Origin of the sequence: Comamonas testosteroni ATCC 11996, from assembly GCF_000241525.1 — a bacterium.
GTDB lineage: Bacteria > Pseudomonadota > Gammaproteobacteria > Burkholderiales > Burkholderiaceae_C > Comamonas > Comamonas testosteroni.
Map to the genome: position 1 here is coordinate 170262 of NZ_AHIL01000032.1, position 87716 is coordinate 257977.

109 protein-coding genes and 1 tRNA gene (1 of these 110 only partly in view) are annotated in these 87716 nt (G+C 59.9%); 74 read left to right on the top strand and 36 right to left on the bottom strand.

Annotated features, from left to right (window positions below; genetic code table 11):
- From CTATCC11996_RS26310 to CTATCC11996_RS14150, 8 genes are all read left to right on the top strand, one after another.
- Positions 1 to 285: the 3' portion of a hypothetical protein gene (locus CTATCC11996_RS26310; RefSeq protein WP_003077245.1), read on the top strand. Its footprint begins 87 nt before the window's first position; 285 of the gene's 372 nt are visible here — the last part of the coding sequence; its start codon lies beyond the left edge, outside the window; it ends in the stop codon at positions 283 to 285.
- 55 nt (positions 286 to 340) lie between these two features.
- Positions 341 to 2242, top strand: a complete 1902-nt coding sequence (locus CTATCC11996_RS14120) for a hypothetical protein (protein WP_003077247.1) — start codon at positions 341 to 343, stop codon at positions 2240 to 2242.
- Between the two features lie 79 nt (positions 2243 to 2321).
- On the top strand, positions 2322 to 2936 hold the full coding sequence (locus CTATCC11996_RS14125) for a biliverdin-producing heme oxygenase (protein WP_003077248.1): 615 nt from the start codon (positions 2322 to 2324) through the stop codon (positions 2934 to 2936).
- Between the two features lie 15 nt (positions 2937 to 2951).
- Positions 2952 to 3815, top strand: coding sequence for a type II secretion system protein N (gspN, locus tag CTATCC11996_RS14130; protein ID WP_042437968.1), 864 nt, complete (start codon positions 2952 to 2954; stop codon positions 3813 to 3815).
- A gap of 93 nt (positions 3816 to 3908) precedes the next feature.
- On the top strand, positions 3909 to 4253 hold the full coding sequence (locus CTATCC11996_RS14135) for a YbaN family protein (protein WP_003077253.1): 345 nt from the start codon (positions 3909 to 3911) through the stop codon (positions 4251 to 4253).
- Positions 4254 to 4303: 50 nt separating this feature from the next.
- The gene (gene rrtA, locus CTATCC11996_RS14140; protein ID WP_003077255.1) at positions 4304 to 4840 is read left to right on the top strand and encodes a rhombosortase; all 537 of its coding nucleotides are present in this window, start codon (positions 4304 to 4306) and stop codon (positions 4838 to 4840) included.
- A gap of 140 nt (positions 4841 to 4980) precedes the next feature.
- Complete coding sequence (locus tag CTATCC11996_RS14145; protein ID WP_003077257.1) at positions 4981 to 5961, top strand: alpha/beta hydrolase; 981 nt, start codon at positions 4981 to 4983, stop codon at positions 5959 to 5961.
- A 16-nt stretch (positions 5962 to 5977) separates the two neighbouring features.
- Positions 5978 to 6835: a GNAT family N-acetyltransferase gene (locus tag CTATCC11996_RS14150; RefSeq protein ID WP_003077260.1), complete on the top strand. Its 858-nt coding sequence runs from the start codon at positions 5978 to 5980 to the stop codon at positions 6833 to 6835.
- Positions 6836 to 7114: 279 nt separating this feature from the next.
- Here CTATCC11996_RS14150 and CTATCC11996_RS14155 read toward each other — a convergent pair whose 3' ends face one another.
- From CTATCC11996_RS14155 to ygfZ, 4 genes are all read right to left on the bottom strand, one after another.
- Positions 7115 to 7606, bottom strand: a complete 492-nt coding sequence (locus CTATCC11996_RS14155; protein WP_003077262.1) for a GlcG/HbpS family heme-binding protein — start codon at positions 7604 to 7606, stop codon at positions 7115 to 7117.
- 119 nt (positions 7607 to 7725) lie between these two features.
- Positions 7726 to 8307, bottom strand: a complete 582-nt coding sequence (locus CTATCC11996_RS14160; RefSeq protein ID WP_003077264.1) for a response regulator transcription factor — start codon at positions 8305 to 8307, stop codon at positions 7726 to 7728.
- Positions 8304 to 9797: a sensor histidine kinase gene (locus tag CTATCC11996_RS14165; protein ID WP_003077266.1), complete on the bottom strand. Its 1494-nt coding sequence runs from the start codon at positions 9795 to 9797 to the stop codon at positions 8304 to 8306. Before CTATCC11996_RS14165 ends, CTATCC11996_RS14160 begins: the two co-directional genes overlap by 4 nt.
- Positions 9798 to 9869: 72 nt before the next feature.
- Positions 9870 to 10826 (bottom strand): CAF17-like 4Fe-4S cluster assembly/insertion protein YgfZ, encoded by a 957-nt coding sequence (ygfZ, locus tag CTATCC11996_RS14170; RefSeq protein WP_003077267.1) that lies wholly within the window; start codon positions 10824 to 10826, stop codon positions 9870 to 9872.
- Between the two features lie 44 nt (positions 10827 to 10870).
- On the opposite strand from ygfZ, the gene mltG reads away from it, so the two are divergent.
- The 6 genes from mltG (at position 10871) to CTATCC11996_RS14200 (ending at position 15783) form a co-directional block, all read left to right on the top strand.
- Complete coding sequence (gene mltG, locus CTATCC11996_RS14175; protein ID WP_003077270.1) at positions 10871 to 11863, top strand: endolytic transglycosylase MltG; 993 nt, start codon at positions 10871 to 10873, stop codon at positions 11861 to 11863.
- Between the two features lie 91 nt (positions 11864 to 11954).
- Positions 11955 to 12644, top strand: coding sequence for a dTMP kinase (gene tmk / locus CTATCC11996_RS14180; protein ID WP_003077273.1), 690 nt, complete (start codon positions 11955 to 11957; stop codon positions 12642 to 12644).
- Positions 12641 to 13666: a DNA polymerase III subunit delta' gene (holB, locus tag CTATCC11996_RS14185; RefSeq protein WP_003077275.1), complete on the top strand. Its 1026-nt coding sequence runs from the start codon at positions 12641 to 12643 to the stop codon at positions 13664 to 13666. The genes tmk and holB overlap by 4 nt, the downstream gene beginning before the upstream one ends.
- A gap of 90 nt (positions 13667 to 13756) precedes the next feature.
- Positions 13757 to 14113, top strand: a complete 357-nt coding sequence (locus CTATCC11996_RS14190; RefSeq protein ID WP_034349187.1) for a PilZ domain-containing protein — start codon at positions 13757 to 13759, stop codon at positions 14111 to 14113.
- A 114-nt stretch (positions 14114 to 14227) separates the two neighbouring features.
- Positions 14228 to 15058: a TatD family hydrolase gene (locus CTATCC11996_RS14195; protein ID WP_003077279.1), complete on the top strand. Its 831-nt coding sequence runs from the start codon at positions 14228 to 14230 to the stop codon at positions 15056 to 15058.
- Positions 15055 to 15783 (top strand): ankyrin repeat domain-containing protein, encoded by a 729-nt coding sequence (locus CTATCC11996_RS14200; protein WP_003077280.1) that lies wholly within the window; start codon positions 15055 to 15057, stop codon positions 15781 to 15783. The genes CTATCC11996_RS14195 and CTATCC11996_RS14200 overlap by 4 nt, the downstream gene beginning before the upstream one ends.
- 110 nt (positions 15784 to 15893) lie before the next feature.
- On the opposite strand, the gene msbA is transcribed toward CTATCC11996_RS14200, so the two are convergent.
- Complete coding sequence (gene msbA, locus CTATCC11996_RS14205) at positions 15894 to 17762, bottom strand: lipid A export permease/ATP-binding protein MsbA (RefSeq protein ID WP_003077282.1); 1869 nt, start codon at positions 17760 to 17762, stop codon at positions 15894 to 15896.
- Positions 17763 to 18063: 301 nt separating this feature from the next.
- Between msbA and tolB the strand changes: the two genes are divergently transcribed.
- The 5 genes from tolB (at position 18064) to CTATCC11996_RS14230 (ending at position 21735) form a co-directional block, all read left to right on the top strand.
- Positions 18064 to 19383: a Tol-Pal system beta propeller repeat protein TolB gene (gene tolB / locus CTATCC11996_RS14210; RefSeq protein WP_034349188.1), complete on the top strand. Its 1320-nt coding sequence runs from the start codon at positions 18064 to 18066 to the stop codon at positions 19381 to 19383.
- A gap of 67 nt (positions 19384 to 19450) precedes the next feature.
- A complete protein-coding gene (gene pal / locus CTATCC11996_RS14215) occupies positions 19451 to 19978 on the top strand; it encodes a peptidoglycan-associated lipoprotein Pal (RefSeq protein ID WP_003061517.1) in 528 nt (175 codons plus the stop codon).
- Positions 19978 to 20739: a tol-pal system protein YbgF gene (ybgF, locus tag CTATCC11996_RS14220; protein ID WP_003077287.1), complete on the top strand. Its 762-nt coding sequence runs from the start codon at positions 19978 to 19980 to the stop codon at positions 20737 to 20739. The genes pal and ybgF overlap by 1 nt, the downstream gene beginning before the upstream one ends.
- The gene (locus CTATCC11996_RS14225; RefSeq protein WP_003077288.1) at positions 20739 to 21563 is read left to right on the top strand and encodes a tRNA threonylcarbamoyladenosine dehydratase; all 825 of its coding nucleotides are present in this window, start codon (positions 20739 to 20741) and stop codon (positions 21561 to 21563) included. The genes ybgF and CTATCC11996_RS14225 overlap by 1 nt, the downstream gene beginning before the upstream one ends.
- Before the next feature lie 96 nt (positions 21564 to 21659).
- A tRNA-Lys gene (locus tag CTATCC11996_RS14230) sits at positions 21660 to 21735 on the top strand.
- 100 nt (positions 21736 to 21835) lie between these two features.
- On the opposite strand, the gene CTATCC11996_RS14235 is transcribed toward CTATCC11996_RS14230, so the two are convergent.
- The 6 genes from CTATCC11996_RS14235 to CTATCC11996_RS14260 all read right to left on the bottom strand — a co-directional run bounded on the left by CTATCC11996_RS14235 (position 21836) and on the right by CTATCC11996_RS14260 (position 25136).
- Positions 21836 to 22894 carry a site-specific integrase gene (locus CTATCC11996_RS14235; protein ID WP_003077291.1) on the bottom strand — a complete coding sequence of 353 codons (1059 nt, stop codon included), beginning with the start codon at positions 22892 to 22894 and terminating at the stop codon, positions 21836 to 21838.
- 13 nt (positions 22895 to 22907) lie between these two features.
- Complete coding sequence (locus tag CTATCC11996_RS14240) at positions 22908 to 23189, bottom strand: DUF4224 domain-containing protein (RefSeq protein WP_115597200.1); 282 nt, start codon at positions 23187 to 23189, stop codon at positions 22908 to 22910.
- 100 nt (positions 23190 to 23289) lie between these two features.
- Positions 23290 to 23652: a hypothetical protein gene (locus CTATCC11996_RS14245; protein ID WP_003077297.1), complete on the bottom strand. Its 363-nt coding sequence runs from the start codon at positions 23650 to 23652 to the stop codon at positions 23290 to 23292.
- Positions 23649 to 23993, bottom strand: a complete 345-nt coding sequence (locus tag CTATCC11996_RS14250) for a hypothetical protein (RefSeq protein WP_003077299.1) — start codon at positions 23991 to 23993, stop codon at positions 23649 to 23651. Before CTATCC11996_RS14250 ends, CTATCC11996_RS14245 begins: the two co-directional genes overlap by 4 nt.
- On the bottom strand, positions 23990 to 24640 hold the full coding sequence (locus CTATCC11996_RS14255; RefSeq protein ID WP_003077304.1) for a Lar family restriction alleviation protein: 651 nt from the start codon (positions 24638 to 24640) through the stop codon (positions 23990 to 23992). The genes CTATCC11996_RS14250 and CTATCC11996_RS14255 overlap by 4 nt, the downstream gene beginning before the upstream one ends.
- A 55-nt stretch (positions 24641 to 24695) precedes the next feature.
- Positions 24696 to 25136, bottom strand: coding sequence for a hypothetical protein (locus tag CTATCC11996_RS14260; protein WP_003077307.1), 441 nt, complete (start codon positions 25134 to 25136; stop codon positions 24696 to 24698).
- Positions 25137 to 25237: 101 nt separating this feature from the next.
- Here CTATCC11996_RS14260 and CTATCC11996_RS14265 point away from each other — a divergent pair, with 101 nt between their 5' ends.
- Positions 25238 to 25681, top strand: coding sequence for a lipocalin family protein (locus CTATCC11996_RS14265; protein WP_034349216.1), 444 nt, complete (start codon positions 25238 to 25240; stop codon positions 25679 to 25681).
- A 237-nt stretch (positions 25682 to 25918) separates the two neighbouring features.
- On the opposite strand, the gene CTATCC11996_RS14270 is transcribed toward CTATCC11996_RS14265, so the two are convergent.
- The gene (locus CTATCC11996_RS14270) at positions 25919 to 26101 is read right to left on the bottom strand and encodes a hypothetical protein (RefSeq protein ID WP_034349190.1); all 183 of its coding nucleotides are present in this window, start codon (positions 26099 to 26101) and stop codon (positions 25919 to 25921) included.
- Positions 26102 to 26505: 404 nt separating this feature from the next.
- Here CTATCC11996_RS14270 and CTATCC11996_RS14275 point away from each other — a divergent pair, with 404 nt between their 5' ends.
- Genes CTATCC11996_RS14275 through CTATCC11996_RS14285 form a run of 3 tightly spaced genes read left to right on the top strand, consistent with a single transcriptional unit; the run spans position 26506 to position 27340 of the window.
- On the top strand, positions 26506 to 26724 hold the full coding sequence (locus tag CTATCC11996_RS14275; RefSeq protein WP_003077316.1) for a hypothetical protein: 219 nt from the start codon (positions 26506 to 26508) through the stop codon (positions 26722 to 26724).
- Positions 26725 to 26755: 31 nt separating this feature from the next.
- On the top strand, positions 26756 to 27028 hold the full coding sequence (gene infA, locus CTATCC11996_RS14280; protein WP_003077320.1) for a translation initiation factor IF-1: 273 nt from the start codon (positions 26756 to 26758) through the stop codon (positions 27026 to 27028).
- Between the two features lie 60 nt (positions 27029 to 27088).
- On the top strand, positions 27089 to 27340 hold the full coding sequence (locus CTATCC11996_RS14285; protein WP_003077323.1) for an RNA recognition motif domain-containing protein: 252 nt from the start codon (positions 27089 to 27091) through the stop codon (positions 27338 to 27340).
- A gap of 80 nt (positions 27341 to 27420) precedes the next feature.
- Here the strand turns inward: CTATCC11996_RS14285 and CTATCC11996_RS14290 are convergent, their stop codons facing one another.
- From CTATCC11996_RS14290 to CTATCC11996_RS14300, 3 genes are all read right to left on the bottom strand, one after another.
- Positions 27421 to 27681, bottom strand: coding sequence for a hypothetical protein (locus tag CTATCC11996_RS14290; protein WP_003077327.1), 261 nt, complete (start codon positions 27679 to 27681; stop codon positions 27421 to 27423).
- A gap of 59 nt (positions 27682 to 27740) precedes the next feature.
- Complete coding sequence (locus CTATCC11996_RS14295) at positions 27741 to 28727, bottom strand: recombination-associated protein RdgC (RefSeq protein ID WP_003077330.1); 987 nt, start codon at positions 28725 to 28727, stop codon at positions 27741 to 27743.
- A gap of 229 nt (positions 28728 to 28956) precedes the next feature.
- Positions 28957 to 29139 carry a hypothetical protein gene (locus tag CTATCC11996_RS14300; protein ID WP_034349191.1) on the bottom strand — a complete coding sequence of 61 codons (183 nt, stop codon included), beginning with the start codon at positions 29137 to 29139 and terminating at the stop codon, positions 28957 to 28959.
- Positions 29140 to 29530: 391 nt separating this feature from the next.
- Here CTATCC11996_RS14300 and CTATCC11996_RS25085 point away from each other — a divergent pair, with 391 nt between their 5' ends.
- Both CTATCC11996_RS25085 and CTATCC11996_RS25090 read left to right on the top strand, forming a co-directional pair.
- On the top strand, positions 29531 to 29749 hold the full coding sequence (locus CTATCC11996_RS25085) for a hypothetical protein (protein WP_080554076.1): 219 nt from the start codon (positions 29531 to 29533) through the stop codon (positions 29747 to 29749).
- Between the two features lie 133 nt (positions 29750 to 29882).
- Positions 29883 to 30134: an RNA recognition motif domain-containing protein gene (locus CTATCC11996_RS25090; RefSeq protein ID WP_003061328.1), complete on the top strand. Its 252-nt coding sequence runs from the start codon at positions 29883 to 29885 to the stop codon at positions 30132 to 30134.
- A 563-nt stretch (positions 30135 to 30697) separates the two neighbouring features.
- Here CTATCC11996_RS25090 and CTATCC11996_RS14310 read toward each other — a convergent pair.
- On the bottom strand, positions 30698 to 30895 hold the full coding sequence (locus tag CTATCC11996_RS14310; protein WP_003061330.1) for a hypothetical protein: 198 nt from the start codon (positions 30893 to 30895) through the stop codon (positions 30698 to 30700).
- A gap of 33 nt (positions 30896 to 30928) precedes the next feature.
- Positions 30929 to 31066: a hypothetical protein gene (locus CTATCC11996_RS25890; RefSeq protein WP_003077333.1), complete on the bottom strand. Its 138-nt coding sequence runs from the start codon at positions 31064 to 31066 to the stop codon at positions 30929 to 30931.
- Between the two features lie 167 nt (positions 31067 to 31233).
- Here CTATCC11996_RS25890 and CTATCC11996_RS14315 point away from each other — a divergent pair, with 167 nt between their 5' ends.
- Positions 31234 to 31470, top strand: coding sequence for a hypothetical protein (locus CTATCC11996_RS14315; protein WP_003077335.1), 237 nt, complete (start codon positions 31234 to 31236; stop codon positions 31468 to 31470).
- A 1337-nt stretch (positions 31471 to 32807) separates the two neighbouring features.
- On the opposite strand, the gene CTATCC11996_RS25095 is transcribed toward CTATCC11996_RS14315, so the two are convergent.
- The 7 genes from CTATCC11996_RS25095 to CTATCC11996_RS14350 all read right to left on the bottom strand — a co-directional run bounded on the left by CTATCC11996_RS25095 (position 32808) and on the right by CTATCC11996_RS14350 (position 36935).
- Positions 32808 to 32987 carry a hypothetical protein gene (locus tag CTATCC11996_RS25095; protein ID WP_080569874.1) on the bottom strand — a complete coding sequence of 60 codons (180 nt, stop codon included), beginning with the start codon at positions 32985 to 32987 and terminating at the stop codon, positions 32808 to 32810.
- A gap of 24 nt (positions 32988 to 33011) precedes the next feature.
- Complete coding sequence (locus CTATCC11996_RS14325) at positions 33012 to 33230, bottom strand: hypothetical protein (protein WP_003061337.1); 219 nt, start codon at positions 33228 to 33230, stop codon at positions 33012 to 33014.
- A gap of 566 nt (positions 33231 to 33796) precedes the next feature.
- Positions 33797 to 33988, bottom strand: a complete 192-nt coding sequence (locus tag CTATCC11996_RS14330) for a hypothetical protein (protein WP_003061342.1) — start codon at positions 33986 to 33988, stop codon at positions 33797 to 33799.
- A 96-nt stretch (positions 33989 to 34084) separates the two neighbouring features.
- Positions 34085 to 34264 (bottom strand): hypothetical protein, encoded by a 180-nt coding sequence (locus CTATCC11996_RS14335; protein ID WP_003077341.1) that lies wholly within the window; start codon positions 34262 to 34264, stop codon positions 34085 to 34087.
- A gap of 659 nt (positions 34265 to 34923) precedes the next feature.
- Positions 34924 to 35412, bottom strand: coding sequence for a GNAT family N-acetyltransferase (locus CTATCC11996_RS14340; protein WP_003077343.1), 489 nt, complete (start codon positions 35410 to 35412; stop codon positions 34924 to 34926).
- 216 nt (positions 35413 to 35628) lie between these two features.
- A complete protein-coding gene (locus tag CTATCC11996_RS14345) occupies positions 35629 to 36138 on the bottom strand; it encodes a hypothetical protein (protein WP_003077345.1) in 510 nt (169 codons plus the stop codon).
- Positions 36139 to 36176: 38 nt separating this feature from the next.
- Positions 36177 to 36935 (bottom strand): S24 family peptidase, encoded by a 759-nt coding sequence (locus CTATCC11996_RS14350; RefSeq protein WP_003077349.1) that lies wholly within the window; start codon positions 36933 to 36935, stop codon positions 36177 to 36179.
- Positions 36936 to 37006: 71 nt separating this feature from the next.
- Between CTATCC11996_RS14350 and CTATCC11996_RS14355 the strand changes: the two genes are divergently transcribed.
- Positions 37007 to 37258: a transcriptional regulator gene (locus CTATCC11996_RS14355; protein WP_003077352.1), complete on the top strand. Its 252-nt coding sequence runs from the start codon at positions 37007 to 37009 to the stop codon at positions 37256 to 37258.
- A gap of 2 nt (positions 37259 to 37260) precedes the next feature.
- Here the strand turns inward: CTATCC11996_RS14355 and CTATCC11996_RS14360 are convergent, their stop codons facing one another.
- The 3 genes from CTATCC11996_RS14360 to CTATCC11996_RS14370 all read right to left on the bottom strand — a co-directional run bounded on the left by CTATCC11996_RS14360 (position 37261) and on the right by CTATCC11996_RS14370 (position 38520).
- On the bottom strand, positions 37261 to 37746 hold the full coding sequence (locus CTATCC11996_RS14360) for a hypothetical protein (protein ID WP_003077355.1): 486 nt from the start codon (positions 37744 to 37746) through the stop codon (positions 37261 to 37263).
- Between the two features lie 108 nt (positions 37747 to 37854).
- Complete coding sequence (locus CTATCC11996_RS14365) at positions 37855 to 38136, bottom strand: hypothetical protein (protein WP_003077357.1); 282 nt, start codon at positions 38134 to 38136, stop codon at positions 37855 to 37857.
- A 201-nt stretch (positions 38137 to 38337) separates the two neighbouring features.
- Complete coding sequence (locus tag CTATCC11996_RS14370; protein ID WP_003077359.1) at positions 38338 to 38520, bottom strand: hypothetical protein; 183 nt, start codon at positions 38518 to 38520, stop codon at positions 38338 to 38340.
- 165 nt (positions 38521 to 38685) lie between these two features.
- Here CTATCC11996_RS14370 and CTATCC11996_RS14375 point away from each other — a divergent pair, with 165 nt between their 5' ends.
- The 7 genes from CTATCC11996_RS14375 to CTATCC11996_RS14405 are packed head-to-tail and all read left to right on the top strand — an operon-like array spanning position 38686 to position 42068.
- The gene (locus CTATCC11996_RS14375; protein ID WP_003077362.1) at positions 38686 to 39162 is read left to right on the top strand and encodes a phage regulatory CII family protein; all 477 of its coding nucleotides are present in this window, start codon (positions 38686 to 38688) and stop codon (positions 39160 to 39162) included.
- Entirely contained in the window at positions 39159 to 40088 is a 930-nt protein-coding gene (locus CTATCC11996_RS14380; RefSeq protein WP_003077365.1) for a helix-turn-helix domain-containing protein, read from the top strand. Before CTATCC11996_RS14375 ends, CTATCC11996_RS14380 begins: the two co-directional genes overlap by 4 nt.
- Complete coding sequence (locus CTATCC11996_RS14385) at positions 40081 to 40869, top strand: hypothetical protein (RefSeq protein WP_003077368.1); 789 nt, start codon at positions 40081 to 40083, stop codon at positions 40867 to 40869. The genes CTATCC11996_RS14380 and CTATCC11996_RS14385 overlap by 8 nt, the downstream gene beginning before the upstream one ends.
- Positions 40866 to 41258: a DUF1064 domain-containing protein gene (locus CTATCC11996_RS14390; RefSeq protein ID WP_238532414.1), complete on the top strand. Its 393-nt coding sequence runs from the start codon at positions 40866 to 40868 to the stop codon at positions 41256 to 41258. Before CTATCC11996_RS14385 ends, CTATCC11996_RS14390 begins: the two co-directional genes overlap by 4 nt.
- Positions 41255 to 41512, top strand: a complete 258-nt coding sequence (locus CTATCC11996_RS14395) for a hypothetical protein (RefSeq protein ID WP_003077373.1) — start codon at positions 41255 to 41257, stop codon at positions 41510 to 41512. The genes CTATCC11996_RS14390 and CTATCC11996_RS14395 overlap by 4 nt, the downstream gene beginning before the upstream one ends.
- A complete protein-coding gene (locus CTATCC11996_RS14400) occupies positions 41503 to 41814 on the top strand; it encodes a DUF4406 domain-containing protein (RefSeq protein ID WP_003077376.1) in 312 nt (103 codons plus the stop codon). Before CTATCC11996_RS14395 ends, CTATCC11996_RS14400 begins: the two co-directional genes overlap by 10 nt.
- Positions 41808 to 42068: a hypothetical protein gene (locus tag CTATCC11996_RS14405; protein WP_003077377.1), complete on the top strand. Its 261-nt coding sequence runs from the start codon at positions 41808 to 41810 to the stop codon at positions 42066 to 42068. The genes CTATCC11996_RS14400 and CTATCC11996_RS14405 overlap by 7 nt, the downstream gene beginning before the upstream one ends.
- A gap of 40 nt (positions 42069 to 42108) precedes the next feature.
- Here CTATCC11996_RS14405 and CTATCC11996_RS26315 read toward each other — a convergent pair whose 3' ends face one another.
- Positions 42109 to 42765: a hypothetical protein gene (locus CTATCC11996_RS26315; RefSeq protein WP_238532415.1), complete on the bottom strand. Its 657-nt coding sequence runs from the start codon at positions 42763 to 42765 to the stop codon at positions 42109 to 42111.
- A 173-nt stretch (positions 42766 to 42938) separates the two neighbouring features.
- On the bottom strand, positions 42939 to 43271 hold the full coding sequence (locus CTATCC11996_RS26320; protein ID WP_003063504.1) for a four-helix bundle copper-binding protein: 333 nt from the start codon (positions 43269 to 43271) through the stop codon (positions 42939 to 42941).
- 643 nt (positions 43272 to 43914) lie between these two features.
- Here CTATCC11996_RS26320 and CTATCC11996_RS26325 point away from each other — a divergent pair.
- From CTATCC11996_RS26325 to CTATCC11996_RS25580, 33 genes are all read left to right on the top strand, one after another.
- Positions 43915 to 44136, top strand: coding sequence for an HNH endonuclease signature motif containing protein (locus CTATCC11996_RS26325; RefSeq protein WP_003077382.1), 222 nt, complete (start codon positions 43915 to 43917; stop codon positions 44134 to 44136).
- A gap of 148 nt (positions 44137 to 44284) precedes the next feature.
- Entirely contained in the window at positions 44285 to 44767 is a 483-nt protein-coding gene (locus CTATCC11996_RS14420; RefSeq protein ID WP_003077385.1) for a phage terminase small subunit P27 family, read from the top strand.
- On the top strand, positions 44760 to 46472 hold the full coding sequence (locus CTATCC11996_RS14425) for a terminase large subunit (RefSeq protein ID WP_003077386.1): 1713 nt from the start codon (positions 44760 to 44762) through the stop codon (positions 46470 to 46472). Before CTATCC11996_RS14420 ends, CTATCC11996_RS14425 begins: the two co-directional genes overlap by 8 nt.
- Before the next feature lie 67 nt (positions 46473 to 46539).
- On the top strand, positions 46540 to 46713 hold the full coding sequence (locus CTATCC11996_RS25900; protein WP_003077388.1) for a hypothetical protein: 174 nt from the start codon (positions 46540 to 46542) through the stop codon (positions 46711 to 46713).
- The gene (locus tag CTATCC11996_RS14430; protein WP_003077390.1) at positions 46713 to 47963 is read left to right on the top strand and encodes a phage portal protein; all 1251 of its coding nucleotides are present in this window, start codon (positions 46713 to 46715) and stop codon (positions 47961 to 47963) included. The genes CTATCC11996_RS25900 and CTATCC11996_RS14430 overlap by 1 nt, the downstream gene beginning before the upstream one ends.
- Positions 47960 to 48904 (top strand): S49 family peptidase, encoded by a 945-nt coding sequence (locus CTATCC11996_RS14435; protein WP_003077392.1) that lies wholly within the window; start codon positions 47960 to 47962, stop codon positions 48902 to 48904. The genes CTATCC11996_RS14430 and CTATCC11996_RS14435 overlap by 4 nt, the downstream gene beginning before the upstream one ends.
- Before the next feature lie 123 nt (positions 48905 to 49027).
- Positions 49028 to 49513 (top strand): hypothetical protein, encoded by a 486-nt coding sequence (locus CTATCC11996_RS25570; RefSeq protein ID WP_003077395.1) that lies wholly within the window; start codon positions 49028 to 49030, stop codon positions 49511 to 49513.
- 1 nt (position 49514) lies between these two features.
- Positions 49515 to 50285 carry a DUF1828 domain-containing protein gene (locus CTATCC11996_RS14445; RefSeq protein WP_034349195.1) on the top strand — a complete coding sequence of 257 codons (771 nt, stop codon included), beginning with the start codon at positions 49515 to 49517 and terminating at the stop codon, positions 50283 to 50285.
- Between the two features lie 496 nt (positions 50286 to 50781).
- Complete coding sequence (locus tag CTATCC11996_RS14450; RefSeq protein ID WP_003077400.1) at positions 50782 to 51294, top strand: hypothetical protein; 513 nt, start codon at positions 50782 to 50784, stop codon at positions 51292 to 51294.
- A gap of 132 nt (positions 51295 to 51426) precedes the next feature.
- On the top strand, positions 51427 to 52746 hold the full coding sequence (locus CTATCC11996_RS14455; RefSeq protein ID WP_003077402.1) for a phage major capsid protein: 1320 nt from the start codon (positions 51427 to 51429) through the stop codon (positions 52744 to 52746).
- A gap of 56 nt (positions 52747 to 52802) precedes the next feature.
- Positions 52803 to 53117: a hypothetical protein gene (locus CTATCC11996_RS14460; RefSeq protein WP_003077405.1), complete on the top strand. Its 315-nt coding sequence runs from the start codon at positions 52803 to 52805 to the stop codon at positions 53115 to 53117.
- A complete protein-coding gene (locus tag CTATCC11996_RS14465; RefSeq protein WP_003077407.1) occupies positions 53114 to 53623 on the top strand; it encodes a head-tail connector protein in 510 nt (169 codons plus the stop codon). The genes CTATCC11996_RS14460 and CTATCC11996_RS14465 overlap by 4 nt, the downstream gene beginning before the upstream one ends.
- Before the next feature lie 2 nt (positions 53624 to 53625).
- A complete protein-coding gene (locus tag CTATCC11996_RS14470) occupies positions 53626 to 53943 on the top strand; it encodes a phage head closure protein (RefSeq protein WP_233506428.1) in 318 nt (105 codons plus the stop codon).
- Positions 53936 to 54484 (top strand): HK97 gp10 family phage protein, encoded by a 549-nt coding sequence (locus CTATCC11996_RS14475; RefSeq protein WP_003077410.1) that lies wholly within the window; start codon positions 53936 to 53938, stop codon positions 54482 to 54484. Before CTATCC11996_RS14470 ends, CTATCC11996_RS14475 begins: the two co-directional genes overlap by 8 nt.
- The gene (gene gp17 / locus CTATCC11996_RS14480; RefSeq protein WP_003077411.1) at positions 54484 to 54825 is read left to right on the top strand and encodes a tail completion protein gp17; all 342 of its coding nucleotides are present in this window, start codon (positions 54484 to 54486) and stop codon (positions 54823 to 54825) included. Before CTATCC11996_RS14475 ends, gp17 begins: the two co-directional genes overlap by 1 nt.
- Positions 54826 to 54902: 77 nt before the next feature.
- Complete coding sequence (locus CTATCC11996_RS14485) at positions 54903 to 55556, top strand: phage tail tube protein (RefSeq protein ID WP_034349196.1); 654 nt, start codon at positions 54903 to 54905, stop codon at positions 55554 to 55556.
- A gap of 2 nt (positions 55557 to 55558) precedes the next feature.
- A complete protein-coding gene (locus CTATCC11996_RS14490; RefSeq protein WP_003077413.1) occupies positions 55559 to 55954 on the top strand; it encodes a phage tail assembly chaperone in 396 nt (131 codons plus the stop codon).
- A gap of 23 nt (positions 55955 to 55977) precedes the next feature.
- Positions 55978 to 56274 (top strand): DUF1799 domain-containing protein, encoded by a 297-nt coding sequence (locus CTATCC11996_RS14495; RefSeq protein ID WP_003077414.1) that lies wholly within the window; start codon positions 55978 to 55980, stop codon positions 56272 to 56274.
- Entirely contained in the window at positions 56271 to 59138 is a 2868-nt protein-coding gene (locus tag CTATCC11996_RS14500) for a phage tail tape measure protein (RefSeq protein ID WP_003077415.1), read from the top strand. The genes CTATCC11996_RS14495 and CTATCC11996_RS14500 overlap by 4 nt, the downstream gene beginning before the upstream one ends.
- Positions 59138 to 59488 carry a phage tail protein gene (locus CTATCC11996_RS14505; RefSeq protein ID WP_003077416.1) on the top strand — a complete coding sequence of 117 codons (351 nt, stop codon included), beginning with the start codon at positions 59138 to 59140 and terminating at the stop codon, positions 59486 to 59488. The genes CTATCC11996_RS14500 and CTATCC11996_RS14505 overlap by 1 nt, the downstream gene beginning before the upstream one ends.
- Positions 59485 to 60213: a phage minor tail protein L gene (locus tag CTATCC11996_RS14510; RefSeq protein ID WP_003077417.1), complete on the top strand. Its 729-nt coding sequence runs from the start codon at positions 59485 to 59487 to the stop codon at positions 60211 to 60213. The genes CTATCC11996_RS14505 and CTATCC11996_RS14510 overlap by 4 nt, the downstream gene beginning before the upstream one ends.
- Positions 60213 to 60995, top strand: a complete 783-nt coding sequence (locus CTATCC11996_RS14515) for a C40 family peptidase (protein WP_003077418.1) — start codon at positions 60213 to 60215, stop codon at positions 60993 to 60995. Before CTATCC11996_RS14510 ends, CTATCC11996_RS14515 begins: the two co-directional genes overlap by 1 nt.
- On the top strand, positions 60988 to 61605 hold the full coding sequence (locus CTATCC11996_RS14520) for a tail assembly protein (protein ID WP_003077419.1): 618 nt from the start codon (positions 60988 to 60990) through the stop codon (positions 61603 to 61605). The genes CTATCC11996_RS14515 and CTATCC11996_RS14520 overlap by 8 nt, the downstream gene beginning before the upstream one ends.
- Positions 61602 to 64736: a TipJ family phage tail tip protein gene (locus CTATCC11996_RS14525; protein ID WP_003077420.1), complete on the top strand. Its 3135-nt coding sequence runs from the start codon at positions 61602 to 61604 to the stop codon at positions 64734 to 64736. Before CTATCC11996_RS14520 ends, CTATCC11996_RS14525 begins: the two co-directional genes overlap by 4 nt.
- Positions 64729 to 65010: a hypothetical protein gene (locus CTATCC11996_RS14530; protein ID WP_138983861.1), complete on the top strand. Its 282-nt coding sequence runs from the start codon at positions 64729 to 64731 to the stop codon at positions 65008 to 65010. Before CTATCC11996_RS14525 ends, CTATCC11996_RS14530 begins: the two co-directional genes overlap by 8 nt.
- A gap of 38 nt (positions 65011 to 65048) precedes the next feature.
- The gene (locus CTATCC11996_RS14535; protein WP_138983862.1) at positions 65049 to 65726 is read left to right on the top strand and encodes a hypothetical protein; all 678 of its coding nucleotides are present in this window, start codon (positions 65049 to 65051) and stop codon (positions 65724 to 65726) included.
- Positions 65727 to 65735: 9 nt separating this feature from the next.
- Positions 65736 to 67061, top strand: coding sequence for a hypothetical protein (locus CTATCC11996_RS24645; RefSeq protein ID WP_138983863.1), 1326 nt, complete (start codon positions 65736 to 65738; stop codon positions 67059 to 67061).
- Positions 67052 to 67432, top strand: a complete 381-nt coding sequence (locus tag CTATCC11996_RS14545) for a hypothetical protein (protein WP_174437023.1) — start codon at positions 67052 to 67054, stop codon at positions 67430 to 67432. The genes CTATCC11996_RS24645 and CTATCC11996_RS14545 overlap by 10 nt, the downstream gene beginning before the upstream one ends.
- Positions 67419 to 67835 (top strand): hypothetical protein, encoded by a 417-nt coding sequence (locus tag CTATCC11996_RS14550; protein ID WP_003077425.1) that lies wholly within the window; start codon positions 67419 to 67421, stop codon positions 67833 to 67835. The genes CTATCC11996_RS14545 and CTATCC11996_RS14550 overlap by 14 nt, the downstream gene beginning before the upstream one ends.
- Positions 67804 to 68145 (top strand): holin, encoded by a 342-nt coding sequence (locus CTATCC11996_RS14555; RefSeq protein ID WP_238532417.1) that lies wholly within the window; start codon positions 67804 to 67806, stop codon positions 68143 to 68145. The genes CTATCC11996_RS14550 and CTATCC11996_RS14555 overlap by 32 nt, the downstream gene beginning before the upstream one ends.
- Entirely contained in the window at positions 68099 to 68602 is a 504-nt protein-coding gene (locus tag CTATCC11996_RS14560) for a lysozyme (RefSeq protein ID WP_282183390.1), read from the top strand. The genes CTATCC11996_RS14555 and CTATCC11996_RS14560 overlap by 47 nt, the downstream gene beginning before the upstream one ends.
- Complete coding sequence (locus CTATCC11996_RS14565) at positions 68599 to 69099, top strand: hypothetical protein (RefSeq protein ID WP_003077430.1); 501 nt, start codon at positions 68599 to 68601, stop codon at positions 69097 to 69099. Before CTATCC11996_RS14560 ends, CTATCC11996_RS14565 begins: the two co-directional genes overlap by 4 nt.
- A gap of 73 nt (positions 69100 to 69172) precedes the next feature.
- Positions 69173 to 69736: a hypothetical protein gene (locus CTATCC11996_RS25580; protein ID WP_138983864.1), complete on the top strand. Its 564-nt coding sequence runs from the start codon at positions 69173 to 69175 to the stop codon at positions 69734 to 69736.
- A 50-nt stretch (positions 69737 to 69786) separates the two neighbouring features.
- Here the strand turns inward: CTATCC11996_RS25580 and CTATCC11996_RS14570 are convergent, their stop codons facing one another.
- The 5 genes from CTATCC11996_RS14570 to CTATCC11996_RS14595 form a co-directional block, all read right to left on the bottom strand.
- Positions 69787 to 70215, bottom strand: coding sequence for a type II toxin-antitoxin system HicB family antitoxin (locus tag CTATCC11996_RS14570; protein ID WP_034349229.1), 429 nt, complete (start codon positions 70213 to 70215; stop codon positions 69787 to 69789).
- A 65-nt stretch (positions 70216 to 70280) separates the two neighbouring features.
- The gene (locus CTATCC11996_RS14575; protein WP_370511089.1) at positions 70281 to 70520 is read right to left on the bottom strand and encodes a type II toxin-antitoxin system HicA family toxin; all 240 of its coding nucleotides are present in this window, start codon (positions 70518 to 70520) and stop codon (positions 70281 to 70283) included.
- 44 nt (positions 70521 to 70564) lie between these two features.
- Positions 70565 to 70819 carry a hypothetical protein gene (locus tag CTATCC11996_RS14580; RefSeq protein WP_003077436.1) on the bottom strand — a complete coding sequence of 85 codons (255 nt, stop codon included), beginning with the start codon at positions 70817 to 70819 and terminating at the stop codon, positions 70565 to 70567.
- Between the two features lie 810 nt (positions 70820 to 71629).
- Entirely contained in the window at positions 71630 to 72097 is a 468-nt protein-coding gene (locus CTATCC11996_RS14590; RefSeq protein WP_370511090.1) for a DUF3455 domain-containing protein, read from the bottom strand.
- Positions 72098 to 72251: 154 nt separating this feature from the next.
- Positions 72252 to 72845 (bottom strand): ferritin-like domain-containing protein, encoded by a 594-nt coding sequence (locus CTATCC11996_RS14595; protein ID WP_003077442.1) that lies wholly within the window; start codon positions 72843 to 72845, stop codon positions 72252 to 72254.
- Between the two features lie 237 nt (positions 72846 to 73082).
- On the opposite strand from CTATCC11996_RS14595, the gene CTATCC11996_RS14600 reads away from it, so the two are divergent.
- Together CTATCC11996_RS14600 and CTATCC11996_RS14605 are read left to right on the top strand one after the other, a co-directional pair.
- On the top strand, positions 73083 to 73658 hold the full coding sequence (locus CTATCC11996_RS14600) for an RNA polymerase sigma factor (RefSeq protein WP_003077446.1): 576 nt from the start codon (positions 73083 to 73085) through the stop codon (positions 73656 to 73658).
- 18 nt (positions 73659 to 73676) lie between these two features.
- Positions 73677 to 74480, top strand: a complete 804-nt coding sequence (locus CTATCC11996_RS14605) for an anti-sigma factor (protein WP_003077448.1) — start codon at positions 73677 to 73679, stop codon at positions 74478 to 74480.
- Between the two features lie 313 nt (positions 74481 to 74793).
- Here the strand turns inward: CTATCC11996_RS14605 and CTATCC11996_RS14615 are convergent, their stop codons facing one another.
- Complete coding sequence (locus CTATCC11996_RS14615; RefSeq protein ID WP_003077452.1) at positions 74794 to 75012, bottom strand: hypothetical protein; 219 nt, start codon at positions 75010 to 75012, stop codon at positions 74794 to 74796.
- 184 nt (positions 75013 to 75196) lie between these two features.
- Between CTATCC11996_RS14615 and CTATCC11996_RS14620 the strand changes: the two genes are divergently transcribed.
- Positions 75197 to 76942 carry a GGDEF domain-containing protein gene (locus CTATCC11996_RS14620; protein ID WP_003077464.1) on the top strand — a complete coding sequence of 582 codons (1746 nt, stop codon included), beginning with the start codon at positions 75197 to 75199 and terminating at the stop codon, positions 76940 to 76942.
- A 942-nt stretch (positions 76943 to 77884) separates the two neighbouring features.
- Here CTATCC11996_RS14620 and CTATCC11996_RS14630 read toward each other — a convergent pair.
- Entirely contained in the window at positions 77885 to 78070 is a 186-nt protein-coding gene (locus CTATCC11996_RS14630; protein WP_003070780.1) for a hypothetical protein, read from the bottom strand.
- 652 nt (positions 78071 to 78722) lie between these two features.
- Between CTATCC11996_RS14630 and CTATCC11996_RS14635 the strand changes: the two genes are divergently transcribed.
- The 4 genes from CTATCC11996_RS14635 to CTATCC11996_RS14655 form a co-directional block, all read left to right on the top strand.
- The gene (locus CTATCC11996_RS14635; protein WP_003077469.1) at positions 78723 to 79958 is read left to right on the top strand and encodes a sensor domain-containing phosphodiesterase; all 1236 of its coding nucleotides are present in this window, start codon (positions 78723 to 78725) and stop codon (positions 79956 to 79958) included.
- A gap of 475 nt (positions 79959 to 80433) precedes the next feature.
- Complete coding sequence (locus tag CTATCC11996_RS14640) at positions 80434 to 81975, top strand: TolC family protein (protein ID WP_236597858.1); 1542 nt, start codon at positions 80434 to 80436, stop codon at positions 81973 to 81975.
- A 17-nt stretch (positions 81976 to 81992) separates the two neighbouring features.
- Positions 81993 to 82775 carry an efflux RND transporter periplasmic adaptor subunit gene (locus CTATCC11996_RS14645; protein ID WP_003077472.1) on the top strand — a complete coding sequence of 261 codons (783 nt, stop codon included), beginning with the start codon at positions 81993 to 81995 and terminating at the stop codon, positions 82773 to 82775.
- Positions 82776 to 82984: 209 nt separating this feature from the next.
- Positions 82985 to 87716, top strand: a 4732-nt coding sequence (locus CTATCC11996_RS14655) for a DUF4347 domain-containing protein (protein WP_003077476.1), incomplete at its 3' end; no start/stop codon positions are given.

The window sequence follows — 87716 nt, forward strand, 5'->3', positions numbered from 1 at the left end:
ACGGCGGGCGACTGGACTGGTGCCGTAGCCCCTCAGGGCAGTGTCGAACTCAGGCCGGACCGCGGCACCTATCGCTACACCCTGACATGCGCGGTGGCGGGCAGCTCAGGCGGCGCCCAGGTCTCTGCCTCGACCGTGGTCTATGTCAGCACCCCGGCGACCGCCGAAGACGGCAATCAGGTTTCCTACGGCAATGGCGGCGGTGGCCCGTTGTCCGTGTGGCTGCTGGCCCCGCTTGCGGGCCTGGCACTGCAGCGCCGGCTTGCACGCGGTGCTGCTCGCTAAGCGCTCGACTGAGCTTCATCTTCCCTCTCGTTCTTACACAGGAAAGTCAATGGCAATGAATTCAATCAAACCCTCGGTCTGGCGTGTGACACGACTCGCCTTCCCCGCTCTGGCACTGGCTCTGCCCCTGTCACAGGCGATGGCCCAGACATCGCCTGCAGCGTTCAAGCCCACCGTGCTGCATCAGTTTGGCGGCCTCAACAACGGCGGTGGCAAGCCCATGGTGCCGCCTGTCCTGGCCGCAGACGGACGTTTGTATGGACATACCTATTTGGGTGCTTCGTCGGCTGCATCGTTCTGGGGTCAGGGTACGGTCTATGGGCTGGATGCGGCCACAGGCAAGAATCATCGCTTCGAGTTGCTGGGCAGCATCTATTCGGGATCAACTCCTCTGGTGCCGGCGCTTCAAGGCGGATTTCTGGTCGCCGGCAATGGTGCCGACCCGAGCAATCCCTCGTCCTTTATGACCGTGCCGGCCGTCTTCAACATCAAGGACGGCAAGGCTGTCTCCCTCCCTGCGCCGAGCATCAAGCCCCTGGGCAGCATGGCTCTGGATGCCGTGGGCAACCTCTATATGGGTTCCGGCGAATCGGCTTCCAGCTGCGCAGCCAGCACCACGGCCAATACGCTGTGGCGCATGAATGCGGACCAGAGCTATTCCAAGGTGCTTGATTTCTGCCAATTCGCTCAGGAGCAGGGCAGTACGCAGGTGCACCCCATGGGCGGCGCGCCTGTGGCCAGCATCTGGAGCAAGGCCGATCAGGCCCTGTATGTGCTCACTGGCGTGTCGGCCACTGGCGTTGCCGACAGCACACTGACCTCGGACAACCTGGGTCGCGCGGTGGGCACCCTGGTCAAGCTCAGCCAGGCTGCGATCGACAGCGCTGTTGCGCGCAACGGTACGCTGGATGCTTCTCAGGTCGAGCTGCTGCATACCTTCATGCGTGCCCGCGACGGCGAGCCTACGGCCAAGGGCGCTCGTGTGGTCGGCATGATAGAAGCCGGCGAATGGCTCTACGGCACGACACAGTTCAATGCGCCGACAGCAGGCAACGCCATGGACAGCCGATATGGCGGAACGCTATGGCGGGTGAAGAAATCCGACCCTTCCAGCTTTGCCGTGGTGCACTACTTCCGCGGCAGCGACATGGCGGCGCTTGACGGCACGGCGCAGGCCGATGGTAGTGCGCCGTCGGGTCCGCTGGTGCTGGCTGCAGATGGCAACATCTACGGCACGACGGCCCGCGACGGCTCGACCATGTATGTCCCGAAGACGGGAGTGCAGACGCCCGTAGGTGCTGGTGTGTTGTTCCGCATCAAGCTCGGCAAGGCCGCAGATCGCACGGATGACAGCTATGAGGTTCTGCATCGCTTTGATCTGGGTACGGAGGGCGGTACTCTGGCTGGTCTGAGCCTGGGCGCTGTTTCCGGCGGCATGCAGAAAATCTATGGCGCGGCGACAGCGGGCGGCGGCGGGCAAGCCGTTTCCAGCGCCGTGATCGAAAACACTGGCAATGGCACGATTTTCTCGTTCGATGTGCCGCTGCCTGTCGCGGCATTCAGCGAAGAGCTGAAGGCCTCCGTCGCAACCGCGGCCGTTGGTTCCACCATCGAGCTGAGCTGGTCCACCACGCAGGCCGGCAGTTGCACGGCCAGCGGTGCCTGGAGCGGTGCGCAGCAGACCAGCGGCAGCAAGGTGCCCGTGGTATTGGCGGTCGAGGGAGAGAACAGCTTCAGTCTGACTTGCAGCAGCCAGAACGACGGTCAGCCCGTGATCAGCAAAGTCACGGTGCAGGCCACCGCAGTCACGCAGCCTGGAACGGGTAGCGGCGGCACAGAGACGGGCAACAGCAGCAATGGCGGCAGCGGAGGAGGTCCTTTGAGCGCCTGGTTGCTGGCGCCGCTGGCGGCACTGGCCTGGGCACGCCGTCGCAGCTTGAAGTCCTCGCCGAACTGAGGCGAAACCTGGAGCAAGGCGACTCCGGGTGGGACCAGCCCGGAGCTGCTTCGCCATCGAATTGAAGTCAGGAAATACCATGAATGTGCAAACCAGCCCCTTGAGCGGGGCCCGACTTTCCCTGCGTCTCAAGACGGAGACCGCGCAGCAGCATGAGCGTATGCATGAGCTCATGGAGCAAGGCAATCCATTTGCCGATCGCGGCAGCTATGCCCGCTTTGTCGCCGCCCAATACCTGTTCCAGCGCGACGTGGAGCATCTCTTTCAGGATGCCGCCGTCAAGGCAGCAGTCCCTGACCTGGAAGCGCGCGGGCGTCAGGAGGCTTCGCTGGCGGATCTGGCCGATCTGGGGGCAGAGCTTCCGCAAGACGCACTGGGCAGCGAGGCCGTAGGCATGCCCGAGGCCCTGGGGTGGCTGTATGTGTCGGAGGGCTCGACCCTCGGGGCAGCCTTTCTGTTCAAGGAAGCCAGGGATCGTCTGGGTTTGTCGGAAACCTTCGGGGCCCGCAATCTGGCGGCCTATCCGCAAGGGAGGGCCTTGGCCTGGCGTGCTTTTGTGGCCTCGCTCGACGCGCCGGAGCTCGGCGATGCAGCAATCCAGGACAAGGTGATTGCCGGTGCCAATGCTGCCTATGATCGCTTTGGCAGTTTGCTGGAGCGCTATTTTCCGCAGCGTGCAGCCATCGATGCCTGAGCACTGTTGCATACCGTGGTAGCTGGAACGCATTGGCGCAGAAGCGGCCGGTCAAGGCCTTCAACGGCCGGCTCGCCATGGCGCTGGGCCATCGCGGGAGGGCTGCTCGGTGGCGTGCTGTGCCTGCTGGCCTTTTTCCCCGCGCACTGGCTTGCGGCCCAGGTCGCCATGGCGAGTGGCCAGCGCATCGCGCTGCAGGACGTGCGCGGCTCCGTCTGGAAGGGGTCCGCAGTGCTGATGCTGGCGGGCGGAGCGGGCAGCCATGATGCACAGGCCTTGCCGGGGCGGTTGAGTTGGAGTCTGCATCCGGCCCGCAGCGAGGGGCAGGGCCTGAGCCCGCAGGACTGGGGTGTTGGCGTCGCCGTGGAACATGCTTGCTGTCAGCGACAAGCGGCGCAACTGCGCTGGCTGCCTTTGAGACGGGTGTTTCAGCTGTCAGGGCTGGACTGGCAACTGCCGGCCCAGCTGCTTGCGGGCCTGGGGACTCCCTGGAACACGCTGGGCCTGGACGGCCAGCTTCAGCTGTCCTCGTCCTTTCTCCAATGGCCCGAGAGCATGGAGACTGATTCCATGCAGGGGCGTCTGGAGTTGAAGGCCTTGTCGCTGTCTTCCCGGCTTTCCACGTTGCGCCCGCTGGGCAGCTATCGCATGGCGCTTGTTGCTGAGCGCGCAGGCGCGGGTCCGGACTTTGAGCTGCAGACGCTGCAAGGTGCGTTGCAACTGAGTGGAAAAGGCCAGCAGCTTGGGGGCCGCTGGCGCTTTCAAGGACTGGCAGGGGCCGAGCCCGGACAGGACTCGGCGCTGGCCAATATATTGAACCTGATAGGAAATCGCGGCGGCGATATCGCATGGAGCATCGTGCGTTCTCCGCCTCCCTGATCCATGACAGAACCATCCTCATCCGCTGATTTACCGACCCGAAGGCCCGAAGACTTGTATAAGCGCCTTTCCTTGCCCCTGCGTTGTCTTTTGATGGTCTTCGCCGTTATCTGCGTGATATTGGGCCTGATCGGTGCCGTGGTGCCCGGCATGCCTACGACCGTGTTTATCCTGATGGCCGCCTGGGCGGCGGTACGCAGCTCGCCCAGGCTTCACGGCTGGCTGTATGCCCACTCCCTGTTCGGCCCCATATTGCGCAACTGGGATGACGGAGGGCAGGTAAGCCGTCGCGTCAAATGGATGGCCAGTGCCAGTATGGTTTTCAGCTCGGCGCTGATCTTTCATGTCGCCGAGAACCCCTGGCTGAGCGCGTCGGCGGTGGCAGTCATGGCTTGCGTGCAGATCTGGCTGTGGCTCAGGCCCGAGCCCCAGGCATGAAGTCCGGCCCGGGAGCTCTCTCACCGAAGCAGTGTGCGCTGCTGATATGCATGCTGATGGCCTTGCTGCAGGCCCTGCCTGCTGCATGGCGAGGACTGCTGCGCTATGAGACAGCGGCACTTGCCGATGGGCAATGGTGGAGGCTGCTGTCGGCACACTGGGTGCACCTGAGCTGGGCTCACGCCGCAATCAATGCCTGCGGCTTGCTGCTGTGCTGCTCTTTCGCGGATGCCAGCTGGACGGCAAGGCGTCTGCTTGCCTGCATGGGCTCTCTGGCCGTTCTGGTCTCCTTGTTGTTGTGGTTCACCTCGCCTCAGGTGAGTGACTATGTCGGCATGTCGGGTCTGCTCTACGGACTGATTGTCTGGATGCTCCTGCCGCCGGTCCTGCTTCGCCGGGATCTCTCGGCCGCCACCGTGCTGCTGCTTGTCATGGGCTGGCTGGCCTGGCAGTCCTGGGCCGGTCCCGATCCGCGTGAACAGCGATTGATCGGTGGCTATATCATCACTCAGGCGCACTGGTTCGGACTTCTGGGCGGAATCCTTGGCGCCTTGAACAGCTGCCGCAGCCAGTTGCCTCAGCGATGAGCGGCTGCCGCGATGTGATGCTGGCGGGCTCCCGAACTGCGTCTGCGACGATATCGATTCCGAACAATTGCCAGCATTGGCCTGCAGACTTCGGAGTTGCAACGCACAATGCCTGCCTGTGTTTTTTATTCATCGTGATCATGTCCGATTCCTCTGTGGCTTTGCCAGCCAGTCTGACACCTTCCATGCGCGATGTGCTGCGCCGCATGGAGCGGGCAGCGCGTACACCCATGTACCAGCTGGGTGCGGAAGGCGCCAAGGCGGCCTATGAAGCTGGCGCCGGCGTGCTTGAAATCCCCAAGCAGGCCTTGCCCCGTGTGGAGGACCTGCAGATTCCCGTACGCGACGGGGCGAATCTGCCGGCCCGCCTCTATGCACCTGTGACCCGCGATGAAGCCCCTGCTGCTGGCTTGCCTGCGCTGCTGTATCTGCACGGTGGCGGCTTTACGGTGGGCAGTGTGGCCACGCATGACCAGCTTTGCCGTCAGCTCGCACACCTGGCGGGCTGCATGGTCGTGTCGCTGGACTATCGCCTGGCGCCGCAGTTCCAGTTCCCCGTTGCACATGACGATGCCTGGGATGCGCTGCGGTGGCTGACGGCCCATGCGGCGAGCCTGGGGGCTGATGGCAGCCGCATGGCTGTCGGAGGCGACAGCGCCGGCGGTACGCTGGCGGCAGCCTGTGCCATCGAAGCGCGCAACACCGGCCTCAGGCTTGCCTTGCAGCTGCTGATCTATCCAGGCACCACGGCACACCAGGATACCGACTCCCATCGCCGCTTTGCCCATGGACTGGTGCTGGAAGAGCCATCCATCACCTGGTTTTTCGCGCAATATATTGCCAACTCCCAAGACCGTGAGGATTGGCGCTTCGCGCCCTTGCTGGCGCCCGATGTCGACCACGTCGCACCCGCCTGGATCGGTCTGGCCGAGTGTGATCCCCTGGTAGACGAAGGCGTGGAATATGCTGACAAGTTGCGCATGGCAGGCGTACCTGTGGATCTGGAAATCTACAAGGGCGTGACCCATGAGTTCGTCAAGATGGGCCGCGTGATTGCCGAAGCGCGTCAGGCGCACCGGGATATGGCGCAGGCCTTGCGCGGCGCGTTTGGATTGAATTGAAACCAGAGTAAGAACTATGAACCGACAGGACTTTCGCAGCTTTACCCGCATCGAGGTGCGCTGGGCCGAAGTGGACGCGCAGAAGATTGTCTTCAACGCCCACTATCTGATGTATGCCGATGTGGCCATCACCAACTACTGGCGCCAGCTGGCCATTCCCTATGAGGCCGGCTTTGCATCGCTGGGCGGCGAGCTGTTTGTGAAAAAGGCCAGCACGGTCTATCACGGCTCGGCCACTTTGGGCGATGTGCTGGATGTCGGCATCCGATGCGTCAAACAGGGCAATACCTCGCTGCAGTTCGAGGCAGGCATCTTCCGGGGCATGGAGCTGCTCAACACCGTGGAGCTGATCTATGTGTTTGCCGACGCGGCGACGCAGACACCCAGGCCCGTACCCCAGGCCATGCGGGATCTGCTCACGGCCTATGAAGCAGGGCAGGAGGTCGTCACGCTGCGCTCGGGCAGCTGGAACGACCTGGGCCGCGACGCTGAGCGCCTGCGCCTGGCTGTGTTTGTGCGCGAGCAGGGCGTGCCGCGCGAGATCGAGATTGACGAACTCGACCCCGTGGCGCGTCATGTGGTGCTGTTCAACGGCTTGAACCAGCCCGTGGCCACGGGCAGGCTGGTCAGCGATGCGCCGGGCGTGGGGCGTATAGGCCGCATGGCCGTGGATCGCAGCGTGCGCGGCGGTCGCTGGGGTCGCATGGTGCTCAATAGCCTGATGGATGCGGCGCGCGATCGCGGCGACAAGGAAATCGTGCTGCACGCACAGCGCCATGCCGAAGCCTTTTATCTGCGTGCCGGCTTTACGCCGGTAGGCGAGCCTTATGAGGAAGCAGGCATTCCCCACATCACCATGTGCAAAGTGCTTTGAAACATCTGTTTTGATAGCTTGTAACGCATTATCTGCAAGCGTTCAAGCCCGATTTGATGCTTGATGCGAAGGAGCGCCCATGGCAAGAATCATGACCGTCCTCAGCCTGATCGGGGTGGCGGCGGCTGCCTATGTGGCTTATCGCTACGGGGTGTTCTGAGCCCCATCGGTTGATGGAGAGCGCCACCCGCTCGCGGGATCGCTCTGCGGCGGCCTGCTTCGCAGGCCTTGCCGCACGCAGGCTCGAACTCTGTTTTTCTCACCTGCGTGCGGGGGGCATTACTGCAACTGATCCTTCAGCGCGGTGATGGCCTTCTGGGCGCAGGCTTCGTCCAGATGACCGCCAGGCGCACCAGCCACGCCAATGGCACCAATGGTTTCATTGCCGATCTTCAGGGGCACGCCGCCACCCAGTACCAGGAAGCCGGGGATATTCGCCATGCCGGCTGCATCGGGATTGGACTGAATGGCCTTGGCGATGCCGCTGGTGGGGTTGCGCGACGACGCAGAGGTGAAGGCTTTGGCGCGCGAGGCTTCGACGGTATGAGGGCCGGCGCCGTCGGCACGCACCATGGCCAGCAGCACGCCCGAGCGATCCAGCACCGAGGCGCTGACGTTATAGCCGTCGGCGCTGCAGGCCGCCACAGTCTGCTGGGCCAGCTGCAAGGCAGTGGCGCTGGCGATGCTGCGGGTGGAAACGGTGGCTGCGGAAGCGGCGGCGGCGGCCAGGCTCAGGGTGCAGAAGGCGATGTTGCGCAGGCGTTGGTTCATGTCAAAGCTCCTTGTGGATTGGGGTGAACAAGCGATGACAGAACTGTAAGAAGGGCTGCTTTCGGCGCCCATTCGCAAGGCAACGGATGGCCATCGGTAATCCTACCGAGTCGGGCCCCTCACAAGGCCGCAGTCAGCAGCAGTCTTGTCTGTTCTGCGACCGAGCCAGTACCCAGCTTTTCGGCCAGCCTGGCGCGGTGTGTGTCCACGGTTCGCACCGATATATCGAGCGCCGCTGCGATCTCCTTGCTGCCCAGGCCCTTGGTAATCAGCTCCAGCACTTCGCGCTCGCGCTCGGTCAGGCAGCGCAGGCTTTGGCGGGCCTCGTTGCGCTCGGCCTGCTGGTCCAGCCGTGTTTGCGCCGACTCTATGGCCTGCAGCAGGGTCTGCTCTTCGATGGGCTTGGTCAGAAAGTCGGTGACCCCCGCCTTGAAGGCACGGCGGCAGGCATGCAGATCGCCGTGGCCGGTGATCACGATGGTGGGCCAGTCCACGCCCTGCGCCATGAGCTGCTCGTGCAGCTGCAGGCCGGACATCATGGGCATGCGCAGGTCGGTGATCAGGATGCCGGGCTGGCTGCGATCCAGATGGGCCAGGCAGTCGGCAGGAGATTCAAAGCAGGTCACGGGCAGCTCATAGGTCTGCAGCAGCAGATGCAGAGCGTTGCGCACCGACGGGTCATCATCGATCAGATAAATCATGCAGGCAAATCGGTTCCATCCAGCGGCAGATGCATGACAAAGCGTGCGCCATGCGGGCCGGGCACATATTCCAGACGGCCGCCCATGCGCTCCATCAAGGTGGCGCACAGCGGCAGACCCAGCCCCATGCCGTCGGACTTGGTGGTGAAAAACGGCTCGAAGATGCGCTCTGCCGTGGCTGCAGTCATGCCCGGGCCGTTGTCCTGCACCACGAGCAGGACCTCGCCACCGCTTTGCTCCAGCGTGATGGTAATGGCGGCTTGCGCATCCTGAGTCTGGCCAAGCGCATCGAGCGCATTGCGCACCAGATTGTGCAGCACCTGCTCCAGCGCCACCGGGTCGGCCCAGGCACTGCATGGCTGCAGCGGTGCCTGCCAGCGTAGCGCCACCTTGGCCTGGCGTGCCGGGCCTTCCAGCAGCAGCAGGGCCTGATCGACGACCTGGGCCAGATCCAGTCTCTGCGGCTGGCTGGGAGCATTGCTCACATAGCTGCGCATGCGTTCCAGAATGGCGCCTGCGCGCCTGGCCTCACGCACATTGGCCTGCAGGGCAGTCGCCAGCAGCTCGGTCTTGCCCAGCTCGTGGGCGCGCAATGCGGCCTGGCTCTGGCTGAGCAGGGCGGTGACAGGCTGGGCCAGCTCATGCGCGATGCCCGAGGCCATCTCTCCCATGCCGTTGACGCGCGAGGCATGGGCCAGTTGTGCTTCATTGGCCAGCAGCTGGGCGCGCCGCTGGTGGCGTCTGGCCTGCTGGCGGCTTTGCCAGACCAGTTGAACCGCACCGACCAGCGCGGCGCTGATGAGAGCACTGATCAGCACCATGCTCCAGCTCACCAGGCTGCGAGGGCGGCTGAGCAGTTGCACCTGCAGAGGCTGGTCATAGCCTGTGAGTGTGAATTCGCCAAATTGGTGGCTTTGCTGCAGCTGCGCGGCTGGCTCCAGCAAGGTATGGCCGTGAAGGCGGATGCGCAGCCCGCTGTCATCGGGCAGGACCTTGTCGTCCAGCAAGTGAGAGGAATCAATGCGAACGCAGAGCCAGCCTTCGGGGTCTGCTATCTTTTTGAGAAAAAGATAATGACCCTGGTGCAGGGCGTCAGGCAGGCTGGCGCTGGCTCGCGGCGCCAGCGGAGCGGCAGCCTGCGCCACGGCCGGGTCCCGGCAGCTGCCGGTGGCGGGCGTGGCCGCAGTGACCAACTGGATTTCCTGGACGCGCGGGTAAATGGTCTGCACCGACTGCGCAATATGCTGCAGAGCCGATGACTCCTTGGCTGCATCCAGCGGTGCCACGGCAGTCAGGGCGGTAAGGTGGGCCTTGTGCTGGGCCACCTTCTCCAGCATCTGGCGTTGCACGGTCTGGGTCAGCTGCAACTGCTCCTGCTCCTGGCGGGCATGAGCCTGCCACCACTGCAGGGCCAGGATCAAGGCGCAGAGCAGCCCCCAGGCCAGGGCCAGCAGCCAGCGGTGGCGGTAGTCCGGGGAAGGGTTGCTCATGCGCCGAAGTGTAGCGGTGGCCTGGCTGGCAATGCCGGGCCAGCGACAGTGCAGGCCCGGGGGCGGAGACGCTTAGATATCAGCCAGCAGCTCGTAGGGCAGGGGCAGGACCTGCAGCGCAATGCCCTTGCCTGCATCGGCGCTCTGGCCTTCGGCCAGCGCCGCATGGGCAAACAGATCGTCGCGGGTGGAGGAGGCAATCTGCATGGAGACGATGGCATCCCAGCCGCCTTGCACAGCAGCTGCTGCCTGCACCACGGTGCCGGTTGCCTGCTCCAGGTCTTCGGCGCTGAAGACTTCCTGGCCCACGCTCAGAGCCTGCTCGGCATGCACCAGATAGGCGCGGCGCTTGAGCGTGCCGCGGAACTGGCTGCGGGCCACCACTTCCTGGCCGGGGTAGCAGCCCTTCTTGAAGTTGACGCCGCCCAGGGATTCGTAGTTCAGCATCTGGGGCACGAAGGCATCCACCACCGGAGCCGACAGCGTGGCCACGCCGCTCTGGACTTCAGACCATTGCCAGAGGTCTTCGCTCAGCAGCTGTCCTTCGGGGGCCTGGCCCGCAGGGCCGATCCACAGCGCACGCTGGTTGCCTGCAGCGGGGTAGAGCCCCAGCACATGGGCATCGCCTTGCTGGCTCAGAGTCCAGGGTGCGGCTGCCGCACCCGCATAGTGCTGGGCGGCCTGGCCAGTCAGTCCATAAAGAGCAAAGTCGGCTGTCGCATCGCTGAGCTTGCACTGGGCGCGCAGCACAAACATGGACAGGCGCTTGAGCGTGGGGGCCAGCAGGCTGCGGTCACAGATCAGCACGATTTCGTCAGCGCTGCGCCTGAAGCCGATGAAGCTGGCTAGCATGCGGCCCTTGGCCGTGCAAAAGGCTGCGAGGCGTGCCTGATCAAACTTGAGCAGTGCGAAATCGTTGCTCAACTGGCCATGGAGAAAGCTGGCAGCGTCGGCGCCAACTGCGCGGATGACACCAAGGTGGGAAATGGGGGTAATGCCGTTCAGGGGCAGCGTCTTGGGCTGGGTCATGGCTGAATTATGATCGTCGCTCTGTGTACTGATGGATCTAGCTTGTGCGTGCCCTTATTCGAGCACTGATATTTTTGCTGCTGCTGGCTGCCCTGGCGGCAGGCGGCGCCTGGTGGTGGCTGAACCAGCCGCTGCAGCTGTCCGAACCCAATCTGGAGCTGGAGATCGAGCCCGGCACCACGCCGCGTGGCGTGGCGCAGAACGTGGTTAAGGCCGGGGTGCAAACCGATGCGCGTTTGCTCTATGCGTGGTTTCGCTTCTCGGGCAAGGATCGCGCCATCAAGGCTGGCAACTACGAACTGAGCACGGGGCTCACGCCCTATGTGCTGCTGCAAAAGCTGGCGCGAGGCGAGGAAAGCCTGCGTGCGCTGACCCTTGTCGAAGGCTGGAACTGGCGCCAGGTGCGCGCTGCGCTGGCGCGTGAGGAATTCCTCAAGCAAGACAGCGCAGGGCTCAGCGACGAAGCCGTGATGACGGCCCTGGGTCGGGTGGGCGTGCCGCCCGAGGGACGCTTCTTCCCCGATACCTACACCTATGCCAAGGGCAGCTCGGACATGGCCGTGCTGCGCCGTGCGCTGCACGCCATGGATCGCCGTCTGGCCGATGCCTGGGCCATGCGGGCAGCCAATACCCCGCTCAAATCTGCCGACGAAGCGCTGATCCTGGCCAGCATCGTGGAAAAGGAAACCGGTCGCGCTGCAGACCGGGCGCAGATTGCCGGCGTTTTCTCCAACCGTCTGCGCATAGGCATGCGCCTGCAGACCGATCCTTCGGTCATCTATGGCGTGGGAGCCAGCTTTGACGGCAATCTGCGCAAGCGCGATCTACTGGAGGACACGCCCTGGAACACCTATACCCGTGCGGGCCTGCCCGTCACGCCGATCGCCATGCCCGGCAAGGCGGCGCTGATGGCGGCCGTGCAGCCCGATCAGACCAAGGCGCTGTACTTTGTCGCCAGAGGTGACGGCACCAGCCATTTCAGCGCCTCGCTGGACGAGCACAATAGGGCCGTCAACCGCTACCAGCGCGGTCAGTGAGCAATCTTTGAGGGCGCAAGGCCATGGCCTGTGCCCTGTGTCGAATCAAACAACTGGTGCAGCCCCCTGCGGTGCACTAGAGGAAATATCAGTGAGTACAGCTTTACCCAAGGGTCTGTTCATCAGTTTTGAAGGCATCGACGGTGCGGGCAAGTCCTCGCATATCGAGGCACTGGCCCAGGCTTTTCGCGATCAGGGCCGGGTGGTCACGCTGACGCGCGAGCCCGGTGGCACGCCGCTGGCCGAAAAGCTGCGCGCCCTGATGCTGCATGACGCCATGGACCCGCTGACCGAGGCGCTGATCGCCTTCGCGGCCCGGCGCGACCATCTGGTGCAAGTCATAGAGCCGGCGCTGGCGCGCGGCGAGGTGGTCATCAGCGACCGCTTTACCGATGCCACTTTTGCCTACCAGGGCGCGGGCCGCGGCTTCAGCTGGGAGCAGTTGTCGGCGCTGGAGCGCATGGCGCAGACCGGCACGGCGCTGCAGGCAGGGCAGGCCCCGGATTTCATGCGCGAGCCCGACATGACGCTGTGGTTTGACCTGCCCGCCGAAGTGGCAGCCGAGCGCCTGGCCACGGCCCGTGTTCCCGACCGCTTTGAAGCCCAGCCAGGAGAGTTCTTTGCCCGCGTGGCCCAGGGCTACGCCGAGCGCGCCCGGACGGCCCCTCAGCGCTTTGTGCGCATCGACGCCCATGCCAGCCGCCATGCCGTGTGGCAGCAGATCACCCAGGCCGTGGTGCGCAAGGGCTGGCTTGCCATCATGGTGGGCAGCAAGCCATGAGTGCCTCCGATCTCGAAGCGCCCTGGATCGCCGCGCAGCGTGGCCGTCTGCTGGCCCAGCGTGGTCATGCCTGGCTGCTGCAAGGGCCTTCGGGTCTGGGCCAGTACGCACTGGGACTGTCGCTGGTGCGGGCCTGGCTCTGCGAGCAGCCGTCTGCGCAAGGCGCTTGCGGCCACTGCGCCAGCTGCCATGCCATCGAGGTGCGTGCCCATGCCGATCTGTGCGTGCTCATGCCTGAGGTGCAGATGATGGAGCTGGGCTGGCCGCTGCCGGAAAAAGCCCAGGCCGACATCGACGACAAAAAGCGCAAGCCCAGCAAGGAAATCCGCGTGGAAGCCATGCGCGATGCCGTGGAGTTCTGCCAGCGCACCAGCGCGCGTGGACGCGGCAAGGCCGTGCTGGTCTATCCGGCCGAGCAAATGAATGCGATTACCGCCAATGCCTTGCTCAAGACGCTGGAGGAGCCGCCGGGAGACACCCGCTTTGTGCTGGCCAGCGAGGCCGCGCACCAGTTGCTGCCCACCATTCGCAGCCGCTGCCTGACACACACCATGACCTGGCCTGCCGCGGCGGAGGCCGCACAGTGGCTGCAGGCGCAAGGCCTGAACGAGCCCGATGCTGCAGCGGCCCTGCAGGCTGCAGGCGGTCGACCCGGCGATGCGCTGCGCATGGCGGCGGACGCGGGCAAGGCCGCTGCCTGGGCGCAGTTGCCAAGGCAGCTGGCCAAGGGGGATGTGGCTGCGCTGGCGGCTTTTGCGCCGGTGGATGCTGTGCAGGCGTTGCAGAAAATCTGCCACGACCTGATGGCTCTGGCCGGCGGCGGCGAGCCCCGGTATTTCTCGCCTGCCGATCTGCCGGGCAAGCCGCTGCCCATGGCGCTGCTGGCCGAATGGTCGCGCGAGCTGGTGCAGGCCGCGCGCACGGCCGATCACCCCTTCAATGCGGGGCTGATGATGGAGGCTCTGGCCTCCAGGGCGCGGGCGGTGCTGATCTCGGGCAAAGCTGCCAGAGCCGCACGCTAGGTAATGCGGCGCGGGTTTGGTCAAAATTTTGCCGGGTGTTAATCTTGCGATTTGCGCTGCCCGGCCGTCACAAGAATTCTGCTACCCACTATGAACGCAACTACAACCCCTCGTCCCAGCGTGATGCAGCTGGCGATCAAGGAGAAAGCGGCGCTGTATGCCGCCTATATTCCGTTGTTCGCCGAAGGGGGGATTTTTGTGCCCACGCAGCGCGACTATCGTTTGGGCGATGATGTCTACGTGCTGCTGACCCTGCCCGACGATCCGCAGCGCTACCCGGTCGCGGGTCGTGTGGCCTGGGTGACGCCCGAGCGTGCTTCCGGCAACCGAACCCAGGGCGTGGGCATCCAGTTTCCCAAGGATGCCAAGTCCGCCGAACTCAGGGCCAAGATCGAGCAGATTCTGGGCACGGCCCTGAGCTCCGAGAAGCCGACCCAGACAATCTGATTTTTTAATACTGGCGCGCTCCGACATCAGAGACGCCGAGCAAGAGCCGTCTCGAAGCGATGGCGTCGTCCCCTGGGGGAGGCGGCGCAGCCGCTCGGGGGTGGTCCAATTTCTATGTTTACCGATTCCCACTGTCACCTGAATTTTCCCGAACTGAGTGCCAACATCGCGCAGATCCGCGAAGCCATGGCTGCCGCCAAGGTCACGCGCGCGCTGTGCATCAGCACGACGATGGAAGAGTTTCCTGAAGTGCACCAGCTGGCGCTGGACTACGACAATTTCTGGGCCACCGTGGGCGTGCACCCCGACACCGAAGACATGACCGAGCCCAGCGTGCAGGATCTGGTGGAGCGCGCAGCACTGCCGCGCGTGGTGGCCATCGGCGAGACCGGGCTCGATTACTACGGCATGGAAGACCGCAAGGGCGGCCGCACGATTGCCGACCTGGAATGGCAGCGCGAGCGTTTTCGCACGCATATCAAGGCCGCGCAGATCACGCAAAAGCCGCTGGTCATCCACACCCGCAGCAGCTCCGACGACACCCTGGGCATTTTGCGCGAGTGCGGAGAGGCCGATTCCAGCACCCAGGCCGGCGGTGTCTTTCACTGTTTCACCGAAACCGCCGAAGTCGCCCGTGCCGGTCTGGACATGGGTTACTACATCTCACTGTCAGGCATCGTGACCTTCAAGAATGCCCAGCACCTGCGTGATGTGGCGGCCTTCGTGCCGCTGGACCGGCTGTTGATTGAAACCGACAGTCCCTATCTCGCGCCCGTGCCCTACCGCGGCAAGACCAATAATCCTTCCTACGTACCTTTTGTGGCCAAGCAGATTGCCGAGGTGCGCGGCATCTCCATCGAGGAGGTGGCTGCCGCCACCAGTGCCAACTTTGACCGTCTGTTCAAGGGCGTGACCTTGCCAGCGAACTCTGGAGCGAGTGCATGAGCCTTTTTGCTGCCCCATCGATTGCATCGTCATTGAACCGCCGCCAGAGCCTGCGCTGGGCCGGTGCTGCTGTCGTCGGGGTGGCGGGCCTGCCAGGGTTGGCCCTGGCCAATGACTACGAAGACTATTCGCGGGCGCTGGTCAGCGATAACTCCCGTGCCATGGTGAATCTGATCTTTCGCGGCTTCAACGCCAACACTCTGGATTCGCGCGGGCGACCGGGGCTGGTGGCAGCCCTGCATCAGGACTCGCTCAAGGTCTTCGATGTGCTGCTCAAGGCTCCGCGCATCGATGTCAATCTGGCCTCGCGCCAGAACGAGACGCCGCTGATGATGGCCTGCATCAAGGGCCACCTCGATATCGTGCGCGAGCTGATCAAGCGCGGCGCTGACGTCAATCGCGAAGGCTGGGCGCCGCTGCACTATGCGGCCTCAGCCGATACGCCGCAGACGCTGGACATCATCAAGCTGCTGCTGGAGGAAAGCGCCTATATCGATGCCGCATCGCCGAACGGCAGCACGCCGCTGATGCTGGCCGCCCAGTACAGCAGCGAAGCCGTGGTCAGACTGCTGCTGGAGGAGGGCGCGGACATCACGCTGCGCAACCAGCGCAATATGACGGCAGCGGACTTCGCCAGGCTGGTGGACAGGCAGTACATGGTCGATCTGCTGGGCAAGGCGCTGCAGCATGAGCGCCGTACCCAGCCCCCGCGCGGGAGCTGGTAGCGGAAGGGGTCAGTACCAGGTAGCTATTTTGATAGCTGCTAGCGCCCAATGAAAAAGGACTTCAGAGTTGTTTGACTCTGAAATCCTTTATTCATATGCGGTAGCAGCTCTTAAATTTGAGGCTCGCCGGGGGTCGAGCTGCGCACCTGGTTGTGCAGGCGGGCGTAGAGGCCACCCAGCTCCATCAGTTGTGCATGCGAGCCCTGCTCGGCAATCTGGCCGCGTTCCATGACGACCACACGGTCCGCATGCTCGATGGTGGACAGGCGGTGGGCGATCACCAGCGTGGTGCGGCCCTGCATCAGCCGGTTCAGGGCCTGCTGGACCAGGCGCTCGGACTCGTTGTCCAGCGCCGAAGTGGCTTCGTCCAGAATCAGGATCGGCGCGTCCTTGTAAAGCGCGCGGGCAATGGCCAGGCGCTGGCGCTGGCCGCCCGAGAGCTGGCTGGCATTGTGGCCCACCAGGGTGTGCAGGCCCTGGGGCAGATTGCGTACAAAGTCGCCCAGATTGGCCGCCTCCAGTGCGGACCAGACGCGGGCCTCGTCAATATCCTTGCCCAGCGCCACATTGGCCGCGACGCTGTCGTTGAGCATGACCACGTCCTGGCTGACCATGGCGAACTGCTGGCGCAGCGTATTCAGGTCCCAGTCGGCCACGGGCACGCCTTCCAGCATGATCTGGCCGCTGGTGGGCGAGAAAAAGCGGGGCAGCAGATTGACCAGCGTGGTCTTGCCGGCACCGGACGGGCCGACCAGGGCCACCACCTCGCCAGCCTTGACATTCAGGCTCAGGTGCGAGAGGGCCGGAGCCTTGTCCGGGCCGAACTGCACGCTCACATCGCTCAGCTGCAATGCGCCGCTGACCTTGGCGGAGGGCTTGAAACTGCCGCCTTGCTCGTCGGTGGAGCCTTCGAGCAGGGCCAGGCCACGCTCCAGTGCGGCCACGCCGCGCGTGATGGGGTTGGCCACATCGGCCATGCGGCGAATGGGCGCAATCAGCATCAGCATGGCCGAGATGAAGGCGGCAAAGCCGCCCACGGTCACATCCTGCACGCTGGCCGAGCCGATGGCGGCGCCGCCTTCGCGGCTTTGCCACAGGGCGATGCAGAGAATCACCGACAGCGCAATCGCCGCCAGCACCTGGGTCAGCGGCGTCATGGCGGCCGAGGCGATGGTGGCCTTGGTGTTCAGGCCGCGCAGCTGACGGCTCAACTCGCCAAAGCGCGACTGCTGCGAAGCCTGGGCACCATGCAGGCGCACCATGCGGTGGGCCAGCACGTTCTCCTCCACCACATAGGCCAGCTCGTCAGTGGCTGTCTGACTGGACTTGGTGATGCGATAGAGGCGGCGCGACAGCGTCTTCATGACCCAGGCCACACCCGGCACCATGAAGGCCACGATCAGCGTCAGCTGCCAGTTCAGATAGATCAGGTAGCCGAGCAGGGCAATCAGCGTGAAGCCGTCGCGAGAGATGCTCATCATGGCCTGCACCAGCTGCTGGGCGCCGGTCTGCACCTCGTAGACGATGGTGTTGGACAGCGCCGATGCCGATTGCCTGGAAAACAGGCTCATGTCGGCGGCCAGCAAGCGCTCGAAGAGTTTCTGGCGCAGACCCAGCATGCCGTCATTGGTGATGCGTGCCAGCGCGTACTGGCCCGTGAACTGGGCTAGACCGCGAATGACGAACAGGCCGATCAGAAACACGGGCACTGTCCACAGCGGAAGCGAACCAGCCGTAAAGCCACTGTCGAGCAAAGGCTTGAGCAGTGCCGGCATGGCGGGCTCGGTTGCGGCCCCCACCAGCGTGGCCAGGATGGCCAGACCCCAGGCCCAGCGCTGGCCCGAGAAATAAGGCGTCAGGCGCTTGAGGCGCTGCATCAGCGGCAGCTCGGATGGATTGACGGGGGCTGCTTGAGCGGGAGCTGGGGCAGGGACGGCCTTGGCGGTCTCGCTCGGCGATGGGGACGGTGTGGCTTGCATAAGCGCGTGATTTTAGGGCTTGTGCTTTTTGGAGTCCGCACGGATCTCAATAGATGAAATTCGGGATGAAGTTGTAACCAACTATGCCTGTTTGAATATAAAGCGCAAGCCTGCGGCAGAATCGACGGGGGGATTGCCTCTGCGCTCATGCAGACTCTGGCATGCTCCCGATCTGAAAGTTTTGTGGCACTTGCGTTTGATCACCCTACTGAGCACGTTCTTACATCAGGAATCCGTCAGTGTGTGTAACATTCGCGCTTGTGTTTGTACCGGGCAATTCCGGAAATTTTGATGGCTGCCAATGACTATTGACCGACTTCCATCCCTGACAACCTGGGCGGCAGGGCCGCGCGCTTCCCGTAGAGCCATGCTGGCAACGCTAGCCGCCACGCCGGCCCTTCCGGCACTGGCCCAGTTCAGGGTTGAGGTAACAGGCGTGGGCCTGACACAGTTGCCGATCGCAATTGCCCAGTTCAAGGGAGAGGGCTCGGCCCCACAGAAGATTTCCGCCATCATCCAGGCCGACCTGGAGCGCAGCGGGCAGTTCCGCGGCGTGGATGCCTCAGGCATGGCGCTTGACGAGACCTCCCGTCCCGATGTGGCCCTGTGGCGCCAAAAGGGTGCCGATTCGCTGGCGACCGGCAGCATCACGCGTCTGGCCGATGGCCGCTGGGATGTGCGCTTCCGCCTTTGGGATGTGGTCAAGGGCCAGGACCTGGGTGGTCAGGGCTTCGCAGTCACCACGGGCGATCTGCGCCTCGTGGCCCACCGCATTGCCGACTACATCTATGAAAAACTCACGGGCGAGAAAGGCATTTTCTCCACCCGCATTGCCTATGTGACCAAGGCCGGTGCTCATTACCGCCTGTGGATTGCCGATGCCGACGGCGAGAATGCCCAATCTGCGCTGTCCAGCCCCGAGCCCATCATTTCCCCGGCCTGGGCGCCCAACGGCACGCAACTGGCGTATGTGTCCTTCGAGTCACGCAAGCCCGTGGTCTACGTGCACGATGTTGCCAGCGGCCATCGTCGTCTGCTGGCCAACTTCCGCGGCTCCAACAGCGCTCCGGCCTGGTCGCCCGACGGCAGCCGTCTGGCCGTGACGCTGAGCCGCGACGGTGGCTCGCAGCTCTATCTGCTCAGCGCCCAGGGCGGTGAGCCCCGCCGTCTCATGCAAAGCAGCGGCATCGATACCGAGCCCTGCTTCTCCAGCGACGGCCGCACCATTTACTTCGTCAGCGATCGTGGCGGCGCGCCTCAGGTCTACAAGGTTTCGTCCTCGGGCGGCAGCGCCGAGCGAGTGACCTTCAGCGGCACCTACAACATCTCGCCTGCCATCAGCCCCGACGGCAAATGGCTGGCCTATGTCTCCCGCGTGGGCGGTGGCTTCAAGCTCCAGGTCATGGATCTGGCGACAGGCACCGTGAACTCCGTCACGGACACCACGGCGGACGAAAGCCCGAGTTTTGCGCCCAACAGCCGTCTGATTGTTTACGCCACCATTCAGGGAGGCCGTGAAGCGCTCATGACCACCACGCTGGACGGCAAGATCAAGGCGCGCCTGGCAGGTGCAAGTGGAGACATACGTGAGCCCGACTGGGGCCCGTTCCAAAAACACTGATTTGAAGTTTGCTTTCCCTCTTTCTTTCTAGTGATGAAGTCCGTTGTGGACTGTTCGGAGAAATCTCATGTTGACTATCAAACGTCTTTCCCTGGCTTTGGCTGTGACCGCGCTGGTCGCAGGTTGCAGCTCTGGCGTCAAGCTGGACGACAAGCCCGTTGACGGCTCGCTGTCCAGCCAGGGTGCTGGTACCAGCGGCCAGGGCCAAAGTGGCGTGTCGGGCGTGGACCTGACAGGTTCCGCAGCTTCCAAGGCCGGCCCTCAGGGCGTCAGCCGCATCGTCTATTTCGACTTTGACAGCTACTCTGTCAAGGCCGATGCACAGCCCCAGATCGAAGCCCATGCCAAGTTCATCAAGGCCAACCCCGCTGCCAAGGTACAGCTGGAAGGCCATACCGACGAGCGCGGCGGCCGTGAATACAACCTGGCCCTGGGTCAAAAGCGCGCTGAAGCCGTGCGCCGCTCTCTGGGTCTGCTGGGCGTGAACGACGCTCAGGTTGAAGCTGTGAGCTACGGCAAGGAAAAGCCCGCTGCCGAAGGTCATAGCGAAGACGCCTACGCCCAAAACCGTCGCGTTGAAATCAACTACCGTTAATGATGAAGCAGGCCTTGTTGACTCTCCGTCACGCAACGCTGCCTCGCTTGGTGGCGGCCGGCCTTCTGGCCGGCTCTGCCATCAGCGCCCATGCAGCCCTGTTTGGTGATGACGAGGCGCGCCGCGCCATCATCGAACTGCGCCAGCGCGTTGACAGCCTGCAGCAATCGCAGGAGCAAACCCGTCGCAGCCTGCTGGACCTGCAGTCGCAGATCGAGTCGCTCAAGTCGGACCAGGCCAAGCTGCGAGGTCAGAACGAGCAACTGACACGCGATGCCGCAGAGTTGCAGCGTGGTCAGAAAGATCTGGCCAAGGGCTTTGACGAGCGGCTGCGCCAGTTCGAGCCCGTCAGCGTGACCGTGGACGGAGTGGAGTTCACTGCCGATCGCAATGAGCAGCAGGAATTCGAGCAGGCTCTGGGCATGTTCCGTTCGGGCAAGTTCCCCGAGGCCGGTCAGGCCTTCGCCGCTTTCCTGCGCCAATGGCCCAAGAGCGGCTATACACCGTCGGTGCGCTTCTGGCTGGGCAACTCGCAGTACGCCACGCGCGACTACAAGAATGCCATCGCCAATTTCCGTTCGGTCATGACCAATGCGCCCATGCATGCTCGTGCACCCGAGGCGGCCCTGTCCATCGCCAACTGTCTGGTGGAACTCAAGGACACCAAGGCAGCTCGCAAGACCCTGGAAGAGCTGCTGCAGGCCTATCCGAACTCGGAAGCCGCAGGGATTGCGAAGTCCAAGCTGGCGACACTCAAATAATGGCCGAATATTTTCAGCCTCAAGCGGAAACAGCGCCCCAATCCGGCGCTGTTTTTTCTATGGAAGAAGCAGATGTGCAGCGCCGCTTTGGCGGTTTGGAGCGCCTCTACGGCGTGCAGGGGGCAGCCCGGATTCGTGCGGCCCATGTAGTGGTGGTCGGTGTGGGTGGAGTCGGCTCATGGACGGCCGAGGCCCTGGCGCGCAGCGGCGTGAGCCGCTTGACTCTGATCGATATGGACCATGTGGCCGAGTCCAATATCAATCGCCAGATCCACGCGCTGACCAGCACGGTGGGGCAGGCCAAGATCGATGCCATGCGTGATCGTATCGCCGAGATCAATCCAGCCTGCGAAGTCAATTGCATCGATGAATTTGTCGATCCGGACAACTGGCTGCAACTCTTGCCAGCCGATGCCGATGCCGTGATTGACGCCTGTGATCAGATCAAGGCCAAGGCCGAAATGGCGGCGCATGCGCGCAAAACCAAGCAGTGCTTTATCTCTGTTGGTGCTGCAGGTGGCAAGCGCATGGCCCACTTGGTGGACATTGCAGACCTCAGTGCGACAACCCATGATCCGCTTCTATCGCAGCTGCGCTACCGATTGCGCAAGCAGCATGGCGCTCCCAAGGATGGCAAGCGCATGGGGGTGACTTGTGTGTTCAGCCGCGAGGCCGTGGCACCACCTGATGCCTCTTGCTCGATCGAAGGTGGTGATGGCAGTCTCAACTGCCACGGCTATGGCTCTGTCGTGGCTGTGACAGCGACCTTTGGTCAGTGTGCTGCAGGCTGGGTACTTGATCAATTGGCTCGCAAACCCAGCTAGTCCAACTAATTCAAGAATTAGGCAAAGAGCCTGGAAAAATAGATTACAATAACGTCATTCCACTGATTAGGCAACTACTGCTTTTGATGTGTGGCAGGGTCTTTAGCTCAGTCGGTAGAGCAGCGGACTTTTAATCCGTTGGTCGCGAGTTCGAATCTCGCAGGACCCACCAGAATACATAAGCCGCTACAGCTATTAAAGTTGTAGCGGCTTTTCTGCTTTATGTGACCACATATGTGACGGGTCTCATATCCAGTGATTCCGTACAGTGGTTATACAGTCATCACGGCTGTCTCGTTGGGCTGAGCAGTCGCCCGCCATCGGGCCTTTATGTAACGCTCCGTTGTCGCTTTGTCAGAGTGTCCGCAGAGCAGCTGGATCTGCTCGATGGGCGTCCCAGACAGCCACATATCAGTGGCACCTTTGCCCTTGAGGTCGCGGAAGCCAAAGGAGGCCATGGGCGGAATGTTCTTGGTAGCCCTGATCTCGTTTGCGGTCCTGATGGCTTTGCCGAGCATGGAATTGATGCCACCGTAGGTGTACCCAGTGCCCGCTCGCGTGTGCACCAAAGGCTGGTCCAGATGCGGATTCGGACCCACGGCACGGTTGATCAGTTTTTCCAAGCCCTCGGTCATCGCAATCTTGAGCCTTGTGCCCGTCTTTCCCTGCTCGAAGGTGATGATGCGATTCCCTGTGTGTGGATCGCGCGCGAGTACTTTCGGCGTCCAGTAGATGATGTCGCTTTCCGGGCGCTGTAGCGTGCGATAGGTTAGCTCCATCAGCACGCGCACCTGGGGCCAGGCCAAGGCATAGACCTCCTGATATTCCTGATGAGTGACATACCGGTCACGCTTTTTCTCCGAGTTTTCGCGCGTGCCGCTTTTTTGCATACACGGGTTGATCTTGAGGCCGGGGCATTTGTTTGTGCGGATCAGCCAGGACAGGCACGAGCTCAGACATGCCTTTTCCCGATTGGCGCGCACTCCACGCTCAGCCGCAGAGCCTGCGTCCAAATAGGCTTGGACATGGTGGGGCTCAATGTGCTCAGGGAGCATGGCTCCAAAGAACACTTTGAGCGGCTCGGAGTCTTTTGTGTAGTCCGAGAGAGTCCGCGGCGCAAGGTCTTTAATGGACACCCGTTGTTGGCAGTCCATCAGGAACTGGTCCAGCCAGTACGCGGTGGTGCCATAGTTGCCCGCCGGGCTGTTGTAGATGGCTGCTCGCTCCTTTGCGGTGCGGACATCGGTGCCCATGCGCTCCCACCGGCCGTCCCTGTGACGGTAGTAGAAGGCGTTGTGTTTGAAGGAAAGGCGAGTGCCAGCGAGACCCATAGGGTCTCCATCTTTACGTGCGCGTCCCATGTTTTCTCTGTTGGAAGAAGGATTGCAGCCCGATCACGTTAGGTGTGGATGTGGCTGCGCTTGTGCTTTGACCTGTGGTCACGGCATTGCTGCCGGTCATGACTCTGTCGAACTCGGTACGCGCGACAAGAGGACGCCCGCTGGGCTTTGGTTTCACCACCATGCCCAGGCGCTCCAGAAAGCGGATCTGTGCGGCCCCATTTTTCAGAGGAGAGCAGATCTCATTGATCTCTGCATCGGTGAGGTATGGCCATGGATTGTTCATGAGCGTCTCCATGAAAAAGCCCCGCATCAGCGGGGCTCGGGGTGGTTGATTGGTTCGCGCCATCTGTCGCGCTTGTCGCCTCGGTCGCGGGCTCGCTTGCTCATAGTTCACGGTTCCTCACGTCGATTACCGGCGCCACCTTGGCCTTGGCCGTTCTGATGCGCGCCTTCAGACGGGCCTCTTCCTTTTTCAAGGACTCGACACCATCCCTGAGGTCATTCAAGCTTTTCTGAACATGCTTGTGGTCTTCCCAGGCGCGCTGCAGGCGAGCAACTTCCTTTTGCAGAAAGTCGAACGGGTCGAATACCTGGTCGCAAGCGGCGCAGCGCACGGTGCGACTGTGATCATCCAGGGATATCTTTTTGTGCTCGCAGAAGTTGTGCCAGTTCTTATTGGCTGTGAGCGTCTGCTCAGGAAGCTCAGTCCCTGGGAACTTCCTGATATTGGAATCAGGGGTATTCATGCTTGGCCTTTCTGGCCTTCCCGAAAGACAGATTGCCTGCTGTACAGGCGCTCATATCGGTAAGCCGCGTACTCCTTTTCCTTGCCGGCCATGTCATCCGGAGATTCAAACCAGCGCTCAGGCTTCAGCCATTGGGTTACTTCAATGGGACGGTATCCACAGTCAAACCAGCCGTCGTATCCGTACAGCAGAAGACCACGAGTCACGGTGCCGTCCTTGAGTTTGACGATCTCAGCAACGCCAGTCTTTGAAAATAGCTTCTGCTGATACCAATGGGATTGATCTACCCACCAGCCTTTTTCAGTCCTATCGCGGACTGTCACTTCGATTGCTTTAGTCATTCCTGCTGCGCTCCTTCCTTGGTTGCTGGCTGGGCGGCGATGGCGGCGCGGATTGCCTCGCGCGGCGTTGATCCGCTGCCACGGTGATTCGGCTTGCCTTCGTCGTTGTAGATCTCGGCATCCCATGGGCCTTCGTACTCAGGCACCACTGCAATGCGCTTTTGCTCCATGGCATCCAGCAGCTCGCTGTCGGTCATCTCGTCACGACGAATCTCAGAAACCGCGAACGCAAGTAGCTGCGCCTCCCGCGCGTCTGCCTGCGTCTGAGGTGCTGTGAACACCGTGCGCCAATGTCCCTCGTTGGTCTTGCGGCAAGGCTCCACATCCTTGAAAAACTGCCCTGTGTGCGTGTTGACGTAGCCGAATGGCTCCGCCGCCTGCGCTGCGGCTTTCAGGGCGGTGTTTTCGTCTTGCAGTTCTTTGACCCAAGCTCGCAGTTGTGACATAGCCAGATCGCCTCCGCGCTTGTTCCAGGCGGCGATTGCTTCCTGCTCGGACTTGTGCCAGCCAATGCCGACGGATCCATTCATCAGCTGGAAATCGCAATCAGCGCATCCGACGCCGTAGCATCGGTCTTCGATCTTTTCCAGCGTTGCCAGGCCGAGGCAGAAGGGGCAGCTGCGCAGGTCTTCGGGTTGTTGATTCATATTGGTGGCTCCCAGAATGAGAAAAGCCCGCGGCTGCAGGCTGGGGTGTTGGTGGTCAGGCAAACAGCTCGAGCTGCCCAAGCGGTAGTGGTGCGGGCTGGTTCAGCCAGGCGGTGATGAAGGTTTTGTAGAGCGGCGGCGGTATGCACGAGGCTATCCATCCGCCGCTAACGTTTCGGGACTGCTCGCTGATCTCAAACAAGTGCCAATGCTCATTGATCCGAGCACGCAAGGCCGTGGCCCATGGGTTCATGCTGGGCTTGTACTTTTCTGGAAGCGGGCAACTCAACTCAATAGTCCCGTCGGGCAAAGTGCGGAGTAGCTCAGGTGCTTCCTGCATTCTCAAAGTGACCTTGTCTAGCAGCTTGCCTAGTTTTGCGTCTTGGTCGGCATCGATGTTGAGTCGCATAGGGCTCCAGAAAGCAAAAAGCCCGCTCTTCAAGGCGGGCTGGTTGGTGGATGGTTGAATGAGGCTTTCAACCTCAGGAAACAACAATGCGTTTTTCGAGAAGCTCTCTAATTCGTACTGCTGCGTTGACCGTGGTTACAGCGGGAGTTGCTGCGCTGTATGGCTGCGCTGTCTCTGTGCCTAAGGGCATACAGCCTGTGGCTGGCTTTGATGCCAAGCGCTACATGGGAACTTGGTACGAGCTGGCCCGCATAGAGCACAGTTTTGAAAAAGGTCTGACCCAGGTCTCTGCGCAGTACAGCCTCAACGACGATGGCACCGTGGCCGTGGTCAATCGAGGCTATGACGCATCGAAGAAGGAATGGCGTCAAGCCAACGGCAAGGCGCGATTCCTGAGCGATCCCAGCGTCGCGGCGCTCAAGGTGTCTTTCTTCGGTCCGTTCTACGGTGGCTACAACGTGGTGAGTCTGGATGACCAGTATCAGACGTCTTTGGTGATTGGCAACAGCCTCGACTACTTCTGGCTGCTTTCCCGAAGCAAGAGCATCCCTGAGCAGCAATTTAGGCGATTGCTGGAGAAGGCCCAATCGCTCGGTGTGGACCTGAGCCAAGTCCAGGTTGTCCCACAGTAGCTAGACAATTTTCAGCTCCAGAGAATGAGAAAAGCCCGCTCAGTGGCGGGCTGTGATCCTGTAAGTATGTGCCTGTTAGTGGCGGCAAGGAGGTAGGTGACCTTGCTCCTCTTTGAGGCTTCAGAAAGGGCGCGCCGCAGCTTCAGCAGCACTTGGCGGCATTGATTCTGTCATGTCGATGCTGTTCATAAAAAAGCCCGCCCGAAGGCGGGCAATGGCAATAGGGTGGAAGAACCTCTAGGTCTTGTTCCGGCCTCGATAGTCGAGGTCGCTGGCAGAGTAGTTCTCGCGCTTGCGCCAGTCCATCTGTACGGGGCCGGCATGGTCGGCGGGATAGGTGATGCGTTCCTTCTCTCGGCTGAGCTCCCATCGCTTGGCCTCCACGATATGGTGAACGGCGGGTTTTTTAGTTGTGCTCATGGCTAAGACTCTCAGTAGATTGCAGAACAGTTGATCCCACGGTACAGGGTTACCGCAGGCAGGTCTATCGATTTCTTGTTAGAAAGAGCAGGGGGGAGATTTGGCTCAAGCACCACTCCCTTGTCGGCGCTGCATGTTGTAAACCAAAGGTCTTTCACTTCACCTATACTGGTTCCACTCGCTGTTTAGGCCGTTCGCCCCAACAGTGCCTGTCTGACACCATTGCCGCCCCTTGGCCGCAGGTAGCCGCTCTTCTCGCAAAGCACGCGGTGGTCACTCCCCTCTAGGCGAACTCCCCAGATCCTGAACATCCTTATGGATCTGCGTTGCCCCCTGAATTCACAGCGGGCCTGCCCTATCTCACTTGATGGTCTGCGCAATCGTGCGTGCGGCCGTCCATTTTCATGCTGCACAAAAACATTACAGAGCAGATTGGCCGCTACGTGGTCACACCTCTGACACAGCCGAGCACCAGCGGCCAATTCCTGGCTGCCGTTTCCATTCGCCGCGGCGCTTATGACCGCGTCATTCGATTTGTCCCTCAGTTTTCTAACGAGTCGCTCGCCTCTAACTATGCCCTGACCGAGGGGCGCAACATGGTGCTCAACCACAGTCTGAATTGAGCGGCTGAATCCTTCACTCACAGGAGCTAATTTGGCAAAAGAAGAACTAATCGAGATGTCAGGACGAGTTGATGAAGTGCTGCCGGATGCGCGATTTCGCGTGACTCTGGAGAACGGCCATCAGCTCATCGCATACAGCGGCGGAAAGATGCGCAAGCACCGCATCCGTGTGCTGGCGGGCGACAAAGTGACCGTTGAAATGTCGCCTTACGACCTGAACAAAGGACGAGTGACCTTTCGCCATCTTGCTCCACGCACTGGTGGCGCTCCTGGTGGCAATCCTGCCTTCAAGCGCCGTCGCTAACCCTCTCAACCTCTTATTCGCTCATCGCTGAAATGCATGAGCTCACTTTGAAAGAACACAATGCAATCCAATCTTTATGTGACCAATCTCAGCTACACGGTTGACAGCGATGCCCTGCGCGCACATTTCGGCAGCTGCGGTGATGTCGTTGCCGCTGACATCATCATGGACCGTGAAACCGGCCGCTCGCGCGGCTTTGGCTTCGTTGAAATGGGCACTCAAGAGCAGGCCCAGAAAGCGATCGAAACACTGAATGACCAGCCGCTTGGCGGTCGCGCACTGGGAGTGGCCTTGGCCCGTCCACGCAAATAATCTTCTTCGATCTGTAAGAAGGGCTCACGCCAAAAGCGTGAGCTTTTTTCTTTTGCAGCCTCTCTTCCCGCAAGAGCAACTCAAGAGACAAGCTTCTTGATTTCCTGAAGCTGAACCTCCAGCCAGCCCGCCTTGATGGCCAGCTCTTTGCATTGCTGCGCTGCCTCTTGAAGGATGTAGGGTTTGATGCCCGAGACGCGCCAGCCCTTGTGCACGGACACCGCATCCGCCTTGGCAGCCAGGCGGCGCTGGCGCTCGAGCTCCATTCCTTGGGCTCGCATGGCGGCCATGCGGGAATCGGTGATGGGGTCGCCGTTGTGATTCACGAAAGTCAGACTCATGGGAGCCTCCAAAGAAAAATGCCCGCGGTGTGGCGGGCAGGGGATTAATGAGTGAGTGGCTAGAACGGGCTTTCGCCTGGAGACGTATCAGTTGGAGCGGCCTTCGGGCCGGTCGTGCTGGCGCTGGTTGCCAGTGAGGAGGGCAGGTCGCTCAGGCGAGTTCTGCCTTCGCCGCCCAGTGCTTCGATCAGATCGGGGATCAGGCGCGACAGCTCGCCGGTGGCAATCGCCACATCAGTATCAAAGCCGCTGTCGTCCTTGCTGTTGCCGTCCATGACCGCATCCAGCAGCACGATGTTCTTGATCTGCAGGCCTTCGGTCAGCACAAAGCTCACACGGTCGTCCCAGGTCATCGCCAGCTTGGTGGGCAGCTTGCCGTGCTCGATGTGCTGGCGCACCTCATCAATATCCAGCGGGTGGCGCGCATAGCGCACGACAGCCTTTGATTCGTCTGCGGCTTTCAGCTCCGTCTCGCGGTCGGCGGTGAAGCCGGTGGGTGGCTCCTGGGTCATCAGCCAATGCGCCATGGCGGCCTGTGGGCTGGTCTGGGTGTCCAGCAGTGCCAGGGCGAAGCCGGGCAGGCCTTCGACCAGCAGCGAGACCACCTCGTCGGCGCGGCCTTGAGCGCTGGTATCGAGCACCAGCGTGTGGGCCTGCGGGTCGATCCAGGCCCACATGCTGCCTTGCTTGGTAAAGGCCATGGGCAGCAGATCCAGCTTGGCCTCGTCCTTGAGCTCGCGCTTTTCCTTCTTGCCGGGCTTGCGGCCTTCGGTCTTTTCGATGTGCTCGGCTTTCTCGTTGACCTTGCGATTGAGCACGCTGGCCGGCAGCACCTTGGCCTCGGTCATGAAGCGCATGACCCACTGCCCGGCCACGGACTCGACCAGCGGCCCGTGCTGCTCGCCGCGCGGTGGCACCCAGCCAACGGAGCGCTCCTGTGTGGCGCCGCATTCGGCAAAGACTGTCTTCTGCAGGGCATCCTCCAGCGCCTGCAGATCGCCTTGCCAGCTCTTGGCAATGCGGTAAATGATCATGCTCTTGAACATCTGAACTCCAGAAATAGAAAAAGCCCGCTGATTGGCGGGCTCTGAAGTGGAGAGAGTGGAGGCCGTTAGTGGCCGCAAGGAAGTGGTTGACCTTGCTCTTCTTTGAAGTCTTCAGGAAGAGGCGCGCCGCAGCTTCCGCAGCGCTTGTCGGTGGTGGTATTTGTCATGCTGGTGATACTCATAAAAAAGCCCGCTCAATGGCGGGCAAAGGCAATTCTGTGGAGGCTCTCTAAATCTTGCTGCGGCCTCGGTAGTCAAGGTCGGTGGCGGAGTAGTTTTCTCGCTTGCGCCATTCCATTTGCACCGGGCCGGCATGTTCCGGAGGGTAGGTGATGCGCTCTTTTTCGCGACTGAGCTCCCATCGCTTGGCCTCCACGACATGGTGAACGGTTGATTTTTTAGTTTTGGTCATTGGTGAGGCTCTCTGTAAATATCCGAACGCTAGGCCCACAGTACATGGTTAATCCTTAGTGGTCTATCAATTTATTTTTTGAAGGCTTTGATGTGAGGGACGTCTGGCCGGGAGAGCGGAAGATTTCCAACCAAAGGTCTTTCGGTTCACCTATACTGGCCTCACTCGCTGTTAAGGCCGTTCGCCCCAACAGTGCCTGTCTGACACCAATGCCGCCCCTTGGCCGCAGGTAGCCGCTCTTCTAGCAAAGCACGCGGTGGTCACACCCCTCTAGGCGAACTTCCCAGATCCTGAACATCCTCGCGGATCTGCGTTGCCCCCTGCACTTAGCACGGGCCTTCCCTATCTCATTTGACGGTCTGCGCAATCGTGCGTGCGATCGTTCGCTTTCATGCTGCACAAAAACACTACAGAGCAGATTGGCCGCTACGTGGTCACACCTCTCACCCAGACTGACGCAAGTGGTCAATTCACTGCTGCTGTCTCTATTCGTCGTGGTACTTATGACCGAATCTTTCGGTTTATCCCGCATTTTTCTGATGAGTCGCTTGCCTCTAAATATGCTTTGGCTGAAGGCCGGAGCATGGTGCTTGGCCACCAGCTGAATTGAGCTGCATCATTTTTCAACCCTCAGTAGAAGCTTTGGCTACTGACTAATCTTCACCAAAGCACTCTCGTGGTTCTCTTGGGAATCATCTTTCGCTCTGAAAAATAAGTAGCGAAATTCATTTAGAAGGTACTGTATGCAAAGCAATCTCTACGTCTCCAATCTTGGCTATGGCATCGATCGCGAAACACTAAAATCACATTTTTCAAGCTGTGGGGATGTTATTTCCTCTGAAGTCATAATGGATCGAAATACAGGTCAATCGCGCGGCTTCGGCTTTGTTGAAATGGGCACTGCTGCCCAAGCAAAAACAGCGATCGACTCCCTGAATGATCAGTCATTGGGTGGTCGAGTTATCTCTGTATCTCTAGCCAACACACGCAAGTAATTTTTACTTGGCGTAAAAAAGCCCACATCTGTAAAGGTGTGGGCTTTTTGCATTTTTAAATTGTCGAGCTCAACGCTCTTCTTTGACGCACTTCACAATATTTTCGCTGACCCAAATGGCTGTCATTCCTGGGCAATGCCAGGCGCTAAGCGCTGAATTTTTGAATGCAGCAGTTGTTTCCTCAAACTTCTTTCCCGATTCGGGCTTACAGCCTCCCATGACCAGGCAAGTCAGCAGAACCGCCGAGGCGCTCAAGAAGAATCCTGCCCTCCAGAGGAGGTGGTTCCTGCTGCTTCGCCTCTTGGGTAGGTACTCAAGCTGGATTGGTGGCTTTGCCATACGCTTCAGTCTATGTTGATGGATGCGAACGCAACGGCCGCTATTGCACCCTTTGGCGCCTTAGAGCTCGCATGTTGATGACCTCCAATGGACGTCTGCGTAGCGAAGGCAAAAGCTCTGTCTGAAGACAGACTATTGCAATGAATTTTTCAATGCCTATTCTCTATCCTTATGCGCAAGAAGAGCGAAAAGACTTCCTGCAAAAAGGTCATGTCATGCCCAATCTAAGGTTGCTCTTTCAGGCATTGCACGGTCTTCTCGTCCAGCCACTCGGCATGCATGCCCGGGCAGGCGAACTCATCGCGCAGGCTTTGGGTGAAGGTTTTGGGTTCATCGGCTTGGGCATCGGGCGCGGACAGCCAGGCTGCGAGAAGCAGGGCGCCAACGATGACCAGCAGGGAGTCGACAATCGTCTTCAGCATGAGTCTCTCCTGTCAGTTTTCAAGGTTGAATGCTCAGAGGGGCCAGGCTTCTGGCGTGAGTGCGATCACCACGGCCGCGCCGACCAGGCAGAACAGGCCAAAGCCGGTGAGAGCCCATTGCGCGGCTATCAGCAGCTTTGTCGCAGGGGTATGGGGTGTCGATGAAGGCATGGAATCTCCTGAGGGCAAAGAAAAAGCCCGCGAGCGGTTGCTGCGGGCCTGGATAAAGAGCCGGTGACCTTTCGGGTCTGCCTGAGGAATGGTTCAGAGAGGGAGGGAGGAGATAAACCCCAGGCCCGGCTGGAAACTAGAATGGGTCATCAGACTGGAGGTGCTTCATGACCCAGGAGGAATCTGGCGCATTCGCTGCGCTGTCGATGATCTTGACCGCAGTCGTCAAGGCGCTACCGCGCGAGACTGCCCATCAAGCGGCGAGAGAGCTGCGCGCTGCACAGCTGGATGCCAAGCATCAGGACGGGCCTGATAGAACGGACCCTGAATTCAGGCTTGGCCGCGATCACTTGGTGAATGCGTATCGCGAGCTTCTCAATAACGTTGCCGAGGGCAACGTCTAGCTTGTCGGTGGTGTGAAGAAGTGAATCTGACTTGCCATCTGGCGTGACCACTGTCGCCACGACGCAAAGCGCCGAGTTCGTGACTGCCGCCAGCCCAGGCCCATTCCTGTGCTGCCATACCTGCTCGAGCAGTCACGCCAGATGTCCCTGAATTCAGGGCAAAAAAAGCCACCCTGCGGAGGGTGGCTTAAAGAGGCTTTACTCACACACGAGTAGCGCTCATTCAAAGACATCACATAGGGTGGATACTTTCACTAACATCTGGTGTTGTCAGTATTTTCTATTGATGGAAACACATTAATACATATTTACTATCTTTGATTATCCCCCAAAAGCCCTGCTGCAGGGAAAGACGCATGTGAGGCCGATGCCGGTGAGTGCCTATTGCGCGGCGAGCAGCGGCTTGGGAAGGAATAGCGGCTGGAGTCGATTGCACGCAAGCTCCTGTGGGAAAACAAAAAGCCCGCGAGCGGTTTGCTGCGGGCGCGAATAAAAAGCCGGTGACCTATTTGGTCATGCCTGGGCAAGTTGAGGAAGTGAAAGGAGTCTGTGACCCCAGGCCCGGCAAAAACAGGTACGTGACGCAAATTTTGCCCAAAGAGAGTCACGGAATCAATATGTACGTGGGCTCACAAACCATCTGGCGTGACCACTGTCGCCACGACGCAAAGCGCCGAGTTCGTGACTGCCGCCAGCTCAGGCCCATTCCTGAACTGCCGTACCTGCTCGAGCAGCCACGCCAGATAGCCCCCGCTACTTTCCCGGGGTGGTCATGATGGGCACCTAAGACCGGTGCGATTACCCTCTTGCAGTATTCCAGCCAGGCCCTTGCAAGCCTGGTTTGTAATAACCGGGGAGCCGACCCCCGGCACCATCAAGAAAAAGAGCGGATTAGCCAACTCCACCCACGTTGCAGTTTTTCATTGCCGCGCTCTTTCTTGATGGCCCCGCTATAGCCCTGCGGGAGAGGGCGCATGTATGGCACATGTTGGCTGAATGCTCACATCTCAAGATCTCCGGGCACAAAAAAGCCACCATAGAAGGTGGCTGTTGAAAATGAAGCTACGTAATCGTGGGAGCTGTCGAACACTCTTGCTACCAGTATCGATAGCTATGGCGCATGCGCGATTGCCTCTCCTCTTGTCTCCTCTTGTCTTTTTCAGGAGGTCCGCACTGTTCGATGTTGGGTGGACTGGGGAGTGGCTCACCTCTGGCGAAGACTCGTTTGACTGTTCTCCAAACCTTCAGGAATGAAGATGGGATGCGGCTTACTGACATATAGACCTCCAGACTGACACGCGTGAGCTACGGGCTCGCTGCGTCTCCGTGTGGTGCTGTCACGCCTTGTCGTTGACAGCAGGTGTTTCGGAGCTGGGCTGTGGGGCTTTTGGCGTCGGTGCGAGTGGTGGATCGAGACTGGGTTCGATGGGTTGAATCTTTGAAATCGGCTCGAGGAGCATCACCCACATATCCCGCCAGAACTCGGACTGACGTTTGTAGCCAAGTAGTGAAAACATATAGACCTCCGGTCAGATGCTTGCTCAAGCGGCAGAGATTTTGTTGAGGACCGCTTGCAGCAAAAGGCGGTTCGTTTTTTTGCGCAGCATCTGCTCAGGTGACTCCTCCTGCAGCTGTGCATCCGTTTGAAATGGCGTGTGAAAGATTCGGTCGTCATCCGCCACGTTCCGGGAATCGACTTCCTGTTTTACGTCGGGACATCGGGAGCGGATGCTGAAGATAGTTTTGTCGATGAAAGACATATAGACCTCCGGTCTATGGCAGCGGTCCAAGATAGGCCACATGAGTCCACGGTACTCTTTTTAATGACCTTAAACGGCGGTCTCAAAGTCCATGTCAGCAATGCTCGAATAGGCCTTAAACCGCAGCAGTTTCCTCAAAGAAAAGCCACCTGAAAAGGTGGCTGAGGATCATGGCTTTCTGCTTAGTCTGGGGCGTGAGCGTGGCAGTCAGGGCTTGTCGTTGGCTGCATCTGAGCCGAGCGTGGATGGTGGCGTTTCTGGCTTTGCTGAAGGCTCTTGATCGAAGCTTGAAGGGCTTGGTGGGAGCTCAGAGATGGGCTCAAGGATGATCGACCACATGTCATGCCAAAACGCGACATATCTTTGGTACACAAGGAGTGGGAACATATAGACCTCCGGTCTAAAGCTGCAAATCAAGAGGACTTGCATGCACCCACATTACGCTTTTAAAAGACCTTAAACGGCGCAAGCAAAAGCCACCCGGAGGTGGCTGGTGTGCTCGCGTTGAGGCGGTTGCTCAAGGCATCTGGGACAAGCCTGAGTTAGAAAAGTAGCTCTTTTTTTCGCTACTGCTTGCGTTGCTGCTGCTGCTCTTCCTCATTCTTTTCTTTCGGGACGCGAGGTTTGCCTTGTTGCTGCGGAGCTGGGAGCCCGTCGGTAATAAAAAACATCAGCTTCAAGGTGTCCAAAAAGGATGGGGTGGAGATGGGGATGGGGTTACCTGACAAATAGACCTCCGGTCTAAGGCGGCTGGTCAAGATTGACTGCCTTGTCCCACGGTACTCTTTTAAATGACCTTAAACGGTGCCCTTGAAAAATAGACGCCAGCCATGTTGGCGCAGCTGCAGCAGCGATCAGTCGATGAAGCCGAGTTCGCGCAGTGCTTCAGTCTCCTGGGTGTACTCGGCGTCCTCGATCAGCAGCACGCCATCAGGGCCATAGATATTGCGCTGTGGAGCGCCCATGACTTGCTCGATGCGCTCGACTCTGTAGCCGTGTCGCTCCCAAATTTCGGTGGTGTTTATGCGTGTCATGGATTCACTTTACTCAAATGAAAGCACTGCAAGCAAGGCTTTCGTTTGAACCCCGGATGCGCTCCGGGTGGCGGCGCATATCTCCCACTGTCACTGGCTTGCGCTTCGCTCTGGCAGCTTTATGCAGATCACTATCTGCGCCGGTTAGCACCATCCACCGCTTCGGGGCGGCAGAGTCGCGGCGCGTTCCGGAAAGTCATCGGGGCGCAGCGTGTCTCGCGACGTGCATTGAATCTCTGGCTTTTTAAAGACCCGTGGCACGCGGCTCGATCGCTTGGCACCCATCGCTTTGCTGCGATGGATGTAATGTAGCTTTGCTAAATTAATTAAGCAATAGCTTTGCTAAATATAAAATGCAGCGCTGCTACTATTGATCATGCGCGCACATCACAAAGATGCAAAAAAGCCCGCTGATGCGGGCTTTGAGACAGCCAGTTCGGGCCGGCTACAGATAGCAATGAGCGCTTCTACGTTGTGTCCTCGACAAGTGATGGCAAAGCAGCGCTGTGCAGAATGCTCACGGAAGGTCTGCGCGTATTCCGGTCGAGCTGACCGCCTGTGCCGGCTGTGGCTGACCAGGCTGCTGTTCATGACCGACTGAGTTCGGCCAGAAGCAGTCAGCCAAGCTGGTTGCCAAGTAGGTGGTGGACTTCAAACGTTCAGCTATCTGACTCTAGCTTGTTTGGTGCATAAAGCCGAAAGCGCAGAAAGCGAGCGCCTTCAATGTCAACTTCGCCGTCAGGCTGAAATCCCAGCCTGAAAATTCCTTTGATATTTGTCCTTGATGGCGGAAGCAAAATGGTGATGGATTCCATCCCTAGAGAGGTAAAAGCACGTTTCACCATCTCATCAAAAATCGCTTTTCCACTCCCCCAAAAGTCGGGGTGAAGCACCAAGGCCAGGTCGGCATCACCTTCCTCATACTGCATGCCGCCCCAGCCAGCGAACTGCTGTTCAATAAAAATCGCCCAAGGGCCATAGCCGTATTGCTGCCACTGTGCGTCTTTTTGCTGCGCCCATTCCTTAGCCTTGGCCAGGTCGAAATTCGCACTTCCCAGCGGCATTTGCCGCAGCACATCGGGGTTGTTGTTGAGTGCAACGATGTCTATCGGGTCAACTTCGGTAAGGCGCTTGAATTCCAGGGGCATGCTTTAGCTAAATACGGTTGCAACCAGACTGAGCATAGCAAAGCGGTGATGGTTGGCCGCTGTGCATACGATCAACTGGCAGCTTTGGGTCGTTTGCTGTCTGTGATTAGTACAAGCAGGCCGGTCATCGGGTCTCGGAATGATGGTCAATGCAGGCCAGCGCCCGCAAGTCTGCCTGCACCCATTGCTTCCGTGAAACAGCGAGAACCAGTAGTCCTAGAAAAAAACCTTTTTCGTGCAGGCGTCTAGTGCCTTTGCAGCGGCGTTGCTTAGACCAGCTGTTGGAAGCGGTATTTCCTTGCCAGTGGGCGTTGTAAATGAGATCGAGGTGATTGGATCGGATGCAAGTGTCATCGCCATCTCATCAGGCATGGCAAAACCCACCTCAATCCCATTGCTATAAAGCGTCATTGCTGCGGAGTTGCCTGAGTAGCGCTTGTCATTGATGGCTCCGCCGATGCTTGATGGAGGCAGTGAAGACTGCTTTTCAGCTACTCCGAACTTTGGGCCTTGCAGTTCTACGTAGGTAAATAGCGGGTTGCACTGTGTCGCGTATTCAAATGCAATCAAAACCAAGCGACTCGTGGCGCCTTCTGAAGGAAGCCCGACTCTTGCGACCGGGCCCACGTAGCTGCTGAGGTCGGCCTGCCATGTTTGCTGGCCCAGGGCGGGGGCGGCGCAGAAGTAGAAAATAACCGGAAGCAATGCTGCACAGTTATTTTTCATGAGGCACCTCTTAGGAAGATCTGAATCAGTCGCACCGATTACAGCCTTTTCCCATTCCAGGCCCACACCACCCGACCAACCACATCCACTTGATGATCGCCATTCAGTGTTTGTACAGTCTTGGCGCTGGGGTTGTCGCTGGTCACCTGCAGCTTGCCGTCAAAGGTGGGGGTGACACGCTTGATGAAAGTTCGATCATTCGCCCGCAAAACGTAGACGCCTTCGCGTGAACTGGGGTCACGTGCACTAAGCCCTGTGTCAACGAGCAGGACATCGCCATCTGTGAATGTTGGGGCCATGCTGTCGCCATATGCGTGTATGAAGCGCAGCTCTTGCGGGTTCTGGGGCCTGATCTGCTGATTGATCCAGTGTGGGGATAGGGCCAAGTCACCCACAATGACATCTGACTCCAGCAACTCAGAACCGGGGCCCATGCTGCCGCAGTTAGAGAGCAGAGGAACAATTACAGCGTCAGGTGCGTGATACATCGGAACAGCACTGTACGCTGACATGTCTATCTCGTGACCCCTTGGGTAAGGCGCTGGCTGAGCAAGCTCCGAGACGTCAGACACCAGCTTTGCAAAGCGAGGTGCAATCTCTCCGATTCCGATACCCAGCCCTTTTGCATACGCTTTGGCCGCATCCAAGCTGATGGGGCGATGCCCACTTTGGTGTTGGGAAAGCATGGACGCACCGCCTGGAACTCCATTGTCCTTGGCGAACTGAGCCTTGTTCTTAACGCCGGTAAGAAGGCGACGCAGGTTTGCAGCCTCTTCCTCAGTAGTCCATTCTTTCATGTTAGCGATGCTAATAATTAATGAATTTAGCGTGGCTTGATGTTTATGATTAGCTATGCTAAATTTTATGAATGAAACATGCAGCATTCGCAAAGCGAGCCAGCACCGAGGCAGGTGGCCCGACTGCTCTGGCGCGAGCCCTAGGCAAATCCCCTTCCGAGATATCCCAGTGGATCAGCGGACGGCGCCCGATCCCTGCTGCTTGCGCTGCAAGCCTTGAAAAGCTCACTACTGTGACTAGGCGGGATCTGTTCCCCGACCAGTACACCCAGATTTGGCCTGAGCTGGCGCAGCCATCCACCTCAACCAAGGAGGTGGAGTGATGTCACTTATCGAAGACTTGGGCTTTACAGGCGGGACAGGCAAGTCCGTTGTCGGTACCCATGACCCAAGTGCGCTGGAGCACAACAGACCTGCCGATGGAGAAGCAGGGCTGGCAGACATAGTGGGGCGCCTCATCGATTCCTGGCTCGTCTGCTCCGGCCAATGTGTTGGTGGGATTACTGCGCAGCGCAACCGCACCGCTAGCGAGCGTGACCAGCGTGTATTTGCCGCGCTCATCGATGGTTGCCTTCAGTTCCAGATTTTCCTTTTGTACCTTGGCCAGATCCGATTGGAGCTGCAAAAGAGCGGTGTTGTGAGCGAGGAGTCCCTCCTGCGCCTTGAGCAACTGCTCCAGAAGGGCAGCGGTTTTCTCGTTGATGAGAGCGGTGTCGCGCATCGCGCTCATTCCCTTGGCGATGTCGCGGGCAGCGGAGATTGATCCTGCGATGCCACCGATTGCTGTCCAGTCCATTTGCATGCTCTCCATGAATCACATCATTAATTTGTCCATCGTCATCGCTGGCTTTGGGGCCGCGGTGCAGCCATCCACCTCTGCAAAGGAGGTGGGCAATGACTGAACCATTTGATTTGCGCTTCAGCCCTGAGCTTGAGGCTGCTGCTGACGCTCTTTTAATGTGTGCCGGATTTGAAGATCCACACGGGTCCACATCTGATGGAAAGACTCCAGCACATGTTCTGGAAGAGGCTTGTTCTCCAGATAGGTCTGCTCGCGCTGCAGATATGAATCCAGCATCGAATTCAGAGCTTCTGGGTTGGGGTGCGTCCTTATGAGTGCGCCGATCGTTGCAATCAGGGCTGACTGGGTGCCAAAGACAAAAGCACGCAGTTCGTTTAGCTCTGTATTCGAGTCGTTCATGTCTGCCCCTCTCTCGCATGGTTTTGCTGGAACTTCCATTCTGCTCCGGGAGGTCGCGAGCGGCTATTTCAAGGAGGACGGCAATGATTGAGCCGCAATATCGCTTTGGTGATCCACCTCCGGCTGCGGTTCTGTACCGCCGCAAGCGTGCCGCTGATAGACAGCTGCTTGCGGGCCTGAACAGGTACAGGGTCAATAAGGCTAGACGTACGACACAGGCATCGTCCTCGAGCGCAATTCCTCTTCCGCCATCTGAATTGCGTCGTACGCCGCAAGAAAAGCCGACTTCATGAGGTCTTCGGTGATGTCGTCGTTTGCCTGGACGCGCTTTTGCAATGCAACGGCCGCCAATGTCGCTGCTGCCTGCATGTATTCCTGTTTCATGTCTGCCCTCCTTGTGGCTGTTGGTAACGGTTTGGAAGCCACCAGCATAGCCCTGGGTGCGGCGGGCACCTTTTCCTCTCTTCTGGCCTGTTTTCGTTTGCATGCAGGCAGTGTCTTTTTCTGCGGCACAGCCCGCAACGTCCTTTTTCTCGGAGTCCGGACGACATGAATGCTCTTGATGCATTGCGACGCATGGTCGCCAACTACCCAGGCGGCCGCGCTGCTCTTGCTGCCCGCCTGAACAAATCCGACGAAGTTCTGCGCAAGGAGCTGAGCGGCGTGTCCCCAAGCCACAAGATGGGCCTCTCTGACGCTGAGGAGATTGCGTCTATGTGCCGTGAGGCTGGTAGCGCTGAAGCGCATGCTTTGGGCACGGTCTTCTCATTCAACGCCGGCATGCTGGCGCTGCCCGAAGCGCAGCCAGGCGCTGAAAAATGCCTTTCCAAGTCTGCAGCCATCGCTGTGCGTGAATGCGCAGACGTTCTGATGGCCACCACGATGGCGAAGGCAGACAACAACGTCAGCGACAACGACAAGCGCGTGGTGCAGCGTGAGATCGCTGAGGCCGTGGCTGCGTTACTCGCTGTTCAGCAGTCCCTGGATGCAGAGCACGCAGCAGATAACGCGAGGTCTGGACGATGAGCACGATCATCATGGCGGCCTGCTGGCCCCTGCAGGGCATGAGCCCAAGCCAGAAGGCTGTCCTCATTTCTCTGGCTGATCAAGCCAACGACGACGGCGTGTGCTGGCCTGCAGTCGGGACCATCGCCGCACGCACCTGCTTGTCCGAGCGAGCTGTGCGCGATGCCTTGGCCTGGCTGCAAGCTGCTGGCGCTGTGTTCCGCGAGTACCGCCACAACACCAGCACCAGCTACACCGTGTGCCCCAAGCGCTTTGACCCGGCCAAGGCTCCAGCGGAGAGCAAGCGCACCACCAAGCGCAAAACCAATGTGGCGGCAAATGCCGCCCCCCTTGCGGCTGCCGCCCCGGGTGCAGATGCCGCCCCACCTGCAAATGCCGCAGTACCCCCGGCAGATGCCGCCCCAGCCCCGGCAAATGCCGCCGGTCTGGAGGGGCAAATGCCGCCCCCAAATCGTAAGGGGAACCGTAACTTAACCGCCAATGAACCATCCCCGCCTGCTTCGCCGTCGGGTAGCGAAGGTGATGGCGATTCTGCAAACGACCCGGAAACGGCACTGCAGGATGCCTGCCGAGCCACATGGTCGGCCTACAGCCTGGCCTATGAGCTGCGCTACAGCGTCAAGCCCGTTCGCAATGCACCGGTGAACGCCAACGTGAAAGCCCTGGTCAAGCGCCTGGGCCACGAGGAGGCTCCGCTTGTGGCTGCGTGGTACGTGGCGAACGTCAACGAGGCCTTTGTGGTGAAGAACTCCCACGGCATGGGCGTGCTGGTGAATCAGGCTGAGAGCTACCGCACCCAGTGGGCCCGCGGGCAGGCAATGACTGCAACCGGTGCCCAGAGCGCCGACAAGAGCAGCGCGAACTACGACGCGATCCAGGAAGCCAAACGCATGCTGAACCAACGCAAGGAGTCCACCAATGCTTGATGCACACAACGTCGATACCGATTGGCTGCTCGAAGAACTGGGCGCGACCATGGAGCTGTCCGGGCAGCAGATTCGCCCTGCGGCTCTTGCGCTGCTGGCATCCGATCTGTCCCACATCGACAAATCCCTGCTGCGAATGGCGCTGGCCCGGATCCGCGCGGAGCACAAGGGACCGATCCTCACCGGTACCGTGCTGCAGTATGTGGACCATGCCATGGGCCGACTGCTGCCGGCGGAGGCTTACGCGCTGGCGCTGTCCAGCTCCGATGACAGGGCCACCATCGTGTGGACGAACGAAATTGCCGATGCGTGGACTGTGGCCGCTCCTCTGCTGAACGCAGGGGATAAATTCGGCGCCCGGCAGGCGTTCGTCGAGGCCTATGGCCGCATCACTGGCGAGGCCCGCGCCCGGCGCCAGCATCCAGTCGTGCGGGTGAGCCTAGGTCACGACACCGAGGGGCGCCCCCGTGCCTTGCAGGAGGCTATTACCGCAGGTCGGCTGCCGGGTGGTCTGGATGCGTTGACCGACGATGTCCGGCACCAACTCCAACTGCCTGCGCCACGAGCTGCGCTGGCGCTGCCAGCCCCAGAGGCTGCACCGGCAGGTCCAGAGCGCAGCACGCTGCAGCAGTTAGCCAAGCTGCGCGACCACTTCGCCCGCAAGGCCGGCCGATTCACTCATGCCCAGGTCCTGGCCCGTGCAGACCGTATTCGTTTGAACCAGGAAAAGCGCAAGACTGCCGCTGCAGTGCTGGCGTACCAAGCCGGAGGGGTGGCATGAGCAAACCGGTGAGGTTGACAGGGCACATGCTGAAGCTGGTTCCGAATGCGTCTGGCTCCAAGTACGGCAATAAGAAGATCGTTGCGGCGGATGGCACCAAGTTTGATAGCTTGGCTGAGCTGCACCGCTGGTCGCACTTGCAAATGCTGCAGCGTGGCGGCCACATCAGCGATTTGCGCCGGCAGGTTGTGTTCGAGATGGTCCCATCGGTCAAGTTTGCTGGCGCTGCGCGCGCTCGGCCCGCCATTCGCTACATCGCAGACTTCGTGTATCTGGAGAAGGGCATCGAAGTAATCGAGGATGTGAAGGGCGTGGAGACCCCTGAATTCAAGATCAAGCGCCATCTGATGAAGGCACTGCTGGGTCGGGAAGTACGGGTGGTCAAGTGACGCAGGCATTGAACCCCGCATTCTTTGGCAAGGTCGTGCCGCTGGCTGGCCAGCGCAAGCCGCCGAGCACCTCGCGCATCACGCGGCTGGTGTGGCCGACCTATAAGCGCCTGAGCGACGGCCGCTACCTGATCGAGCACTGGATGGAGAACCGCTGCTGCAACCGGGTGCGGGTGGGCAGCAGCATGGTTTGCGTGGTCGACGACTACGGCAGTTTGGTGGCGGTAGAGGACAGGGGGCGTGCATGGTGGTGAAGCGCATCTATCTCGCCGGCCCCATGAGTGGCCTGCCCGAGTTCAACTATCCAGCCTTTCATGCTGCAGCAGCTGTGCTGCGCGCCCAGGGGTACCACGTTGAGAACCCTGCGGAGAACCCCCAGCCGGCCTGCGGAACTTGGCAGGGCTACATGCGCATGTCCCTGTGCCAGATCGCGGCCTGCGACTGCCTGTACATGCTGCCCGGCTGGCGCGCATCGCGTGGCGCCCGCATTGAGCATGGGCTGGCGCTGGACTTGGGGCTGGAGGTGCAGGACTTCGGGGAGGTCGCGGGATGCTGAATCGACTGAATGACAAAGAGCGCGCCCATCTTGCTGCGGTCAAGGAACTGCCCTGCAGTGTCTGCGACCAGACCGGGCCCAGTGAGGCGCACCACATTGAGCAGCGCCAGCAATACACGGCCGTGGCCTTGTGCGAGAGCTGCCACCGCGGACCGCTGATGGGATGGCACGGCCAGCGCCGCATGTGGGCAATCAAAAAGATGAGCGAACTAGACGCGCTGAACGTGACTGTGCGGCGCCTGATGGGAAATTGAGAAAGAGGACACGATGAGTAGCGACCCCACCAAACCAACCTTAATTGAACGCATGACCAGCGCCAGCAACAGCTCCGACCTCTCCGTAAGCCTTGATTTTCGAGGTGATGCCGATTTCCTGATTGCCTCTGGCATGCAGCCCGCCAAGCTGGGGCGGCTGGTGTACCAGCTCATGGCTGAGTGGGACTCTCGCCTCAAGCCGCGCATGCTGACTGCGGCTGACATTGAGCGCGTTGCGGAAGGCATGCCCCGCTTGGCCAAGAAGACCAAGGACAAGCGCGGCGAGCGGGTGACGGAGGTGCTGGACATTGCGGGTGCCCAGGCGGCAGCGGCCCAATGGCAGGCGCAGACGCGGCGCGAGATCCTGGCAAAGCTGCCCAGCTTCATCAAGCTGACAGACCAGCATGCTGGCTTCACTCCATGGGTTCTTGCGCAGGGCATAGAGGAAGGGCTGGCCAAGCTGTCGGATGTGCTGCTCTGGTGGTGCGATCGCCGTTGCCATGAGTGCGGCGGCACGAACCTTGCCCGAGGGAAGACCTGCAAGGCGTGCCACGGCTTCGGTACCCGCGATGTGCCTCATGGAGCCGACGGGCTGAAGATCTCGGAGCACATCGCTCGGCACGTAGATCGATCCCGCCAGCTCACAAAAAGCAACCTGCGGTGCATGAAGCGATACAAGGAGTTTGCCGCTGGCCAAAAGTTGGCCTAGAATGCGTAGGAATAGCGCAGGCGCAATTAAACCGCCTTGCCATCATCGCTAAACGGTCTTGAGGCGTGGAGCCTTATGACTTTAGGTAATTGATGGATAGTCGCGTCCAAAATTTCCAAAGCCTCAGCCTAATCGCTGGGGCTTTTTGCAATCTGCATTGGTCAATTGATCAGTGCATGACATTCCTTGGCACAAGCGTGGCAATCAATTGCGCACCTCCTAGTGTGTTCGCGAAGGTGCTGCTCACATTCGTTGGCACATGCTAGGCAGATCTCGCCACACAGCTTGCAAAAGTGCTTGGCCATCTCACTGTTGCGAGCCATAGCGCCTGAAGCAAGTGCGCATACGGCCGCGCAATCCATGTTCATTGCAATGCAACCAGCCATGGGGCTTACGTCCTGCTCTTTAAGGCACTCGGCAATACAAGCGTTACATGCAGTGATGCAGGCGTTGCAAGCATCGATGCACCCTAAGTATTGATAGGTTGAGTTCATTGACTTCTCCTGAAGGTGTGTGAAAGCTCACTATCGATTTGGTGCTTGCTAGCAGTGTGTTGGTGTAGGTGGATGTGCCTACATTCCGTCCAAGACGATTTGTGTTCCCTATTGCTGTGCTGCAGGGACTTTTCTTCGATCACCTCGACAGCTTTTTATTCACGGTTCGCTGCCACCGAGCACGCCCGACGATCACGCACATTGCAGTAGGGGCGGATCACTCGGTGGCGGCACCTATGTCTGTGACATAAACAGAAAGGGCCTACTAGGTAGGCCCTTCACTCACTGAAACTTGCCGATAGACGAGGGTGTAAATGAACTTCAGTCGTGATCTCTCTCTGGATGGAGCTTCTGGTGAGTGATTCCATTCTGATCTTCTGGTGTAGGAGGTTGCTAGGTGTTAACCCTTGGGTTTTTGCTGGGATGCGCATCGAAAAGGCGGTGCAGCATCAGGGACGGGTTGGTAATGCCTCAGCGCCCTAACAAGCCTTGTCGCCATCGAGGCTGCAATACTCTGTCGCGCTCGTCCTCGGGTTTTTGCGATGAACACCAGTCCGAAGCCAGCGGCTGGAATCATCCGGGGCGAGGCTCGGCCAAGTCGCGTGGCTATGACTATGCGTGGCAGAAGATTCGAGAGTGGGTCATGCAACGCGATGCGTGCTTGTGCCAGCCATGCCTCAAGCTCGGTGCGGTGTCGGGCGCGCAAGAGGTCGATCACATTGTCCCGAAGGCCCAGGCCAAGCGGCTGGGTTGGACGCGAGAACAGATGGACGCAAGAGAAAATCTGCAGGCGATCTGCAAGGCTTGTCACGCCGTCAAAACGGCGCGGGAGTCGCAGGGTCTGTTCACCTCCCTCTTGACCTGATCGCTTCGCATGTGGGCACGCATCGTGCAGCTTGGGTGGCTCTGGGCGGGGAGGGGGGAGGGTCGAAACCAGGGTGCCCTCGCGCTCTAGACCGACCGGTTCGTCACATTTTTACGCCCGCGAAATATGAAATTTAACTGGAGGCCCGATGGCAGGTGCTGCTGGGCGCTCAGGCCGTCGCCCCAAACCTACGGCAAAGAAGCTGCTGGCTGGGAATCCAGGCAAGCGAGCTCTCAATAAAGCTGAACCAGACTTCGAGCTGGTTCTGAATATCGATTGCCCGGATTGGATGGGAGATAACGGCCGGATGCTCTGGGAAACCGTGGCGCCGCAGTTGTGCAAAGAGCGCATTTTGGCGGCGACAGATATTCAGAACCTTGAGGTGTACTGCTCCGCTTATGACCAGTTTCGGATGGCCCAGGCGGATATCGCCCAGAACGGAGTGACGGTCTCTGGGGCCATGGGGGGCGTGATCAAGAACCCCGCCGCGACGGCCCTCAAAGAGGCGACGGCCATGATGGCCAGCTATGGCGGAATGCTGGGGCTGGACCCGTCCAGTCGACAGCGAATGATGGGGACAGGCAAGAAGAAGCAGAGCGACAACCCGTTTGCAGGGGTCATCAATGGCTAAATATCCGGCGGTGGATGCAGTCAATAAGTTCGCCAAGGCCGTAGTTGCAGGAAAGGTTCCTGCATGTCGATATGTCCGGCAGGCCTGCCAGCGTCATCTGGATGATCTGCTGGCCAGCAAAAGCAAGACCTACCCCTACGAGTTCGATGCGAAGGAGGCACAGAAGAAGATCGCTCTGATTGAGCTACTGCCGCACACCAAGGGCGAATGGGGCTTCAAGCGCCAGTTGATAACCCTTGAGCCGTGGCAGAAGTTCGGTTTGGCTTGCACCTTTGGATGGAAGCGCAAGAAGGATGGTCTTCGCCGCTTTCGTGAAAGCTACTGGGAGGTCAATCGCAAGAACGGCAAGAGCGTCATTGCCGCCGGCGTGGGTCTGGCCATGTTTGCCGCCGACAACGAGTTTGGCGCCGAGGTTTACTCCGGGGCCACTACAGAAAAGCAGGCATGGGAGGTGTTTCGGCCAGCGCGTCTCATGGCGATGCGCTCTCCCATGCTGCTGGAAGCTGCCGGCATCGAGGTCAATGCCTCCAATCTGAACAAGCCTGGCGATGGCAGCCGCTTTGAGCCCATCATCGGCAACCCCGGTGACGGTGCCAGTCCCTCGTGCTCCATCGTGGACGAGTACCACGAGCACGACAGCGATGCGCTCTACACCACCATGCTCACGGGCATGGGCGCGCGCAAGCAGCCCCTGATGTTCATCATCACCACGGCTGGCTACAACATCGAAGGCCCGTGCTACGACAAACGCCGCGAAGTCGTGGAAATGCTCGACGGTACGGTGCCTAACGACGAGCTGTTTGGCTGGATCTGGACCGTTGATCCAGAGGATGACTGGAAGGATCCAAAGGTACTGGCCAAGGCCAACCCCAATATCGGTGTGTCGGTTTATCAGGAGTACTTGGAGAGTCAGCAGCGAAGAGCCATCCAGCAGGCGCGCTTCACAAATACCTTCAAAACCAAGCACCTGGGTCTCTGGGTAACCGCCAAAACCGGGTACTTCAACATGACTCAGTGGGAGTCTTGTGAAGACGGCACACTGAATCTGGCTGATTTCGAAGGCCAGTCGGTGGTCTTGTCGTTCGACCTGGCTCGCAAGCTGGACATGAACAGCATGGCCCGGCTGTTCTGGCGCGACATCGATGGAAAGCGGCACTACTACAGCATCGCTCCGCGCTTCTGGGTGCCAGAGGACACGGTCAACAACAGCGACAACCGGCGGATGGCCGAGCGCTTGCAGAAGTGGGTCAACACAGGTCATCTGCTGACCACCGACGGTGCCGAGATTGACTACCGCGAGATTCTGGAAGAAGCCAAGGAAGCCGCAAGGCTAAATCCTGTTGAAGCATCGCCCATGGATCCGCACGGCGCCACTAACCTGGCCCACCAGCTCGACGATGAAGGCTTGCTTCCGATCACCATCGTGCAGAACTACACCAACATGAGCGACCCGATGAAGGAGCTCGAGGCGGCCATCATGTCCGGGCGCTTTCATCACGACGGCAACCCGCTGATGACCTGGTGCATGGGCAATGTGATTGGCAAACACCTGGTCGGCAACGACGACATCGTGCGCCCCATCAAGCAAGGCAACGACAACAAGATTGACGGAGCCGTAGCACTGATCATGGCGATCGGCCGCGCAATGCCTGGCAAGCAGGCCGAGCAGGAGGCCAGCATCTATGACAGTGGAGTCGGTATCTAGCCACCTCCGGGTGGCTTTTTTATTCACGCCGCCTGGACTTGGGCCCTGGTGGCTTCTCAATCACCACATGAAAAACCTCCTCAACCTCATCACACGCGAGCTCGTGGGCCTGGCCTTCATGGCGGTGGGTTTTGTCTGTTTGATGGCCGGGATTGCCGCGCACTTCTCCCCGGCGGTCGCGGCCATGGTGGGCGGTTGCCTGCTGCTGGTTGCAGGCGTTGCCATTGATCGGATGAGCTGATGCTGTTCAACAAACGAGAAGCCGCCGAGCAGGCGGGCACCCGCGTTGGCTGGCTGTCGTCCATCATTGGTGGTGCCAAGCAGTCGGCCGCTGGCCAGCTGGTTACGCCGCAGACCGCCTTGGCCTTGCCGGTGTTGCAAAACTGTGTGTCGCTGCTGGCTGAGTCGGTGGCCCAACTGCCACTGGAGGTGTTTGAACGCCTGGAGGACGGCTCTCGCAAGTCTGCCGATGCCCACCCGGCCTATGGGCTGCTCAAGTTCGCTCCCAATGATTGGCAGACGCCATTCGAGTCGCGTGAGTATGCGCAAACGGCTTTGGGGCTGCGCGGCAACGCCTATAGCTTCATTGAGCGCGACGGCCGCGGCAACCCCACTGCGCTGATCCCTCTCAACCCAGGTGATGTTCAGGTTTTCAAGGGGCCGGACCTCAAGCCGTATTACTCGATTGACGGCAAGGAGCCCGTGCCGGCGCGCTTTGTTCACCACGTGCGCTGGGTATCGCTGGACAAGTACACCGGCCTGTCGCCCATCGCCCTGCACGCCAACAGCATCGGCTATGCGCTGGCGCTGGAGGAGTACGGCGGCAAGTCCTTTCTGCATGGCACGGCGCTGTCCGGAGTGCTGGAGCGCCCCAAGGAAGCCGCGGCCATCAAAGAGCAAAGCGCCATTGATGCGCTGACCAACAACTGGCAGGCCAAGTTCGGGGGGGCACCCAACGCAGGCAAGGTGGCGCTCCTGCAAGAGGGCATGACCTTCAAAGCCCTGTCCATGAACAACGTGGATGCGGAGCTGATTGGGGCGCTGAAGTTGGCAGCGGTGGATATCACACGCATCTACAAGATGCCGCCACCCATGGTCGGGATGATGGAGGCAGCCACGTACAACAACGTGGAAAACCTCCAGATCCAGTTCGTGATCTACACCCTGATGCCATGGCTTCGCCGCCATGAGCAGGCGCTGCAGCGCGATTTGCTGCTGCCCTCCGAGCGAAGCCGCTACTACATCGAGTTCAACATCGGCGGCCTGCTGCGCGGTAACCAGGAAGCGCGCTTCAAGGCTTATGCCGTGGCCCGCCAGTGGGGCTGGCTGTCGGTCAACGACATCCGTCGCCTGGAAAACCTGCCGCCAGTCACCGGCGGCGATGTGTACCTGCAGCCCCTGAATATGGTCGGGGCCGGCACGCAGATGCCGGAAAAACTCACTGATGCATCGGACGAGCAAGTCCGCGATATCCAGAAGGCCCTGACATGAAAAACTTCCCTCGCATCGCCAGCATGATCTTCAACACCCCGCAGATGGTGCGCGAAGACTGGCTGGACATGGCTGTGAACTGGGCCAACCAGGCGATGAACCTGAACATCGTCAACCTTAACCCTGGCGGTCAGGTCATGGCCATGGAGGATGACGAGCCAGTCAACGCCATCTCGCCGGCAGATCGCCGCCTCAACGCCGCCCGAGAGAGCGGTGTCTACGTCCTGCCCATTCATGGCGCCCTGGTCTCGCGCTCGGCGCACATGGACATGTGCACCACCATGACCAGCTACGAAGGCATTCGCACCCAGCTGCAGGCCGCGCTGGCTGATGATGCGGTGGAGCATATTGCGCTGGATGTGGACAGCCCCGGCGGCTCGGCCACCGGCATGACCGATCTGGCAGAAGAGATCTTTGCGGCTCGCTCCATCAAGCCCATCACGGCCATCGTCAACTTCTCCTGCTACTCAGCGGCCTACGGACTGGCCAGCGCGGCTAACGAGATCGTGCTCAGCAACTCCTCGGGCGTTGGCTCCATCGGCGTCATCGCGCGTCATGTGGACATGAGCAAGCGCTATGAAGAGCAGGGCATCAAGGTCACCACCATCTTTGCCGGTGCGCGCAAGGCGGATCTGGCCAGTGATGCCCCGCTGAGTACGGAGGCAGCGCAGTGGCTAAACGAACTGGTGCAGCAGAACTATGCCGAGTTCACAGAGCTGGTTGCGCGTAATCGTGGGCTGACCGTGGCCGCGGTGCGCGGTACCGAGGCGGGGGTGTACTTTGGAGCCAAGGGCATCGAGATGGGATTGGCTGACCGTATCGAACCACCGCAAGCGGCCATCAATCGCATCGCAGCCAGTGTTTCGGCTGGCCGCAAGCCGCAGCCGGCGCGCAGCTTCAGTGCCCGGGCGGCGGCTATGAATTTGCAGAACCACTCCTGAACAGAATGCGCAAACTATGTTTTCGGGTTAACTCAACTTCGAGAAGGTTCGAGCCTGGGGCAGAGCTCTATTAAGTTGAGTAATGTTGCATGCTGTAACATCCCGCCAAATATTGGAGGCGAGATGTCTTGGATAGCTCAGTGTCAAATTTGGTGCAAAGACATCAAGGGTCTGGGTGAGGAGGTTGTATGGGTGGAGAAGCCGTCACGCAGCAACTACCTATTGGCTACCAGCAAATTGTTGAATGCTCAGGGTGTCGCAATCCCCAATCTGGAATTCAAGGGCGAGTATCGAATCGGTAGACACGGGAACATCATTTCTTATGCACTGATGTACCGGCACGGCAAGGAACTGCGTCGCGTATTCATGGTGGAGGTTTACCCCCAGCACGTCCGCTCTCATATTGAGCCGAATGGGACACCGTTCTTCGGCCCGCACATGCATCTTGGAGATGAACGACTGGGGCAGGTGTCGAAGATGGTGATTGATCGCGTGGGCAACACATTTCACCAATGGTGGCTCGAAAAACTTCGTCGCCACACTAGAATTCTTGACACTGCCCATGGATTGCTTGAAGGTCCAATGGGTGGCAATCTTTTTTCTCGCTGACATGCAAGTTCGTTGCCTTAATTTCTTCGCTAAAAGTGGCTGGCATTGCCACCCGCTTGAAGGCACGGCAGGCACTCCAGGTGCCTTGTATATCAGCACGCCTTTTCTACTGAGCGATCGCAAGCCCTTGGACTTCTATGTCCAAGAGGACAACAACGAAGTAACGATTTACGACGATGGCGCAACAATGTTCGCGCTCAGTAGCCTGGGCTTCGACTTCACTGATCGCCGCAATTGGCGCAGCTTGGCGGGTCTGGCGGAGAAGTATGCGTTTGAATTAAGTGAGGGCGGCGAATTCAGTTGCAAGAAGCCGGAAGGCGAATTCATGGAACTGGCTGCCAATGCCATTGCACTTTTTGCTGCTGTTCGCACCTGGGAGAAGGAGCGAAGTGCAGAGGGAGACATGGATTTCTCTTTGACCAAAGAGGTTGAGGAGGTTCTTCTGCGTAATGCTCCAGATCGAAAGCTGAAAGCCGGTGCAACGGTGTCTGTTGGCACGGCAGAGGTCGCATTTGATTTTCAGTGGGGCGACTTCTATGTCGACACGCTCAGACCAGTGGCGATTTCAGTGAACTCTCGTTTACGCAAAGGGCTGCTGATGCGACGTGTGGATGCGTCAAATAGCGTGCTTTTCGTAATTGATGACACACATTCCTCATTGAAGGCGAATGCCGAGATGATGGTTCTGAGTTCTGTGGCACCAACTGTGAAATTAAGCACATTGCGCGAACTTAAGGAACCTTACAGGGCTCCCTTGTCGATTGAGCTCTGATTCATTTGGTAACATCCCCGGAAAAATATTCTGGGGGAGAGATGAAAAGGTGGATAGCGGCATTTTTAGTGCTGTTTCTATTTGGCTGTGCGTCGCAGCAAAGCACTGACTATTCGGGTATACCGGATATAGCTTGCACGCCGGTTGAGGCGCATGTCACAAGCAATGATGAAAGCGTTCCTGCGACGTTTATTTGTCCAACTGGTGGTGCGCGCGCGAACTACGCGGCTAATGCTTGTTCATGGGTCGATGGGTACTACCGGAAAGATGGGGCATATGTTCCCGGACATACCAGATGTCGATACAACAATCCTGCCTCGATCGCCTACAGATCTAACGCTGGCTCTGCTGCGGCCCCTTGTGTAACGGGCTACTGCGGCTCCGTAAATGTGCGTGGCTATTACCGCAAGGATGGGACATATGTGAGGCCCCACACCCGCAGTCGTGGGCGCCGGTAGTCGCCTACGGATAGAGTTCAACTGATAGGTAGCTAGAAATGCTTGATCGAGTTCCGGTACCCACAGACAACATCTATAAATTCATCGCGCTGTTTTCACTGGTTGCAATGATTTTTTCGATGTGGGCGATTATCAATATCCAAACTTCCACTAATGAAGTTGTATACAAGACGCTGCCGGAAATTGAAGCGCTCAAAAAGTTTGAGAACCGTACGGATGAGCAAAATTTAAGCTTGGCCTTGTTGGAGCGAAAGTTAGAGGTCGCGAAGAGTGACCGAAAAGCGTTGTCATATGCGCTCTATGTTGTATTTGGGGTAGCGTTCTGGATGGCGGTGTATGGATTTGGGAAATGGCACAAGGATGTGCAGCCACTCGTCGATGCTCAGAACAAAGCGCAGCTTGAGATCCTGCAGCTACAGATTGAGAAGCTCAGGCTCGAAAACCAGAAGTTGGCTGAGTCACTAAATGGCGTTGAGCCGCCGCTTGTTGCTGCCAGTCCACCGCAGCTAAGTGTGCTGGCACAGGTGGTCAGGGCGCTACTGACTCGATGAAAAATCACTGACCCGCCTCGGCGGGTTTTTTTACTTTCTGCCGCTTGGGTTTGGGCCCGGGTGGTTTGTTCGCGCCCGCCATGGGCATCACTGAACCCGCCTTGAGCGGGTTTTTTTATTGAAAGAGACGTTATGTCCAAAATCCATGAAATCCGTAGCGAGCGCGCCAAGATCAACGACCGCGTGCAAGCCCTGGCCAAGCTGGAGGCCGAAAACGGCTCTCTGACCTCCGCGCAGCAGGCAGAGTTTGGTGAGTTGCAGGCGCAGTTCGAGGCCATGTCCGCCCAGATCGCGCGCCTGGAGTCGGCCGAGCGTATGAATGCTGCGGCCGCAGTGCCTGTCTCTGCCGCTTCGGATGTGACTGCAACCAAGACCGTGCCCGCCCAGCCCAAGCAGGCTGAAGCGCCTGGCGCCGGCATGGCCAAGATGGTAGTTGCCTTGGCCGCAGCCCAAGGCAATCGCCAGGCTGCAGCGCAGTTGGCCATTGAGCGCGGCTACGGCGAGCACATCGCTGCTTCGCTGAATACGCTGACCTCGGCCGCCGGCGGTGTGCTGGTGCCCACCAATCTCTCGAGCGAGGTGATTGAGCTTTTGCGTCCCAAGTCCACCGTGCGCAAGATGGGGACGCGGCCCTTGCCTCTGAACAACGGCAATATGACCATCCCGCGCCTCAAGGGTGGTGCGGTGGTTGGCTATATCGGCTCTGATTCCGACGTGCCTGCAACCCAGGGCGAATTCGACGACCTGAAACTGTCGGGCAAGAAGCTGGCGGCACTGGTGCCCATCAGCAATGACCTGTTGGCCAACTCTTCGGCCAACCCGAATGTGGACGCCATCGTGGTGGGCGACCTGACCAGCGCGCTGGCGGCCCGTGAAGACAAGGCCTTTCTGCGCGACGACGGCACCTCCAACACGCCCAAGGGCCTGCGCCACTGGGCCTTGCCAGCCAATGTGTTTGCACCGACCTCGGCCACGCCGACATTGGCAGAGGTGGATTCTGACCTGAACAAGGCACTGTTCCGCCTGGAAAACGCCAATGCCAACATGACCAGCGTCGGTTGGGTCATGAACCCTCGCACCTTCCGCTTCCTGGCTTCCATCCGTGATGGCAACGGCAACAAGGCCTACCCGGAGCTGGACAACGGTTTCCTCAAGGGCTATGCCGTGGCGTTCACCACGCAGATTCCGGCCAACCTGACCGTGGGCGCGGATTCCAACGGTTCGGAGCTGTACCTGGCCGACTTCGGCGACTGCTTCATCGGTGAAGACGAAGGTCTGGTGATCGATTACTCCAAGGAGGCCACCTACAAGGACGGCCAGGGCAATGTTATCTCTGCCTTCCAGCGCGACCAGACGCTGATTCGCGTGATCGCCAAGCACGACTTTGGCCCCCGCCACGTCGAATCCATCGTGGTGCTCAAGGACGTCCAGTGGGGCTCCAGCTTCGGCTAAGCCCGCCTTGTGTTGACCTGCTCTGGCTGCTGGCCGGGGCGTTCAAGGAGTGAGTAATGGAAAAAGTAGTCGTACTATTCACCAAGCCCTTCCGGGCTTACGCCAAAGGCGATCGTGCGGGCTTTGATGCGGACGCCGCCCAGCACCTGAAGGATCTGGGTGTGGCCAGGCCTGATGTCGAACCCGATGCAGACCAAGTTGAGCAAGAGCTGGATGGTCTCCAGCCTGCCCACGTTGACGCTGCTGCTGAGCAGCAATTGCAGGAGCCGGCGCCCGAGCAGGCCCCTGCGGCGGAAGCGCAGCAAGCGCCCCAGGCTTCCGAGCCGCAGTCCAAGCCAGCAGGCAAAGCACCCAAGAGCGCCAAGGCATGATTGCCCAGTACCTTGGCGATGAGCCTTTGACACTTGCCGAAGTGAAGCTGCAATGCCGAGTGGACGGTGACGATGAGGATGGCTACTTTGAAGGCGTCCTTATCCCGGCCGCACGCTCTTTGGCTGAGGAGGTCAGCGGCGCGGCCATTCGCAAGGGGCGCTATATCGAGCAGGCCAGTGACGTAGGTAATTCGGTGCTTGCCCGCGGTTGCGTGATTGAGGTGGAGAGTGTCACTGTTAATGGTGACTCCATACCGTTTGCAGTTACGCAGACTGGCCGGCTCACCTTGGTTCAAGCATCTGGGTGTGCAGGTAGGGCAGCGCAAATCACATACACAGCGGGTATCGACATCGCGGTGCACGCCGGCGTGCGCGCCTGGATGCTGCTGGTTGTCGTCTGGCTGTATGCCAATCGTGAGCTGATGGGACAGCGCGAAGGGGCGAAGGCTCCTCCTCACATCAGCGCCGCTCTCTTGTCCAGTATCAACGTGCAACCGGGGTTTTGACCATGGACGCAGGAAGTCTTCGAGACCGCATCCACATCCAGCGCCGCTTGACTGGTGGCGGGCTTGGCCAGCTATCGAACAACTGGGAAGAGGTTGCAAAGGTCTGGGCAAACATTCGCTTTGCCTCGGGCAGCGAAACCGTGCGCGCGGGGCAGGTGGCCAGCAAAGCTCAGGCCAGTATCCGAATTCGATGGCGCACGGACATCAAGGCTGACATGCGTGCTGTCTGTGCAGGCGTGGAATACAGCATCAAGGCCGTTTTGCCAGAGCGGCAGCGCCGCGAGTATGTGGATCTGGTGTGTGAGGTGACCAATGGCTAGGGGGAGCAATTCACTTATTGCCTCTATCGATCTTTCGGGGGTTGAGTCACTGTTTGATGATCTGGGTGACGCGGCAGAGGAGGCGGCCAGGCCGGCGGCACAGGCCGCCGCCCAGGTGTTCTACGACACAGCGAAGGCCAACGTCGCCAGGATCAAGAAGCTCTCGGGCAACCTGGGCAAGGCCATCTATCAGGCTTTCTCGCCAGAGAACAGCGGGCAGGGTGTTGCCGAGTATCACATCAGCTGGAACGCCAAGACCGCGCCGCATGGTCAGCTGCTGGAGAACGGCCATTGGCAGCGCTATCAGGTGGTGATGACCCGAAAGGGCTGGGTGACGCTGGCGCGGCCGGAGAGCGCCGGCAAGAAGAAGCCGCGGCGCAGAGCCAGTCAGGCCGAGAAGGATGCGTACTATCTGCCTCGCCCGGGTGGGCCGGTCTACATACCGGGCAAGGCCTTCATGCGCGGGTCGCTGCGCGCGGAGCCGGCTGCTGTGCTGGCCTCGGCTGATGTGCTTTGGCAAGCCTTGGAAAAGGTGAAGTGATGGACGAAGCTCTACACGCAGCCATTGCGGCCGTAATCCCGAGCTGCTACGGCACTGTGGCCCTGGCTAACGCGCAAACGCCTTATGTGATCTGGCAGCGCTTTGGTGGTGATACCAGCGAATACCTGGACAACGAGGATTCTCAGGTTGATGCTGCCGATGTGCAGATCCGGATTTTCAGCCCAGATATTCTGGAGCCGAAGCGGCTAATGCAGCTGCTTGTCAGCGCATTGCGCGCCCACCTAGATCTCGTTGTCCGGCCGATAGGCAACTTCTGCGACGACTACGACCACGACATGGATCTTTACACAGCTGAACAGGACATCCGCGTCAGCTACTGACTTCAACGCCCGCAAGGGCCAAACAACCCGCCATGGAAAACCAGGCGGGTTTTTCTTTGCCTGAAAGGGGCACAACCATGCGCAAAGTTCCTCTGCCCGATGGGGCAAAACTCAATCTTTACACCGCGGCTCTTACCGCCTTGGCCGCTGGTGCAATGTCCAATGCAGCACATGCGGTGGTGACAGTGGCCAATACTTTGCAGGCTAAGGCTGTAGTCGTCATCACCAGCGAGGACTACCCGGAGCTGGAGGGGCGCGTGGCCCGCGTCAAGGCCGCGACGGCTGACAGCGTGACTCTGGACGGTGTTGATACCAGCGATCTCACAAAATTTCCGATGGGTGGAGAGGTATCGCTGATCCCTCTGGTTGCCAACGATTGGCAGCGCCTGCCTTATGTCCCCAGTTTCGCGCTGAGCGGTGGTGAACTCAAGACTGGCAGCAGCAGCTATCTGGATGTTGAAGACGAGCAGGAATTCAGTCAGGGTCGCTCGGCGCGCCGCCTGGAATACACCAACAGCTGGAAACAGGATGGTGCGGCTCGTGCTGCTTTGAAGGCGTCTGACGGCATGGAGTCTGTGCATCGTCTGGACTTCAAGGACGGCTCCGCCAGCTACTACGTGGGCGAGCTGGCCTATGACGACACACCGAGCACCGAGAAGGGTGCCGAGATGACTACCAAGTCCACGGTGCTGTTGCGTGGCGCTCCGACCACTCTGGCTAAGGCTGCTTGATTATGAGCGAGCAGATTGCACGCCAGATCGTGCTGGGCCAGCGGCCCAAGGGCATCGTCCATTCCCTCAAGGTCGCCATGCCGGATGGCACCGAGGGTCTGCTTCCCGTGACCTTTCGATACCGCGACCGCGTGGAATTCGGTGCATTCCTTGACGGTCTCTTTTCAGTGGAGCCTCCGGCTTTTGATCCCACCGCAGGCCAGCCGTCCACTCAGCAGCAGCGCGGCGTGGTGCAGATCAACGGGCAGTACATCCATGGGTGCTTACTTGAATGGGGGCTGGATGCACCGTTCACCCTGGACAACTGCATCCAGCTGGCAAGCGAACTGCCAGCAGCGACCCAGGCCGTGATGAACACCTACAAGCAGCTGTGCATGGAGGGCCGCTTGGGAAACTGATTGCGGCAGCGCGTGCGCGATACATGCAGCTCCCGGATGCCCAGTACCTCAAGGAATGGGGGCTGCCGGTGAGCCAGTACGCCGACATGTTCAGTGTCCAGGTCTGGCCCGAAAACTGGACCGCCTGGTGCCTGTTCGATGCCCTGCAGACGCAGTGGCGTGTCGGCGCCGGCGGTGTGGTGGGCCTGGACTACGGCGTGCTGGCCGACGAACTTCGCGCCCGCGAAATCCCCCATGAAGACCACGCCCGGCTACGCGCCGAGGTGCGCGTCATGGAGGCTGCCGCACTTCAAGAAATCTATGCCGAGGCTGAAAAATGAGCGATACCGACCGCCGTAAAGTCCAGATCGAGGCCTCGCTGGACGCCAGTGGCGTGCGAGAAGGTGCCGATGAAGCAGTGCGGGCTGCAAAGGGCATGGCTGACGGCATGAAAGAGGCCGGCCGCGATGGCGCTAACGGGCTTAAGCTGCCAGAGAAGCAGTCGCGGGAAACCGCTGCCGCCATGTCTCGGGCTGAGAAAAACATGGTCGGCAGCATCCAGCGCGCCACCGTGGCTCTGCAGTCGGGCGGCAAGGCCGGCTCGGAGTACTACGAGATTCTGGCCAAGCAGCGCGGTATCTCGGGTGATGTGCTCAAGCCCTATATCGACCAGTTGCGTCAGGCCGAGGCAGCGCAAAAGCGCCTGAGCCAGTCTGGACAGTACGTCATGAGTGACCGCGCTCACTCTGCAGCGATGCGTGGCGTGCCTGCACAGTTCCAAGACATCATCGTGTCGCTGCAGGGCGGGCAGAATGCCATGACGGTATTCCTGCAGCAGGGCTCTCAGCTGATGTCCATGTTCGGTGGTGCAGGGGAGGCCGCCAAGGCGCTGGGCGGTTATGTGCTGGGGATGGTGAACCCGTTCACGCTTGCGGCCGCAGCAGCTGGCGTACTGGCTTACGGCCTGTACTCAGGCGCCAAGGAGGCCCATGCATTCCTGGTCGTGCTGCAAAAGACTGGCAACCAGGCCGGCACCAGTGTCCAGCAACTGGTGGACATGTCGGCCGCCATGGATAACGTGGCGGGCATTACCCAGGCCAAAGCGGCCGAGGCCCTGGTCACATTTGCAGCGAATGCTGGCGTTGGTGCTGAACGCCTGCAGCGCTACACCACGACAGCAATTGAGTGGGAGCGTGCCACCGGGCAATCCGTGGAAGAGGTGGCCAAGGACTTCAAGAAGTTGGGCGAAGACCCCGTCAAGGCGGTGCTTGAACTGAACAAGCAAATGAACTTCTTGACGTCGGCAACCTTTGAGCAGATCAAGTCGTTGCAGGAAGTGGGGCGCGAGACAGATGCCGCCCGCGTCGCCCAGGATGCCTACGATTCGGCCATTGCAGGCGCTACCAGCACGATCACTGCCAACTTGGGGGCGGTTGAAAAGGCTTGGATTGCCATTCGCAATGTGGGTGCCGAGGTGATCGACATGATCAAGTCTCTCGGCCGCCAGGAGGGCATGCATGCAGTTGTGGAGCGGCTGCAGAAAGAGGTCAACGACTACCAGGACCGTGGCCCGACCAACTCTGTGACCGAGAGTACAGGCAGCTATGCCAAGGGCCTCAAGACCCGGCAGAACAGGCTCGACAAAGCGCGCGAGATGTTGGGCCTCTCCGAGTCGGCCAACACCTATGTGCAAGGCTCTCGTGATCGTGAGCAGGCATTGATCAATCTGAGTGCTGAAGCCAGCAAGCACTATGACAAGCAGACTCAGAAGCGCCTGGAGCTTGCTGCTGCCGAGAAGAAATACGGAGAGGCTGCCAAGACCAGCGCAGAGGCGCAGAAGCAATATGACACTGTCATTGCTGGCATCAATAAGAAGTACGAGGAGAAGGAGAAGAAGGGGGGCAGCACGGCGCCCGCTTCCCGTCGCCTTGACCTCTCCGAGATCCAGAATGCCGCCCGTGAAGAAGTCCGCATCATCGACGGCAAGCAGAAGGATCTGGAGCGCCTGCGCCAGTCAGGGCTGATTGATGACCAGGGCTACTACAGCCAGAGACGATCCCTGATCGAGGAGTCCAGCAAGGTCGAGGAGTCCGCCCTGCAGGAGCAGATCACCCGCCTGCAACAGGAGAAGGTCAAGGGAGTCGATGCCCTGGCCGTCAAGAAGCAGATTGCGGATACCGAGTCCAAGCTGGCCGCCAAGCGCCTGGAGACGGGCGAGAGGCTCAAGGCTCTGGCCCATGAGGAAACCCTGGCAACTGATCGCCAGCGCATGGCAATGGATGCTTTGGCGGAGTCGCACAAGCGTGCCATGGAGCAGATGCGGGAGCAGCAGCAGCGCACTATCAGCTCGGCCTGGATGGGCACCAAGGATCGCCAGCGTGCTGAAGGCATATGGAGCATCAAGGACAGCTACCTTGCCGAAGAGCGCAATTTGCGGGACCGGCGCATGTACACACCGAACCTCTCCAAGGAGCAGCAGGCACAGATTGACCAGCGCTTAGCTGACCTAAAGGTCGAGAAGGAAGAGCGCATCCGCATCGCTGAGGCCACCTATGCAGAACTGGACCAACTGCAGACAAAGTGGGAGTTGGGTGCCAGCTTCGCCTTGCAGAACTATGTCGACCAGGCTGCGAACGTGGCGCAGCAGACGGCCGATGCATTTACCAATGCGTTCAAGGGCATGGAGGATGCGCTGGTCAACTTTGTGATGACCGGCAAGCTGGATTTCAAGTCCTTGGCGAATTCGATCATTGCTGACCTGGTGCGGATTCAAGCTCGGCAGATGCTCGCGGGACTGGCTACGGGCGCGCGCGGCCTTCTGGGCTTTGCCACGGGTGGCTACACGGGCGACGGTGGCAAGTATGAGCCGGCTGGTGTGGTGCACCGTGGCGAGTACGTCATCAATGCTGAAAGCACCAAGCGTGTCGGTCTGGGCTTGCTCAATCGCCTCAATGGTTACGCCAAGGGCGGTCTGGTGGGTGGGCCGGCTGCAGGCACTGGCCTGGTCGTTCCTGCTGCGGCCTCGATGCTGGTCGATGTGGATGTCCATTTGCAGCAAAGCGGCTCGGGGCAAGTCAATGCGACCGGCACCGAAGGCTTTATGACCCAGCTGGGCAAGTTGGCCGGGAATGCGGTCAAAGAGGCCATCGCAAAAGAAATGCGCCCTGGCGGCTTGATCTGGGCCAGACAAAACGGGAGGGCGTAATGCCTGAGTTGTTCCATTGGCGCCCTCTGGCTGAGCCCGAGGGCGTTTTTACGCATGCCATCTTGAGCGCTCAGTTTGGGGATGGCTATGCCCAGATTGCTGAGGATGGCATCAACAACCTGCAGCAGTCGTGGCCAATGGTGTTTCGCGGCCGCGAATCGCAGATCAAGCCTATCAAGGCATTTCTCGACAAGCATGCCGGCGCAAGGGCCTTCCTGTGGACGCCGCCCATGGGCGTGCAGGGCCACTACGTGGAGAAGGAAGGTTATCGCCTGCAGCCCCACGGTGGTCATCGGTTGATGAAGAGCTACACGCTTTCGGTGACGTTCAAGGAGGCCCCTCGACCATGATCACAGCAGACATCCAAGGCCTGGAGCCGGGCAAGCTGGTGCAGCTCTTTGAGCTGGACCTGAGCGAGCTGGGCGACGAGATCTGGCGCTTTCACGGCTACTCGCAGGCAGGGTCTATCTGGTGGCAGGGCCAGGAATACAAGCCCTGGGCCATCGAGACCGAGGGCTTTGCCCGCAACGGTACTGGCCAGCAGCCCACGCCGACCCTGCGCGTGGGGAACATCGGCCCAGACGGCAAGGGCGGCATGGTCTCCGGTGTGATCTCGGCGCTGTGCATTGCGCTTGATGACCTGGTCGGTGCTCGCGTGGTGCGCCGGCGCACCTTTGCGCATTACCTGGACGCCCGCAACTTTGTCGAGGGCAACCCATCGGCGAACCCCAATGAGGAGCTGGCTCCCGATATCTGGCTGGTGGAGTGCAAGACCCATGAGGACAAGGAAACGGTTGAGTTTGAGCTGGCCAGCGCCCTGGACTTCGACGGTCAGCAACTGCCGGGCCGCCAGATCGTGGCCAACCTCTGCGGCTGGCTGAGCAATGGCGGCTATCGCGGGCCGTACTGCGGCTACACCGGTGCCGCCATGTTCAACCGTGACGGCAATCCAGTCACCGACCCCACCAAGGACCGCTGCGGCGGCCGCGTCAGCGATTGCAAAAAACGCTTTGGCGAGTGGGAACCCATCAACTTCGGCGGCTTCCCCAGCGCCGATACCTTGCGAGGTTACTGATGCTGCACAAGAAGACGGTAGACGCCATCAAGGCGCACGCCCTGGCTGAGTATCCGCGCGAGTGCTGCGGCCTGCTGATCGCTCAGGGTCGTAAAGAGATTTACCGCCCCTGCGTCAATCTGGCGCAGGGCACCGAGCAATTCCGCATGGCGCCCGAGGACTGGGCTGATGCCGAGGACGCCGGCCGCATCCTGGCCGTGGTGCATAGCCATCCAGACGCGCCCGCCCAGCCCAGCGAGGCCGACCGCGCCTCCTGCGAAGCCACGGGCCTTCCTTGGGTGATCGTGAGCGTGCGCGAGGGCCAGTTCGAGGAGCTGCACCAGTTCGCTCCCACGGGCTGGCAGGCGCCGCTGCTGGGCCGGCAGTTCTTCCATGGGGTTCTGGACTGCTACACGCTGGTGCGGGACTGGTATCGCCGGGAGGCAGGGATCGAGCTGATGCCTTATGTCAGCGAGGACGACTGGTGGAACAACGGCCAGGACTTGTACATGGACAACTATGTCAAGGCGGGGTTTGAGCGCTTGCCGGATGGCGTGCCATTGAAGCCCGGCGACATGATCCTGATGGCCGTGCGCTCGCTGGTGGCCAATCACGCCGGCATTTATCTGGGCAGCCGGCCGCTGGCCGAGGTCCCTGGTCTGCACCCCGTTCCCAACGCCATGCTGCAGCACCTCTATGGGCGCTTGTCTGAGCGCGTGGTTTATGGCGGCTACTGGCAGGAATGCACGCGGGCTGTGGTCCGTCACAAGGACTTGGCTCACAAGGAATTGCCCCATGAGTGACCAGCTGCGAACCATTCGCCTCTATGGCTACCTGGGCGCTCAGTTTGGCCGGGTGCACCGCCTGGCTGTTGCCAGCTGCGCCGAGGCCGTGCAGGCGCTGTGCGTGCTGCTGCCGGGCTTCGAGCGAGAGCTGATGACCAGCAAGGACCGGGGTGTGGGCTATGCCTGCTTTCTGGGGCGGCGCAATCTTGCGGACGATCAGCTTTTTGATCTCGCTGGCCAGGAAGACATTCGCATTGCGCCCATGGTGCAGGGCGCCAAGCGCGGCGGCCTGTTCACTTTGGTGCTCGGGGCGGCGCTGTTCTTTGCGGCGCCGTATCTGGTCAACCCCGCCACGGCGGGATTGCTGGGTGAGGGCGGGGCCATGGTGTTCGGTGCCGGGGTGGGCAGCATGGGCAAGCTGCTGATGCTTTCGGGCGTCACCCAGTTGCTCTCTCCTCAGCAAAAAGGCCTGTCCACGGCCGATGGTCCCGACAACGGGGCCTCTTACAACTTCAACGGGCCGGTCAACACATCGGCCCAAGGCAACCCCGTCCCGCTGCTGTATGGCGAGCTGATCATCGGCTCGGCCGCCATCAGCGCGGGCATCTTTGCGGAAGACCAGCAATGACCGTTCTCGATGTGGTGCGCTCCGGACCTCGGCCTGTGCAGGGCGGCTGGAGCCTGCGCGGCTACAAAGGCAAGGGCGGCGGCAGCGCTCGCCCGCCCGTGGAAGCGGCCGACAGCCTGCACAGCACCAGCTATGCCCGCGTGCTCGATCTGCTCAGCGAGGGCGAGATCTCCGGCCTGGTCAACGGCCTGCAGAGCATCTACCTGAACGAGACGCCGTTGCAGAACGCTGATGGCAGCATGAATTTTCAGGGGGTGCAGGTCGATTTCCGGGCGGGCACGCAGTGGCAGGACCCTGTCCCTGGGTTTCCGGCGTCGGAGTCCACGGCCAGCGTGAATGTGGAGCTCAAGTACGGCACACCCTGGGTGCGTGCGGTCAACAACCGCAACCTGTCGGCCGTGCGCGTGACTCTGGGGGTCAACGGCTTGCGCTCCGTGGACACCAGCACGGGCGATATCAATGGTTACTCGGTGCAGTACGCGATTGACCTGCAAACCGATGGCGGCGCCTGGGTGGAGGTGATCAACACGTCCTTCAGCGGCAAGACCACGGCCCAGTATCGCCGCACGCACCGCATCGATCTGCCAACGGCTGCCAGTGGCTGGGCGGTGCGTGTGCGCCGGCTCACGGCCAATGCCACCTCGGACAAGATCAGCGACACCACGGTGATCGACAGTCTGGCCGAGGTGATCGATGCCAAGCTGCGTTACCCCATGTCGGCCCTGATCGGTCTGCAGATCGACGCCAGCCAGTTCAATGCTGTACCGACGCGGGCCTACCATGTGCGCGGCCGCATCATCAAAGTGCCCGCTAACTATGATCCCGCCACGCGCATCTACACGGGCGTGTGGGATGGCACTTTCAAGACGGCCTACAGCAACAATCCGGCCTGGGTGTTCTATGACCTGGTGCTGAACGACCGCTACGGCCTGGGCAAGCGCATCCCTGCTGCCTGGCTGAACAAGTGGGCGCTGTACCAGATTGCTGCCTACTGCGATGAGCCGGTGCCCGATGGCCGTGGCGGTACCGAGCCGCGCTTTACCTGCAATGTCTACCTGCAGCAGCGCGGCGATGCCACCCGCGTGCTGCAGGATCTGTGCTCGGTGTTCCGGGGCATGGTGTACTGGGCTGCCGGCACGGCCGTGCCCGTGGCCGACATGCCGCGCGATCCTGTGTACACGTATACACAGGCCAATGTGATCGAGGGCCGCTTTGTCTACTCGGGCAGCCGTCGCAAGGACCGCAACACCGTGGCCCTGGTGTCGTACAACGACATGGGGGACATGGCGCGCCAGAAGCTGGTCTATGTGCAGGACGATGAAGGCGTGGCCCGCTATGGCGTGCGCCAGGTCGAGATCTCGGCCTTTGGCTGCACCAGCGAGTCTCAGGCCTACCGCGTGGGCCAGTGGGCCTTGCTCACGGCCAAGCGCGAGACGCAATCGGTCTCGTTCTCGGTCGGACTTGACGGCACCTTGTGCGCCCCTGGCCAGATCATCCGCATTGCCGACAACATGCGCGCCGGTCGCCGCATCGGCGGCCGCATCCGCTCCGCCACCCGGTCCAGCATCGAGATCGATGCCGAGCTGGGCATCCAGTACGGTGACGAGCTCACCGTGATCCTGCCCTCGGGCGTGGCCGAGACGCGCAAGGTCAGCAAGGCCTATGGCGTGCTGCTCACGACTGACATGACGAGCTATACCGTGGACAGCACGGAGCTGACGGCCGACATGATCTCGCTGCCAGGCACGACCATGGTCGTGGAGGTGGAGACTCAGTTCTCGGCCGCGCCGCGTGCGCAGTCGGTCTGGGCGCTGGAGGCTCCCACGCTCAAAACCCAGCTCTACACGGTCATGAGCGTGACCGAAGGCGAGGGCATCACGTTTGACGTGACGGCCGTGCAGCACGAGCCGGGCAAGTTTTCTGCCATCGACCACGGCACCCGCCTGGACCCGCGCCCCATCACGGTGGTGCCGCCCAAGGTGCAGCCCGCGCCTGGCAGCGTCACGCTCAGCAGCTTTAATGTGGTGCGCCAGGGCATCAGCTCGCAGACAGCCGCCATCCGCTGGGAGGCGGCCGAGTCCGCGGTGCTCTATGAGGTGGAGTGGCGCCGCAATGACAGCGACTGGGTGCGCGCTGGTCGTACCACGACCACGGGCCTGGAGATCGACGGCGCTTATGCGGGCACCTATGTGGCCCGCGTGCGTGCCATCAACGCCATCGAGGTGCCCAGCGCCTGGACGCAGTCGGCGCCCACGGCGCTGGCCGGCATTCTGTCGGCGCCGCCAGCGGTCACCAACCTGGCGGCCGTCAGCCAGGTGTTCGGTATCGGTCTGTCCTGGGGCTTCCCGGAAGGGGCCAACATCATCCAGCGCACCGAGCTCTGGTACAGCCAGACCAACAACCTGGCGCAGGCCATCAAGCTGGGCGACTTCTCCTACCCGCAGAACACGCACACGATGATGGGCCTGGCCGCCGGCGCCGCGTTCTTCTTCTGGGCGCGGCTGGTGGACAAGAACGGCCTGGCCGGGCCGTGGTATCCGACTGTCTCGGGCGTGCAGGGCAAGGCCAGCTCGGATGCATCGCTGATCCTGGACTATCTCCGGGACCAGATCACGGAGACCCAGCTCTCTCAGGCGCTGCTGGACAAGATCGAGAGCGACGACGGCGCATCGGTCGAGGTGGAGGCGCTCAAGAGCGCTCTGGCGGCCATGTACACGATCAAGACCCAGCTGACCGTGGACGGCAAGCCGTACATGGCCGGCATCGGTGTCGGGGTGGAAAACAACCAGGGCGTGATCACCAGTCAGATCCTGCTGGCCGCCCAGCGAATTGCGGTGCTTAACGAGGCCAACGGCTACACCGGCGTGCCGTTCGTGATTCAGGACGGAGTGACCTACATCAACTCGGCCTTCATCAAGACGGCATCCATTGGCAGCGCAAAGTTTGCGGACGTCACGGCGTCAGATGCTGCCGTCAATGGGCAGCCGGTCTACAGCATCAATTGGCGCACGGGTGTTCAGCAGAGTGTGAGCCTCAACGGCGGCATCAAGAGTGAGCAGGGCACCGGCTATTGGCATGTAACGGACACCTCTACAGGTGTCGTTGTTTTGGAGATAGATGCCCGTGGTTAAGTTCACCATCCGCGACCGGGCAACCGGCGCAGTGAGGGTCAGTTTGGGCGACCGATTGACCAAGCTGACCGGCACGCTCACCACGACTATCGGTCAAGCAGGAAGCATCACCGTCCCAGGATCGCCGCAAGACGGGGATGTGTGGTTCACGATCGTCAGCTTGTCCGGCGACCCGTTATATCAAGGCTACCCCGCAGTCAATCTGTCGGGGTCAGTGATTTCTTGGGAAGCCAATAGCTATGCGCGCTTCTTGATCCACTACGGGAGGTATTAATGACTCGTGTAGCCATTAGGAACCCCAATAGGACTGTGTTGATTGATGACTCTTATGAGAACCTGACGCTACACGCGAAAGGCAGTCAATTCATCAAGACTCCGGCGTTGGGCGAGACCTACGTACCTTATTTCACTTTCTCGGTGCCGATGATTGGCGGCGTGCCTCCTGCTATCGCGATACGGTGCGAATCCCGCGATATGGGCATGCATATCGTGCACAGCGTGATCAGCGGGAATAACTTCGTTGTGACGGTGCTGTGGCAGCCAAAGATTCCGAATGGCGACGATGGAATCCTGTACTGGTATGCCTTCTACCCGACCAGCAAGACATCGCGCGGCACGGGTGTTGTGGTGCTGCGCAATAGGCATACAAACATCGTCACTTTTGATAGCGATCTGAAGTATCTGCGGGTCGTTGATGTGATCTCTGGCTCGTCCGAGACCACTGCCAACTATCCCGCAGGCAGAACTTATGCATCCATGGCGATGCGAATCCAGTACCGGGTGCAGACGGACAACGTGTACCTAGAGCACGTGGATGCGTGGCGTTGGTCTGCCGACTGGGACATTCTTTCTGCCCGCTGGACGGGGAGCACGCTCAACATTCGGAACGTGTCAATGCGCCAGGCCGACCAGGGGATACCCAACGAAGTGGGTGGAGTCTGGCAGCAAGTCGGATTCAGTTTTTTGGTTGTGGATGTGACGGGCTATTGAATATTGGAAGTGAATATGACACTGCAAGCTATCAAATACGGCGCTGCAGCCAATGACGGCACGGGCGACAGCCTGCGTGAGGCCATGCGCAAGACGCAGCAGAATTTTGAATACCTGGATCAGGGGAAGGTGGACAAGGTCGCGGGCATGGGCCTGTCGTCCAACAACTTCACGAACGACGAGCGCGTCAAGCTGGCGAACATCCAGGCGGCAGCTACGAAGAACCTTGCTGATGCTGTGCTGTTGGAGCGCTCCAACCATACAGGAGGTTTCAACGGGTTTGGCACTGCGTACTTGATGCGGAACCATGACGCGCTGCCTCTGACCGCACCCCCTAGCGCCTACTTCGGTAAAGGCAGCTTCGTAGGTTTTGCCATGGGGGTTGAGGTGGGTATCCCTGACCTGAGCTACGGCATCGGGCGAGTAGACGCCCACTGGGCAGACGCCTCAGGTGGCTATGGTGTGATGCGCAGCTTTGAGGGGTGGGGAAGTCGACGGTTCTCCAGCTACGCGCTAGACGCCAACACATGGTCGCCTTGGCTTGAAATTACTAATCGGGCCAATCTGACTGGTACTCAGACTCTGTCTACGATTAGCGACGCAGGTAACGCCGCCGCTCGTACGGTAATGACTTCACAGCTCGACGTTACAGACAGCCGTCTTATGGCGGTGGGGGCGTTCGGCCTGGGTAAGTTGAGCGGCGTATCCGGGGTCAACCTCGATAACTACAGCTATTTTCCGACTGGCACTTCGTTCCAATATCACAACGGGGCGAGCAATGGCCCTTACCCAGACTTCTACGGTTATGTGACTGTGGAGAAGGTCGACAACCTTTACCTGATCCAGACCGCTAAGGCTACTACTACCGGAGTGGCCTACCGGAGGGTCGTGGTAAACGGCGTTAAAGGCGCATGGATGCTCGTCATCGATACGCAATCCGCAGTCGGCACGATATCCACGGGTTCGATCCTTGAGACAGGCACCAACGCTAACGGTACGTACACAAAGTTCGCAGACGGCACTCTAATCTGCACCTATCGGAGGGCGTGGGACGAAAACGTGCCTGCTGGGTACGCTACAGGCCCCTCTTACAACTTCGCCGCTACCTTCGTAGGCAACCCGACCATCTCGATAAATGCCGGGTTCTACTCAGAAATCGGGGCCACAGGCGATCAGATTTACGCAGCTCTCTACGGGTACGGAGCAGGCAACCTTGCGTACAGCATCCTGAACACAGGCCAGAAACCTAGTCTGACCTACCCAACGGAGTCTATCGGCACCTTTGCCGCAAAGAGCTACCGTGTTGAAGCAACTGCAATAGGACGTTGGAAATGATTATTAACTTGAGTCCTGTGCGCAGCGATTCGCGTATTTCCGTTTCAGTGAATGGGAATGCTATTTCCATCAATGAAGAGGTATTTGATTTTTCGCCTCTGCAGGACGGTGACACGCTGCCGCGTCAGGCCATTAATTCACCTTGGTTTGCCGATGATGTGAAGCGCATAGATGGCGTCTTGCAAGTGGAGCTCGTATTTCCTCATGGCGCATATGCCGACGAGGCCGCGCGCTTCCCCGTGCCGATCACAGTCATTCAGGATGGCCCGGTTCAGCTACCGGACGGAGGGCATGACGCGCCGCTGCCTGAATTTTCCGGGCCGGTAATAGAGACGGAGCCTGTAGAGGAGGAATCTCATGAGCACGATTGACTGGACGCAACGCAAGGCCGCGCCCACGGCCTCAGAGCGGCTGCAGGTGGAAAGAGACCGCCTGCACAGGCTCGTCAATGAGCAATATGCCAAGCGCATGAGCGCGGTAGCGCTGCCCTATCCGCAATACGAGCGAGAGTCCTGGCCGATACAGCTGCAGGAGGCTCAGGCCCTGGCGGCAGATCCTGAGGCCGCAACGCCCTGGATTGATGCCTGTGCTACCCAGCGCGGCCTGGAGTGCAGCGAGCTGGCCCAGCGCATCCTGACCAAGGACTCCGCTTACCGCTTTATTTCCGGGCAGCTCACGGGAGCGCGCCAGGCGCATGAGGACGCAATCGAGGCGCTGCAGGATCTCGAAGCCTTGCGCAGCTATGACGAGACTCAGGGTTGGCCGCAAGCCTGAGCCAATCAAAAAACAGATCACCCGCTTCGGCGGGTTTTTTATGCCTGGGAGGGCTATGAGCAATGAAACAACAGCAGCAGCCGCAGAAGTCATTGGGGCAGCTGTTGGTAGCAAAGCTACCTATGCCGGCGCCGGCGTCAGCGCAGCCAGTTGGTGGCTGTCCAGCGAGGCGGGGGTGTTCTTTGGTATCGCCTTGGGCCTGATCGGGTTGATCGTCAATGTGTTTTTCAAGTTGCGCCGAGACCGTCGCGAGCGCACGGAGCATGAGGCCCGTATGGCCGCAATCAAAGGGGCTTGCAATGTCGAATAGGACACTCATTTCCATGATCGGGGCTGCTGCGGCAGCCCTTGCTGTTTCTACAGTGGCCATTTACGAGGGCAAGGTGAACCGCACCTATGTTGATCCTGTGGGCGTGCTAACCAGTTGCTACGGGCACACGGGTCCAGAGTTGCGGAAAGGTCAGGCATTCACCGATGAACAGTGCCTTGCCCAGCTGCAGGCCGATTTGGTAAAGCATGCGGCAGCCCTGGACTGCATCAAGCAACCGCTGAGTGATGGTCAGAAGGCTGCATTTCTGAGCTTTGCGTTCAATGTCGGCAATGGCGCGTTCTGCGGCAGCACGTTGGTGCGTAAAGCCAATGCTGGCGACATCGATGGCGCCTGCGCTGAGCTCAGCCGCTGGACCTACGCTGGCGGCAAGCAGTTGCCCGGACTGGTCAAGCGCCGCGCGGCAGAGCGTCAGCTGTGCGAGGCAGGGCCGACATGACCGGCGCGTCCCGCATCTGGCCTTGGCTGGCCTTGGCCCTTGCTCTGCTGCTGGCTGTGCAGACCCAGCGGCTGGGCAAGGTTGAGGTTGCCCAGTCAAAACAAGCTGCAGCAAATGCCCAGCAAGCGCAAGCAGAAACAGAAAAGAAAGCAGAGGCCGTGGTTGAGCACGGCTCTGCCCAACAGGAAAACACCCATGACTACACGCAAGAAATGGCCCGCCTGGAGGCTGGGCGCGCTGCTGATGCTGCCCGTATTGCAGGCCTGCAGCGCGACATCCGCGGCGCGGCCACCCGTAACGCCCAGCTTGCCGGTGACGCCGCTGCCTGCCGAGATCTCGCAGATCAACACCAGCGACTCGCCGCCCTTGCTGCAGAGGGCGCAGGCGTGGTTGGCCAGCTTGGAGGCTTGGTCAAAAAACGAGACGCTCAGGTGAGCCTGTTGCGCGGCCAGATTGCGGCAGATCGCAATCTGTTTGAACAGCTGAGGCGCGATTGATCAAATTGGCTTCGTAGAAGTGACTGCTGACATGGGTTTTGATACATTTCCTCTGATTTTATAAAGGAGGGATATGAAAATGATTAAAATATCAGCGTATTTATTCGCTGCACTGTCAATTTCTACATCAGCAGCAGGTGTATATGCACAGGATATGGCTGCGCCACCAGTTAAGGCGCAAACAAAAGCTATATTGGCGGTAGTCAAGCATTACAGTGCAGCAATTGCCTGTTCAGATGTAGCGCCGGATGCTAATAGCATTGCAGCGATGGTCCCCTATAAGTCATTCGACAATAGAGAGGATGCAAAATTTGCCGTTATTTGGCATGGAGATATCGGTTGCCTTGGTGGCTCCGGCACTAGTTCAGCAAGAATTGCTGTTGTGAAGGTGGGTGCGGGAGACAGTTTTTATGTCAGTCCTTCAGAATCTTCGCCACAAGTTGACGAGGGACTCCCTCGCTACGTTGAGAAAGTTGTAGGGGCTACTGCAGATTCCATTACCGTTGACGTGCGCGATTATGGAGACAAGGACGCAAACTGCTGCCCAAGCCTTCGAAAGCGATTAACTCTTAGACAATCATCTAAGGGGAACTGGGCTGTAGTTAGCACAAAACAACTGCCGCCAGCCCAATATTAATTAGACACCCCGATACATTGATTTGTATCGGGTTTTTTTTGTTTATGGAGCTACTTCACACGACGCACGCTGAGTTCCAGCTCATACCCCATGGCGGCAAGTGCGGCGGCCACGGTATCGATCTTGGTGGCGTGGCTCAGGTCAAAAACACGGGTCATTTCTTGGGGCTTCACGCCCATGGCGCGGGCTACGTCTGCAGGGCGGGCTCCTGTGGCAAGCCGGGCATTCAACAGCGCCACCTTGACGGCGACACTGGCGGGCAGCTCCACCAAGCGCTCGCCCTTTTCTGCCTTACTGGGGGCGGGCACGGCGCGGCCTTCCTCGAAATAGAACTCCATGGCCGACACCAGTGCGTCGCGCGCCATGGCTTCTGCCTCGGCCAGGTCATCGCCCTGGGTGATCGCTTCGGGGATGTCCCGAAACGTGACGGTGTAGCCCCCTTCGTCGGCGGGATCGAAGCGGGCAGGGTACTTTTGCATGTTGATTCCCATCTAGTGGTCGTGAAGCTCAGGAATTCAGGCTAGGCCCCTTCGGGCCTGCCTCCTTAGTTGATTCCTAGTTGCTTCAGGATTGCGCGTCTTGTGCCTTCCTTCAGCTCTTTACTTGGGTGCCTTGGCAGGGTGCTTGTCTTGCCGTTGTGGTACAGCCTCCAGTGGTTTGTACCGTTCTCGACTCTGACTCCCTGCGCCTCAAGCCACCGCTTGAACTCGCTGATTTTCACGACCACCTTTCTTTTGTTGCGATGGTGTGAGTATAAACAAAAATGCTTAGTCAATGCAAGCATTTTTGTTTATTTGTTTTGGCTTTCGCGCGCCACGTTCAGATGGGCTAGTACCCTTCGACCAAAGGCATTTCCGTCCCATCGATTGCAATCATCACGCCCGTGGTGTTGGGGTCGATTTCAATTGGGACGCCCCACAGCTCATTGGGCTTGGCGAAGGAGTTGACGATGTTGAACTGCCGCAACTCTTCCGGCGTCATCTTGATCAGCTTGGGATAGGCGTTGTTGTGAGCCCTCCAGTGCCGCAGGAACCTGTGGCAAACGCGCTTGTGGACTGTGTGGATCGGGGATTCGCCGGTCATGGCGCGATTGTGTCAAAGCAGGGCGAGACACTGAGACGTACGACTGGGAACGGGCCAGAAGCAGTCTTTCGGACATTGATCTTCAGTATCCACCAAAGACTGAGATCAAAATTTTTAGGCTTTTCTAAACACAACCACAGCGAATTTGCCTGTCGGGTTGTGCACTCATACACTACTAGGCGAGTTAAACATGTACATCGCATGTCTCCTAAATCTAGTTAGGCCACTACATGAGTGCGTACTGCCCCCACTGTGAAAAGGAGATCGCCGCACAGGCGCAGGAGTGCGAGTACTGTGGCGCAAACTTTTCGAACGCCGAGGGGTGGAAGCCAACGTCTGCACCTAGTGTCTGGAAGCCCAAAATCACGGGGCCGGATGCTGTCCTTCAAGCTCTCGGGCGGCTCACCATTGGTGGCATCGGGTGGTTTGCGTTCATGCTTTTAGCCATTTTTGCCGGTTTCAGTGGAGGCTACTCAGCTGGTAGAACATGGATTGGCTTCGCCCAGCTTCTTTTAGTTGGAGTTCTGGTTTGGGTACTTCTGCCAACCGTTCGGCTGTTCTCAAGGAAGTAGCGCCGTGCCTAACCCATCGTCCCAGCGGACTGCCTGCGGCGGCCGCTGAACTCATTTGTTAGTAATTTGACTGTCTGCTTTGGGTCGTGAGCAGCCCTCGGTGGCTGGCTGCTACCGGCCATTAGCGAACAGTCATATGCTACAAGAGCGTGTTGAGCTTGCGCGGCATCGAGTGATCAATACAAAAAAAGCGCACCTCCCAATCGTTGACAGGTGAGGTGCGCTTCTGGTCTGCCCTTCAGACCGCTTTCCAAAAAATATAGTCGGCCTGATATTGCACGATCTGCTTGCTGCCCATGTTTCCGGCTCCGCAGGCCATGCTCGGCGCGACGCCCCCCTTGGTTGCCACACGCTGGATGTAGGTCACCCCCTGCATGGCTCCCATGCCGGTGGCAGGATTTGCCTTGACCAGCTGCAGCGGGATATTGCCCGCTCCGGCAGGAGCCACGGCAAGCTGCGTGGCAGTGACCTTGGAGCCGTCGTTATTCTCCCAAGTCGCTGGCGGCCCCCAGTATTTGCCGATAACCGCGCCGCTTCGCGTTTGCAGCTTGGCATCAGGGCCTACAAACACCCATTCGTGCTCGGCTGCCATGTCCTTCTTGGCCCGACACTCATAGGTGATCTGGCCAACACCCACGGTCTCCATGGCCACTTTGTGTCCTGCGGGCACTTGCACGGTAGCCGGAAGTTCGTCTTGTGAATACATGGAGTGAGAGCCCATGGATGAGCAAGCGCTCAGGCCAAGTGCGAATAGGCACAGAGCGGTCAGCGAAAGCGTGTGTCGATGCATCATGAATATTCCCTCAAACAAGATGAAAAAATGCACCGGGCGAGACTGCCCGGTACTGGGCTTCGCCAGGTCAGCTGCCAAATGACAAGGCATTGCTTGGCAAGGGGCGGCCGAGAGCCGAGATCAGGGCCGTGTAGTGCATGGTTTCATCGGCGGCCAGGCGTCCTGCGACCTTGGCCAGGTCACGGTTTTCGAAAGCTGGAATGACGCCCAGATAGGCATTGGTCGCGCCAAGCTCCAGTCTTGCGGCCAGATTGAGCACGTCGGCCTGACTCTTGAGGGTTGCGGCCTTGAGAGAGTCGGCATAGGTCTGCATCGAGGCCTCGGCCACCGGCTTTCCGCCCATCTTCTGGATGGTGGCAATCAACGCGTCACGGTGGGCCTTGTGGTGGCTCTGGAACAACACGGCCACATCCAGAACGGGCTTTTGCAGCAGCCCGCTGCCGGCACCCAACTGGTAGGCGTTGATGGCCTCATGCTCCAGTCCCAGGGCCACATTGAGGATGGATACATCCTTGGCTGGATCGTTGCCCATGCCTTGGGCCAGGGCCTCGTTGCCTGCCAGCATGGCGACCGCCACGGCTGACAAAGTGCCGGTGGTGCCGAGAAATCCGCGACGCGAGGCCATGGGCGAGGAATGGCCTTCAAACAGATGGATGCTCATGATGACTCCTGGTTGACTGTGGGGATGTGTCTATCGGTTTTGATGTCCGACGCTTGGAATACGCAGCCTTTTGAGCGGTGGATTCAAGTTTCTGAAAATTTTTTTCAGCCATTTCGCGCGTTGTCCAAATCCAGTGGCTGGGTTGCTGCGTATAGGTGATTACCAGGAACTGCAACATGCCTTGGCAGTTATCCAACAGCAGAGCATGAAGCTGGTCTTACTGATCAAAATGGCTGCATGAGCGCCAAAACACCGGACAACCAACTGATGGACTTGATCGACCGCGTAGCAACCCGGGACGAGGTTGCTCTCAAGCTGCTGTACGACCAGACCGCCTCGCGGCTGTATGGCCTGGCTTTGCGCATACTCGGAAACAAGGAGTGGGCCGAGGATGTGCTGCAGGAGAGCTTTCTGGGAATCTGGCGCAGTGCGGAGAACTACCGGGAGTCGCTCAGCCCGCCCCTGGCCTGGATGGGCATGCTGGTGCGCAGCCGGGCCCTGGACTTTTTGCGCCGGCGCAGAGCCGAACGCCTGCATCTCAATGTACCGATTGAGGACTTTGAGGAGGTGCCCCAGGACAAGGACACGCAAGGGCCAATGCAATTGGTGGAAGCCAGTGAACAAGCCATGGTCTTGCACCAGTGTCTGGAAAAGCTGGAGCAGCCACAGCGCCAGGTGGTGAGCCTGGCCTATCTGAATGATTTAAGTCATAGCGAACTGGCCAGCAGCCTGAAGCTGCCGCTGGGCACCGTCAAGACTTGGATGCGCCGAAGCTTGGAACAGTTGCGCAAATGCATGGCGCGCCACGTCTGAGTGCCAGGAGTCGACATCATGAATCTGACCCAAAACCCTGAATTACTTGACCGCCTGGCTGCCTCCTATTCACTGGGAACTTTGCACGGAGGGGCACGCCGTCGCTTTGAGCAACTGGCACGCGAATATCCTCAGGTGCGTGCGGCAGCCTTGCTGTGGCAAGGCCGCTGGTCGGCCTTCTCCGAAGTCCAGACTCCGGTGCAGCCCGATGCGGTGGTCTGGACACGCATCGCCAATCTGCTGCAAGCCGAAAATGCCGGCATCAGATTGGCTCGCCAACGTGAGGCTGCTGAGTCAATGCGACCAGCGCGATCACTCGCGTGGTGGCGCGGACTGGCACTGGCAGGCGGCTTGGCCACTGTGGCGGCTATCTCGGTGGGGCTTTGGTCGCATCAAGGGCTCAGGGATGCCTCGCAGCAGAAATTGTCTGCGTTACAGACTCAACTCCAGATGGCGCAGGCTGAATTGCAGGCGGCCCCCCAAATTCAATATGTGGCGGTGCTCGCCGATGGCAAGGCTGATGCGTCCATGCTGGTGACCTTCGATCCCCGGCACCAGCAACTGGTATTGCAGCGGGTGAGCGGCTTCAAGGAGGCTGATAACAAGTCTCTGCAATTGTGGGCCTTGCCTCAGCAGGGCGCGCCACGTTCCCTGGGGGTCATGGGTGATGGAAAGCTTGAGCAACTCACTGCGCAAGAGACCGATGTGAAAGCAATCCCGGCCCTGGCCATCAGCCTGGAGCCCAAAGGCGGTGTACCCAGTTCAACAGGGCCAACTGGCCCGGTGCTATTCAAGGGTGCACTCATTCGCAGGGATCTTTGACTCAGGCCTCTGCAAACACGCAGGCAATCTACTGAGGCAGCTCGAATCTGTTGAATCTCAATGGCTGCTCTGGGTAGTTTGCGGACCTGAGCTTGGGAATCAAAAGGGTGCAGGGGAGCGCGCTACGCTCACTGGGCCTGGCCCGAAATACACAAGGTCGTCCTCAAGGGTGACGACTAGTAGCCATCCTTGATCGTCCTGGTTTGTGACGTAGTCGCTGGCGCTGCCTGGCAGGATGCGCTCATTGGGAAGGCCATATCGCCCGGGAGTTCGCAGCAGGGCGGGATGCCGGTCCTCATCGACCATCATTACTCTATGGCTTGTGCATTGAACCTTGCAGTGTGTTGTCGCGCGTGCGCTTCCAGTATTCGTCCAGCGTGTCGGCCACTTCGATGACTCTTAGCGTTCCTTCAACCGGGGTCGCGTCTGGGTGTTCCTTTTTGATCCTTTCCTCGGAGCAAAGGTAGTTTGTCGTGCGCCACTTGCCGAGATGGTCTTGATAGCGCCAGTTGTAGTGATGTTCGATGTGCATGGGACCTCCTTGATTACTGTGTATTTATACAGTCATCAAGAAATCCGACTTGTTAGCATGTACTTGTGTGCAATCGTTACAACACCGCTTCCCAGATCAAGATTGATTGTCACTTCACTTCGGTTCAAGGTCTGTAAATTGACGGATGATTAGGCACAACAAAAGAGTAGCGGCAGCGCCCACAATGTCCGGCAATATGCGTCTAAGTCGTCTTTTCTTCTGCACTACCTTGCTGCTGCTCGGTCTGGTCTCATTGATGATGGTGCGCACTATGTGGACCGACTGGCAGGACGTGCGCCGGGCTGAATTCGGACTGCAGGCGATGGAGCTGGCCTATGCTGCAATGAAGGTTGCCGAACACGCCTCGGCCGAGCGAGGTCCTGCCATTCCGGTACTCAACGACCCGCCCTCGGACGCGTTGCGCAAGCGCTTGGCGCAGTTTCAGCAGGCGACCGATGCAGCCTTCGAAGTGGCGCTGACGCGACTGCGCCGACGCGAGGAGGCCGAGTTGTCGACCGCCCTGCCGGTGCTGGAGCGGGCACGCACGCAGATGCAGACAGCCCGGCAGGAGCTCGAACGGGTGGCGGCACTGCCACAGGCCGAGCGCGCGGCCATCGACAAGCGCAGCACCCGGCAAGTCATCGACCAGATGTTCGAGGTCGTCGACACGGTGCTGGAGGCAGTTACCCTGCTGTCGGCTAGCGCCGAGCGCATCCACCCCAGCCTGTCGCTGCCGCTGGTCGGCGCGCGCTACGCTGCAGAGCTGCGCGAGCATGCTGGCCGCTTGGGTTCGCAATTCACCGCGCCGATGGCCAGTGGTTCGCCGCTAGGCCCGCAAGAGCGCGACGGCATCCCCCGCCTGCTTGGCCGCATCGAGCAGCTCAAGGCACTGCTAGACGTGAAGGCGCGCACCAGCCTGTCCGATCCGCGCATCGACGCCGCGTTGCAGGCTCAGCAGGAACGTTATTTCGGTCAGAGTTTGCCCTTTATCGCCGAGATTACCGCTCGCGGCCTTGCCGGCAAGCCCTATGGCATGGACTCGGCCCAGTTCGTCTCCCGCCATGTCCCGGGTATGCGCAGCATCGTCGATCTGCGCGACACTCTGCACGAGGTAGGCCGCGAGCAGATACAGGAGGAGGTGGCGGGAGCCTGGCGGCGACTGCGCGTCAACGCGCTGATTGGCTGCTGCATCCTAGTGCTGGAGGTTAGCGTTTTCATTACACTGCGCCGCCGTGTGCTGTCGCCCCTGCTGATAATAACCCGGCATATGATGGAACTGATGCGTGGCCGGCTGAACCGGCAGCTACCCGCGGTCCAGCGCAGCGACGAGATCGGCGAGTTGCAGGCCGCGGTGCATGCGTTGCAGGCCAGCCTGCAACGAACCCAGGAGCTGGAGGCCGAGCGCGAGACCCTGATTACCGAGCTTCGCCAGCTCAGCCACCGCGACCATCTGACCGGGCTGATGAACCGCCGCGCCTTCGACGATCAGGCGCCGGCCCAGCTGGCCCAGGCCGAACGTCATCGTTGGCCGCTGGCGCTGATACTGTTCGATTTGGACCATTTCAAGCGCATCAACGATCAGTATGGTCACGAGACAGGTGACCAGTTGCTGCAGCATGCGGCGCAACTCGCGCAGACCCAACTGCGCAGAGGCGATCTGCTGGCCCGCTATGGTGGCGAGGAGTTCATCGCCCTGCTGCCCGATTGCGATGACCAGGCGGCACTGGCCCTGACCGAGCGCCTACGCCAAGCCATGCAGCAGCCGCTGCAACGGCCCGATGGCAGCATGCTGAATCTGAGCGCCAGCTTTGGTCTAGCGGTGCAGCCGGCTGGCCTCAAGTCCTCGTTGCCCGAACTCTTCAGCCGTGCCGACGCCGCCCTTTATACGGCAAAGGCCAAAGGCCGTAACCAGGTGCAGTTGGCGCTCTGAACTGGTGCTTGTGGGTACGCTACTCGAACGGCTGCTTGCGCTCAGGGGCGTCAATGCCCTGCAGTCTCATCTAGACCTGTTCGTATTGCCCAGGCTCGCCACATCACGCTGTTAGGGTGTCGCCGTTTGAAATGCCCACGATGAGGCAGAGGAGGGTCGTTGCAAGCATGTGAGCAATTGTGGCCGGTCGAGAGCAGTAGGCGCCCGATTGTTACAAGCGAGGGCCACAGAAAAGCACGTCTCATATACAGGTGGCAGTGGCGGATTCTTATAGGCAAGGAAACTCGCGCAGACTGGCATCTTATGAGACAGCCGACAGCGCAGAATGGCTCAACCATGCGGCCTAGCAAGAGGTTGAGTGTTCGGACTTTTAATCCGTTGGTCGCGAGTTCGAATCTCGCAGGACCCACCAGAATGCATAAGCCGCTACAGCTATTAAAGTTGTAGCGGCTTTTCTGCTTATTCCCACGCAGGGAATATTCATGACTCCAAGGAATTGCGGTTTGCGCTACTTGAACGTTCATGGGCACGGGCGCTCTTGCTCTGGCGGCTTACAACTCGGGCAGCGCTCCGTATCGATTCTTGTGCCGGGCCGTGGAGCATGCATGCAGACCCGGAACCAGGGTCGGTGCGGGATCATGCCTTTCCTCATCGCGTTGGCCGCGACCCGCTGCCAGCCCGAAGTGAAGCCCGATGGGGTCGGCAGCCTTGATGATTGGTGCCTTTGTGCCGCGAGGCTTTTGGTGGCGGTAAAGCAGGTCGGCGAACGACCGGGATATGCGTGGTCTGTGCTCTCTTTTCTGCAAGGTCAGCGAACTCTGCCATCAAGGTAAACAGGGGGGCGCTGTCGAGCTGCTGGTCGCCAGGTGTTTGCCGAAAAATCAGAACCCCGCTCAGTTAACAGTGGCGGGGTTCGTCAGGAGACTGGAGACAGAGTTGCGGTTACGGGGTTTTGCTCCTTCCCCGGTAGTTCAGGTCAGTGGCCGAGTAGTTCTCACGCTTGCGCCAGTCCATTTGAATCGGGCCGGCATGGTTGGCAGGATAGGTGATGCGCTCTTTTTCGCGATTGAGTTCCCACTGCTTTGCATCCACGATGCGATGGACTGTGGACTCTTTGGATTTACTCATGGGGAAGGCGGCCTTCAATCAAGTTTCTGAACCTGAAGAAGACGGTACAGCTGCCGGGATGGCGAGTCCAGTGAATTCGCCTGATGAATGACGGATCGCCTGGATTGCGTTGGAATCACGACTACTAGAGGATATTTTTAGGGTAGATGCGGATAGTTGCTGCTTTGGGAGTGGGCCTGTGTTCCCGTCAAGGCGTCAGCCTTGAAGCGGCCTGGGCCTTTTGTGGCTGCTCAAACGCTGTACTTTGCCCCATTCGCCTTGATTGCTGCACGGCAATGTGTCCAGGTAGGCGATGTCTTGGACTGTGACTGCTCTATACAAATAAATGCAGCCTGCGATCTGTCGTCCACATCCCGCCTCGATGCGTATCCGATTGAACTGATTCCTCGCGCCGGAGGCGAGGTATGCGGTTGCATCGGCCTATTGAATCCGCCCCACGAAGCTGTCATACAGAAAAACTCACCGAGGATCCGTACCTGGAGCAACGGCTGGAATCCAGGTGGACGGTGAAATTGGTGGGTTGATTGACATTTTTGCCACGACCACTGCTGAGACACTTGTTGGATATCGATGATCATCGCTTCACATTGCATGCTTTTCCAGATTAAATATTGACAAAAGCCGCGTGAGTCGACTGTATGTAAGAGGGGGCATGCAGATGAACGATCTTGAGGTTGACGGGAATCGCCATCTCAATCATTTGATGAGATCAGGTGTGTGTGCAGAAGGAGTGGATCGCATACTGCGTGCGGTTCGCAAGCACCTGGGAATGGATATCGCCTTTGTCTCGCACTTCGGCGCTGCCGAACGGGTGCTCAAGCATTTGGACAGTGTTTCGGGTGGGCCGCTCTATCAAGGCCAGAGCATTCCCATGCAGGAGGGATACTGCCTGAAGGTCGTTCATGGCGAGCTGCCGGAATGCATTCCGGACACAAGTCATGTGCCGGCTGCTCAGCAAATTTCTGCAACACATGCCATTCCAATTGGGTCCCATTTGAGTGTTCCTGTTCGTCTCACGGATGGGCATGTCTATGGGACGCTTTGCTGCTTCAGCTACCTCCCGAATCCAACGCTGGGGGAGCGCGACATGCAATTGCTGCGCGCATTTGCAGAGATCCTGGCAGACCGTATCGAAGAGCAGGCTGCCGAGGAGCGGGTCAAGGCACGGTTGGTCGGAGAGGTTCGATCCGCTTTGGCGCACGGTGATCCGAGGATGGTTTTCCAGCCAATCTGCAGTCTGCGTGACAAGGCTGTCTGCGGCTTCGAGAGCCTTTCGCGTTTTGATGTCGAGCCCAGACATGCGCCGGATTATTGGTTCGATGTGGCAGACAAGGCAGGTTTGGGCATTGATCTGGAGCTGTGCGCTGTGTCCAAGGTGCTGCCAGCGCTGGAGCGGCTGCCCGCCAACAGCAGCGTAAGTGTCAACTGCTCACCACAGTTGCTGCTGAGCAGCCAATTCCATCAACTACTTGATGGCATTGATGATCTCTCCCGTCTGGTCCTGGAAATTACAGAACATGCTGCGGTCAAGGATTACAAAGCTCTTGTCATTGGACTGGAGCCTTACCGTCGCCGGGGCGCGAAACTGGCGGTTGACGATGCGGGTGCAGGCTATTCCAGCATGCGGCATATCCTCAATCTCGAGCCCGAGATCATCAAGCTGGATATGAGTCTTACTCACTCTATCGATACAGATGAGAAACGGCGTGCACTGGCCAGAGGTCTCATCAGCTTCGCACATGAAATAGGAAGCCTGGTGATTGCAGAGGGCGTTGAACGGCAGGAAGAGCTGGATATGCTGCAAAGGCTTGGAGTGGATTGCGCTCAAGGGTATTTGCTTTCCAGGCCCCTTGAGATCGAGGCCGCGGCGGTGTTCTCGCTTCACTAGTGGGCGTGCTGTGGGATGTGTCGTCGCATGGGCGGTCCAGTTGTGCGTCTTCCAATGCCTCGGGAATGCGTGGCAAGCGCGCTTGTGATCGGTGTTGATCTGAAATTCATGGATCAGAGCTGGAACCTCTAGTAGCAATCTGCAATCTTTGCGCCAACGGCTCTTGGAGAACTCGAGGGAGTGTCTTGCTAGCTGCCTCAGGCAGCTACGCACTGCATCACCACCGAATCGCCTGACCAGTCACCGCCAGAGACTCATTGCACCAACTGGGGGCAAAAAATGAGTGCGACAGCATGGTGCTTCTGGCAGCAGAAATACCTGATTTCAGTGATTGCGGTTGTCATCTTCGCTCGGTAATATTGCGAACACATTTTTTGACAATTAAGACTTTTGCATACCAATTGAAGTTTTGAACATAAATTTCGTTCGCTAAGTCTTGCTGTCAAACCGTCTTTGCCACTATCCCCTCGCAGACATGAACGCTCTTGCTCACCACCGGCCTGAGACAAATTTTCGTGGCCGTGTCCGGCTCGCGGCCTTGCTAGGCTCGGCCATCTGGCTCACCGGTTGCGCCAATCTGACCGGCCAGGCACTTTCCACGGAAGAAATTCAGTCGCAGGTTCAGGCTGATCGGCAGAGCCTCGGTAGGGATGTGGCTCCTCTGACCGGGCCCGTGAGCCTTGAAGAGGCCATTGCGAGAGCCATCAAATACAACGCAGCCCAGCGCCTGCGTGGCATGGAAGAGGCGGTGGCGCAGGGCACGGCCAATGTTGCCAAGTTCGACATGCTGCCCAAGCTGGTGGCCTCGGCCGGCTATCGCTACCGCGACAAGGACCTGATCAGCCGCAGCACGGACTCGGTCACAGGTGCGCCTTCCCTGGCCCATCCCTATATCTCGTCGGATCGTGAATCGACACTGACATCGCTGAGCTTCTCGTGGAGCCTGCTGGACTTCGGTCAAAGCTACTACGCCGCTCGTCAGCATGCGGATCGCGCCCAAATTGCGGCTGAGCGTCGCCGCAAGGCCATACACACGCTGATCCAGGATGTGCGCATCGCTTACTGGCGTGTGGCAGCGGCCCAGGCGCTGGAGGCTTCTTTGCAGAGCGCAGGCCAGGATGCGGACAAAGCCCTGGAAGACTCGCGCAAGGTCGAAGCAGAAAAACTGCGCTCCCCTATGGAGCCGCTGCGCTATCAGCGCCAGTTGCTGGAGAACATCCGCCTGCTGGAGGCCATTCAGCAGGAGCTGTCCTCCTCGCGCATCGAACTGGCTTCGCTGATGGGCGTGTCTCCTGCCGAGCTGAACCAGCCGCTGCGCGTGATCGAGCCTGCTGCATCGAATGCCCAGCGCTGGCTGGAGCAACCGGTGGACAAGCTGGAAGACCGGGCCCTGCTCCTGAACCCGGATCTGCGCGAGAGCCTGTACAACGCCCGTATCGCCAATGAAGAGACCAAGCGCGTCATGCTGCGCATGTTCCCCGGCCTTTCCTTCAACTACGGTGTCAACAAAAGCAGCGACAGCTATCTGATCAATGACCGCTGGCAGGATGCCGGCCTGCAGATCTCCTTCAACCTGCTGGGACTGCTGTCCCTGCCTGCACAGCGCCAGCTGGCCGATGCGGGTGTGCAACTGGCCGATCAGCGTCGTCTGGCTACCCAAATGGCGGTATTGACACAGCTGCATGTAGCCCGTCTGCAATTTGCGAACGCCGTGCGCCAGTATGAAAGAGCGCAGACCATTGCTTCGGTGGACCAGCGTCTGTCCGAGCATGTGAACAACCAGGTGCAGGCCGACAAGCTCAATGCGCTTGAGCGGGTCTCCCAGCAGACCACCACCATTCTTTCCGTGCTGCGCCGCTACCAGGCCCAATCCAATATGCAGGCTGCCAGCTCTCGCCTGCAAGCCACCCTGGGCATGGAGCCCGTGATCGAGGGCTCCGACAGCATGCCCTTGCCTGAACTCACGCAGGCCGTGGGTAAATCGCTGCAAAGTTGGGACGCAGGTCAATTCCAATGAAGTCTTGCGTGTCTCCTTTGATTCTGGGCCTGGCCTTGGGCCTGTCGCTCGCTGCTCATGGCCAGACCGGCCCGGCAGCCCAGAGTCTTCCCAAGACTCAGACCTCCCTGCCCAGCGTGCTGGATCAGCGCGAGATCCGCGCCCAGCTCGCGCCGCGCCGCTATACCACCTTGGCGGCCGAAATCGGTGCCAAGGTGCAGCGCCTGCCGGTGGTGGAGGGTGGCTCCTTTCGCCAGGGGCAGTTGCTGGTGCAGTTTGACTGCAGCCTGCCGCAAGCCCAGCTGAACAAGGCCCAGGCGGGCGTGGATGCCACCGAGAAGACCTGGAAGGCCAACCAGCGCCTGGCCGAGTTGAACTCCGTCGGCAAGGTGGAGCTGGATATCTCTCAGGCCGAGTGGAACAAGGCCAGGGCCGAAGTGGCAGCCAACCGCAGCCTGTTGAGCAAATGCCAGATCACTGCGCCCTATGCGGGTCGTGTGGCCGAGCAGAAGATCCGCGAGCAGCAATATGCGCAGCCGGGCCAGGCACTGCTGGACATTCTGGACGACTCCGCGCTGGAGCTGGAGTTTCTGGTGCCCTCGCGCTGGCTCAGCTGGCTGCATCAAGGCTCGGAATTTCAGGTGCGCATTGACGAGACCGGCAAAACCTATCCTGCCAAGGTGCAGCGCCTGGCCGCGCGGGTGGACCCGGTGAGCCAGTCCGTGAAGGTCAATGCCGCCATTCACGGCAAGTTTTCCGAGCTGATCGCAGGAATGAGCGGGCAGGTGCTGCTGGCACCGCCATCGACCGGCAAGCCTTAGGCATTCAAATACAAGAGCATGTTGCGTATGCCATTAAAAGGTTTCAGATCATATTCATGCTGAAGTCTATATATAAAAGGCGCAGCATGCTCATATTTTTATAGTCCGATAGCAAGAGACCGACAGCTCCCAGGAAGAGGGCAAGCCGGCGGTCAGAACCTGAAAGGCAGGCAAGCGCCATGCCACCTTCATACAGGAAGGACACTTTGATGACCCGCAAATCTCGCCCATTCTGGAGCCGTCTGACACAGGCCATGACGGCACAGGCCGTGAAGACCGATGCTCCTCAGTCGCTGCCGTCGGCCTCTGTCGTGCGCCCACTGGCATTGGAGCAGCGCTTTATGTTTGACGGTGCAGCGGCGGTGGATGTGGCGCATGCGGCTACAGATGCTGCGGCACCTGCGGCCGCAGAGCATATGGTGGACACGGCAACTGCGCTGCGACATGCGCTGACCGCGGAAGCGCAGAGAGTGACCGAGGCTTCGCCGGCGACTACACAGCGCCAGGAAGTGGTGTTCATCGATGGCCAGGTGGCCAATATCGGTGATCTGCTGCAGGGCCTGTCCGCCAATGCCGAAGTGGTGATCCTGGACTCCAGCAAGGACGGGTTGCAGCAGATGGCCGATTACCTCAGAGGACGTCAAGGTATAGACGCCGTCCATATCCTCTCCCACGGCCAGCGTGCGGATCTGATGCTGGGGCGTACAGAGCTGACTCTCGCCAACTTGGCCAGCCGGGGAGCAGAGCTAGCCACCATTGGTGACGCCTTGAAGCCCGAGGGCGATATCCTGCTTTATGGCTGCAGCATTGGCGAAGGTGATCAAGGCGAGCGATTCGTTACCGAGCTGGCCCGCTACACCCATGCCGATGTGGCGGCCTCCACCGACGCCACCGGCGCGGCGCGGCTGGGCGGCGATTGGACGCTGGAGCGCAACAGCGGCCAAATCGACGTGGCTGGCTTGCACTTCTCTTACGACGCGCTGCTGGCGCGGCCGGTGACGGGCACTACCGACTTTACTTCCAAGGATGGCTACTCTTACAACCCTTCCGGCAGCGTGGTGAACGCCAGTGACGTTCTCGCCTGGGATTTCACGCTGCAACTGGGTGCCACCAATAACGGCGGCCAGACGATCATTGTCGAAAAAGTCGGTTCGGTGACCACGGAAACGGTGGACGGCTACAGCGACGGCACCATCCCCATCTCCTATTTCAGCGTCAAGTCCAACGACAACAGCCGCTTCACGCTGAACTCCATCGGCGTGGTGCTGAATGGCTACGACTCCGGCACCACCGGCGGCAATCTGCAGCTGGTCGGCTATATCAACGGCACCGCGGTCAGCGGCGCGACGCTTACGCTGAATGTGGGCGATGCCTTGCAGGGCAGCGGCGGCCTAGTGACCTTCACGGTGTCGGGCAACAGCGCTTTTCAGGGCATCGATTCCTTCCGGGTGCTGGCGGCCAACGGCCATACGGTGACCGGCATGATAGGCATAGGCGCCATCAACGCCATCAATTTCGGTTTCGCGCCAACGCTGACCGCCAGCGGCGGTTCCAGCGCTTACAGCAGCGGCACAGGCACTGCGGTGACGGTGGACAGCGGCATCACGCTGTCCGACTCCGACAGCAGCACCCAAGCCAGCGCCACGGTGTCCATCACCGGCAACTTCCAGAGCGGCGAGGACGTGCTGGCCTTCACCAACAACGGCAGCACCATGGGCAACATCAGTGCCAGCTACAACAGCGGCACCGGGGTGCTGACGCTGACCTCCAGCGGCGCCACAGCCACGCTGGCGCAATGGCAGGCCGCCTTGCGCGCGGTGACCTATTCCGACAGTTCGCTGTCGCCCACCACCAGTTCCCGGACCATCCGCTTCGTCATCAACGACGGCGCGATCAACAGCAGCGCGGTGACCAAGACGGTGACGGTGGCGGCGGATTCCGCGCCGGTGATAGGCAATCTCAACAGCGACAATCCCACTTTCACCGAGAAAGGCGGCGCGGTGAAACTGGACACCGGCACCGCAGTCACGGTGACGGATAGCGACACCTCCAATTTCAACGGCGGCAATCTGACTGTGCACATTTCCGCCAACGGCCAGAGCGGACAAGACGTGCTGGGCGTGGACACCAGCGGCATGGTGTCCTTGTCCAGCGGCACCAGCGTGGGCAGCGTGGTGACGGTGGGCGGGGTGAGCATAGGCGTGATCGCCAGCAACGGCGACGGCGTCAGCGGCCATGATCTGATCGTCACCTTCAACAGCAACGCCACCGCATCGCGGGTGAACACGCTGGTGGCGGCGCTGATGTACAACAACACCAGCACCGATCCCAGCACTGCCACCCGCACCGTTAATGTCAGCGTCAACGACGGCCGCGGCGGCATCGGCTCCAGCAATGTGATGGTGGCGGTGGCGACGGTCAACGACGCGCCCACCGGCAGCGTCACTGCCAGCAACCCCACTTTCGCCATGGGCGGGTCCGCGGTGACGGTGTTCAGCAGTGCCAGCGTCAGCGCGGTGGAATCCAGTCAGAACATCATTCTGCTGAGCCTGACCGTGTCCGGCCTGCATGACGGCAGCAGCGAAATCCTGTCCATAGATGGCAGCAATGTGGCGCTGAGCAACGGCAACTCGGTCACCACCAGCGGCAACGGCCTGAGCGTCACCGTCTCGGTTTCCGGCGGCACCGCCACCGTGTCCATCAGCAGCAGCGGCATCTCCGCCAGCACTGCGGCCAGCGTGATCAACGGCATCAGCTACCGCGACAGCAACGGCAGCCCCACCGCCGGCAACCGCGTGGTGACGCTGACCAGCGTCCAGGACAATGGTGGTACCAGCAACGGCGGCGTGGACACCACCACGCTGGCCGTGGCCTCCACCGTCAGCGTGGCGGTGGTGCCGCTGGTGACCACCAGCGGCGGCAGCGCGGCCTTCACCGCCGGCGACAACACGAGCTCCACCCCGGTGGCGGTGGACTCCGGCATCTCGGTGAGCAATAACGTCGGCCCCACGCTGGCCAGCGCCACAGTGTCCATCACCGGCAACTTCCAGAGCGGGCAGGATGTGCTGGCCTTCACCAACGACGGCAGCACCATGGGCAACATCACCGCCAGCTACAACGCCGGCACCGGGGTGCTGACGCTGACCTCCAGCGGCGGCAGCGCCACGCTGGCGCAATGGCAGGCGGCCTTGCGCTCGGTCACTTACACCGATAGCGCGGTGACGCCCAACTCAGCCACCCGCACCGTCAGCTTCCAGGTCAACGATGGCAGCGCCAGCAGCGGTGTGGCCACGCGCGCGGTGACGGTGACGCCCACCGATCAAACGCCGATCGTCACCGCCAGCGGCGGCAGCGCGGCCTTCACCGCCGGCGACAATATGGCTTCCACCCCGGTGGCGGTGGACCCGGGCCTCACCGTCAGCGACCTGGACAACACCACGCTGGCCAGTGCCACCGTGGCCATCATCGGCAACTTCCAGAGCGGCCAGGATGTGCTTGCCTTTACCAACACCAGCGCCAGCACTTTCGGCAACATCACCGCCAGCTACAACAGCGGCACCGGAGTGCTGACGCTGAGCTCCAGCGGCGCGACTGCAACCCTGGCGCAATGGCAGGCGGCGCTGCGCGCCGTGACCTACACCGACAGCGCAGTGAGCCCCAACACCGCCACTCGTACCGTCAGTTTCAGCGTCAACGACGGCAGCAAAAACAGCGCGGCGGTAACGCGCACGGTGACGATGACCGCTACCGACCAGACCCCGATCGCCACCACCAGCGGCGGCAGCGCGGCCTTCACCGCCGGGGACAATGCGACGTCCACGCCGGTGGCGGTGGATACGGGCATTACGATCAGCGATCTGGACAACAGCACGCTGGCCAGCGCAAGGGTGTCCATCACCGGCAACTTCCAGAGCGGCCAGGACGTGCTGGCCTTCAGCAACACCAGCAGCACCTTCGGCAACATCACCGCAAGTTACAACAGCGGCACCGGGGTGTTGACGCTGACCTCCAGCGGCGCGACGGCGACGCTGGCGCAATGGCAGGCGGCCTTGCGCGCGGTCACCTACACCGACACCGCGGTGACGCCCAATACCGCCACCCGCACGATTAGTTTCAGCGTCAACGATGGCAGCAAGGACAGCGCCACGGTTACTCGCACGGTAACGGTCACAGCGACCGACCAAACACCGATTACCACCACCACTGGCAGCGCCGGCGCGTATGTAGCAGGCAGCGGAGCCACACCGGTGGACGGCGGCCTGACCGTGTCCGACCTTGACAACACCACTCTGGCCAGCGCAACGGTGTCGATCACCGGCAACTTTCACAGTGGCGAGGACGTGCTGGCCTTCACCAACAACGGCAGCACCATGGGCAATATCACGGCCAGCTACAACAGCGGCACCGGGGTGTTGACACTGACCTCCAGCGGCGCCACGGCGACGCTGGCACAGTGGCAGGCGGCGCTGCGTGCGGTCACTTACAACGACACCGCGGGTTCGCCCAATACCGCCACCCGCACCATCGGTTTCAGCGTCAGTGACGGCACTAAAACCAGCGCGACGGCGAGCCGTGCGATAGCGGTGCAGTTGCTTCCACCTAGCGTCAGCGGTTTGACCTCCGGCACTGATACCGGCAGCAGCCATAGCGATGGCATCACCAGCAACACCACGCCCACCGTGACCGGCACAGCGATCGCCAACAGCCTTGTCACCATCTATGTGGACGGCGTGCTGATCGACGGGGTGACGACGGATGGCAGTGGGGCTTGGAGCTATAGCTTCGTCTCCAGCTTGAGCTCCGGCGCACATGCCATCACCGCCGTGGTCAGCAGTGGCGGCGTCAGCAGCGGCCAGTCCGGCGCTTACAACGTGGTGATCGACACAAGCGCGCCGTCCATGCCGTCCGGCGTAGTCTTGAGCACGGCGACGGATACCGGTT

What these genes read in the sequence shown, in the direction of transcription:
- CTATCC11996_RS14120 (WP_003077247.1), top strand. Translation starts at nt 341, where the DNA reads ATGAATTCAATCAAACCCTCGGTCTGGCGTGTGACACGACTCGCCTTC.
- CTATCC11996_RS14125 (WP_003077248.1), top strand. Translation starts at nt 2,322, where the DNA reads ATGAATGTGCAAACCAGCCCCTTGAGCGGGGCCCGACTTTCCCTGCGT.
- CTATCC11996_RS14135 (WP_003077253.1), top strand. Translation starts at nt 3,909, where the DNA reads ATGGTCTTCGCCGTTATCTGCGTGATATTGGGCCTGATCGGTGCCGTG.
- rrtA (WP_003077255.1), top strand. Translation starts at nt 4,304, where the DNA reads ATGCTGATGGCCTTGCTGCAGGCCCTGCCTGCTGCATGGCGAGGACTG.
- CTATCC11996_RS14145 (WP_003077257.1), top strand. Translation starts at nt 4,981, where the DNA reads ATGTCCGATTCCTCTGTGGCTTTGCCAGCCAGTCTGACACCTTCCATG.
- CTATCC11996_RS14150 (WP_003077260.1), top strand. Translation starts at nt 5,978, where the DNA reads ATGAACCGACAGGACTTTCGCAGCTTTACCCGCATCGAGGTGCGCTGG.
- CTATCC11996_RS14155 (WP_003077262.1), bottom strand. Translation starts at nt 7,606, where the DNA reads ATGAACCAACGCCTGCGCAACATCGCCTTCTGCACCCTGAGCCTGGCC.
- CTATCC11996_RS14160 (WP_003077264.1), bottom strand. Translation starts at nt 8,307, where the DNA reads ATGATTTATCTGATCGATGATGACCCGTCGGTGCGCAACGCTCTGCAT.
- CTATCC11996_RS14165 (WP_003077266.1), bottom strand. Translation starts at nt 9,797, where the DNA reads ATGAGCAACCCTTCCCCGGACTACCGCCACCGCTGGCTGCTGGCCCTG.
- ygfZ (WP_003077267.1), bottom strand. Translation starts at nt 10,826, where the DNA reads ATGACCCAGCCCAAGACGCTGCCCCTGAACGGCATTACCCCCATTTCC.
- holB (WP_003077275.1), top strand. Translation starts at nt 12,641, where the DNA reads ATGAGTGCCTCCGATCTCGAAGCGCCCTGGATCGCCGCGCAGCGTGGC.
- CTATCC11996_RS14190 (WP_034349187.1), top strand. Translation starts at nt 13,757, where the DNA reads ATGAACGCAACTACAACCCCTCGTCCCAGCGTGATGCAGCTGGCGATC.
- CTATCC11996_RS14195 (WP_003077279.1), top strand. Translation starts at nt 14,228, where the DNA reads ATGTTTACCGATTCCCACTGTCACCTGAATTTTCCCGAACTGAGTGCC.
- CTATCC11996_RS14200 (WP_003077280.1), top strand. Translation starts at nt 15,055, where the DNA reads ATGAGCCTTTTTGCTGCCCCATCGATTGCATCGTCATTGAACCGCCGC.
- msbA (WP_003077282.1), bottom strand. Translation starts at nt 17,762, where the DNA reads ATGCAAGCCACACCGTCCCCATCGCCGAGCGAGACCGCCAAGGCCGTC.
- tolB (WP_034349188.1), top strand. Translation starts at nt 18,064, where the DNA reads ATGACTATTGACCGACTTCCATCCCTGACAACCTGGGCGGCAGGGCCG.
- pal (WP_003061517.1), top strand. Translation starts at nt 19,451, where the DNA reads ATGTTGACTATCAAACGTCTTTCCCTGGCTTTGGCTGTGACCGCGCTG.
- ybgF (WP_003077287.1), top strand. Translation starts at nt 19,978, where the DNA reads ATGATGAAGCAGGCCTTGTTGACTCTCCGTCACGCAACGCTGCCTCGC.
- CTATCC11996_RS14225 (WP_003077288.1), top strand. Translation starts at nt 20,739, where the DNA reads ATGGCCGAATATTTTCAGCCTCAAGCGGAAACAGCGCCCCAATCCGGC.
- CTATCC11996_RS14235 (WP_003077291.1), bottom strand. Translation starts at nt 22,894, where the DNA reads ATGGGTCTCGCTGGCACTCGCCTTTCCTTCAAACACAACGCCTTCTAC.
- CTATCC11996_RS14240 (WP_115597200.1), bottom strand. Translation starts at nt 23,189, where the DNA reads ATGAACAATCCATGGCCATACCTCACCGATGCAGAGATCAATGAGATC.
- CTATCC11996_RS14245 (WP_003077297.1), bottom strand. Translation starts at nt 23,652, where the DNA reads ATGAATACCCCTGATTCCAATATCAGGAAGTTCCCAGGGACTGAGCTT.
- CTATCC11996_RS14250 (WP_003077299.1), bottom strand. Translation starts at nt 23,993, where the DNA reads ATGACTAAAGCAATCGAAGTGACAGTCCGCGATAGGACTGAAAAAGGC.
- CTATCC11996_RS14255 (WP_003077304.1), bottom strand. Translation starts at nt 24,640, where the DNA reads ATGAATCAACAACCCGAAGACCTGCGCAGCTGCCCCTTCTGCCTCGGC.
- CTATCC11996_RS14270 (WP_034349190.1), bottom strand. Translation starts at nt 26,101, where the DNA reads ATGAGCACAACTAAAAAACCCGCCGTTCACCATATCGTGGAGGCCAAG.
- CTATCC11996_RS14275 (WP_003077316.1), top strand. Translation starts at nt 26,506, where the DNA reads ATGCTGCACAAAAACATTACAGAGCAGATTGGCCGCTACGTGGTCACA.
- CTATCC11996_RS14285 (WP_003077323.1), top strand. Translation starts at nt 27,089, where the DNA reads ATGCAATCCAATCTTTATGTGACCAATCTCAGCTACACGGTTGACAGC.
- CTATCC11996_RS14290 (WP_003077327.1), bottom strand. Translation starts at nt 27,681, where the DNA reads ATGAGTCTGACTTTCGTGAATCACAACGGCGACCCCATCACCGATTCC.
- CTATCC11996_RS14295 (WP_003077330.1), bottom strand. Translation starts at nt 28,727, where the DNA reads ATGTTCAAGAGCATGATCATTTACCGCATTGCCAAGAGCTGGCAAGGC.
- CTATCC11996_RS14300 (WP_034349191.1), bottom strand. Translation starts at nt 29,139, where the DNA reads ATGACCAAAACTAAAAAATCAACCGTTCACCATGTCGTGGAGGCCAAG.
- CTATCC11996_RS25085 (WP_080554076.1), top strand. Translation starts at nt 29,531, where the DNA reads ATGCTGCACAAAAACACTACAGAGCAGATTGGCCGCTACGTGGTCACA.
- CTATCC11996_RS25090 (WP_003061328.1), top strand. Translation starts at nt 29,883, where the DNA reads ATGCAAAGCAATCTCTACGTCTCCAATCTTGGCTATGGCATCGATCGC.
- CTATCC11996_RS14310 (WP_003061330.1), bottom strand. Translation starts at nt 30,895, where the DNA reads ATGCTGAAGACGATTGTCGACTCCCTGCTGGTCATCGTTGGCGCCCTG.
- CTATCC11996_RS25890 (WP_003077333.1), bottom strand. Translation starts at nt 31,066, where the DNA reads ATGCCTTCATCGACACCCCATACCCCTGCGACAAAGCTGCTGATAGCC.
- CTATCC11996_RS14315 (WP_003077335.1), top strand. Translation starts at nt 31,234, where the DNA reads ATGACCCAGGAGGAATCTGGCGCATTCGCTGCGCTGTCGATGATCTTG.
- CTATCC11996_RS25095 (WP_080569874.1), bottom strand. Translation starts at nt 32,987, where the DNA reads ATGTTTTCACTACTTGGCTACAAACGTCAGTCCGAGTTCTGGCGGGAT.
- CTATCC11996_RS14325 (WP_003061337.1), bottom strand. Translation starts at nt 33,230, where the DNA reads ATGTCTTTCATCGACAAAACTATCTTCAGCATCCGCTCCCGATGTCCC.
- CTATCC11996_RS14335 (WP_003077341.1), bottom strand. Translation starts at nt 34,264, where the DNA reads ATGACACGCATAAACACCACCGAAATTTGGGAGCGACACGGCTACAGA.
- CTATCC11996_RS14340 (WP_003077343.1), bottom strand. Translation starts at nt 35,412, where the DNA reads ATGCCCCTGGAATTCAAGCGCCTTACCGAAGTTGACCCGATAGACATC.
- CTATCC11996_RS14345 (WP_003077345.1), bottom strand. Translation starts at nt 36,138, where the DNA reads ATGAAAAATAACTGTGCAGCATTGCTTCCGGTTATTTTCTACTTCTGC.
- CTATCC11996_RS14350 (WP_003077349.1), bottom strand. Translation starts at nt 36,935, where the DNA reads ATGAAAGAATGGACTACTGAGGAAGAGGCTGCAAACCTGCGTCGCCTT.
- CTATCC11996_RS14355 (WP_003077352.1), top strand. Translation starts at nt 37,007, where the DNA reads ATGAAACATGCAGCATTCGCAAAGCGAGCCAGCACCGAGGCAGGTGGC.
- CTATCC11996_RS14360 (WP_003077355.1), bottom strand. Translation starts at nt 37,746, where the DNA reads ATGGAGAGCATGCAAATGGACTGGACAGCAATCGGTGGCATCGCAGGA.
- CTATCC11996_RS14365 (WP_003077357.1), bottom strand. Translation starts at nt 38,136, where the DNA reads ATGAACGACTCGAATACAGAGCTAAACGAACTGCGTGCTTTTGTCTTT.
- CTATCC11996_RS14370 (WP_003077359.1), bottom strand. Translation starts at nt 38,520, where the DNA reads ATGAAACAGGAATACATGCAGGCAGCAGCGACATTGGCGGCCGTTGCA.
- CTATCC11996_RS14375 (WP_003077362.1), top strand. Translation starts at nt 38,686, where the DNA reads ATGAATGCTCTTGATGCATTGCGACGCATGGTCGCCAACTACCCAGGC.
- CTATCC11996_RS14380 (WP_003077365.1), top strand. Translation starts at nt 39,159, where the DNA reads ATGAGCACGATCATCATGGCGGCCTGCTGGCCCCTGCAGGGCATGAGC.
- CTATCC11996_RS14385 (WP_003077368.1), top strand. Translation starts at nt 40,081, where the DNA reads ATGCTTGATGCACACAACGTCGATACCGATTGGCTGCTCGAAGAACTG.
- CTATCC11996_RS14390 (WP_238532414.1), top strand. Translation starts at nt 40,866, where the DNA reads ATGAGCAAACCGGTGAGGTTGACAGGGCACATGCTGAAGCTGGTTCCG.
- CTATCC11996_RS14400 (WP_003077376.1), top strand. Translation starts at nt 41,503, where the DNA reads ATGGTGGTGAAGCGCATCTATCTCGCCGGCCCCATGAGTGGCCTGCCC.
- CTATCC11996_RS14405 (WP_003077377.1), top strand. Translation starts at nt 41,808, where the DNA reads ATGCTGAATCGACTGAATGACAAAGAGCGCGCCCATCTTGCTGCGGTC.
- CTATCC11996_RS26320 (WP_003063504.1), bottom strand. Translation starts at nt 43,271, where the DNA reads ATGAACTCAACCTATCAATACTTAGGGTGCATCGATGCTTGCAACGCC.
- CTATCC11996_RS26325 (WP_003077382.1), top strand. Translation starts at nt 43,915, where the DNA reads ATGCAACGCGATGCGTGCTTGTGCCAGCCATGCCTCAAGCTCGGTGCG.
- CTATCC11996_RS14420 (WP_003077385.1), top strand. Translation starts at nt 44,285, where the DNA reads ATGGCAGGTGCTGCTGGGCGCTCAGGCCGTCGCCCCAAACCTACGGCA.
- CTATCC11996_RS14425 (WP_003077386.1), top strand. Translation starts at nt 44,760, where the DNA reads ATGGCTAAATATCCGGCGGTGGATGCAGTCAATAAGTTCGCCAAGGCC.
- CTATCC11996_RS25900 (WP_003077388.1), top strand. Translation starts at nt 46,540, where the DNA reads ATGAAAAACCTCCTCAACCTCATCACACGCGAGCTCGTGGGCCTGGCC.
- CTATCC11996_RS14430 (WP_003077390.1), top strand. Translation starts at nt 46,713, where the DNA reads ATGCTGTTCAACAAACGAGAAGCCGCCGAGCAGGCGGGCACCCGCGTT.
- CTATCC11996_RS14435 (WP_003077392.1), top strand. Translation starts at nt 47,960, where the DNA reads ATGAAAAACTTCCCTCGCATCGCCAGCATGATCTTCAACACCCCGCAG.
- CTATCC11996_RS25570 (WP_003077395.1), top strand. Translation starts at nt 49,028, where the DNA reads ATGTCTTGGATAGCTCAGTGTCAAATTTGGTGCAAAGACATCAAGGGT.
- CTATCC11996_RS14445 (WP_034349195.1), top strand. Translation starts at nt 49,515, where the DNA reads ATGCAAGTTCGTTGCCTTAATTTCTTCGCTAAAAGTGGCTGGCATTGC.
- CTATCC11996_RS14450 (WP_003077400.1), top strand. Translation starts at nt 50,782, where the DNA reads ATGCTTGATCGAGTTCCGGTACCCACAGACAACATCTATAAATTCATC.
- CTATCC11996_RS14455 (WP_003077402.1), top strand. Translation starts at nt 51,427, where the DNA reads ATGTCCAAAATCCATGAAATCCGTAGCGAGCGCGCCAAGATCAACGAC.
- CTATCC11996_RS14460 (WP_003077405.1), top strand. Translation starts at nt 52,803, where the DNA reads ATGGAAAAAGTAGTCGTACTATTCACCAAGCCCTTCCGGGCTTACGCC.
- CTATCC11996_RS14465 (WP_003077407.1), top strand. Translation starts at nt 53,114, where the DNA reads ATGATTGCCCAGTACCTTGGCGATGAGCCTTTGACACTTGCCGAAGTG.
- CTATCC11996_RS14470 (WP_233506428.1), top strand. Translation starts at nt 53,626, where the DNA reads ATGGACGCAGGAAGTCTTCGAGACCGCATCCACATCCAGCGCCGCTTG.
- CTATCC11996_RS14475 (WP_003077410.1), top strand. Translation starts at nt 53,936, where the DNA reads ATGGCTAGGGGGAGCAATTCACTTATTGCCTCTATCGATCTTTCGGGG.
- gp17 (WP_003077411.1), top strand. Translation starts at nt 54,484, where the DNA reads ATGGACGAAGCTCTACACGCAGCCATTGCGGCCGTAATCCCGAGCTGC.
- CTATCC11996_RS14485 (WP_034349196.1), top strand. Translation starts at nt 54,903, where the DNA reads ATGCGCAAAGTTCCTCTGCCCGATGGGGCAAAACTCAATCTTTACACC.
- CTATCC11996_RS14490 (WP_003077413.1), top strand. Translation starts at nt 55,559, where the DNA reads ATGAGCGAGCAGATTGCACGCCAGATCGTGCTGGGCCAGCGGCCCAAG.
- CTATCC11996_RS14495 (WP_003077414.1), top strand. Translation starts at nt 55,978, where the DNA reads ATGCAGCTCCCGGATGCCCAGTACCTCAAGGAATGGGGGCTGCCGGTG.
- CTATCC11996_RS14500 (WP_003077415.1), top strand. Translation starts at nt 56,271, where the DNA reads ATGAGCGATACCGACCGCCGTAAAGTCCAGATCGAGGCCTCGCTGGAC.
- CTATCC11996_RS14505 (WP_003077416.1), top strand. Translation starts at nt 59,138, where the DNA reads ATGCCTGAGTTGTTCCATTGGCGCCCTCTGGCTGAGCCCGAGGGCGTT.
- CTATCC11996_RS14510 (WP_003077417.1), top strand. Translation starts at nt 59,485, where the DNA reads ATGATCACAGCAGACATCCAAGGCCTGGAGCCGGGCAAGCTGGTGCAG.
- CTATCC11996_RS14515 (WP_003077418.1), top strand. Translation starts at nt 60,213, where the DNA reads ATGCTGCACAAGAAGACGGTAGACGCCATCAAGGCGCACGCCCTGGCT.
- CTATCC11996_RS14520 (WP_003077419.1), top strand. Translation starts at nt 60,988, where the DNA reads ATGAGTGACCAGCTGCGAACCATTCGCCTCTATGGCTACCTGGGCGCT.
- CTATCC11996_RS14525 (WP_003077420.1), top strand. Translation starts at nt 61,602, where the DNA reads ATGACCGTTCTCGATGTGGTGCGCTCCGGACCTCGGCCTGTGCAGGGC.
- CTATCC11996_RS14550 (WP_003077425.1), top strand. Translation starts at nt 67,419, where the DNA reads ATGAGCACGATTGACTGGACGCAACGCAAGGCCGCGCCCACGGCCTCA.
- CTATCC11996_RS14555 (WP_238532417.1), top strand. Translation starts at nt 67,804, where the DNA reads ATGACGAGACTCAGGGTTGGCCGCAAGCCTGAGCCAATCAAAAAACAG.
- CTATCC11996_RS14560 (WP_282183390.1), top strand. Translation starts at nt 68,099, where the DNA reads ATGAGGCCCGTATGGCCGCAATCAAAGGGGCTTGCAATGTCGAATAGG.
- CTATCC11996_RS14565 (WP_003077430.1), top strand. Translation starts at nt 68,599, where the DNA reads ATGACCGGCGCGTCCCGCATCTGGCCTTGGCTGGCCTTGGCCCTTGCT.
- CTATCC11996_RS25580 (WP_138983864.1), top strand. Translation starts at nt 69,173, where the DNA reads ATGAAAATGATTAAAATATCAGCGTATTTATTCGCTGCACTGTCAATT.
- CTATCC11996_RS14570 (WP_034349229.1), bottom strand. Translation starts at nt 70,215, where the DNA reads ATGCAAAAGTACCCTGCCCGCTTCGATCCCGCCGACGAAGGGGGCTAC.
- CTATCC11996_RS14575 (WP_370511089.1), bottom strand. Translation starts at nt 70,520, where the DNA reads ATGCTTGCATTGACTAAGCATTTTTGTTTATACTCACACCATCGCAAC.
- CTATCC11996_RS14580 (WP_003077436.1), bottom strand. Translation starts at nt 70,819, where the DNA reads ATGACCGGCGAATCCCCGATCCACACAGTCCACAAGCGCGTTTGCCAC.
- CTATCC11996_RS14590 (WP_370511090.1), bottom strand. Translation starts at nt 72,097, where the DNA reads ATGTATTCACAAGACGAACTTCCGGCTACCGTGCAAGTGCCCGCAGGA.
- CTATCC11996_RS14595 (WP_003077442.1), bottom strand. Translation starts at nt 72,845, where the DNA reads ATGAGCATCCATCTGTTTGAAGGCCATTCCTCGCCCATGGCCTCGCGT.
- CTATCC11996_RS14600 (WP_003077446.1), top strand. Translation starts at nt 73,083, where the DNA reads ATGAGCGCCAAAACACCGGACAACCAACTGATGGACTTGATCGACCGC.
- CTATCC11996_RS14605 (WP_003077448.1), top strand. Translation starts at nt 73,677, where the DNA reads ATGAATCTGACCCAAAACCCTGAATTACTTGACCGCCTGGCTGCCTCC.
- CTATCC11996_RS14615 (WP_003077452.1), bottom strand. Translation starts at nt 75,012, where the DNA reads ATGCACATCGAACATCACTACAACTGGCGCTATCAAGACCATCTCGGC.
- CTATCC11996_RS14620 (WP_003077464.1), top strand. Translation starts at nt 75,197, where the DNA reads ATGTCCGGCAATATGCGTCTAAGTCGTCTTTTCTTCTGCACTACCTTG.
- CTATCC11996_RS14630 (WP_003070780.1), bottom strand. Translation starts at nt 78,070, where the DNA reads ATGAGTAAATCCAAAGAGTCCACAGTCCATCGCATCGTGGATGCAAAG.
- CTATCC11996_RS14635 (WP_003077469.1), top strand. Translation starts at nt 78,723, where the DNA reads ATGCAGATGAACGATCTTGAGGTTGACGGGAATCGCCATCTCAATCAT.
- CTATCC11996_RS14640 (WP_236597858.1), top strand. Translation starts at nt 80,434, where the DNA reads ATGAACGCTCTTGCTCACCACCGGCCTGAGACAAATTTTCGTGGCCGT.